Raw genomic sequence first — 112,176 nt, 5'->3', positions numbered from 1 at the left:
AGACGGGCGGGGCGAGCACCAGGTTGAAGAGCATGCCGACGACGGCGCCGATGAGGGTCTCCAGGACGCGGGCCCATGCGGTGTGGGTGACCTGGGTGACGCCGAGCACCAGCATCGCGCTGATCGCGACCTCCGGGATGAACTCCTCGACCTTCACGAGCCGCCCCACGAGGAGGGACGCGAGGATGATCAGGGCGAGGCTCCACCAGGAGAGTCCGACGAGGACGCTGAAGGCGATGGCGATGAGCACGCCGACGACGACGGAGTTGACCCGGCGCAGACTCGTGGTGAGGGTCGAGTAGAGCGTGACCTGTACGACGAGGAGGGCGGTGAGCGGTGCGGTCAGCGGCGCCGCCTCGCTGCTGAGCCAGAGCGCGACGACGTACGAGAGGGTCGCCGCGGCCGTCGACCGTACCGTCTGCACGGCGAACGGGTCTCGCCGCAGCCGGGTCACAAGCTCGGCGTATCGGGCGCTTCGCCCGCTGCGCTGCGTCACGTGCTACCTCGCTTCGCTCACGGTGTCCCGCTCCACCCGAGCGTGCCACCCCTCCCCCCGCCGCCGGGCTCCGGCACACCGTGCTCCGCCCACTGCCCTCCGTACGGGGCTCACGCGGATGCGCCTGCCCAGCGGTGCGGAGCCCACGCCGGGCCCACCACGCTCATCGGTGTGCCGCCCGGACCCACCGTTCCACCTCTCAGCCCTTGTCCTCCTCCTCGTCCTGCTCGTCGCCCTTCTCGTAGCTGTCGAACCAGTGGACGTCGAAGTGGCGTGCCGTGGAGAACGGGTGCTGACGGTCGGTGAGCATGCGGTAGACGAACTCGGCGGTCGTCCCGTCGAACCGCTGCCACGAGTCGGGGATGTCCTCCTTCGCGAGGATGGGCCACCGGTCGGGGTCCTCGCCCTCGGTGAGCCAGTAGAACTGGTCGGCCTGCTCGGAGCTCGCCCATTCCAGCAGCCCGCCGGGGACCGGGTACACCTCGTACGGCTCCCAGAGGCCGCTGCGGTGCGACGCGGCCCACTCGCCCAGCCACTCGGTGTTCAGGACGATGTCGTCGCTCCGGAACGTGGCGCCGGGTACGCGCAGCTGGAGAAAGCCGTCGAACGCGCCGTGCCCGAAGACCTCGGCCAGCCGCTTGTAGTCACCGGGCAGCGCCGTCCCGATACGGGCCTCGACCGCCTCCCAGTCGACCGTACGGGCAGATGCCCTGTCCCACCCCGTGACGGCGACGACCCCGTCCACCCAGGACGTCACCTCCGCGAGGTCCGCCGCCGGGTCCTCCCGCTCCGCGACCAGCACCACGATCCGTACGCCGTCGTCGAAGCGTGCGGTGCCGCAGCCGATGAACCGGCCCGCGTGCACCCAGGCCCGCATCTCCACGATCCGGTCGCCGAACGGGGCCAGGAGCGGGAGCCCGGTCCTTGCGGTCGCGGTCGGGTCGGCGTATCCGTCCATGGCGAGGTTGCGCGGCCGCCCGTACCGCTCGCTGAGCGCCTCCCGCAGCGCGGAGAGGTCGTTCTCGCCCGACGGTGCCAGGCATATGTGCCCCTCGGGGTGTCCCGGCTCGCCACACTCCAGGTCACCGGTACCCGGCCAGGCCAGCCGGTGGACCGCCTCGAGGAGTTCCTGTTCGTCCATGGCAGGTATTGAAGCGGAGGCGACTGACATCGTCCCTGGCCCCCCACGAGCTCTGAAGTAGCTCAAGTCCCTTGCCCGGCGGCCCCGCGACGGGCAACGTCGGCCCCACCATTGACCGATGGGCCGGGGGAAACAGACATGATGACGAAGCAGACCTACCGTGTGGCGTGTGCCGTCGCCGCGCTGTCCATGGGGGCGGTCGCCTGTACGGCAGGCGGCGAACCACCCACTGACAAGGCGAAGAACGCGGCTGTCGCCAAGGCGTGCGAGAACGGCACGTACGCGTGGTTCAACATCGACGAGCGCGACGTCCTCACCGCCGTCGCCCCGAAGCAGACGCTCGGGAAGGGAGGCGGCATGCTGACGCACAAGCCGACGCGGCTCCACACACCGCGTACCGCCGTCACGTTCGAGAAGGGACCTCGGGTCGACGCGAAGGCCACGCTCCGCTCGCTGGGCGTCCGCATCGGGGACACGGACGCGGCCGACATCGAGGACTACTCGTTCGCCGACGTACGCCGGCCGGCACCACGTCTCGAGACGAGCACCACCAGCGTCCAGGGCGGCGGAACGTTCGTCGACTACGCGTTCGTACGGCAGGTCACCGGCGACTTCCGGTACGCCTGCGGGAGCGGCGAGCCGACCAGGGGACGGGCGATCAGCTGGACCATCGACGGCTCGGGCGTCCTGGAATGCTCCGAAGCGAGCACGGACTTCGCGGAAGGGGATCCCGGTCTGACGGCGGCCCGCATGTCCTGCGGTCCCGACGCGCCGGCCGCGAAGGCCACGGGGACTACGAAGACGGCGAAGAGCTGAGGCGGGAGCCCGAGCAGTGGCGTCCGTCGTCGCCTCCCCGCTGGGCGCCGCGCTCGCCGAACGCTTCGGCCCCCGGCTCACCATGCCGCTAGGCATGGTCCTGCAGGCCGCCGCCCTCCAGATCGGCGGGGCGCTCGGCACGTCCGTCCTCGTCTCCCTGATGTACGTCGCCGTGCCTCCGAGGACAGCCACGTCCAGGAGGTTTCCGTGTGACCAGGTGACGGCCCACGCTGTGGCTCGGCCCTCGGGCGGGAGGTGACCCCTCCCGCCCGAGGGCCGAAGCCATAGGGTGACCCCCTGTGAAAGAGGATGCGCGTGAGCTCGAAAGGCTCGTGGGGGAACAGGCCGAACCGCGTGCGCGGCAGGGCGACATGGCGTACGTACGTGAGCTGGGCGAGCGGATCTCCGAAGGGCTCGAAGCCGCACTCGAACAGGTGCGGGCGTACGAGCGCGGGCTCGCCCGCGTCGTGCGGACGCTCGCCCTCACCCCCGGCCGGGACAGCCTCGTCCAGCTGATCCGTCTCCTCGACGAGCACGGCCCGTTCGGCCGCTTCGGAACCGACGCGCGGTTCATCGCCTCCCTGCTCGCCGAGGCGCAGCGCCCCGCCGACCTGGCGGAGCTCCTGTACGACCGGATGGAGCGCGACAGACTCGACGAGCTGCGGGCGTGCCTGTTCCACGAGCTGCTCCTGCGGGGCGTGGACACGGAGGCCTTCCGGCCGCTGCGCAGTTGGCCGGTGGTACGGCCCGGCTGGCACGCGCTGTCGTGGCTCCCGTCGACCCTCCGCCCCTTCGAGAGGGACTCCCCCTTCCCCACCCGGACCCTCAGCGGCGGCAGCATGACCGACCTGCGCACGGGAGTCACCGCCGAGGGGCGCCTCGACCCGCCCACGCCCCGCACCACCGCACGCTCACCGCTCCGCGACATCGCGACCGCTGACGTGCACGAGACCATCGTCGCGGCGCCGAGCGCCGGTGACTGCGGCGACTTCGGCGCGTGGGTCTTCGCCCTGGACGCGCCGGTGGACCCGTCCCTCGTCCCCGCCCTGGTGCCCACCCTGCCCATGGCGTGCGTGGAGGGACTCGGCCCCACCGCCCGCTTCGAGATCGCGCGCCGCCCCCTGAAGGACATCTGGCCGATGCTCTTCAGCACCGCGTCGATGGGCGGTGTGTACGGCCAGGGGGTGCATGGCGCGTTCGGCCGACGGGCGGCCTGGTGGTCCCTGGCGGGGCTCGCCGGCGCCCCGCCCGGAGCGAGCGCCGCGGAGGTGGAGCGCCATGCGCTGGAGAGCACGTGGTTCCCGTTCGCCTGCGACGCGGACTGGTTCCACAACGAGATCCACGACTACGGAATCGCCACCCTGTCCCCGGACCGCCGAAGGCTCGCGGTCCTGGCGGTGACGGACACCGACTAGTACTGCGGCTGGTCGGGGGCCGGTACGGCCGGTGAGTGGTCCGGTCCTGCCCTCCCCCGGACCACTCACCGTGTGCTACTCCCCGCTAGGCGGTGTGGCCCGCCGGGTGGAAGTTGACGCGTTCCCTGATGACGGGGAAACCGGCCTTGGCGAAGTTCGCGGCCATGGGGAAGTTGCCCTGGTCCGTCGCTCCGCTGATGAACTCCGCGCCCTGCTCGACGAGGAAGTGGGTGCACTCCGCGAGGAGGTCGTAGGCGTAGCCGCGACCGCGCTGTTCCGGTACGACCCCGATGAAGCCGATGGTCGGCCCTGAGGGGTTGTGGGCCGGGATGTGGATGCCGGCCAGATCACCCTCCGGCGTGTGCGCGACCTGCCACCACTCCCGTGGGGAGGGGCACCAGTGGAAGAAGTCGAGTTCCTCCTGGGCGGCCTGGTCGACGCCGCCCTCCTCGATGGCCCTGAGCGCGTGGGCGTCCAGGGTGACGGAGTGGATGCGGCGCAACGCGTCGAAGAACACGGCGTCGTCGGGTTCGGCGCTGAAACGCAGGCGTCCGGGCCGCTCGGGCAGACCTCGCTCCGGAGTCCAGCGGTACAGGAAGCGTTCCACCAGGAGTTCGTACCCCGCGGCTCGTGCGGCGGCGAAGCGGGCCTCGGCGGCGGCGCGCAGGTCGGGCTTCTCCCGCCAGCCACCGGGCAGGTTGATCTCGAGTTCGACCTGCCAGGGTGCGGAGCGCAGGAGTTCGGCGCCGGCCTCCTCCTCGCCCTCGGCCACGTCGAACCAGTTGATGTTGACGGGCTCCGCGTCGTCGGGGCCGCCCCACCAGGCGCCGCGTGCGACGACCTCGCCGTCGCGCAGGGCGACGCGCTTCCAGTCGGGGCGGAACCGGGTACGCCGATGACCTTCGCGGGCACCCATGGGGTCGGGGAGTGCGTCGAACAGATGGGCGTCGCTCGTGGAGAGCGTGCGGATGACCGGATCGGTCATGGATTCCTCCGGGATACAGGCTGCTTGGAGCGCTCCCGGTCAGACGTCACGAACCACACCGGGATGGCAGAAGAGGGAGCGCTGGAAAGGTGTGAACCGCACGGCACTCGCCTCCTTCCGTCATCTCAGGGCGTGGAGCCACACCGTACGTGATCTTCGGCGGGTCCGTCCACGGGTTTTCGCGCCGCGTTTCGGATCCCTGGATATTTGACAGGACCGTTCCTGGTCACGAGGAACGGCCGAAAACCACGTGTACGTGACAGGGGTCCGCTGTCACGATGACTGATGTTCCGTCAGGCTGCGCGCAGCACGTTCCGTGATGTCGGTTGATGCGTTTCATTGCCGAGCGACGAGGAACTTCATGATTCTTTCCGGATCGGGTACTGCCGTCTTACGTGCGGAAGAAGCGTCGAGTTGGCTGCTGGGTGAACTCACCAGCAGGGGTCGTATTCCCTTTCGTCTCGCCTGTCGGAGACTGACGGTCTGGGAGGGGCTGCTCGTCCAGAGCGTGCTCGGCCGGACCGATGTCGAGATCTTCACGGAGCCGCCCACCGGCGCCTGCGGGCTGGTTCCGGTGACCCGTTCGGCGCTCTTCGGCGTGTCGTTCTGGAGGCCCGGTGAGCTGCCGGAATCTGGTGGTCAGGGCCCCTCGGAGCCGCTCGCGTGGATGCGGGTGCCGCCCGAGGTCCTGGACATGGCGGAGGAGGAGACCCGGTCGGCCGAGGCACGGGAGGCCGCCGAATTCCAGGAGGTCGAGACCGTCCTGCGCGGCTGGCAGGACAAGGGGGAAATCGACGGCCGACTTGTCCAGCTGGCCGATTGGGTCGAACGGGTCGAGACGGTCTACGTCTTCGTCGGGCGCGAGGTCTTCTCGAAGTCCGACGCCGGCAGCAACACCCTGACCCGAGAAGGCCGGATTTCGCGTCTGCGGCAGCGTCCGGTGGAAAGCTGGAGTGTTTCCGACCGACTGTTCGTCGTCCTCGCGCACTGCCTTTTCAGCAGCGGCCGTTCCGTCCGATTCGAGGAATTCAACGGCGTTCAGCTCTCCGTCACCCGGCTTCGGCAGTATCTGCTGGATCGCCACGCGACGTACCGCGCCGCCGTGGGGCGCCCTTCGCTCCCGTGCCACGGTGTGACCCTGCCGGAACTGGCGGAGGAGGTCCGAGCCCTCCAGGAGGAGGTCGACCGGCACTCGCCGCTCATGCGCTATCGCCGCATCAACGGCCTGACCTTCGTCAAGAACGAGTACCTGGCGGACTTCCCCCAGCCGCGTGACCCGCACGTCCTGCCGGAGCTGGTGGCCCGTCACGGCCGCGACCGGCTCGGCGTGGAGCCGACCGGACGGGCGCGGGAGGACCTGCGTGCCCTGGCCGTCGCGGCGACCCTGGCGGACGCCCGGAGAGCAGCCGACGCCCGCAGGGCTGCGGCGACCCGGACGGCCAGGACACTCCGGGACACCGGTCCGAACGGGGGCCTCCGGGCTGCCGGAGCGACCCGGGCGGATCAGGACGGCGAGCAACCGGCCGGGCACGGCGCCGTCGGGGAGCTCCTCGCCGCCATCGTGCTCTCCGCCGTCCAGGCCACCGACTCCGACTACGGCATGAGCAGCTCCGTCCGCGATCTGACCCGGCTGCGCGGCGCCCGGCCCGGCGGTCCCGACGGGGTCCTCGAGCTCAAGAAGAACGACTTCGTCTGCTGCTGCCTGCCCCACGCCACCCGGATGGCAGAGACCGGCGCGGACCCCGGCGCCGAGACCGCCGCCATTCTCTGGCGCGCCGCCCAGCGCATGATGTACAACCGCTGGCACTTCGCCCCGGGTGAGTTCGACCGCGAGGTCGTTCCCGAGAAGCGGCACTACTTCTTTCCGCCGCAGGTGCCCGACATCACCGAGCACGCCGAACACCACCACGGCGGCCACATCGCCTCACGGGTGCGCTACTCCATCCGTGCCCCCGGAGCCCAGGTGTGGCACCCCCCGTTCACCGTCTACGGCCACGGCTTCCGCGGCTGCTACGACATCCGCCTTGTACGCATGGAGGGCCCGGCGTACACCCTGCGGGAGCTGCGGGAGGCCGTACGCCACTGCTCGCTCGTCGACGAGCTGTGGCGGACCCTCGCGGACGGCGTCCAGAACGGCACCCTGCCCGTACGGCCGCTGGGCGGCTTCGACCGCGACTGGTACGCGTCGCGGGGCTGGGAGCGCCTCGCCGCGTACGACCTCTCCGTCGGCGACACCCTGTCCGTGGCCGGCTGACCACCACCCGCGCCACAGCGGCCCACGGCCCGTTCCGAGGAGGACACACCGTAGATGAGCGAGCAGAACGCCGGCCCGCACGAGCCCGCTTCGCCCCCGGTCGTCGACGTCGTCGGAACCGTCGCCCGGACCAGGTGCCAGGACACCCGGCACCGCATCCACTATCGCGACGGCGACGAGGTCCGCTCCCTGAGCCTCGCCGAGCTCGACACGGCCGCCCTCCGGGTGGCGGCGCGTCTCCACGCGCTCGGTGTCGGTGCCCGCGACCGCGTCGGCGTCATGGCGCCCAACCGGATCGAGTGGGTGCTGCTCGATCTCGCCGCGCTCAAGCTGGGTGCCGTGACCGCCGGCATCGAACCCGACCGCCACGCACCGGCCGCCGTGCTCGCCGAGTTCGGTCTCGGCCTGTTGTTCACCGACGCCGGCGATCCGTACCCCGTCGACGTAGACCCCGGCACCGGCACCGGCACGAGCGGCGACGGCGGAGCCGTCCACGACATCGCCCAGGTCCGCGACTGGGCCTTCGGTCCCGCCGGCGCGTCCGCCCGTCCCTCCGGGATTCCGCCCCACCCCGGCTACGATCCGGCCGACATCTGCGCCGTCAAGCAGACCTCCGGGAGCACCGGACCGCCCAAGGGCATCGAGGTCACGGTGGCCAGCGTCAACCGGACGATGGCCGCCGTCCAGGAGATGTTCGACCACCGCGACGGCGACAACCTCCTGGTCTTCCTGCCCGTCCGGTTCCTGCAGCAGCGTTACTGGATCTACTCGGCCCTCGTCCACGGCCACGACGTCACCCTGGCCGACCGGCGCACCGCCGTGGCGACGGCCCGGGCGGTCTCGCCCACCGTGATCATGGGGGTGCCCGGGTTCTACGAGCAGCTCAAGGCCCGGCTGGAGGCCGACGGGGTGCCCACCGACCCCGCGGGCCGGGGTGCGGCGATCCGACGGATGCTCGGCGGCCGCATCCGCTATCTGTGGACCGGTTCCGCTCCAGCCGGACGGCAGGTGCTGCACTTCTTCAACGACGCCGGCGTCCCGCTCTACGAGGGCTACGGCCTGAACGAGACGTGCGTCGTCGCCAAGAACCACCCCGGCGCCTTCCGTCTCGGCAGCGTCGGCCGGGTCCTGCCCCACAAGCGCATCCGTTTCGACAAGGACGGCGTCCTCGTCGTCGGCACCACAGATCCCGTGAACACGCGGTACACGTGGTGTGCGCCCGGCGCCAACGAGAAGACCTTCCTGCCGACCGGTGAGGTCAGGACGCACGACGTCGGGCACGTGGACGAGGACGGCTTCCTCTACATCGACGGTCGCGTCGACGACATCGTCACCCTGAGCGGAGCGCTCAACATCCTGGTGCCGCTCGTCGAGGAGCGCGTCCGCGAACTGCCCGGGGTGCACGACTGCGCCGTCTTCGGGGACGGCCGGCCGTACCTCACCGCCGTGGTCTCCCCGGCCACCACCGGGGGCCTCGACGCGGAGGCACTCGCCCGCGGCCTGACCGAACTGAACGAGGAACTCCGCTACGAGCAGCGCGTCTACGCCGCCGTCGTCGCGGACGAGCCGTTCTCCATCGACAACGGCCTGCTGAACGCCCAGTACAAGCTGATGCGTGCGCGGATCGCCGCACGCTACGACCGGGACCTGGAAGAGGTCTACGAGCGGCAGCGCGTCTACAACGACGGCACCATCGGCACCACGCCCGTACTGGTGCAGGAAGCGGAGGAACGGAAACCGTGAGCTGGGACAGTCTGGCCGACCTGGAGCCGGCCAACGACCGGGTGACCCTGCGGCGCATCCGCGTCACCGACACCGAGGCCTTCGCCAGGATCGTGTACGAGCCGGCGATCTGGCGCTATTTCGTCCAGCGCATCGAGACCCCGGACGACCTCCACACCTTCCTGGAGACCGCGATCCGCGACACCCTGACCGGCACCCGGACCGTCTTCGCCGTCATCGACAACGCCACCGGCGGAATCGTCGGAAGCACCGCCTACGGCAACCTCGCCCCGGCCGACCGCCGGCTGGAGATCGGCTGGTCCTGGCTCTGCGCGGGCGCCCGCCGGACCGGCGTCAACCGGGCCGTCAAACTGGCCCTCCTTGACCACGCTTTCGAGGAACTCGGCTGCGAGCGCGTGGAGTTCAAGACGGACGTGCTCAACGCCGGAGCCCGCGCGGGCCTTGCCGGGATCGGCGCCGTCGAGGAGGGCGTCCTGCGCAGCTTCAACGTCATGCCCGGCGGGCGCCGCCGCGATGTCGTCTACTACAGCATCCTGCGCGAGGCGTGGCCCACCGTGCGCAAGGAGCGGTTCGAGGCGACCGGCGCCGGCTCGACCGCGGCCACCGGCAACTGAACCTCATGGAGAGAGGAGGCGGGCCGTGCGCGAGGACTTCTTCTTCGAGGCCGCCGGAGAGCGGCTTGCGGCGACGCGGACCACGGCGGCCGACGGGACCGGTCCTGAGATCCTGACCCTGCACGGCCTGGGCACCACCGCGACCCGGCACCGTACCCGCTATCTGCTCGACGCGTTTGCGGACCACGGACACGGCTCGCTCACCTTCGACTTCTCCGGCAACGGCGACAGCACGGGAGAGCTCACCCGGTCCACACTGAGCCGCCGCCGTGCCGAGACCCTGGCGGCGGCCGGCCGGCTCGACGGGTCGAGGCCGCCCGTGGTCATCGGCACCAGCATGGGCGCCCACCTCGCCGCCTGGACCGTACGGGAGCTCCGGCCGCGCGCGCTTGTGCTGTTCTGCCCGGCGACCTATCCCGAGCACGCCGCCGACCTGCCCTTCGACGGCAGCCTGGTGCGCCCCGACGACCATCCCGACTCTCCCGCGTACGCCGCCCTGCGCGACTTCGAGGGCGATCTGCTGGTCTTCGGCGCCCGTCAGGACCAGGTGTGCTCGCCCGAGGTCACCGAGGGGTACCTCCGCCACGCGCGCCGCGCCCGGTCCGCCGAGCTCGTCTGGTTCGAGGAGTGCGACCACTTCGTCCACCGCTGGCTGCCCCACCAGGAGTCCCTCCGGGAGCGGACCGTACGGGCCGTGCTGCGCCTGCTCGCCCCCTGACCGCCGCGCCCCCGCCGCCGTATCCATACCCACGCCCGCATCCGCATCCGCATCCGCATCCGCATCCGAGGAGCCGCATCGCCATGGCCGTGCAGACCGAGCGGAACCTGCTGAAACGACGAGACGTCGACGCCCTCAAGACCGTCGAGGCCGCCTTCCACTCCGGCCCCCTGGCCGATCTCCTCGCGTCCGCCCCGGAACTGGAGCGGCGCACCGGCCTGACCAGGGAGGAGTTCGAGCGCGAGTACCGCTTCCAGGGCCGCCCCGTGGTCCTTGAGGGGTACGCCGCCGACTGGCCCTCCGTCCGCGGCTGGACCTTCCGCAACCTCGCCGAGCGCTGTGCAGACGTCCCGGTCGTGGTCGACAGCTACAGCAGCCGGGCCGCGCGCAGGACCACCTTCGGCGCGTTCGTCACCCGGATGGAGGAGAGCTCCGGCAGCGGAGCCGATCCGCTCTACCTGCAGGAGTGGTACTACCGGACCAGCGCGCCGGAGCTCGCGGCGGACATGCCGGAACTGGACATCGCCCAGTACGACTTCCGGCGGGAGCTGTACGGCGAGGCCGCCTCGGTCAACCACCAGCTGTGGATCGGCCAGCGGGGCGGCGTCACCCGGCTGCACCAGGACGCGTACTCCGTGGACGTGATGCACGCCCAGATCGTCGGCGAGAAACTCTGGTACGTCATGGGCCCCGGCGCCGAGCTCCTCCCCGGGCCCGGCGGCGAGGCGCGGCTCGACGAGCTGTGCGCCTCCCCCGACGCCCGGCTGACGCGTTTCGTCCTGCGGCCAGGAGACGTGCTCTACCTCCCCGCCCTGTGGTTCCACCGCATCGAGCTCCTCGACGACTCCATCGGACTCGGCCGCAAGTGTCTGGACGAGGCCAACCTCCGTGCCCACGTCCGCCAGCGCATCGGCGAGCTGCTCGCGCTCGCCCTCAACCCGGACGAGCTGCGCGTCACCCACTCCGAGCTGTTCGACGTCGTCGTCGCCCGGGCGCGGGCGCTGGCCGACCGGATGGACATCGACCTGTCCCGACTCCGTCAGTGAGGTACAAAGAGCCCATGAGGCAGCAGCACATCCTGCTGGTCGGCGGCCGGGGCCACGAGGTGCCCAAGGCGGCGGCGCTCGGCCTGCGCCACTCGATGGTCCAGATCCCGGAGCGGGCGGACGAGGAGCAGGCGGCCGCCGCCGCGCGGTACGCCGTCCTCGACTACCGCGACCTGGACGAACTGCTTCCCGTGGTCCGGGACTGGCACGAGGCGGACCCCTTCGACGCCGTGCTCTCCTTCACCGAGTACGGCCTCGAGCCCGCCTCGCGGGTCGCGATCGACCTCGGCGTCCCCGGGGAGAACCTGGCCGCCGTCCTCGCCACCCGCGACAAGACCAGGACGCGTGCCCTGCTCGACCGGCGCGGTCTGAGCCCCGTACGTCACCGGGTGTGCGCCACGGAGGCGGACGCGGCCGGCTTCCTGGCCGGGCTCGGCGGGCGGCCCGTCGTGCTCAAGCCGCCCTCGGGCGGTCTCAGCGAGGGCGTGTACGTCGTCGAGTCCGCCCGGCAGCTCGCCGAGCGCTGGGCCTGGACCGCGGCCGTGGCCGGCCCGGAGCCGGTCCTCGCGGAGGAGTTCCTGACCGGCCCCGAGTACAGCGTCGAGTCGGTCTCCCGGCACGGCGTGCACGAGGTCGTCATGGTCACCGAGAAACTGACCACCGGGTTCCCCGGCTTCGTGGAGCTCGGCCACCAGGTCCCCGCCCGGCTCGACGCCGGTGACCTGGAGGCGATCGAGAAGACCGTCCTGGAGTTCCTCGACCTCATCGGCCAGCGGACGGGTCCGGTCCACAGCGAGCTGCGCCTCACCCCGGACGGCCCCCGCCTGATCGAGGCCCAGACGCGGGTCGGCGGCGACCAGATCTGGGAGATGTGCGAGATGGTCGGTGGAGTCGATCAGATCACCGAGACCATGTGCGCGCTGCTCGGCCTGCCGGACCCGCCGCGGGTGCCCCGGGCCCGCGCGGCCGCCATCCGCTTCTTCTCCCGGGAGAACGTCCGCGTCCGGGGCGTCGAAGGGGTCTCGGACGCCGAGCTCGCCCCCGGCGTGATCCGGGTGGTGTGCACGCTGCGCCCCGGCCAGGACCTGGGTGCCCTCCGCTCGTCCGACTCGCGCCAGGGGTACGTGCTCTGCGCGGGCGACGACACGGGGGACGCCGTGGCGAAGGCGGAGGCGGCACGCGACCTGGTCCGGGTCGACGCCGCCGCGCCCGCCGGCGCTCCCGGCACGGCGGAGCGGCCGTGAGCGCCCCGGCACCGATTCAGCCCACCGCCGCACCGAGTCGGAGAGGGACCATGCGCGTTCTCGTCATCGGCACCAACCGGATGTGCCACGACCGGCTGCGTGACCAGGGGCACGAGATGGTCCTGTTCGTGCCGCGCGGCAGGGCCCGTCGCGAGGACGCGGTCGGCCCGTACGCGCACGTGGTCGTCCTCGACGACGAGGCCGGGACGGACGTGTGGGCCGAGATGGCGGAGGTCCTGCACCGTAGGGCGCCGTTCGACGCGGTCGCCGCGTACAACGAGCACACCTACCCCGTCGTGCGGGCCGTCAGCGAACGGCTGGGCGTCCCCACCACGGTCGACGTCGACCTGTTCCACCGGGTGCTCGACAAGGCGCGGATGCGGGAGATCCTCGACGAGCACGCGATCCCCAGCTGCCGGTTCGCCTTCGCACGCGGGCGCCAGGAGGTCCTGGAGGCCATCGGGAAGCTCGGTCTGCCCTGCATCGTCAAGCCGGTGGACACGGAGGCCAGCGTGGGCGTGTCGCGGATCGACACCGAGGAGGACGTCGAGGCGGCCCTTCGCCGGGTCGGCCCGCACCACATCGAACGGGGCGTGGTGGTCGAGGAGTTCCTCGACGGGGAGGAGGTCAGTGTCGAGGCGCTGTCGACGGGCGGCCGCCACCGCATCGTCGCCGTGACCCGGAAGTTCACCGACCCGGTGACCTTCGTGTCGCGCGGCCATGTGGTCCCCGCTCCGCTCACCGCCGAGGAGCACGCCGCCGTGTCCGCGTACGTCCTCCGCGTCCTGGACGCCTTCGGCTTCCACGACTGTCCCTCGCACACCGAGGTCATGCTGACGGGGCGAGGGCCCCGGATCATCGAGATGCACAACCGGGTCGCGGGCGACGCCATCATGGACCTCGTCCGACTCTCCACGGGCGTGGACATGTACGACCTGGTCGCCCGGCAGAGCATCGGTGAGGACATCGGCGCGCTGCTGCCCGCCGAGATCGTCCACGCGCGCAGCGCGGCGGCCTGGTACGCGGCGCCTTCCGGGCCGCCGACCGACACCCTGCTGGCCGTCGAGGGCGTCGAGGAGGTCCGCGCCCTGCCCCATGTCCGCGCCGTCACGCTCCTGAAGGAGCCGGGCGGCCCGCGGCCCACGGTCCGGCACAACTTCGACCGCTCGGGCCGGGTCCTCGCCGTCGGCGACTCACCGCCGCAGGCGCTGAGCCGGGCCCGCGAGGCGACCGGCATGCTGCGGTTCGTCTACGGGCCCGGTGCCACGGGCCGGTGAGCGGTCGCGTTCCCTCGGGGCGGGTCGCGGCCCGCCGACACGCGGGCCAGGTCGACGGCGTGGTCGCCCGCGGCGCGTCCGGTCGACGATCAGAGCCGTCGGCCTGCCGCGCGCCTACAGCCCCGGGCCGTTGTAGGCGCCCCGGTGGGGCTTGGTGGTCGCGGACACCGGGTTCGCCCAGTAGTCGCGGCCGCCGTTGCCGCTGATCACGGAACCGTTGTTCAGGGCGGGTGACGTCGACCGCAGCTTGTAGCCGTCGACGGAGTGGATCGAGTCGCCGCCGGTACCGGGGCTCACGAAGTGCGGGTCGCCGGTGATGCCGTTGGCGGTGGGCCTCGGCACGCCCTGGAAGACGTTCCACAGCCAGGAGATCCCGGGGCCCGTGGGCAGTCGGGAGTCGGCGTTCCCCACCCAGATGTTGTTCTCGACGACGCTTTCCTCGGGCAGCGTGACGCTGAACTTCCTGTCCGTGCAGTAGAAGACGTTGTTGTACATGTGCAGCGCGGAGCGGCCGGCGGTGACGCTGCTCATCCGGCAGTCGTTCTCGGAGATGTTGTAGCGGATGATCTGCCGGGCGCCGCCGATGGTCCCGCAGCCGTCGCAGTCGAGGAAGAAGCCCCCGATGTTGTCGCGGCTGAAGTTGTACTGGATGGTGCAGGTGCCGGTGTTGCCCCAGTCGCAGTCGAAGGCCTGACTGTCGGCCACGGACATCCGCGTGATCCCGTACACGGCGTTCTTCTGGATGGTCGGATCGCGGTCGCCGAGTACCCAGATGCCGGCGAAGTTGCCGCCGGAGAAGGGGTAGACGCCGTTGCCGACGCCGGAGGCGTTGTTGTACTGGATCATCGGCGCGTCCGCGTAGCTCGCGATGATGCCGTCGCCGCCGACGTCCTTGATGACGTTGTGCTCGATCAGTACGCCCGCGCCCTTGACCGCCATGGCGCCGACGCGGATCTTGAGGCCGCCGCCGCCCGTGTTGCTGACCTGGTTGTGGTGGACGTGGACGTCGTTGAGGGTGGAGTTCGTGCCGCTCGCGCCGGTGACGATGCCGGCGGACTGGACGAAGTCCTCGGTGGTCGGGCTGTTCTTGTTCGTCTGGCCGGCCACACGGTCGATGACGAGACCGCTGATGTCGAATCCGCGGTGCGCCGTGCCGTCGGTGGCGGAGATCCGCAGGCCGGTGCGGCGGGCGAGGGAGGCGGCGGGGTTGGTCAGCTTGAGGTCGCTGACGCGCCAGTGGTCCTGGTTGGTCAGGGAGACGACGTCGGGGGCGCCGTTCCCGTTGATGACGGGGAGGGCGCCGGAGCCGTAGCGGGTGAGGGTGACGGGGGCGGCGGCGGTGCCGCTGCCCTTGGGGGCGAGGGACCCGGTGCAGGTGGTGCCCGACGCGAAGGCGAGGGTGTCACCGGGGCCGTACGTCCTCGCGTTGGCCTGGGCGACGCTGTTGAACGGTGCGGCCTGGCTGCCGTCGCCGGCGTCCGGCAGCGAACAGTCCACATGGGTGGTGGTCGCCGCGGCCGCGGCGGGAGGAACGCCGACGAGGGTGACGCCGCCGGCGGCCACGAGCGAAAGGGCGACCAGCCCGCCGCTCATCGCACGCCGTCCCGAGAATGCCTGCATGGCCATGACACAACGCCCTTCTGAAGGTCCGATGCCGCCAGAAGCTAGGTCCGAGCGATGATCGAGTCAACACATTCCTGTCGATTGATCGAATCTCGATCAGAGGGAGGGCGTTCGGTCAACTCGCGCCCTGCCTGGACGCGTCACCGGCCAGGGTTCGTCGGCCGGCCACAGCAGCGGCCCCGCCACCGAGCTCTCCTCCGGCTCCCGGACCCCGACGGCGGGCGGTTCCGTCAGGGGTGCGGTTACGGCCAACGGGAAGGGGCCGCTCCGCCGTTGGGGCGCGGGAGGCACAAGGACGCTCAGGACCTGCGCCGCACCGTGGTCCGGGGACGCTCTCGTACGGCCGTGTCGCACAAGCATCGCCCCGGTGTCACAGCGTCGTCACACTCCCATCGTCGTCCCATCGCACTGGCCCGGCTCACGATGGCCGGAAGGCGTCCGGATCAACCCCTAGGCGCCGTACCGCCGTTGATCACGCCTTTCTCACCTCACATACTGCGCTGACCAGCGGCGGGCGCCGGTGCGCCCGGCTGGAACCGACCACCGACTTCGTCCCGATCTCCTGGGGGAGACTTGCGCGCACATGTGCACAGAGCACGCGCCTTCACCATCACAGCGGCCACTTCGGTGGCCCTGGTCGCAGGCATGACCGGCCCCGCGACATCGATCGCCGCGAACGCGACGACCTCACCTCACACGAACACACCGCACAGCTCACGTTCCGGCGTCGAGCAGCGGATCCGGCTCATCACGGGCGACCACGTGGTGGTCGGAGCCAAGGGCCGGGTGGTGGCCTTCGAGGCCGCCGAGGGCCGTGAGCGGATACCCGTACAGATACAGCGCGTCAAGGACCACACGCTGCTCGTGCCCGGCGACGCGCGGAGCCTGATCGCCGCCGGCAAGCTGGACCAGCGGCTCTTCGACCTCACCGAGCTCACCGATCCTCGGCTGCGCGCGAGCCACCGCGACGGGCTCAAGCTGATCGTGCAGTACGAGGAGGGTGCCCGGGCCGCGCGGGCCGAGGTGCGTGCGGCCGGTGACACCCAGGTGCGGCGCACGTTCCCCACCATCGACGCCGACGCCATCCGCACCTCGCGGGACGACGTGGCCAGGGTGTGGGAGGCGCTGACCGACCCGGGGCGGAGCGGCGCGCGCGCCACCGCCTCCGGCATCGGCAAGGTGTGGCTGGACGGTGTGCGGCGGGCCGACCTGGACCGCGGCGTCCGCCAGATCGGCGCCGACAAGGCGTGGGAGTCCGGGTACGACGGAACGGGCGTCAAGATCGCCGTCCTCGACACCGGTGTCGACAGGACCCACGACGACCTCAGGACCCAGGTCGTCGGCGAGAAGAACTTCTCCGCCTCCCCCGACGCCGTGGACCGCGTCGGACACGGCACGCACGTCGCGTCGATCGCCGTCGGTACGGGTGCCAGGTCCGGCGGTACGTACAAGGGCGTCGCCCCCGGCGCCAAGGTGATCAGCGGGAAGGTCCTCGACGACCAGGGCTTCGGGGACGACTCCGCCATCATCGCGGGCATGGAGTGGGCCGCCGCCGAAGGCGCGGACGTGGTCAACCTCAGCCTCGGCGGCGGTGACAGCCCCGGCGTCGACCCGCTGGAAGCGGCGGTGAACACCCTGAGCGCCGAGAAGGGGATCCTCTTCGCCGTCGCCGCGGGCAACGACGGCGAGTACGGCGCTTCCACGCTCGGATCGCCGGGCAGCGCGGACGCCGCGCTGACCGTCGGCGCGGTCGACAAGGACGACAAGGTCGCGGCCTTCTCCAGCACGGGCCCGCGCGTCGGCGACGGTGCCGTGAAACCGGACGTGACCGCGCCCGGCGTGGCCATCACCGCGGCCGCCGCCCCCGGCAGCGCGATCGACACCCAGCCCGGCACACCGCACCCGGCCCCCGGCTACCTGCAGATCGACGGGACCTCGATGGCCACCCCGCACGTGGCCGGCGCGGCGGCGATCCTGAAGCAGAAGCACCCGGACTGGAAGTCCCCCGAGCTCAAGGGCGCGCTGGTCGCGTCCACCAAGGGGGGCGACCACACCGCCTTCCAGCAGGGCTCGGGCCGCGTCCAGGTCGACCGGGCGCTGGCCCAGAGCGTGATCGCCGATCCGGTCTCGCTGACCTTCGGCGTGGCACGGTGGCCGCACACCGACGACCAGCCGCTGACCCGGAAGGTCGGCTACCGCAACCTCGGGACCACCGACGTCACCCTCGACCTGTCGGTGTCCACGCTCGACCCCACGGGCAAGCCCGCCCCGGCCGGGTTCTTCAAGCTGGGCGCCACCCGGGTCACCGTGCCGGCCGGCGGCAGGGCCGAGGTCGACCTGATCGCCGACACCGGCGTCGGCGGCACCGACGGCACCTTCTCGGGCTACGTCACCGCCACCGGCGGCGGCCAGTCCGTCCGTACGGCGGCGGTCGCCGTCCGCGAGGCGGAGTCGTACGACCTCACGCTGCGGACCGTCGGCCGCGACGGCGAGGACGCCCAGAACTTCAGCAACACCCTGACCGGCGTCGACGGTCCCGCCAAGGGATTCCAGACCCGCGTCGACAACGAGCCGGGCACCCACACGATCCGCGTGCCCAAGGGCTCGTACATCCTCGACACGGCCGTCTACGCGGACCCGTCGGACTACGCCAAGGGCACCGACTGGATCTCCCGGCCGAAGCTGGAGATCACGGGCGACACCACCATCACCCCCGACGCGCGCACCACGAAGCCGGTGGACCTCACCGTGCCCGGCCTCGACAGGGCGGACTACGGCGGCTCGTACTACGAGGTCGCCACCGCCCTGGGAGGCGTCGGCAGCGGCTGGGTCCTCCACGGATTCACCGGCTTCCGCACCGCCCACGCCGGTCCTGCCGTCACCGACGGCTCGCTCCTGCAGACCTGGGACGCGCACTTCATCAAGGACGCCACCACCCAGTACTCGGTGGCCTTCGGCGGTGGGACGGACCGGGTCGCGACCGGCTACACCCGGCACGTGAAGGCGGACGAACTGGCCACGCTCAAGGTCGCCCTCGGCGCGTCCGCGCCCGGCAAGACCGCGCTCGCCTCCCCCTACTCCCAGCTGCCGGGAGCGCCGCAGGGCAACGCGTTCTCCGCGCCGCAGGCACTGCCGGGCACGCGCACCTTCCATGTCTCCACCGCTGACGGCGTGCGGTGGCTGACCCGGTTCGAGCAGTACGGCGAGCCCGACGCGTGGGGCTACCCGGAGTTCGAGGGACGGTACGAGATGGTCCGGCCGAAGCGCTACGAGACCGGCAGGACGTACCGCGAGACCTTCAACACGGGCGTCTTCGGCCCGCTTCTGGGCGAGAACATGGGTGTCTTCCGCACCGCGCCCGACCCGGCCACCGGTGAGCAGCAGATCATCGGCGCCCTGCCGCTGCTCGCCGACGGCGCCGGCCACGCGGGCTGGACGAGGCACACCTCGGCCACGACGACGCTCTACCGCGACGGCGTCAAGGTCGCCGAGAACGACGACCCGCTGACCGGCACGATGCCCTTCACGGTCGACTCGTCCGACGCCGAATACCGGCTGACGGCCTCCGTGGAGCGCTCGGCGAAGCTCGCCGGCGCCTCCACCCGCGTCGAGACCGGTTTCACGTTCCGCTCGAAGCAGGTCGCGGCGACCACGGCGCTTCCGGTCTCCACGGTCCGTTTCACGGCCCCCGTGGACCTCGCCTCGCGCATCCCGGCGGGCATGCCGGTCCTGGTCCCGGTGACCGTGCAGGGCCCGGCGGCGGGGAACAATCTGAAGTCGCTCACCGTGTCCGTGAGTTACGACGACGGGAAGAGCTGGCAGCCCGTGAAGGTCCGGGACGGCAGGGTCTTCGTGAAGAGTCCGGCGAAGGACAGCGGCATCGCGTTCTCCGCCGAGGTCACGGACAGGCAGGGGAACACGTCGACGCTGAAGATCCACAACGCGTGGTACGGCAAGTGACGCGCGGTACGGCAGGTATCGCGGGGTACGACGGGTGACGTCGCCCTGGTGACCCGTTCCGTGTGACGGCGATGTGCTGGAGGGCGTGCGCGTACGCCCTCCAGCACGTGCGTTCCCCTCAGGCGGTGGCCGGAGGGGTGGGCCAGGGGACGTCGGCTTCGACGGCGGCGGCGTAGTCGACGCCCGGGACGGAGAAGCCGTAGAGACGGCGGACCTCGTCGCTGAACCAGTCGAGGTCGGCGAGTTCGGTGATGGACTCGCTGGTGGCGGTGGCCCAGCGTTCGGCGACGGCGTTCTGCACGGCGGGGTCGAGTTCCCACGTGTCGAGGCGGACCCGGCCCTCCTCGTCGAGGTCGAGAGGCCGGACGCCGGTCAACTGGTCCCAGAGCCGCACGAGTTGGCCGACCGGGGCCACCATGGCCTCACCGAGGACGCCGCGCAGCAGCCCGACGTACAGGGCGATGCCGGGGATGGCGGTGGACGACTGCGTGACGGCGGCGGCGTTGACCGAGGTCACGGCCCGGCCGCCCACGGTCTTGCCGAGGCGCTCGTCCAAGGTGCGGGCGGTGGCTTCGAGGTGGGCCTTCGCGACGCCGATGGTGCCCTGCCGGTAGATCGCCGCGGTGAGCGGTGAGCCGATGTACGACAGGGCGGCGGTGGTGAAGCCGTCGGCGAGCAGGGAACGGTCGGCGAGGAACGTGATCCACCGTTCCCAGTCGGCGCCGCCCATGACCGCCACGGTCTGCTCGATGTCGTCGCCCTCGGCCGGCGCGGTGGTGACCTCCTTCACCTCCGGAGCACCGTTCTCGTCGAAGACGAGGGTCTTGGTGGTGTACGGCGAGCCGATCGGCCTGAGGACCGAGGCGTGGACGTCGCCGGTGTCCGGGTCGGTGCGCCGGGGCGCGGCCACCGAGTAGATCAGGAAGTCGAGCCGTCCCCCGAACCGCTCGGCGAGGAGATCGGCGACCTGCTCCTTCACCGTGTCGCTGAACGCGTCGCCGTTGATGAAGACCATGTCCCGCCCGTGCTCCCGGGCGAGCCGGGCGGTGGCGGCGGTGCGGTACCAGCCCGCCGTGCCGGTGCGCCGCGCCGGCGCCTTCTCGAAACACACGCCGATGCCGCGGATGCCGACCCGGGCGAGGCCCGCGATCGTGGCGGCCAGACCGTACCCGGCGGACGAGCCGATGACCAGGGCCACCGGCCCGTCACCCTCGCCGGTGGCGACGGGGGCGAGAGGGCCGGGGACGGCCTGCCACATCTCGTCCACCAGCTGTCGGCAGCCGCCGGGGTGGGAATCGAGGAACAGGAAGCCCCGGCTCTTGGGCGCGATGACGCGTTCAGTCACGGTGTGGGTCCCAGGTGTCGTCACGGACAGGAAGCGGCGGCCACCTCGGCCACCCCGTCCCGCAAGTCTGCGGCCGCCGGGACGAACGTGGTGATCTTGACCGACACAACGATGTCCGGCCCGGCTTGGAGGGTTCCCACTGTCTCGGCGCAGGACGTCCCCGGCCGCGCCACTGCCGTACGGGATGCCGGAACAATGTCCGGGACGACTCATTCGGTACACGACGACGCTCAGCGAGGACCCAGATGAACGACGGCTCTCCCTCCGCTCCCCCCACTCCTTCGCCCGCCACCCCGCTTCCCTCCCCCGCGTTCCGCCTCCACCCCGGAGCACCCGACTCCCCGGTGATCCTGCACGTCCCCCACTCCTCCCGGGTCGTACCCGCGCACGTGCGCGCCGGAATCTCGCTCGACGACACCGCTCTGGAGCGGGAGTTGGACCACATCACCGACTCCCACACGGCGGAGGTGGCCGCAGGGGCGGCCGGGGCCGCGCCCCTCACTCCCTGGCGGTTCGTCAACGGGCTCTCGCGTCTGGTCGTCGATCCGGAGCGGTTCCCCGACGAGCGGGAGGAGATGCTGGCGGCGGGCATGGGCGCGGTCTACACCCGTACCACGCACCGCGAGGAGCTGCGCCCGGACGGATTCGACGGACAGCCGTTGATCGAGCGCTACTTCCGGCCCTACGCGCAGGCCGTGACGGACGCCGTCGCGGAGCGGCTGGCGGCGGTCGGGCGGGTGGTGGTCATCGACGTCCACTCGTACCCGACGAAGGCGTTGCCGTACGAGCTCCACGGTGACGGGCCCCGCCCGCCGGTCTGCCTGGGCACCGATCCTTTCCACACGCCCGCGCCGCTGCTCGAAGCGGCGCGGCGGGCGTTCGGCGGCTTCGGCGGCACGGAGCTGGACACCCCGTTCGCGGGCACGTATGTGCCCCTGCGGTACTACGGGAAGACGCCCGAGGTCACCGCCCTGATGGTCGAGATCCGGCGCGACCTCTACATGGAGGAGCCGGGCGGTCCGGCGGGCCCCGGTCTCGAAACACTGGCGGGAGCACTGGCCGACCTGGTCGCCTGGGCGTCCGCCTGACGGGGAGGCCGCCGGACACCCGTCCGGAAGGAGCTCCTGGAAGCTCCGACCGTTCACCGTCCCGCGCGGGCACGGTGTCCGCACCGGTAAATCCACGGCCGTTGTCAGTGGATGATGCGAGACTCGGCCCCATGAAGCCCAATGATCCCAAGGACGACCTGCACCGTTACCTCACGTCGGCCCGCGAAGCCATCGTCTGGAAGCTGGACGGACTGTCCGAGTACGACATACGCCGTCCTCTGACACCGACCGGCACCAACCTCCTCGGCCTCGTCAAGCACCTCGCCAGCGTCGAGTTCGGGTACTTCGGCCCGACCTTCGGACGCCCGCACGAGGAAGCGCTCCCCTGGCACGAGGAGGACGCCGAGCCCAACGCGGACATGTGGGCGACCGCCGACGAGTCGCGCGAGGACATCCTCGGCCTCTACGACCGCGCCCGGGCGCACGCGGACGCGACGATCGAGGCGCTGCCGCTCGACGCGAGGGGCCACGTCCCGTGGTGGGGCGACAACGGAGACGTGACGCTTCAGCGGGTCATGCTGCACATGGCGGTCGAGACGAGCCGACACGCGGGCCACGCGGACATCGTCCGCGAGCTGATCGACGGCAAGGTCGGCATGCGGGAGGCCAACAGCAACATGGCCGGGGGCGACGAGGCCTGGTACCAGGAGTACTGGAACCGCCTGGAGGCGTCCGCCAAGGAGGCTCACGCCAGGCAGGGCTGAGGTGACGTGAGGGGGCCCGGCACCGAAGGCCGGTGCGGTGCGGCGGCCATCGCGAGCGCACCGGCCTCGGCTGTCCGGACGGTCTCGGACCGATCGGCTCCCCTGACGACGAGGGGGCACGAACCGTCACGCCAAAACCTGAACCGGAGTTGAGGCCAAGGACCCACCGTGCAGCGGCGGGGCAAAGCGACCTCCGCGTAAGGGAGTTACGGGTGCTGCGATACGTTGATCGCGTGACCGACATCGAATCGCGCATCGACACGTCCCGGCCGCACACCGCCCGGATATGGAACTACTGGACCGGCGGCAAGGACAACTACCCGGTCGACCGGGCGGCCGGCGACCAGATCCGCGAGCTGCATCCCGGGATCGGGGAGTACGCGAAGGCGGACCGGCTGTTCCTGGGGCGGGCGGTGCGGCACCTGGCCGAGCAGGAGGGCATCCGGCAGTTCCTCGACATCGGAACGGGCCTGCCGAGCGCTGACAACACCCACGAGGTCGCCCAGCGCGTCACCCCCGACGCCCGGGTCGTGTACGTCGACAACGACCCGCTCGTCCTCGCGCACGCCCGTGCCCTGCTTGTCGGGACGCCCGAGGGCCGCACCGACTACCTGGACGCCGACCTGCGGGACGTCGACACGGTCCTGGCCACGGCGGCGAAGACGCTCGACCTGTCGCAGCCGGTCGCGCTCATGCTGCTCGGAGTCGTCATCTTCATCGAGGACGACGAGGAGTCGTACGCGATCGTCCGCCGGCTCATGGACGCGCTCGCCCCCGGCAGCCACCTCGTCCTGTCCCACACGGTCACCCACCCCGACATGCCGGACGTCGACGCGGCGGTGGCGTTCTGGAACGAACACGGCACCCCGAAGCTCACGCAGCGCACCCCTGCCGCCGTCGCACGCTACTTCGACGGCCTGGAGCTCCTCGAGCCCGGGGTGGTGTCCTGCTCGGCGTGGCGACCGGAGACGCCGACGCCGGACGTCGCGATGTTCGCGGGCGTGGGTCGCAAGTAGCGGCGGCCTCCACCGTCCGGCCCGCCCCTCACCCCATCGCGACGACGACCTTGCCGGCCTTGGCGCGGCCCTGCTCGGCGTACTCCATGGCCTGGCGCGTCTCGTCGAAGGGGAAGACGCGGTCGACGACGGGGCGGATCGCTCCGTCGTCGATGAGCCGGGTGAGTTCGCGGAGCTGGTCGCCGTCGGCCTTCATGAAGAGGAAGGAGTAGGTGACGCCCTGGCGCTTGGCCCGGGGCCGGGTTCTCAGGCTCAGTACGTTCATCGCCTGCCGCAGGATCGGGTTCGCGCCGAGTTCACGGGCGAAGTTCGCGTCGGGGGGCCCTGCGACGCTGACGACCTTCCCGCCCGGCTTGAGGACCCGCAGGGACTTCTCCAGGGTCGGGCCGCCGAGGGTGTCCAGGACGACGTCGTAGCCGTCCAGGACCTCCTCGAAGTCCTGTGTCCGGTAGTCGACGACGACGTCCGCGCCGAGCTCCTTGACCAGGTCGGCCTTGGCCGCGCTCGCGGTGGTCGCCACGTGTGCGCCCAGGTGCCTGGCCAGCTGGAGGGCGATGGTGCCGACGCCGCCGGAGCCCGCGTGGATCAGAACCTTCTGGCCCGGCCGGACCTGCGCCTTGCCGACCAGCGCCTGCCACGACGTCAGGGCGACCAGGGGAAGGGAGGCTGCCTCCGCCATGGTGAGGGCGGCCGGCTTGGGAGCCAGGTCGTCCTGGTGGACGGCGATGCGTTCGGCGAACGTGCCGATCCTGTCCTTGTCGGGCCGGGCGTAGACCTCGTCCCCCACCGCGAAGCGGGTGACGTCCGCTCCCACCTCGACCACCACCCCCGCGAGGTCGTTGCCCAGGACGAGAGGGAGACGGTACGGCAGGATCGCCTTGAAGTCGCCGTCGCGGATCTTGAAGTCCAGCGGGTTGACGCTCGCCGCGTGGACCCGGACCAGGACGTCGTCGGCGCCCACCCGCGGTTCCGGGGCCTCGCTGACGCGGCCGTCGTCCTTGGCGCCGTAGCGAGCGATCATGAAAGCTTTCATCAAAGTCTCCGTTTCCCGTCCTCGGGGACGGGGTCTCCGTGCGTCCCGGGCTGCTGCCCGTACGAGACACTCCGTCGTGTTCGTTCTGATCTGCTGGAGTCCCTCACCGACGGACGGTCGGCCGTCACCTGCGTGGCGTCCGCCGCAGGGCGGCAAGGTCAGCCCTGCGGCGATGCGCGCCTCACGCCGCGTTCGGCGCCGAGGCCAGGCCCTGCTTCACGTAACGGGTGATCTCGTCGGCGAGGATCTCGGGCAGTCCGGCCTCGATGCCGGCCAGGGCCTGGGCAGCGACCTCGGCGGGGTCCGCCTTCTGGTCGGCGGGGACGCTCGCGGCCATCTCGGTGTCCATGTATCCGACGTGCAGCGCCGAGACGGCGATGCCGCGCGGCGCGAGTTCCTCGCGAGCCGCGCCGGTCAGCGCCCACGCCGCCGCCTTGGCCGCCGCATACGCTCCGAGGTCGGCCGGGTGCAGCCAGGACAGCACCGACAGGACGTTGAGCACGGCACCGCCGCCGTTGGCCTCGATGACGGGGGCGAAGGCCCGCGTCACGGCGAGGGGCCCGAAGAAGTTGGTGTCCATCTCCAGGCGCACCGCGTCGAGGCCGCCCGCTATCAGCGGCGTTCCGGTGGAGACTCCGGCGTTGTTCACCAGCAGTGTCGCGTCGGGCACGGTACGGGCCGCGGCCCGGATCGACTCCTCGTCCGTCACGTCGAGCCGCAGCGGGATGACGCCCGGGAGGTCGACCGACTCGGGGCGCCGGGCCGCCGCGTACACCGTCGCTCCGCGCTCCACGAGCTGGGCGGCCAGGTGCCGCCCGAGCCCCCGGTTGGCGCCGGTGACGACCGCGACCGCGTCCTTCAGTTCCATGCTCACTCCCAGCGTTGCGGCCGTCGTCGAACGGCCCGCGTCCACATTAGATGACAACCGCAATCTAACCACTGGACTAGGATAGATGCCAGTTGTCATCCAATCGGGAGGTGGCCGATGGGCCGCGTATCGCAGGCGCAGGCGGAGGAGAACCGGCGGCGGGTGGTGGAAACAGCCTCCCGACTGTTCCGGGAGCAGGGGACCCACGTCAGCGTCGCCGACCTGATGAAGGCGGCCGGACTGACCCACGGCGGCTTCTACAAGCAGTTCGCCTCCAAGGAGGCGCTCATCGGCGAAGCCACCGCCCACGCCTTCGACGAACTCGCCCGGCACCACGAGGACGGACTCGAGCAGCACGGCGGACAGCGCGACGCCGCGCAACGGGCACTGATCGACACGTACCTCTCCCCCGAGCACCGCGACAGCCCGGCGGACGGGTGCCCCGTCGCCGCGCTCGCCACCGACATGGCTCGCGAAGGTGAAGATCATGAGGCCCGTCGGATCTTCACCGAGGGGGTGGGCGAATTCACCGAGTGGCTCGCCACGGAGGACCAGGACGGCATCATCCGGCTGTGCACCATGCTCGGAGCCCTCGTCCTGGCCCGAGCCACCACCGGCTCACCACTCTCCGAGCAGATCCTCACCGCCGCGCGCACGGCATTGACTGCCGCCCCGACTGACGGGTGACACGCGGCGGGACGGCCCGCCGACTGGCGCCCGGGGAAAGATTGCGCGCTGTGGCCCGGACGGAAGTACCGGAGAGCCGGGGACGACCGGGGAGGCGATCGCGCCGGCAGCAAGGTCGGCAGGAGACCGACGGCGCGCTCGTGCCGCTCCGCCTCCCGCACCCGCGCCTCCTGCCGGCGGCCGACGGAGGGCGCGCTCAGGACTGGTGCACGAGTGCGCCGCCCACATACGTGCGCTCCACTCCGGCCTCGGCGATCTCCTCCGGGGGTCCGACGAGGATGTCGCGGTCGAGTACCACCAGGTCGGCCAGGTGGCCCGGGCGCAGGCTGCCTGCGTCGTCGTGGCCGTTCACATGCGCCGCACCGGCCGTGTACGCGGCCAGGGCGGCCGGCAGGTCGACGCGCTGGTCGGGAAGGAACACCCGCTCGTCGTCGGACCCCGGCTCGCGCCGGTTCACCGCGACGTGGATGCCTTCGAGCGGGTTCGGGCTGGAGACCGGCCAGTCGCTGCCCGCCGCCAGGGTCGCCCCGGACCGCAGCAGCGAACCGAACGGGTACTGCCAGGCCGCCCGCTCCGGACCGAGGAACGGGATGGTCAGCTCGTCCATCTGCGGCTCGTGCGCCGCCCACAGCGGCTGGATGTTGGCGATGGCACCCAGCTCGGCGAAGCGGGGCAGGTCGGTGGGGTGGACGACCTGGAGGTGAGCGAGGTGGTGCCGGTTGCCGCGCCGCCCGTTGACCGCGATGGCCGCCTCGACCGCGTCCAGCGCCTCCCGCACGGCCCGGTCGCCGAGCGCGTGGAAGTGCACCTGGAAGCCGAGGGCGTCGAGCGCGGTGACGTGGCCGCGCAGCGCCTCGGGGTCGACGAAGCTGAGCCCGGTGTTGCCGGTCGCGCAGCCGCAGCCGTCGAGGTACGGGCTGGTCATCGCGGCGGTGAAGTTCTCCGCGATCCCGTCCTGCATGATCTTGACCGAGCCCGCCCGGAACCGGCCGTAGGTCAACTCGTCGCGGAGGAGCACGAGTTCGGGGATCTGGTCGCCTCCCCGCTCCCGGTCCCACCACAGCGCCCCGGTCACCCGGGCGGTCAGTGAACCGTCCCGCGCCGCGGCCAGGTAGGCGTCCGAGGGGTCGGGCATGCCGTTGAACGAGCCGAGCAGCGCGTCCTGCCAGCCCGTGACGCCCAGCGAGTGCAGCAGCTTCTGCGCCCGCAGCAGGCCCGCGATCCGGTCCTCCGGCGTGCTCGGCGGCACGAGGCGGGACACCAGCCCCGTCGCACCCTCCTGGAGCATGCCGCTCGGGGCGCCGTTCGCCTCCCTCTCGATGCGGCCGTCGGCCGGGTCCGGAGTGCCGGCGGTGATCCCGGCCAGCTCGAGGGCCCGCGTGTTCGCCCAGGCGCCGTGGTGGTCCCGGTTCGCGAGCAGCACGGGACGGTCCGGCACGACCGAGTCGAGCAGCTGCCGGGTCGGCAGGCCGCCGGCGAAGCCCTCCATCGACCAGCCGCCGCCGGTGATCCACTCCCGGTCCGGGTGCGCCTCGGCGAAGGAGCGGATCCGCTCCAGACACGACTCGGCGTCGACGACCTGACTGAGATCGCACTCGGCGAGCTCGCTGCCGCCACCCACCGCGTGGATGTGCGCGTCCTGGAACCCCGGCAGCAGCAGCTTGCCCGTCAGATCCACGACCTCCGTACGGGGCCCGATCAGCTCGCGCACCTCGTCGTGACCGACGGCCGTGATCCGCTCGCCGGTGACCGCGAGCGAACTCGCCCGCGTACGGGCCGCGTCCATGGTGAGGACGGGCCCCCGGGTGAAGACCAGATCGGCGTGGGGCATGGGGCGGCTCCCTTGCGTTCGGCGCGCGCCGGAGGGGCGCGGGACGGCGGACAGGGCGCCATGGAAGCCCGTCTGCCGATTACACGTCAATGGTGTTGACGTAAGGCGCCCACCGCGTCCGCTCGCGACGCCGGCCTCTGACACGGACACGGGAGCCGGCCAGGAATCCGATGCCGTCATTCGCCACTCCATTACGTCCCTCCGTCAATGCTCCTGACCGGCGTGTTCTTGGACGCCATGGAGGGTTCTGCGCGCGTGGGAACCAATGCCGGTATATCGAAAAACACCACTCGGAATCGCCCCGGTTGGAGATACGGCCACAACCTTTCGGCGGAGGGCGCGATACGCCCCGGATCGGGAGAGAATTCCGGGCGCACCATCCAAAAGAACAAGAGGAAAGATCCGTGCGACCAAGACTCTTCGGCATGACCGCCTCCGTGGCCGCATTCGGACTGCTGGGCTCTCTCGTCACCGCCTGCGGCTCGTCCGGGAGCGGCGGGACGACGCTGCGCCTGGTGGTCCCCGAGTACGGCAACACCCCGGCGACCAGCTCCAAGGCGTACTGGGACAGGCTGACCGCGGCCTTCGTCGCCGCTCACCCGGGCAAGAGGGTGGAGGTGACGATCCACCCGTGGGCCGATGTCGACCGCGAGGTCACCCGCATGGTCCGGGAGGACGACGCCCCGGACGTGGCCCTGATGGGCGCGTACTCCGACTTCGCGGCGCAGGGCCGTCTCTATGCCGCGAGTGAGGTGATGTCGATCAGGACGGAGGCGAACTTCCTGCCGCCCCTCGCGAAGGCGGGATCGGTCGACGGCACCCTCTATGGATTTCCGTTCGTGGCAAGCAGCCGACTGCTCTTCTACAACAAGGAGTTGTTCGAGAAGGCGGGGGCGAAGCCACCGAAGACGTGGTCGGACCTGAAGGACGCGGCCGTGGCGCTGAAGGAGGAGGGCGTGCTCTACCCGTACGCCCTGCCGCTCGGCCCCGAGGAGGCGCACGCGGAAGCTCTGATCTGGGAACTGAGCAACGGCGGCGGGTACACCGACGAGCGCGGCGACTACAGCCTCGCGTCCGAGGAGAACACGCAGACGTTCCGCTGGATCAAGGACAACCTGGTCTCCCCGGCACTGACCGGCCCGGTCCCGCCGGCCGAACTCAACCGGAAGGACGCCTTCGCCGCCTTCCTGCGCGGCGACGTCGGCATGGTCAACGGCTATCCGTCCCTCCTGCACGAGGCACGGGAGAAGGGCATGAAGGTCAACACGCTGAGCATGCCGGTGTCGGACACGCTGGACGACGCGGTGACCCCGCCGGCGGCGGGCGTCGCCGACTGGATGATGGCCTTCAAGCACGACGGCAACCGTGAACTGGTCGGCTCCTTCCTGAACTTCGTCTACGAGGACAAGAACCTCAACGAGTTCGCCGGGCGCTACCACCTGCTGCCGTCGACGGTGTCCGCCACCCAGGCGTCCCAGGACGCGGCGGCGGACGCAGGCGCCGAACAGTTCCTGATCGCTCTGCGCGGCGCCCGCCTCTACCCGGTCAACGAACCGTCCTGGCTGCGGGTCAGCGACACCGTCAAGCGGAACATCGGCAAGGCCGTCGCACCGTCCGCCGACCCGGAGGTCGTGCTGGAGCAGATCGCCGAGCAGGCCCGGGAGATGGCGCAGCAGGGGTAGCGCGACCGGATGCCCGCCTCGTCGCCCGCGAAGCACCCACAAGGTGCGCCGAACGCGAACCGCCCCCACCAGCGGCACTCCAGGACCAGGGCGGGGTCGAGCGTACGAGGACGAGTGGGCAACGGGGCTCCTGAGCCGACGGGTCGAGACGTCGAACACGTCCTTCGAAGGCACGGGAGCCGCGTGGGAGGAAGCCCATTTCCCCCACGCCGAACAGGCGACAGACCGAAGAGGCCGATCAGCAGAGGCAGGCGGAACTCCGCGCCTCCCAGCCCGATCATCCCGCCGAGCAGGCCGATGGACGCGCCGGCGGCCGAAGACGATCGGAGCCGAGCGGGACGAGGGTGTGGTCCGTGGGCCTGCCCGGCATCCTTCCCGCCGCCGGTGGCCGCCCGCCAGGTCAGGAAGGCGCCGGTCGAAGTGCCTCTACGAGGCCGTCCACACAGCGTAGTTGACGAGTTCCCAAAGCGTGACGAACCCTCTCACCCCGCTGCTACGCTCGACCGCCTGACACCCCCGGTGCCCCCGTACGGAGGCATCGGCCCATGCCGAACTCAGGAGGCGCCTTGAAGGTCTTGATCACCGGCGGTGCGGGATTCATCGGCTCCACGATCGCCTCGCGCTGCCTCGACGAGGGCATCGACGTCGTGATCGTCGATGACCTGTCGACCGGCCGGCCCGAGTTCGTCGAGGGTCGCACCTGGTACCGCGGCGACATCGCCGACGGCGAGCTGATCGACCGGGTCTTCGCCGACCACCCCGACATCATCGCCACGATCGGCTGCGCCGCGAAGATCGTCGTCCCGGAGTCCGTGGCCGACCCGCTGTACTACTACACCGAGAACGTCTCCAAGGGCCTGGCGCTCCTGGGCCACCTCATCCGCAACAGGTGCGAGCGGTTCGTCTTCTCCTCCTCCGCCGCCGTCTACGCGGCCGGGCAGGCCATCACCGAGACCTCGCCGCTCCGGGCGACGAGCCCGTACGCCCGGACGAAGGCCCACTTCGAGCAGGCCCTGGAGGACGTCACCGTCGGCACGCCCCTGCGAGCGGTCAGCCTGCGGTACTTCAATCCCATCGGCGCCGATCAGAAGTTCCGCTCGGGCATTCAGGTCCTGAAGCCCACCCACGCTCTCGGCGTGATGATCGACAAGTACCGCGCGGGCGAGCCGTTCCCGATCACCGGTACCGACTGGGAGACCCGCGACGGCACCGGCATCCGCGACTACGTCCACGTCCAGGACCTCGCGGACGCCCACGTCGCCGCGGTCCGGCGCTTCGACGCGATCACCTCGAACGGCCCCGACGGCACCCCGTACCGCGTCATCAACCTCGGCTCGGGCACCGGGACCACCGTCTTCGAGCTGGTCAGGGCGTTCGAGAACGTCACCGGCAAGCAGCTGGCCACCGAACTGGTGGGCCGCCGCCCCGGTGACAACGCGGGCGCCTACCCCGACATCACCCTCGCCGGCGAGCTCCTCGGCTGGACGCCGGCCCTCTCCGTCGAGCAGGGCATCTCCGACTCCCTGACCTGGTACAGCCGCCGCGACCTGGTTCTCACGCACGTAAGCGACGCATAGCCCCTTCGCCCTCACCGGCGGCCCGCCCGGCGACGAGCGTCCTCGTCGCCACGAGCTACCCATGGTGGCGGGGACAGACCGCCTGCGGCATCCGGCCGTCCCTGAGCCGCATGCTCCTGGTCTGAGCGGTGCCGTGGATGGCGTACTGTTAGGTCTACCGACGCGGGGTGGAGCAGCTCGGTAGCTCGCTGGGCTCATAACCCAGAGGTCGCAGGTTCAAATCCTGTCCCCGCTACTGAAGTGACATGAGACCCGGATCCTGTGGATCCGGGTCTCATGCGTGCGCCCGCGTCTGCACCTCAGGCCGTCCGTCCGCAGGCGGTTGATTGCCGCACTCGACCGCTTGGCGCTCCTTGCAGTCCGGCCCCACTGGCCGTAGCGCGTGCGGCGGCACGCCCCGGGCGACAGGCACACCCGCGTTGCCATCCTTTGGAGCATCCCTCGGTCCGGCGCCGCGCGGCGTCGGCGCGTGGCTCGGAAGGCGGGATATCAGTGGCCGAAGGCGGCGGTCAGCGGTGATCGCCACATCGGAAAGGCGGAAAGCCGTGACCGTCCAGCGCATCCCCGAGGGATACCCGCGTGTCACGCCGTACCTCTGTGTCGACGGAGCAGCGGCCGCGATCGACTTCTACGTGTCCGTACTCGGTGCGGAAGAGCGTATGAGGATGCCGGCTCCCGGCGGCAAGATCGGCCACGCCGAGCTGGCGCTCGGCAACTCGGTCATCATGCTCGCGGACGAGTACTCCGACATGGGGTTCCGTTCGCCCAAGGCGGTCGGCGGCACGCCGATCACCCTGCATGTGTACGTGGAGGACGTCGACGCGGTCTTCGCCAAGGCTCTGGCCCAAGGCGCCAGGGAACTGACTCCGGTGAAGGACGAGTTCTACGGCGACCGCACCGGTCAGCTGGAGGACCCTTTCGGGCACCGTTGGAACATCGCCTCGCACATTGAGGACGTCCCCGCGGAGGAGATGGAGAAGCGGGCCAAGGCGGCCATGGGCTCCATGGACCCCAAGGCGAGCGGCGTTTGATCCTCGAACAGCCATCCATCGAGGGCAGCGTTCAGAGTCGCGGCCGTGCACCGTCCAGGGCCTTGCGGGCGGCGAGATAGCCCGCGATTCTGAACGCCCGTTCATGGGAGCCGAACGCATCGGCGCGGGCGCGTCGCAGCACCACGCGCGTGGCGACCACGACCTCGTGCTCGGGTGCGTTCAGCTGCTCCTCGATGCCCAGGGCGGCGGCCGCGAAGAAGCGGGGCAGGTCCTCTGCGGGTTCGTACTCCACCGTCAGGCCTTGCGCCACCTCGAAGACGAATCCCTCGGCCGCGGGCTCGAAGTCGACCTCGATCTCCGCGAACTGGGGCGCGCAGTTGTGCTTCTGATGCCGCACGCCGATGCCACGGATCGGATACGGCGGAAACCGGGGCGGCGCTGAGGTCATGCCGGAACGCTACCCGCTGCCCGGCGACCGCGACGGGCGCCAGGGTCGCAGCCCTCCTCGCGACCGCAATGTACGTTAACTTTCAATCACCCTTGTGATCGTTCTAGGGTGCGCCGGTGCGCATACTTCTGGTGGAGGACGACGAGTCGGTGGCCCGCTCGCTGCGGCGCGGTCTCGTCCGCTTCGGGTTCGAGGTCGAATGGGTCGCCACGGGCCACGCGGCGCTCGACGCCGAGCGGACGTACGAACTGGTGCTCCTTGACCTCGGGCTGCCGGACACCGACGGGCTCGACGTCTGCCGCGCCCTGCACGGCCGCGGTGACGGCGTTCCGATCATCGTGATCAGCGCCCGCAGCGACGAGACCGACCGGGTCGTCGGCCTTGAGCTCGGCGCCGACGACTACGTCTCCAAGCCCTTCGGCGTACGCGAGGTGGTCGCCCGGATCAGGGCCGTGATGCGCCGCGTCCGGCCCAGGACCCCCTGGGAGACCGCAGGCCCCGACCGGTACGGGCCCCGGCTGACCGTCGACCGCAAGGCCGCGCGGGTCCACCTGGACGGTGCCGAGGTGGCGCTCGCGCCGAAGGAGTACGACCTGCTTGCCTTCCTCACCGAGGAGCCGGGCGCGCTGATGTCGCGCGAGCAGATCATGGAAGCGGTCTGGGACGCCAACTGGTTCGGGCCGACCAAGACCCTGGACGTCCACGTGGCCGCGCTGCGCCGCAAGCTCGCGGGCGCGATCGCCATCGCGGCGGTACGAGGCGTCGGCTTCCGCCTGGTCGTCGCCGAGGAGCCACAGACCGCCCGGACCGGGACCGCGCCGTGATCCGGCAGCTGATCGTCAGTTACGTCCTTCTGGTCGCCGTAGCCATCGCGGCCTTCACCGTGCCCGTGGCCTTCACCCTCACCGAGCAGCTGCGCGGCGACACCGAACTGTCCGTGAGCCGGGAGGCCGCCACCATGGCCCGACTCCTCGCGGACCCCGCTCCCGCCTCCCGCGCGGCGCTGGTGAAGATGGCCACCGCGTACGAGAGTGCCACCCCCGGTACGGTCCAGGTGATCACCGCCGAGGGGGCGCGTGTGGGGACGCTGCCGCTGCCGGCCCGGCCGGGCGGACCGTACGACGCCGCCCTCGCCCGTGCGCTCCATGAGGGGAAGCCCACCGTCGACTGGGGCTCCCGGTTCGTGTGGGGGCCACGGCTGACGATCACCGAGCCCGCGCGCTCCCGGGCCGGGACGGGCGAGGTCGCGGGCGCCGTCCGCATCACCTACCGGACGTCCGAGCTGACCGAACGCCTCTGGACGATCTGGGGTTTCCGCGCGATCCTCGCCGTGGCCGTGCTCGCGGTCGCGGCAGGCCTCGGCGCGCTCGCGGCCCGTCGGCTGACCCGGCCGCTGCGCGAACTGAACGCCATGGCGAGCCGGTTCGGCCAGGGGGACCTGACCGCGCGGTCCCCGGTCACCGGTCCGCCGGAGACCCAGACGCTGGCCCGTACCCTCAACCAGGGCGCCGAGCGGCTCGACACCCTCGTCGGCGCCCAGCGCGTCTTCGTCGCCGACGCCTCGCACCAGCTCCGCACCCCGCTGACCGCGCTGCGGCTGTCCCTGGAGAACATCGCGGACGGCGTCGACGACGAGTTCGTCCACGAGGACGTCGAACAGGCCACCGCCGAAGTCGTGCGCATGAGCCGCCTGGTCAACGGACTGCTTGTCCTTGCCCGGGCCGAGGCCAAGGTCGCCGCCGCCGAGCCGGTCCCGCTGCGGGAGACGGTCGGGGAGCGGCTCGCGGTCTGGCGGCCGGCCGCCGACGAGCGCGGTGTGACGATCGCGCTCGCGGGGGAGTTCGACGGCCGGCCTCGGGTGCTGTCCAGTCCCGGCAACCTCGATCAGGTCCTGGACAACGTCCTCTCCAACGCCCTGGAGGTCTCCCCGGACGGAGGGACCATCACCGTACGGGCGGAGGTGCACGCCGAGGAGGTGGTCCTGGAGATCCTGGACCAGGGCCCCGGGATGTCCGCCGCGGAGCAGTCCCGCGCCTTCGACCGCTTCTGGCGCGGCCAGGGTCTGACCGGCCGTTCCGGATCGGGCCTCGGCCTCGCCATCGTCAAGCAGCTGGTGACCGACGACGGCGGTGCCGTGGCCCTGCGGGACGCCCCGGGGGGCGGTCTCGGCGTACGGATCGTGCTGCGGCTCAGCTCTCGGCCGGCAGCACCGAGGAGTGGTGGTTGACGATGAGCCACTTCCCGCCGCGCTTCTCGTACGCGTACGTGTAGCGCGCCTCGAGGCGCGTCTTCACACCGGTCTTCGGGTCGGTCAGGTGGAACGCGTACAGGCCGGCGTCGATGGCGGAGTCACGGTCCAGGACGCTGATGACCGAGCGGACCTTCTCGCCGCGCGGCTTCTTCTGCAGGAAGTGCTCGAAGTAGTCGACGATCCCGGCCCGGTCGGTCCGGATCCGGGGGGAGGCGGTGGGCAGCAGGACCGCATCGGGGGCGTAGCGGTCGGCCACCTTCTCCGGGTCGCCCGTCCGCAGGGCCGCGTTCCAGCCGTCGAAGAGGGCGGCGATCTCCTGCCGGGAGGGCTTGTCCCGGCCCTGCGTCACCTGCGGTGCCGCACCGTACGCGACCCGCGTGTCGCGGTGCTCGGGCGACGCGACGCCGACACCGGCCGTGAGGGTGCCGGCGACGACGAGTCCGGCGGCAGCGGTGGCGAGGGCGGCCCGTGCCGATATCCGACGCTTCATCACACATCCTTGAGGAGGGGGGAGTTCCCCTCGTCCGAGGGGAGTGATCCCACCCTCACAGCCCGCCGGTAAACGGCCGTACAGGATTCGTACAGCGAACGGACAAGGTCTGGCCAAGGTGCGGAGCGTGACGATGACGCTCTACGGGGGTCGGCGATCGTGGCACCGCCGAAGGGGATGGCGTCCCGCGGTGCCGTCAGCGCACCCGGCGCTCCTCCAGGGGCGCCGCGTGCAGGACCTCGTCGCTCACGTGCGGGAGGTGCGGGGTGTGGTTGACCAGGCGGGCGGAGTTGCCGACGACGGCGATGCTGCTGGTGTTGTGGAGCAGGGCGGCGAGGACCGGGTTCATGGAGCCGCCGGCGCTCGCGAGGAGGCCGAGCAGGTTGACGCCGATGGCGAGGCCGTAGTTCTGGCGCACGACGCGCAGGGTGTGGCGGCTGAGCTCGACGACCGCGGGGACCTGGCGCAGGTCGTTGCCCGCGAGGGCGATGTCCGCGGTCTCCAGGGCGACGTGCGAGGAGTGCTCGCCCATCGTGATGCCGACGTCGGCCAGGGCGAGCGCCGGGGCGTCGTTGGTGCCGTCGCCGACCATGGCGACGATGTGGCCCTCGGCCTGGAGGTCGCGGATCAGCTGGAGTTTCGCCTCGGGCAGGGCGTGCGCGTGCACCTCGGTGATGCCGAGGGCGTCCGCCACGACCTGTGCGGTCTCCGGGGCGTCGCCCGTCAGCAGGGCGAGCCGCTGGACGCCGAGGTCCCGCAGTTGCCGTATGACGGTGTCGGCGCCTGCCCGTACGGCGTCGGAGACGCCCAACAGGCCGATGAGGTCGGCGTCGTGGGCCAGGCAGATGACGGTCTCGCCGCCGTGGCGGAGGTGGTCGGTCCAGTCCTGGGCGGCCTCGGTGAGTTCGATGCCGTGCCGGCGCAGCAGGGCGGGGCTGCCCACGAGGAGCCGGGTGCCGTCGAGTTCGGCGCGCATGCCCATGCCGAGGACGACCTCGCACGCCTGGTGGAGGGGGACGTGCAGATGCTGTTCCTCGGTGTGGGCGACGATGGCCTGGGCCAGCGGGTGGCGGGCGTGGAGTTCGCCGGACGCCGCCAGGGTCAGCACCTCGTCGGCGCCGAATCGTTCGTTGAGGGTGACGACGCTGGTGACGAGGGGCTTGCCGAAGGTCAGGGTGCCGGTCTTGTCGAAGACCACGGCGGTGACCCGGCCGACGCCTTCGAGGTGGGTGCCGCCCTTGATGAGGGTGCCGCGGCGGGCGCCGTTCCCGATGGCGGCGCTGATGGCGGTCGGGGTGGCGAGACCCGCTGCGCAGGGGCAGGCGATGAGCAGCATCGTCATCGCCCGGCGCGCGTCGCGGGTCACCGCGTACGTGAGGGCGGCGAGGCCGAAGGAGACGGGGACGAAGCGCTGGGTGAAGCGGGCGGCGACGGTCTGGATGGGGGCCCGGTCGGTCTGGGCCTCCTCGACCCGGGTGATGATCCGGCCGACGGTGGTGTCGCGGCCGACGAAGTCGGCGCGGACGGTCAGCGAGCCGGAGGTGACGATGGTGCCGGCGTAGACGTGGGCGCCCTCGCGGGCGTACACGGGCAGCGCCTCGCCGGTGACGGCGGCCTGGTCGACGAGGGCCTCGCCGGTCATGACGTGCCCGTCGACGGGGATGCGGTGGTGCTCGTACACGGCGACGGTGTCACCGGCCTCGAGACGCTCCAGCGGAACCTCCACCTCCACGCCTTCCTCCCGGACCAGCCAGACCCGCTCGTCGCCGATGGTGAGCAGGTCCTCGATGGCGCGGCGGGTGCGCCGCAGGGTGAGGGTCTGGAGGAACTCGCCGATGTTCAGCAGCCACAGGACGGTGAGGGCGACGACGTTCTCCCGCAGGACAAGGGAGATGACGGTCGCGGCGGTGACCAGGGTGTCCGTACCGGGACTGCTCCGGCCGCGGAGGGTGCGCAGGGCGCCCCGGAAGAACGGCAGACCGGTGAAGACCGTGATCGCGCCGAGCAGCCCGGAGGAGCCGACGCCGATCCGGGGGCGGGCGAGCAGCCGGCGCAGCGCCACGACCGCGAGCACGGCTCCGCCGACCACGAGCCGGGCGACCTCACCGGTGGAGGAGTCCGGGGCGGACCGGGTGGCCTTGGCGGGCGCGGAGGGCGGCGGGGCCTCTTCGAGAGCGTCGACCAGGGCGTCCGCGTCGAGATCGGCGGGCTCCATCCAGATCACGACGCTGCCGGTACGGGGGAAGACACGCAGGGCGCGGAAACCGGAGAGGCCGGTGAGCCGGTCGTCGACGAGACCGGCGCAGCCGGGGCGGTCGCGCAGCCAGGGCACGGTCAGCCGGGCCCGTCCCGTCGCGACCGAGCGGACGAGTACGGCGGACATGGTCAGTGCTCGTGGCCGTGGTCGTCGTGGTCGACCTTGACGGCCGAGGGCGGCGGGACCTCCTCGCCGAGCGAGGTACGGGCCTCCGCGAGCATGTCGCCGGCCTTGAGCCGGGCTTCCTCGGCGGCCTCCGACAGCCACCGGCCCGCCACGATTCCTCCTGCGAGCCCGCCCACCAGGGCCTTGCGCGCGGCCGGCTTCGCGTCGGGCAGCTTCTGCACGATGAGCGCGCCCACGACACCGGACACCGCGTAGTGGGCCAGCTTGCCGGCGGTGGCGCCGACGACGGCGAGGGGATGCATGGACGCCTCCTTCCACGCACCCGGCGGGGTGCGAGGGGCCTCCCCTCCAGTCTGGACCCGGGGGCGCGCGAGGTCGAACGGGGCTCTCACACGTGGGTACGGGGAGCGCACAAGGTCGAGCGGGGCCCTCGCCGACGGGGGCGGGGGGGCGCGCCAGGTCGAGCGGGCCCTCACACGCGGGTGCGTCCGGCGACGGGCACGGCCCGAGGGGTGCGCTCGGGCCTCCGGGAGCCCACGAGGCGGCAGCCGAGGTAGATCAGGAACGCGAGGGTCGTCACGTACGGGCTGACGGGGATGCTGCTGCCCAGGGAGAGGAGGATGCCGCCCTCCATGGCGATCAGCGCGAACAGGACGCTCAGCACCGGCAGCAGCACAGGGGACGCGGTGACCCGGGCCGCGGCTGCCGCCGGGGTGACGAGCAGGGACAGCACCAGCAGCGCTCCCACGATCTGCACGCACAGGGCCACCGCGAGACCGAGGATCAGCATGAACGCGAGGGACAGGGCCCGTACGGGCACGCCACGGGCCTCGGCCACGTCGGGATCGGCGCTGGCGAAGGTCAGCGGCCGCCAAAGGAGCACAAGGGCGGCGAGGACGACGAGGGAGGTGGCCACCAGCCAGGCCGTCTGCGGGGTGTCGACGGCGACGATCTGACCGGTCAGCAGGCCGAACTTGTTGGCCGCCCGCCCCTGGTAGAGGGACAGGAACAGCACACCGAGCCCCAGCCCGAACGGCATGATGATCCCGATCACCGAATTGCGGTCGCGGGCGCGGACCCCGAGCAGACCGATCGCGGCCGCCGCCGTCAGAGAGCCGACGATCGACCCGGCGACGACGTTGAGCCCGGCAAGGAGCGCGCCCGCCGCGCCCGCGAAGGAAAGTTCGCTGATCCCGTGCACCGCGAACGGCAGATCCCGCATGATCACGAATGTCCCGACGAGGCCGCCCACGATGCCGAGCAGGGCCCCGGCAAGGAGCGAGTTGTGCACCAGGGCCAGCAGGTCCCCGTAGTCGGTGAAGTCGAAGATCTGGTGCCAGATGCCGGAGTCGTCGCCGTCCACGGCGAGGCGGGCGTTCCGTGCGCTCATGGTGGTCCGGCCCCGTTCGGCTGGTCGGCGTGGTGGTCGGCGGGGGCCGCGTCGGGCGCTCCGACGACCACGATGCGGCCCCGGACCCGTACGACGTCCACCTGAGTCCCGTACAGGCGCGACAGGACGGCCGAGGTCAGCACCTCCTCCGGCGGGCCGATCCGGAAGCCGCCCGCGGCCAGGTAGAGCACCCGGTCCGCCGGTCCGAGGACCGGATTGATCTCGTGGGTCACGAAGATCACGGCGGTTCCGGCCGCCCGGCGCCGCCGGTCCACGAGATCGGTGACCGTGCGCTGGTGCTGGAGGTCGAGGGAGAGCAGCGGCTCGTCGCACAGCAGGAGCCGCGGATCCGTGGCCAGCGCCTGCGCGATCCGCACCCGTTGCTGCTCACCGCCGGAGAGCCGGCCGACCGGGACATCGGCGTACGGCAGCGCCCCGACGGAGTCCAGGAGTTCGTCGACCCTGCGACGGGCCGCCTTCCAGGCGAGCGGCAGCCCCCAGCGGTGTCCTTCGAGGCCGAGTCGCACGAGGTCACGGGCCCGCAGCAGCGTGTGGGGCGGCAGCGACTTCTGCTGGGGGACGTAGCCGATGAGCCCGCCGGCGCGGTTCGGCGGGCGGCCGAGGACCGAGACGGACCCCGCGGTGAGCGGCTGACGGCCGAGGAGGATCCGCAGCAGGCTCGTCTTGCCCGAGCCGTTCGGGCCGAGGACGGCCAGGAACTCGCCCGGCCGCACGTCGAGGTCCAGATCCCGCCACAGCACGCGGTCGCCGTGGGCGAGCGCGGCGCCACGCAGGCTCACCACCGGTGGAACGCCGTCTCCCTGCTCGGCAAGAAGCGGGAGCGGCTGTGGCGTGAGGCGGTCGGTGCGCTGCATCAGCGCTCCAGGGCACGGTCGAGTGCGGTGATGTTGTCCGTCATCCAGCCGACGTAGTCCTTGCCCCGCGGAAGCGTCTCCGTGACCGGCACGACGGGAATCCGGTTGTCCTCGGCTGCGTCTCTGACCTTCTCGGTCTGGGGCCCGCTGGTCTGTTCGTTGTGGACGAGGGCCTGGACGCTCCGGCCGGTGAACAGCTCCAGCGTCTCCTGGAGCACCCTGGGCGAGACGTCGTCTCCCTCTTCGACGGCCTCGCTGAAGGCAGCGGGTGTCTTGTTCACCAGGCCGCACGCCTCGGTCAGATAGAGGGGTACGGGCTCGGTGACCGCCACCGGCGTGCCGGCGTGGCGCGCCTCGATGCGGTCCGTCCGCGCCTCGAGCCCGGCCAGGTCGTCCTTGAAGTCCTCGGCGTGCTTCGTGAAGACGTCGGCGTCGGCGGGTGAGACCTGGCCGAGTGCCTGGGCGATCCGGTCGGCGAGGCGGCCCATGGTCGGCAGGTCGTACCAGACGTGCTCGTTGAACCCCCCTGCGGCGTCGGGCTCCTTGCCGGACACCTCGACGGCGTCGATCACCCGGGCCGAGGGGTCGTCCGCGCTTCGCAGCATCCTGTCGACGAAGTCGTCGTAGCCGCCGCCGTTCCGTACGACCACCTCGGCGCGGGAGAGTTCCAGCCGCGTACGGGTGCTGGCCTCGTAGGAGTGTGGGTCCTGTGCCGGATCGCTGATGATCGACGTGACGGCGACGCGGCCGCCTCCGATCCGTTCCACGACGTCTCCGTAGACGTTCGTGGAGGCGATCACGGGGATCGGGGCGGGGGCCGCGTCCACCGGTCCGGCCCATGCGCCGGGTAGGGCCAGGGACGCCCCGAGCAGCACTCCGGGTGCACGGATCGACACGCCACGCATACGTCCTCCCCTATGCCGAGGGAAGCGAAATGGCAATCACTTGGATTATCCCCCCGCGTGGCCGGGCTCTCCAGCGGACCGCCGCCACCGACCCGATGCCGTCGCCGACCCGATGCCGTCAGCGGCCCGCGTACGGCAGGAGGGCCATCTCCCGGGCGTTCTTGATGGCGGCGGCGAGGGCCCGCTGCTGTTAGACGGTCACGCGGGTGACGCGCCGGCTGCGGATCTTGCCCCGGTCGGAGATGAACTTCCGCAGCAGGTCGGTGTCCTTGTAGTCGATGTACGTGATGCCGGCCGCGTCGAGCGGGTTGGGCCGGTTCTTGACGGGCCTGCCGGGGTCTTGGCGTCGGGCCATGGTGGTGTCTCCTTGCGGGATCGTTTCGGTCACGGCCTGTACCGGGCCGTGTCGGGGTGTACGGGGCGTACGGGGTGTCAGGCGGCGTCGAGGAGGGAGTCGAAGGCGGCGGGCAGGTGCTTCCACGCCTCGCGCCCCGATCCGTACTCCGCGTCCGTCAACAGGCAGGAGTCCAGGAGCCGTTCCAGACCGTCCCGGTCCAGGCCGGGTGACGTGAAGACGAGGTGCTGGCAGCAGTCGCCGTGGTCGGGGTGCCAGTCGAGGGCGGCCGCCGCACGGCGCATGGGAGGGACCATCTCCCAGGCCGCGTCCGGGAGGGACGCCAGCCACGGGCCGACGCTCTCCACGCACAGCGCGCCGCCGGCCGCGTCCCAGGCGAGCAGGGTGTCGGGGCGGTCGGCGAGCCAGAACCGGCCCCGGCTGCGGGCCGCCGCGCAGCACAGGTCCTCGAGTGCCTGGTAGAGGCGCTCCGGGTGGAACGGGCGGTGGCGACGCCAGACGAAGGTCGCGACGCCGGCCTCGTCCGCCTCCTGGGGCAGCAGCGCGCACGCGGGGTGCTGCGCGGCGGCCGCGGCCTCGACGTCGAAGCCGGCGAGGGCGGCCCGGGCGAGCTCGTCGGAACCGGCCTCCACGCGGCGCGCGGTGGGGTGGAGCTGCGCGAGGAGGGCGCGGTCCTCGTCGTCGGCCTCCTCGTTGTCGACGACGGCGAGGACGGGCGCGTACTCCAGCTGCCGGGCCCAGGTGTCCCCGACGGTCCGCTGGTCGGTGGGGGCGGCGGCGAGGCCGGCTTCCGACAGGTCGTCACCGTTGGCGAGGTAGGGCAGGACGAGCGCGGGGTCCACGGCGGTGATCACGTTCGTCACGGCCAGGCGGTCCCCGCCGTGTCCGGCGATGACCTCGGCCATGGCCTTCGGTTCGACCGAGTCCCACAGCTCGACCACGGCGAGCCGGGTCAGGCCGCCGTCCGCCAGCCGCTCCAGTTCCGGGACCAGGTCCTCGCGGAGCGCGCAGCACGCGCAGTCGTCGACCAGGGGCGTCTCCCCGCGGGAGAGGGTGCCGGAGGCGTCGCGGATCAGCCGGAGGACGGTGCCGTCGGGTGCTCCGGCCAGGTCGTGGTGCAGGGCCACGCTCCCGGGCACGGTCTTCAGGAGGCGGTCGACGACCTCGCTCCGGGCGTCGGCGTGCAGCCCGGCGACGATGACGACGGGGAGCTTGTGCGCGTGGCCCATCAGCGGGCTCCGTAGCGGCGCTGGAACTTCTCGACGCGGCCGGCGGTGTCGAGGACGCGTGCGGTGCCCGTGTAGAAGGGGTGGCTCGCGGAGGAGATCTCGACGTCGACGACCGGGTAGGTGTTGCCGTCCTCCCACTCGACGGTCTTGTCGCTGGTCATCGTGGAGCGGGTGAGGAACGCGGTGCCGGAGGCGGAGTCGCGGAAGACGACGGGCTCGTAGGCGGGGTGGATTCCGGACTTCATGGCAGGGCCTTTCGGTGGTGGGGCGGGGAGGGGCCGGGGGCGGTCAGCGCTCTTCGCGGAAGTCGACGTGGCGTCGGACCAGGGGGTCGTACTTGCGCAGGGTGAGGCGGTCCGGATCGTTCCGGCGGTTCTTGCGGGTGACGTAGGTGAAGCCCGTCCCCGCTGTCGAACGGAGCTTGATGACCGGGCGGAGTTCGTTGCGTGCCATGGGGCTAGTATATGGCAATGATTTCCATTACCAACACGCCCCAGCGGCGAGAAGGGCGGCCACTCCCATGTCGGCCCACTGCCAACTGACCGGTGCCCAGCCGGGCTTCGGCAACAAGATCTCCCACTCGCACCGGCGCACGTCGCGCCGCTTCGACCCCAACATCCAGCGCAAGCGCTACTGGCTGCCCAGCGAGGGGCGCAACGTCCGCCTGACGCTGAGCACCAAGGCGATCAAGACGGTGGACGTGATCGGCATCGAGGCCGCCGTGGCCCGCATCCGCGCGCGGGGAGGAAAGGTCTGATGGCGAAGAAGAGCAAGATCGCGCAGAACGAGAAGCGCAAGGAGGTCGTCGAGCGGTACGCCGCCCGGCGGGCCGAGCTCAAGGAGATCCTCCGCCTTCCGTCCTCCACCGCGGCCGAACGCGAGGCCGCCCAGGCGGAACTGCGCCGGCAGCCGCGTAACGCCAGCGCCACCCGCGTACGCAACCGCGACAGCGTGGACGGGCGCCCCCGGGGCTACCTGCGCAAGTTCGGACTCTCGCGGGTGCGGGCACGACAGCAGGCCCACGCCGGATTCCTGCCGGGAGTGACCAAGTCGTCCTGGTAGACCCCGGTTCCACCACACATCCGACCAGCCGGGCAGTACCCGAGCGCATGGCACGCTCCCAGCTATTGAAAATGGCTACCATGCGCGTTTAGGGTCACTCCCGTCCGCGTGTGGCACCCCCTGGGCCCGCGAGGGGGACCACGGGGTGCCGCACGCGGATGCCCGAGAGGCACCCTCGTCATGAAACCTGATCCGAAGCGCCGCGCCCCGAGCGGCGCGGCGACGCCGAAGGGCGTGCTGAGCGTCCTCGTCGGCAACACCCCCGAGGTACGCGGCGAGCTCACCCATCAACTGTCCCGTCGCCATCCGGCAGCGGTCACCCTCTCCGTGTCCGTCCAGGCCGGCACGACCGGCCCCTACCCGGTGGTCCAGCGCCTGACGACCGCCGGAGGCTCCTCGCTCGACGACGCATGCGTCTCGTCGGGCGCGACGGGCGATCCGACGGTCATCCTCCGACAGGACCTGATCGCACTGCGGCGGGCCAGGAAGGACGTCCGCGTCCTCCTCAGCCTCTCCCAGGAGGTCGACCTCCTGCCGTTCCTCCTGCGGTTGTGGCGCAGCAAGGTCGGGGCCGACAGCCTGGAGGATCACTACGACTGCGCTCCCGTACTCGCCGCCGTGGACGCCACCGCCCTCCTCAGGGACATCACCGACGTACGCCGGGCGGCCCAGATATGGACGGGCCATGGATGGAGCGAGCCGCTCACCACGGCCGAGGTCGCGGTCCGGCAGATCGAAGCCGCCGACACGCTCCTCATGACCGCACCGGACGGCGCTCCTCCCCAGGAGGGCGCCACCGCCCTCGTACGACACCTCAACACCCGTGCCCGGGTGGGCGCGCTGCGGCACCTGCCGGCGAGCGAGTCGGCCCTGACGGGAGGGGAGTCGCCGGCACGCGCACGGGAGACGTGGGCGGCCGCACTGGAGTCGGTCACCCTCCTCGCCTCACCCCCGGACACCCACCCCACGGTGTCGAGTTTCGTCTGGCGCGCCCGGCGGCCCCTCCATCCGGGCCGGCTCGCCGAAGCCCTCAGGGACGTCATGTTCGGCGTACTGCGGAGCCGGGGCCACCTCTGGCTCGCCAACAGGCCGGACGCCGTCATCCACTGGCGGTCGGCCGGCCCCCACCTCGACGTCCGCGAATGCGACCGGTGGCTGGAGGAGTACGACACCCCCGCCTGGGAGGCCGCTTCCGCGCAGCGCCGGACGCTCGCCTGCTGGCTCTGGGACGACTACTACGGCGAGCGGCGCAGCGAGATCAGGTTCACCGGCCCAGGCCTCGACGTCCCGCGCATCACGGGCGCACTGGACAGCGCGCTGCTCACGGATGCCGAGCTGTCCCTCGGGCGCGCGGCCTGGAGCGGGTGGCACGACCCTCTCTTCAGCCACATCGACGCGGATTGAGCGCGGCATCGATTTCCGTAAGGCCCGAGACGAGTGGGGGGGGGGGGGGGGGGGGGGGGGCGCCCCCCCGGGGGGGGGGGGGGGGCGGGAAATATGTGCGGCAGAGCGGGGCGCCGCCCGGGGGGGGGGGGGGGGGGCCCGCCCCCCGCCCCCCCCCCCCCCCGGGGGGGGGGGGGGGGGCCCCCCCGGGCGGGGCCCGCCCGGGGGGGGGGGGGGGGCCCCCCCGCCCCCCCCCCCCCCACTCGCTCTTGCGGCGTGTTCCCTTATACGGTCGCTTCCGTCGCGGGCTCCGGCGTGAGGGCCGCTGTGGGCACCGCTCGACGCCGGGCGCGCGCCAGGAGGCCGTGCTTCGGGGCGAGGCACCAGGTGAGGGCGAACAGGCCGGTGAGCACGACGACTATGGAGCCGCCTGCGGCCAGGTCGTAGCTGTAGGACACGTACAGTCCGCCCAAGGTGCCGACGCAGCCGATACCGGAGGCGAGCACGGTCATCACACCGAGCCGGTCGGTGATCATCCGCGCGGTCGCGGCGGGTGTGATGAGCAGCGCGAGGACGAGGATGTTGCCCACCGCCTCAAGGGACATGACGATCGTCGTCGTCACCACGATGTAGAGCACCAGGTCGAGGCCGAAGACCGGCAGGCCGGCCGCGCGGGCCGTCTCGCGGTCCAGGGTCACGGCGATGAGCTCCTTGCGCAGGAGCAGCACGACCGTGACGACCACGGCTCCGACGGCCGCCACCGTCCACACGTCTTCCGGGCCCACGGCGAGGACCTGGCCGAAGAGGAAGGAGGACAGGTCGGTCGTCCAGCTGTCACGGGTGGAGACGAGGACGATGCCGAGGCCGAACGCGAACGCGAAGAAGACACCGATGACGGTGTCCTCCTTCAGCCGCCGGTTCTGGGAGACGAACGCGATGAGGACGGCGGTGGTGATTCCGGCGGCGGCACCGCCGAGCAGCAGGTTGCCCTCCAGGGCGTAGGCGAGGGCCACTCCGGGGAAGGCGGAGTGGGCCACGGCGTCGCCGATGAAGGCCATGCCGCGCAGGACGACGTACACGCCGACGACCCCGCAGACGAGTCCGACGACCCCGGCGACCGCGAAGGCCCGCTGCATGAAGGGAAGTTCCCACGGGGAGAGAAGGAACTCGATCACGCCGCCGCCTCCTTGTCGGGCGTCCGCTGGTGCGGCACAGTCGCGCGGTCGAGGCCGAAGGCCCGGAGCATGCGGTCCGGGTCGGACAGCAGCTCCGGCCCGCCCTCGGCGACCACGGTCCGGTTGAGCAGGACCACGCGGGTGCAGGTGCGGGCGGCGGCCGCCAGGTCGTGTGTGGTCATCAGGAGGGCGGTTCCGTCCCCGGCCAGCCGGCCGAACAGGTCGTTGAGCAGTTCCTGCGTGGGGACGTCGACGCCGGTGAACGGCTCGTCCAGGAGCAGGATCCTCGGTTCGGCGGCCAGGGCACGGGCCACGAGCACGCGTTGGCGCTGGCCGCCCGACAACTCGCCGATGGGCCGGCGCCGCAGGTCGGTGAGGCCGGTGAGTTCCAGAGCGCGGTCCACCGCGGTGTGGTCCTCCGCCGCCGGTCGGCGCAGCCAGCCGATGCGCCGGGTACGGCCGGACAGGACGGCGCCCGCGATGTCGACGGGGAAGTCCCAGGCGAACTCGTGCCGCTGGGGCACGTAGCCGATCAGCCGGCGGGCCTCCGACACCGGCCGGCCGGCCACCAGGACGCGGCCGGCCGACACCGGAGCCAGGCCCAGGACGGCGCGCAGCAGAGTCGTCTTGCCCGCGCCGTTGGGTCCGATCAGCCCGACGAGTTCCCCCGCGCCGACGGAGAGGTGGGCGTCCTGGAGGGCGATGCGGCCACCGAGGGCGACGGTGACGCCTTCCGCCCGCAGTACGGGATCGCTGTCGCTCATGCCTTCGCCCCGTTCCGCTGCTCCCGGCGCCGGTTGGTCACGACGAGGGCCGTACCGGCGGCGGCGAGCACCACGGCGCCACCGCCCATGAGCACGACGTCCTCGGCACCCGTGCTTGCCATGGAGCCCGAGGTGCCCTTGCCCGCCGTCTTGCCTTCTCCGGCGCCGCTGCCGTTGCCGCTGCCGTTGCCGCTGCCGCTGCCCGTGCTGTTGCCCGTACCTCCGGATGCGGAGTCGCCGCCGTCGGAACCGGGCTTGTCGTCAGTCCCCGCGGACGATCCCCCGGAACCCGGCTTGCTGTCGGTCCCCGCGGACGATCCTCCGGATCCGGATCCGGACCGGCCGCCGGACGGGTCGACGGCGCCCGGGTCCGTCGTGTCCCCGACCACGAACGTCAGCGTCTCCGTGTCGGTGGAGGCCGAGCCGTTCGCCAGGGTTCCGGTCATGGAGAGGGTCAGCCGGTGGACGCCCTCACCGCCGAAGGCCCATCCCCCGTGCGCGTGCGTGTTCGCCGGCACGTCGATGGCGTCCGGTACGCCGTCCCTGCTGTTGAGCAGGATGGTCGCGCCCGAGAGTCCGTCGTACGAGAACAGAGTGAAGCCGCCGGGTCCTTCGGCCTTGGTGAGGCCGAACTTCACGCCGCCCTTGAGGGCGCCCGATGCGACGTTGTCGGTGGACCAGCCGGGCCACAGCAGGCCCTCCTGCTGGACCTGGTCGAGCATCCAGACCGGGTCGCCCGCCTTGCCGAGGAAGGCGAAGGCGTCCCCTGCCGGGATCTGCTTCCTCGCCTTGGACTTGACGCGGAGCACGACCGAGGAGGGTTCACGCCAGGTGGTCTTCCCGGCGACGGTGTCGTCCTTGACCTGGATCTGCAGCTTCCCGTCGACGACCCGGGCGGCGATGTCGAGATGGCCGTTGTCGAGCACCTTCCTCTCCGTGGCGGCCTTCTCCGTGACGGCCGTCGCGGTGAGGGGCGCCTCGAAGGCCTGCGCTCCCATCGCCGGGGCGCTCTGTTCACGCGGGAGCGCGTCGGCCGAAGCCGAGGGAGAGGAGGAGGACGGGGAGGCGGAGGGGGTCGGGGAGGCGGAGGGGGTCGGGGAGGCGGCGGGGAGCGTGGCGATGGCCGCGTCCCCCACCCGTACCGCCAGCGTGGTCGTCCTGCGGACCGAATCCGTCTCCGCCGCTGCGTGGGCGAGGGTGAGCCGGTACGTGCCCGGCGCGGTGAACGCCCAGCGAGCGGCGGGTACGGCGGTGGCAGCGGCGTCAGAGGTGTCAGCGGAGCGCGGCGGGATCGCGTACCCCTCCTCGGGGAGCCCTTCGGCACCGCCGCTGTGGGCCAGCAGTTCGGGAGCCGTCCCCTCCTCCCCCGCCCGGTGGACGACGAGGGCGCCCGGGCCCTCGACAGCCGTGAGGGTCAGTCCGGCGGTGTCCGCGGGCTCCTCGACGTCCCATATCCGCGCGCCCGCCGCGCCCAGGAACGCGTACGCGGCGTCGTCCGGCACGACCACCAGATGGGTGTCGTCGACGTCGACGGCCGGACCGGTCGGCGGCGCGGCGGGGGACAGCGGTGCCTCGGGCGCCGCCGTCCCGGCCGGGCCGGATTCGTCGGGCGCCGCGACGGCCGCGGCGGCGGGGGCGAGTATCAGCGCTGTGCCGAGAGCGCAGCCCAGCGCGATCCGGCCCGTCATCCCCTTCTTCCGTACGCTCCTCATCAGGTCCTGCTTCCCTTTCCACCCAGGCAGCGGGCGAGTTCGTCGGCGTTGTGGCGCATCATCCCGACGTAGTCGTGGACCGTGTCGTCGAAGGAGTCGCCGTAGATCGTGCAGAGGCCGACGCCCTCGTCCTGGGCGACCCGGCGCAGGATGTCGGCGCGTGCGGCGAGGTTGGGTTCGAGGAAGACGGCCGGGACCTTCTTCTCCTGGATGGCGCGACGCAGCTTCTCGACCTCCGCGGCGCTCGGCTCCTGGTTCGGTACGGGGACGACGAACCCGGCGACCTCCATGCCGTACGCCTTGGCGAGGTAGCCGAAGGCGTCATGCGTGGTGATGAGCTTGCGGTTGGCCGCGGGGACGGTCGCGAGGGTGGCGGCGACGTCCTTGTGGAGATCGGCGAGCGTGCTCAGGTACGCCTTGGTGTTGCGCTCGTAGACGGCCTTGCCGGCGGGGTCGGCCTTGGTGAGTTCGGCCTGGACACGGCGGGCGTACGCCTCGGCGTTGGAGACGTCACCCCAGGCGTGCGGGTCCATGTCACCGTGCACGTGCTTGCCGATGACGGCCTGCGGCAGCACCCAGATGTCCTGGCCGGCCGAGCCGAGGAAGCGGTACTGCGGTTCCTTGGGCACCTGCTGCTTCGCCCTGTCGGGCACGTTCAGCGCCACGGCCGTGCCGGGCATGCGGACCCGTTCGCCGGTGGCCTTCTCGTCGGTCCGTACGTAGACCGACTTCTGCTGGGCGTTGAGGGTGAGGTCGGCGTGGCCGCCGTCGAGCGCCTTGCGGCCCGCGGCCGCCTTGTTGTGCGCGGCACCGCCGACCGTGAAGCTGACGGTGCCCTGCCCGGCGTCGGTGGTCTTGCCGTCCAGGGCCTCGACCTGGCCACGTACGGTCAGTGCGTACGTACCGGGCTTCGTGAAGACCCAGTTGACGTGGGTGTGCGCCTCGGGCGGCAGGGTGAAGGAGTCCTTGGCGTCGAGGCCGTCGGAGGAGTCGATGTAGCTGGTGGGGTTGCCCAGGGTGTCCGTGAGGTAGACGTGCAGGTCGCCCGGGCCGTCGAGCTTCACGGCGGTGGTGCGGACGTGCGCGCCCTCGCCGGAGACGGCGCCTTCCACGGCCCAGCCGAGCCACAGCACGTCGAGCCCGAGGTCCTCCTCCAGCTTCATGACGGTGCCGCCGAACTGCTCCAGCTTGGCGGCGATCTCGATCTTCGGTGCGCCCTTGCGGGCGTTGTTGTGGATCATCTTCATGATGCCGGGCTCCTCCAGGAGGAGCCCGTTGGAGAAGACGATGTCGGCCCGGGCGACCTTGGCCGTGTCGCCGGGGCTGGGCTCGTAGGAGTGCGGGTCGCCGTGGTGCGGCACGATCGAGGTGACGTCCACCCGCTCGCCGCCGACCTGGCGCACCAGGTCGGCGATGATGCCGGTGGTCGTCGAGACCGTCAGGGCGGCGTCGGACGTGCCGGGGCCGGTGCCCGAGCAGCCTGCCAACAGGACGGCACTGGCCAGTGCGAGGGCGGTTCTTCGTGGTGCGGTGCGCACGGCGGAAACTCCTTGGTGGGTACGGAGGACCGGCTCCGGGGACGGGAGGGACGGCTGTGAGCCCCCGGAGCCGGTGGTCAGAGAGCGGTGGCGGACGGGTCCTCGCGGCGGCGGCGTGCGGCGAGGAAGGCCACCGCTCCGACGCCGACGGCGGCGACCGCGAGGCCGAGGGGCAGGAGTGCGGGGGCGCCGGTGGCGGCAAGCCGACCTCCGGCCGAACCTCCGGCGGCCTGGCTGCCGTTCCCGCCACCGCCGGCCGTCGTCGAGCTGCCCCCCGTGTTCGACGGGCCGTCCGTGGCACCGGTCGTCGGTGCGGACGGCGACGCGGACGGGCCGGGCCCCGAAGCCGACGGGCCGGGCTCGGACGGGCCGGGCTGCGACGCGGACGCGGTGGTGGTCGGGGTGCCGGTGGTCGGAGTACCGGTGGGCGGGGCGGTCGAGGGTGCGGTGGGCTCGGTCCCCTGGCCGGGCTTCACCGTCGTGGGGTCGGCGGCTCCGACCGCCCAGGCGATCGTCGCCGTGTCGCTGACCTTCGTGCCGTCGGTGAGGGTGGCGGCGACGGTGAAGGTCGTGCGGTAGACGCCTTCCTCGGTGAAGGCCCACGCGGAGTGGGAGTGGCTGCCGGCGGTGTGCTCGAAGGCGTCGGGCAGCCCGTCCCCGCTGTTCACGAGGGTGGTGCTGTCCATCGAGTTGTCGTTGATGATCGCGAGCGTGCCGGGGCCCTGGAGGGAGTCGACCCGGAAGGTGACCCTTCCCCTCACCTCCGTGGCGGGAAAACCTGCGGTGTTCCAGCCGGGCCAGACCAGTCCGGCGAGCCGGCTGGAGGGCAGCCACCACACGGGGTCGCCCGGCGTGCCCAGGAAGGCGTACGCGTCGGTGATACGGCGCTTGGCGGCGGGCCGCACGTGGATGACGACGTCATCGGGCTCGTGCCACCGCGGGTCCTGGGGTGTGCCTGCCTTGATCTGGAACGCGAGCCCCCCTGCCTCCACCGGCCGGGCGGCCAGGTCGATGTGCCCGTCGTCGATGACGTGCGCGGTCGGCGCCGTCGAGGTCGGTGTCGGGACGGACGGGGAAGGGGTGGTGGGCGGCGGTGTCGTCGGGACCGGCGGGGTGGTGCCGTCACCGGGCCGTACCTGCGTCGGGTCCGTGGAGCCGACGGCGACGGCAAGGGTCTCGGTGTCGCTGACCTTGCTGCCGTCGGCCAGTGTCGCACTGACGGTGAGGGTGAGCCGGTGGACTCCTTCGGCGGCGAAGCCCCACGTGGGCGCGAACCGGTCCGGCCCCTGCGGCAGGGCGAAGGAACGGAGCGCGGGGTCCTCGCTGTTGAGGTGCTGGACGGGCTCCTGGTCCGAGCCCTCCATCTCCTCGGTGAAGGTGTAGAGCCCGAACCGTCCTTCCCCCTGGAAGCGGTCGAGCGTGACCTCGACCGACTCCGTCCCGGCCGGCCCCGTCCAGCCGGGGGTCAGCGCGAAGACCTCCTTCGCGTGGCGGCCGTTCAGGAACCATCCGTAGACGCCATCGCCGAGGATCGGGCTGACCGGCGAGATGATCGATTCCTGCGCGTCGGGCACCACGTGCAGCACGACCTCCGACGGTTCGCGTACCACGGTCGTCGCGCCGGTGCGGTCGGCGATCCGCAGGTCGAGACGGCCGTCGGCGAGCTGGGGCACGAAGTCGATGTCGCCCTGGGCGAGCACCACCGCTCCGCCTTCGGCGTGGGCGGTCCCCGTGCCCGCGGCGACCAGCCCGGCCGCCGTGGCGAGCAGCGCCGCGGCCAGGGTGCCGGCGGTCGCCGCGACGGCGCGCCGGCCGTGTGTCAGGACGCTCATGGTCCTGCCTCCTTGCCATGGCGGTGACCCGCCCGTGCGGCGGGCACGGGCGGGTCACCGCGGTAGGTACGCCGGTCAGTTGGAGACGGTGAAGGTGTACGTGTCCGTGGCCGACTTGGCGACACCGCCGACGGTGCCGGTGACGGTGAACGTCACCTTGTAGGTGCCGGGCTCCTCGAAGGCCCAGTTGGCGTGGTCGTGCCCGCCGACGGTGAACGTCTTGTTCTTGTAGGTGGTGCTGGTGCCGCTGTCGTAGTAGCGGTCCACGGTCGAGCCGTTGACCTTGTAGACGCTGAAGTCGTCGGTGGCGAGGCCGTTGCGGGTCACCGTTCCGAGCTTGTACTGCACGGTGTTGTTGGCGAACACGCCGGTGGCCAGGTGCTCGGTGGAGATGCCGGGCCACAGGATGTTCTTCGCGGTGGCGGTGGCCTCGTCCTGGGGCAGGACCCAGACCTGGGCGCCGGTGCCGAGGAAGCCGTACGCCGTGCCGGACGGGCGCGTGACCTTGGCCGCGGCCGGTACGGCGAAGTTCGCGTCGGCCGGGCTGTACTCGACCGCGTTGGTCTCGTCGTGCACGTGCAGAGCGAAGGCAGCGCCGTCCCACTCCGCGTCGAGGACGTCGACGTGACCGTTGGAGATCGTGGTCGCGGCGAACGCGGAGCTGTTGAGACCGGCCACGGCGAGCGCGGCGGCGGCCACGCCGGTGATGGTCATCAGGCGCTTACGGGTGTGCAAGGGAACCCCCCATGGGTCATGTCCATGTCCTTCATGAACACCGAGACGATAATCATTTTCGTTTAACGTCCGCAACCCCCGTCTCATCACCCACGCTCCGACGGGCAAGCACGTTGCACATGGATTTCATTACCATCTATCCTGACGGCTTCCCTAGCTCACGACGAGACACGAGGAGATGGCGTGAGTCGGGCTGGATCCGGGCCGCGGACGCAACCTCAGCCCGACGAGTGGAGACGTACGACCCGTCAGCGCGAAGCCGTGCATACGGCGTTGACCTGTTCACCGGACTTCGTCTCGGCCAAGGCGCTGCACGCCTCGCTGATCGCGACGGGGGCGGCCACGGGCCTGACCACGGTGTATCGGGCGCTCCAGGCCCTCGAACGCGCGGGCCAGGTCGACGTCGTCCGCGACGAGGCGGGGGAACGCCTGTACCGGATCCGCTCCGCCGGCGTGCACCGCCACTACCTCCTGTGCCGAGACTGCGGCCGCAGCCACCCGATCGACACCGAAGTCGTCGAACGCTGGGTCGACGACGTGCCCGCCGAATCCGGCTTCAGCGACGTCCACCACACCCTGGAACTCACCGGCGTCTGCGCGGACTGCCGACGCCGGTCGGCAGCCGCCTGCTGACGGAGACCGGAGCTTGAGCTTGCCCCGTGCGGGGCGCCGCCCGCGGTGTTCGGTCAGGCCCATCAACCCTTGGTCGTCAGGGACTTGAGGGCGATGTTGAGTTCGAGGACGTTGACGCGGGGTTCGCCGATGAAGCCGAGGATGCGGTCGTCGGTGTGGTCGGCGACCAGCTTCTCGACCGTCGCGACCGCCAGCCTGTTGCGCTCCGCGACCCGGTGGGCCTGGAGTTTCGCGTACTCCGGGGAGATGTGCGGGTCCAGGCCGGAACCGGAGGAGGTGACGGCGTCGGCCGGGACGTCGGAGGGCCTCACCTGGTAGTCGGTGGTGGAGTTGTCCTTCACCACCGCCGCCTTGGCGTCCGTCACCCACGCGATGAGGTCGGCGTTGTCACCGGAGCGGTTGGTCGCGCCGGACAGGATGATCGAGTACCGGGTGTTGACGGAGTTGGTGCCCAGGCCGTTCGAGGGGCGGGGCTGGAACCACCTGAGGTCGGGGGCCGCGGTCTCCTCTCCGCCCTTGAGCGGCAGATTGTAGGTCTGGCCGATGAGTTCCGAGCCGACGACCCTGCCGCTCGCGTCCTTGGTCTCGGAGCCGTTCGCCTTGCCGGGGAAGGCCACCTGGGCGATTCCGGTGACGGCGAGCGGATAGAGGACGCCGGTGATCACGGTCAGGACGAGCAGGGCACGGAGTCCTGCCCAGAGCACCCGCCCCGTGTTTCCTACGGAGTTGTTCATCGTGGATCAGCACGCCTTCCGGATTAACGCAGCCCGGGAATGAGGGACAGGAGCAGGTCGATGAGCTTGATGCCGATGAACGGGGCGATCAGGCCGCCGAGTCCGTACAGTCCGAGGTTCCGCCGCAGCATCGAGTCGGCGCTCGACGGGCGGTAGCGCACGCCCTTGAGGGCGAGCGGCACCAGGGCGATGATGATCAGCGCGTTGAAGACGACCGCGGAGAGGATCGCGGACTCGGGCGAGGCCAGGCCCATGATGTTGAGCTTGTCCAGCGACGGATAGGCCACCGCGAACATCGCGGGGATGATCGCGAAGTACTTGGCGACGTCGTTGGCGATGGAGAACGTGGTCAGCGCTCCCCGGGTGATGAGGAGTTGCTTGCCGATCTCGACGATCTCGATGAGCTTGGTCGGATTCGAGTCGAGGTCGACCATGTTGCCGGCCTCCTTCGCGGCCGACGTCCCGGTGTTCATCGCCACGCCGACGTCCGCCTGCGCAAGCGCGGGAGCGTCGTTCGTGCCGTCGCCGGTCATGGCGACGAGCTTCCCGCCGGCCTGCTCGCGCTTGATGAGGGCCATCTTGTCCTCGGGGGTGGCCTCGGCGAGGAAGTCGTCGACGCCGGCCTCCTCGGCGATGGCCTTCGCGGTCAGCGGGTTGTCACCCGTGATCATGACCGTCCTGATGCCCATGCGGCGCAGCTCCTCGAACCGCTCGCGCATGCCCTCCTTGACGACGTCCTTGAGGTGGATCACGCCGAGGACCCGCGCGCCCTTGTCGTCCTTGACGGCGACGAGCAGCGGAGTGCCGCCGGCCTGGGAGATCGTGTCGGTGAGCGCCTGCGCGTCGTCGGCGACGGTGCCGCCCTGCTCCTCGACCCAGGCGACGACCGAACCGGTCGCGCCCTTGCGGACCTGACGGCCGTCGACGTCCACGCCCGACATGCGGGTCTGGGCCGTGAACTCGATCCAGGTGGCGTACGCCAGCTCGCCCTGGTGCCGTTCCCGCAGGCCGTACTTCTCCTTGGCGAGGACGACGACCGAGCGGCCCTCGGGCGTCTCGTCGGCGAGTGAGGAGAGCTGGGCGGCGTCGGCGAGTTCGGCCTCCGGCGTCCCGGCGACCGGCACGAACTCGGCCGCCTGCCGGTTGCCGAGGGTGATCGTGCCCGTCTTGTCGAGCAGCAGGGTGCTCACGTCGCCGGCGGCCTCGACCGCGCGGCCCGACATCGCGAGCACGTTGCGCTGGACCAGCCGGTCCATGCCGGCGATGCCGATCGCGGAGAGCAGGGCGCCGATGGTCGTCGGGATCAGGCAGACGAGGAGCGCGGTCAGGACGATGAGGGAGGTCTGCTCGTCCGCACCGGCGTAGATCGCGAACGGCTTGAGGGTGACCACGGCGAGCAGGAAGACGAGGGTGAGCGACGCGAGGAGGATGTTGAGGGCGATCTCGTTGGGCGTCTTCTGCCGGGCGGCGCCCTCGACCAGGTTGATCATGCGGTCGATGAAGGTCTCGCCCGGCTTCGTCGTGATCTTGATGACGATCCGGTCCGACAGCACCTTCGTACCGCCCGTCACCGCGCACCGGTCGCCGCCGGACTCGCGGATGACCGGAGCCGACTCACCGGTGATGGCGGACTCGTCGACGCTCGCGACGCCCTCGACGACGTCGCCGTCGCCGGGGATGACGTCGCCGGCCTCGCAGACGACCAGGTCGCCGATCCTCAGCTCGGTGCCGGGGACCCGCTCCTCGGTCGTGCCCGTGATCCGGCGGGCGACGGTGTCGGTCTTGGCCTTGCGCAGGGTGTCGGCCTGCGCCTTCCCCCGGCCCTCGGCGACGGCCTCGGCCAGGTTGGCGAAGATCGTGGTCAGCCACAGCCAGGCGGTGATCGCCCAGCCGAACCAGTCGCCCGGGTTCCTCACGGCGAGGACGGTGGTGAGGACCGAGCCGATCAGGACGACGAACATGACCGGCGCCTTGATCATCACCCGCGGGTCGAGCTTCCTGATCGCGTCCGGGAACGAGGCGACCAGCTGCCTGGGGTCGAAGAGCCCGCCGCCGACCCGGCCCGGCGCCGGCGTGTGGCCGGTGGGGATGTCACTGTGCGGAGCCACGGTCGGAGAGGTCGTGGGGGACATGGTGTCCTGCTGCTTCCTTACGTCGATGGTCATGCCGCGAGCCCTTCGGCGAGCGGGCCCAGGGCGAGCGCCGGGAAGTAGGTGAGACCGGTGATGATCACGATCGTGCCGACCAGGAGGCCCGTGAACAGTGGCTTCTCGGTCCGCAGCGTGCCCGCGGTCTCGGGTACGGGCGTCTGCCCGGCCAGCGAACCGGCAAGGGCGAGGACGAACACCATCGGCAGGAAGCGGCCGAGCAGCATCGCGATGCCGATCGTCGAGTGGAACCACTGCGTGTCGGCGTTGAGGCCCGCGAAGGCGGAGCCGTTGTTGTTGGCGCCGGAGGTGTAGGCGTAGAGGATCTCGGAGAAGCCGTGGGCGCCGGAGTTCGTCATCGAGTGCGACGGGGTGTCCAGGGCCAGGGCGACGGCGGTGAAGCCGAGGACGAGCGCCGGGGTGACGAGGATGTAGCAGGCGGCGAACTTAATCTCGCGGGTGCCGATCTTCTTGCCCAGGTACTCGGGCGTCCGGCCGACCATCAGTCCGGCGATGAAGACGGCGATGATCGCCATGATCAGCATGCCGTAGAGGCCGGAGCCGACACCGCCGGGCGCGATCTCGCCGAGCTGCATGCCCAGCAGGTTGATACCGCCGCCGAAGCCGGTGTTGGACGAGTGGAAGGAGTTGACCGCACCGGTCGACGTGAGGGTGGTGGCGACGGAGAAGATCGCGGAGGCCCCGATGCCGAAGCGGGTCTCCTTGCCCTCCATCGCCCCGCCTGCCAGCTCGAACGCGGGGCCCTTCCCTGCGAACTCGGTCCACATCATGAGGGCCGTGAAGCCGAGCCAGATGACGGCCATCGTGCCGAGGATCGCGTAGCCCTGCTTGAGCGAGCCGACCATGCGGCCGAAGGTGCGGGTCAGCGCGAAGGGGATCAGCAGGATCAGGTAGATCTCGAAGAGGTTGGAGAGGCCGTTGGGGTTCTCGAAGGGGTGGGCCGAGTTGGCGTTGAAGTAGCCGCCGCCGTTCGTGCCCAGCTCCTTGATGACCTCCTGCGAGGCGACCGCCCCGCCGTTCCACTGCTGCGTACCGCCCAGGCTGTGCTCATTCAGGAATGGGCCGACCTCGTGGATGCCGGAGAAGTTCTGGATCGCGCCGCAGGCGACCAGGACGAGCGCTCCGATCACGGAGATCGGCAGCAGGATCCGTACGACACCCCGTACCAGGTCGGCCCAGAAGTTGCCCAGCTCACCCGTACGGGAGCGGGCGAAGCCGCGGACGAGGGCCACCGCGACCGCGATGCCGACCGCCGCCGACACGAAGTTCTGCACGGCGAGGCCGCCGGTCTGCACGACGTGGCCCATGGCCTGTTCGCCGTAGTACGACTGCCAGTTGGTGTTGGTGACGAACGAGGCGGCGGTGTTGAACGCCTGGTCCGGGTCGATGGACACGAAGCCGAGCGAGCCGGGCAGCGAATCCTGGAGCCGCTGGAGCCCGTACAGGCACAGCACGCTCACCGCGGAGAAGGCGAGCACTCCGCGCAGATACGCCGGCCAGCGCATCTCCACCGACGGATTCGCGCCGATGGCCTTGTAGATCCACTTCTCGGGCCGCAGATGCCGGTCGGAGGAGTAGACGCGCGCCATGTGGTCGCCCAGCGGCCGGTACGACAGACCGAGCGCGACGACCAGCGCGAGAAGCTGGAGGACTCCAGCCAGAACAGGACTCATTTTCCGGCTCAGAACCTCTCCGGCTTGACCAGCGCGAGGACGAGGTATCCCAGCAGGGCGGCGGCGACGAGCAGACCGACCACGTTCTCGGCACTCACAGCTTCGCCACCCCCTTGGCGATGAACGCCACCAGCGCGAAGACCGCGACCGTGGTGACGACGAAGGCCATGTCGGCCATCGTGAACTCCCGAAAGAAGGAAGAGCGGATTCTCTGACGAGATGAGGAAACAGCCTTCTCGGCCACCCGCCGTCGTCGTTGACGCCGCCCTGACGTCCTTGACGCCCCTCTTGACGCATCCCCTACGCGCCACGTCGACGGCCGATACCCATGGCAGGCGGGAAGGCTTCGTCGGCTGAGGCGTCCAGGGACGCGGTCAGAGCAGGAGGGTGCGCCAGCGGTCGGCCGATTCCTTCATGTCCTGGACGACCCGCTCCAGGAACGTTCCCGCCCTGAGGAGCCGCTGCCCCACCGGCGAGTCGGGTCCGAGCGTCTCGGCCGCCGCCATCGCGGCCCGCGCCGATTCGCGTGTCTGCCGCGCGCTGATCTCGATCGAGTGGTACCAGGCTTCGTCGTCGACGACGTAGATGTCCCGCCGCCGCTGCGGATCGCGCTCGCGGCGCACATATCCGTGCCGCACCAGGGAGTTCACGGCCACGGAGACGGAGGCCGGGCTGACCTTCAGTCTGCGGGTCAGCTCGGCCGCGGTGCGCCTGCCGTCCTCGGACAGCAGCAGGTCGACGTGCACGCGCGCCATCATCCTCGGCATCCCCGATCTGACCGCCAGTTCGATGATCCCGTCCACCGTCGTGCCACCCGGCGGTCGGTCCGCGCGGGAATGTGCCGATGGGCCACGCCGTGCCCGCTGAACCGTCGCCTGGTGCGCCTGCTGGGGCCGGTAGCCGCCAGGGCCTCCGTTGCGTGAGATCTCCCGGCCGACCGTCGACGTCGGGCGTTCGAGCCGGCGGGCGATCTCGGCGTAGGAGAGGCCGTCGGCGAGCCCCGCGGCGATGCGCTGGCGCTCCTGCTGGGTCAACCGTCCTCCTGGCATGCCGCCAGTATTGCCTTCGCCGCCAACCATTGCAATGAAGCGTTGCATTCGACTGCAGACCATTGCACCAATTCCCTGGCACTGAACTGGGATTACTCACAATCAGGATTGACGCTCCTATGAACGCAACGTAGCTTTCAATCACCTTCGAACACGTCATATCGCGAGATGAGGACGGACCATGAGCGAATCCCCCCACACCGTCGGGGCGCTGCCCACGGAGCGCAGGCCCGGGTGTCCCTTCGACCCGCCGGCCGAGCTGATCGACGCCCGCCGGCACGGCCCCATCAGCCGCTTCACCCATCCCGGCGGAAAGCCCGGCTGGCTGATCACGGGTTACGACATGGTGCGATCGGTCCTGGCGGACCCGCGGTTCAGCTCGCGCAAGGACCTCATGAACGTCGTCGACTTCGCACTTCCGCCGGCGCCGCCCGGAGAGTTCCTCCTCATGGACGAGCCGGAGCACAGCCGCTACCGGAAGCCGCTGGTGGGCAAGTTCACCGTGCGGCGGATGCGGATGCTGACCGAGCGGATCGAGCAGATCACCGCCGACTGCCTGGACGCCATGGAGGAGACGGGGCCGCCGACGGACCTGGTGACGGCGTTCGCCAAGCCCATCCCCACCATCGTGATCTGCGAGATCCTGGGCGTGCCCTACGAGGACCGGGCGTCCTTCCAGGAGCAGATCGACGCCTTCATGGGCGGGGAGGTCAGCGACGAGGAGCTGATCGCGGCCTACACGGCGACGCAGGAGTACCTCGCGCAGCTGGTGGCCGCCAAGCGTGCGAACCCCACCGACGACGTCCTCAGCGAGCTCACCGACAGCGATCTGACCGACGAGGAGCTGAAGGGGATCAGCCTCATCCTCCTGGCGGCCGGGTTCGACACCACGGCGAACATGCTGTCCCTCGGCACCTTCGCCCTGCTGCGGAACCCGGCCCAACTGGCCGCGCTGCGCGCCGATCCCGCGCTCACCGACGGGGCCGTGGAGGAACTGCTGCGGTATCTGAGCGTCGCCAAGACGTTCCACAGGACGGCGCTCGAAGACGTCGAGCTGGGCGGTCAGACCGTGAAGGCCGGCACGACGATCCTCCTCTCGTACAACACCGCCAACCGCGACCCCGAGCGTTTCACCAACCCCCACACGCTCGACCTCCGCAGGCAGGCCGCCGGACACCTGGCCTTCAGCCACGGCATCCACCAGTGCCTGGGGCAGCAGCTGGCCCGTGTCGAAATGCGGGTGGCGTTCCGCGCGCTGGTCGACCGCTTCCCCACGCTGCGCCTGGCCGTACCGGCCGCGGAGGTCGCCCTTCGCCCGGAGGCCGCGGACATCTTCGGGGTGAAGAGCCTCCCCGTCACCTGGGACGAGAAATGAGCGCGCCGTACCTGAGCGTCGACCGCGAGCGCTGCATCGGCGCCGGCATGTGCGCGATGACCGCCCCCGAGGTCTTCGACCAGGATCCGGACGACGGTCTCGTACTCCTGCTCCACGCCACCCCACCCACCGCCCACGGCACGTCCGCCCGCATGGCAGCCGGCCTCTGCCCCGCCGCGGCGATCACCCTCCACGAGCCGAAACCCGGAGACTCCTAGGGCCTGTTTTAGAAGTGGATCACCAACGAGCGTGACGTTCGGCTGCAGCGTGCCACCAGCCGGGCGGAGAGGGGGCTGCGACCCGTGCGGTCGGCTGGTCGGGGTGCAGTCCATGGCGTCGCAGCGCGTCGGCGTTGATGTGGACGTCGAACCAGCCGCGCCACCGACCGTCGGCACCGACACCACAGGCCAGATCCCAACGGACCTCGGTCTGGTCGAAGGGCATCCAGTCGATGCCCCGATCGCGCAGTCAAGCGCGAACGGCCGCCATGGGCCGGGGGCAGCCCGGCAGGCTCTCGTAGGCGGTGACAGTGATCCAGTCGGCGCTCGGCGTGGTCATGGGGTCCATCATGCCCGGCGCCGGTCCGGCATGAGGGCCGATGGCCCTGTCAGAGCCACTCGTTGATGGCCGCGACCAGTACTGTCGCCTCATAGCGGACGGTGAGCTTGTCGTATCTCGTGGCGACCGCGCGGTGGCGTTAAAGGCGGTTGATCCCGCACTCCGCGTGTCGCTCCTTGTAGTCGTCCTGGTCGAGCTTCGGCGGCTGGCCACCGTGGGAGCCGCGCTTCTTGCGGTCAGCGATCTGGTCGCGCTTCTCCGGGATCGTGCAGCAGATCCCTCGTTTACGCAGGTAGAAGCGGTTCGCGCGGGAGCCGTACGCGTAAGAGCTCCCCCGGCCTGCCACAGTGCGGGAGAGCTGGTCGCACTGGCTTTCATGTCGCGCTCGGCGCGGGCCCGCAGGACCGCGGCCGTGCGCACGGCTTCGGCGGCCTGGCGCTGCCCGGGCGCGGACGTCCTCGAGTGGCGTCGGCGTCTCCTCCTGGCCCTCCTCGACGTCGGGGAAGGCACGGTCGGCATCACACTGCGGTCAGGCGGAGGTCCCCAGCCCAGCTATCACAACGGACCCGACCGGTGGGGAATGAGAGCTCCAGGGCGATGCGCCCGGTGTTCGGTTCGTGGTCCTCCCGCACCGCGAGAACGCTTTCTCCGATGTGGTCTGCGAACGGCGTCCCGACGCCCATCGCTCCCACTGTGATGAGACCCGAGTCCCCAATGTCGTAGCCGACGTGCGGCTCCGACACCTCAACGACCAGACACCAATCCGATCCGGTTGTGATGTGCACGGCGGCCTTCTGGCCATCGATCAGCCACACATCGAGCGGGCCCGCAGGAGCGTCGCTGCCGTACAAGTGCCACGACCCGACGACACCTGCGAGCCGGTGCCCCACCAAGCTCTGCGCGCTCACCCCACCGCCATGAAGCGGGCACTCGCTCGACCTTTCGGACTCCATCGGGCGACAGTACCGCCGACCAGCACGCGGACATCTACCGCGACGGGCTCGACGCCCTCCACCGGGCCGCGTCCTGGTCCCCCTCACAGGGCGGGCCGGGACGCGGGCGTCAGGAGCCGAGGGGCGTCCACCTCAGCAGAGCGCTCCGTCCCCTCGCACGGCCCCGAACGACTCCCTGGTCGAGTCCGGTGTCACACGTTGAGCGGCAGGCTCAGTAGGCGAGGGTCACACGTAGGAGCGCCCGGTGGACGGGGGGATAGCCGCCCATGTAGGTGCACGTGTAGTAGACCCTGTACCCCCGCGACGCGTAGTAGTACCGGTAGTACTCGCCGCGGAGCAGGCACGACGGCCACAGGTACACGCCGACGTTGTACGTCCGCGAACCCGTGTAGGACGCGGCCCTGGGAGCGGCCGTGGAGGCAGACGTGACGCCGATCGCGGTGGCCGACTGGGTTACGGACGTCGGCGCGGCTTCAGCGCTGCCGGCGGTGCTGATGGTGCCGAGGGCCAGCGCGGTCGCTAGCGTCGCGACCGTGGCCGCCTTTCGCAGGCGCAGTTTCATCGGGTCTCCTCTGATCGCGGGACGTGATGGTGCAAGGGGGTTGTCGCGATGGCCTACCAGGCGGGCCCCGAGTGGGGGCGCTCCTCCGCGCGCCGTCGGGCCTCCTCCTCCGCGATGCGGGCCCGGTGGTCGGCCTCCTGCTTGGCGCGGAACTCCGCGTGCTCCTGCTCGGCGCGCCGGCGGTTCTCCTCGATGATGCGTACTTCGTCGTCGCTCAACGGCATGACGTCGTCCTCTCTGCCAGGAGGCGCTGTCGGCCCCACTGCCTCGAGTTTTCGCTGCCAGGAGGTTGTTGCGCAGGCCGGTGCCGGCGACGAAACAATCCGCCTCGGCGCTGCCGCGCGACGCGAAACCGTCTTGTCGTATGGGCACCGGAACCGGTTGGGTGCGTGATCGGCAGGTCGGCGGCAGATGGTGTCGTCGCGCCGGACGGGGGTGGGTTATGGGGCGTCAGGAGAAGCCGCTCGATCCGGAGCAGGGCCCGGTGGCCCGGCTGGCCCATGATCTGCGCCGGCTTCGCCAGGAGGCGGGTGGTCCCACGTACGCCGCCATGGCTCGGCGGGCCGGATACTCGGTGGCGACACTGTCACGGGCGGCCGCGGGCGAGCAGTTGCCCTCTCTGCCCGTCGTGCGGGCCTACGCGACGGCATGCGGCGCCGACCCCGAGGAGTGGGAGCAGCGCTGGCATGCCGTGTCGGGAGAACTGGCGGAGCGTGAGCGGACGGACGATGTCCCGTCCCCGTACCGGGGTCTGGCACGGTTCGAGCCCGGTGATGAAGAGCTCTTCTTCGGCCGGGAGGCGCTGAGCGACGATCTTCTGGCGCTGACACGGCGCCATGGCGTGGTCGCTCTTCTGGGTCCTTCCGGCAGCGGCAAGTCGTCATTGCTGCGTGCGGGTCTGATCCCCCGTCTGCGGCGAGAGTTCCGGTCCGGAGAACGGAACCTGGGAGCGCGTCCCGCGGCGGTTCGCGTCCTCACCCCCGGCGCGCGCCCCCTCGACCGTCATCGGTCCTCGTTCGTGCCCGCTGCCGGTGAAGGGCAGACCTGGGTCATCGTCGACCAGTTCGAGGAACTCTTCACGCTGTGCCCCGACCCCGCGGAACGTCTCGCCTTCACGGAGATGGTGCTGACTGCGCGGTCGGCGGAGAGCCGTCTACGCGTCGTGCTCGGCATCCGGGCCGACTTCTACGCCCGGTGCCTCGAACACCCTGATCTGGCGGTCGTGATGCGCGAGGCGACGCTGCCGGTCGGCCCGATGACCGATGCGGAACTCCGCCAGGTGATCACCAAGCCGGCCGGTGTGCGGGGCACCGTCGTCGAACGTGCTCTGACCGCCCGTCTGCTGGAAGCCGTCGTCGCGGAGCGGACCGCTCTGCCTCTGCTGTCGCACGTCCTCCTGGAGACCTGGCGGCGGCGCCAGGGCCGTACCCTCACCCTGGCGGCCTACGAACAGGCCGGCGGGCTGGGAGGATCCATCACCCAGGCCGCGGAAGCCGCGTACACGAGCCTGGACGGGGAACGGCAGGCCACGGCACGCCGCATGCTCCTCCGACTGGTCACACCGGGCGACGGCGCCCCGGACACGAAGCGCCCCAGCACACGCGGGGAGCTGGCAGGCCTCGGACCGGGGGCCGCAGACGTCCTCGACCACCTCGGCCGCAGCCGCCTCGTCACGCTCGATCACGAACGCGTGGACCTGACCCACGAGGCCCTGATCACCGGCTGGCCCCGCCTCGCGGGGTGGATCGAGGAGGACCGGGACCGGCTGCGGCTCCATCGCCGTCTCACCGAGGCCGCCGAGGGCTGGAAGTCCCTCGGGCGGGACCGGGGCGCGCTGCTGCGGGGCACCGGGCTGAAGTCCGCCGCCCAGGCGTTCGCATCCGCCGACGATGCGAAGGCGCTCACCCCCGGCGAGCGCGACTTCTTGGCCCGAAGCGTGCGCGCCCGGCGCTCCCGGATCAGGCTGCGGCGCACGACCGCCGGCGTCCTGAGTGTCCTGGTGTTGTTGTCGGTGCTGGGGGCGGTGATCGCCGTCCAACAGAGCCGCGCCAGGAACGAGCAGCAGACGCAGAACGCGGCCCGCCGCACCACGACGGTGGCGGGCAGTCTACGCACCACCGACTCCAGGCTGGCCGGACAGCTCAGCATCGCGGCCTGGCGGCTCGCCCAGACGCCGGAGACCCGCTCCGCACTGCTCGCGGCCCTGGGACAGCGGTCCGAGCCGGACTTCACCCCGTCGTCGCGGAACACCGAGACGTCTCACGCATCGCTGAGCTCGGACGGAAGGTTCGTGCGGATCCAGGAGGGCGAGCGCGTCCAGGTATGGAACACGACCACCCACATCCGGATGGGCTCCTACACCGTTCCTGGCCTGACCACGGTCAGCAGCGTGGGCGACCCGCGCGACGACGAGCTGTGGCCCTCGTATCCGGGACTGCCGGTATGGAGTCCGGATGGCCGATGGGCCGCAGACGCGGCCCCCGGAGGCGGCCTCACCTTGTGGGACGTGCCGGCCGGGGAAAGTCGCACACTTCTCGCGCGGTGGACGAACCCGGTCCGCGACATCTCCCTGTCCGAGCAGGGACGCCGGATCGCCCTCGCGCTGGAGAACCGCGCGGAGATATGGGAACCGACCGGAAAGCGGCCGCTGGTCACCCTACGGGGCGCCCGGATCGGCGACGGCGCCGTCGCACTGAGCCGTGACGGGAGCCTGGTGGCACGCTGCGGAGCGGGCGTCAGGGTCGAGATCTGGCGCATTCCCAGCGGAAGGAAGGTGCCCCTCAAGGCGCTCGATGTTCCACGGGAAGCGATCCGCCCCACCTGCCGACCGGGATCCCTGCGCTTCAGCCCGGACGGCAGAACGCTGATCGCTCTGCGCGAGCAAGGAGCCGAACGCATCAACACCGTCACCGGGGACACGATGGACGAACTGGCGCAACGCGGGCTCACCGAGGTGTTCTTCAGCCCCGACTCCCGGTTCGTCGTGGGCGTCACCAACGACCGTCTGCTCGTATGGCGCAACACGCGCAACCCGCCCGACTGGCAGGATCCGTACAACGAGTGGGACGGCTCGATGCTCCTGAACCTGCCCCTCTCTCCGCAGGACAAGCCCTACAGCGTACGAATCGACACCGCGGCCGGCGTCATCCGCTACATGGGCATGGGAGGACGCACCGTACGCACCATCAACGCACGCGACATCCTCACCGCGGTCTGGGACGACAAGAAGCGCCCTCCCTCCCTGCCCAGCCCCACCGGACACGTCACCGCGGTGCCGAGGACCACGGGCCACGAGCTTTCCTACGAGCTACGGGACACGGGAACCGGCCGCCTCATCGGCACCACTCCAGGCGTGCGCCACCTACCTGGCCGGGCCCCCAAGCCCGTTGCGGCGTTCAGCCCGGACGGCAGGTTCTTCGCCTTCACCCCCATCTCCACGCCTCCGGATCACCGCAACGCGCCAGTGATGCCCTCCCAGCACATCCGGGTCTGGGACATGGACCTCCGCCGCCCGGCAGCGGACATCACCATGCGTCGAGGCCAGCAGCCGCCCGATCCCCTCGCCGTGGTGAACGCAGGCGGAAAACCTGTCGTGTACGGCATCGTCTCGATACAGGTCTGGGACCTCACGAACTCCAAGCCGCTGACGCCCCTCCGGGAAGGAATGTCTGCAACACGGATGGCGCTCCACCCCCGCACATCGCTGATGGCCCTCAACGACGGGACGGTCCTGAAACTCCCCACGGGCCGACTGCTGCGCGACCGTACGGAACGGGACCTCGGTGACGCCATGACGTACAGCACCAGCGGCGACCTGCTCGCCGTCGCCGACGGCTCCGGCCGGATCCTGCTGTACGACGGTGCCACGACGTCGCCGCGGGGCGTACTGGCCGGCGGGGAGCCGGACGGCCCTGACGGCACTCCGGTCCCCGTCACCGCCCTGGCGTTCTCCCCCGACGGCCGCACACTCGCCGCCGGAACCCAGTCGGGCGGCATCCGGCTGTGGGACATCCCCTCCCGCACCGTCATCGGCGCACCTCTGCCCACCAGCGGAGACAGAGTGCGCACCCTCGCGTTCTCCGCGGACGGCCAGTCCCTGCACATTCAGGGAGCCAGCACCCCACCACGTACCCAGCTCCTCGCCCCGGAGCACCTGGCTGCCGAGCTGTGCGCCCGCTTCGGTCCCCTCACGCGCAGCCAATGGACGACGTACATCCCGGACGAGGAGTACCGCGATATCTGCTGAACAGGGCTGGAGCCCATGAGCCTGGCCGGGCAGGTCGTCGACTTGATGGCCGCGCTGGAGAAGTCGGTTGCCGAGACCCGCGCACCGCGGCGAGACCGGCTCCGCCGAGGGGCCGAGGCGACCGTGCACGAGATGCCGAGGCCGAAGAAGGCGGCGGCGAAGAAGACCGCGTCGAAGAAGGCCCCGGCCAAGGCGGGTCCGGCCTTGGCCGGGAGGGAGACGTCACCCTTGCTTCTCCACCCCGTTGGCCCAGGCCCGAGACGGCCGACGCGACATTCCTGGAGTGGCTCGGGGCACATGGACAGCCGGGCGCCGTCCTCGCCCTGACCGCCACCATCGGCGGCGAGACGCGCCCGGTGAAGGGCTGGACCCACGAGGGCGGTCTGCAGGTGGCCGGAGCGGCCTGACCCGCGTACGGGGACGGCTCGCATCGCCATCCCGTGCCATGGCCCAGGCGGGTGCCGTTGAAGAGGGCGTGGACCATGACACCGCCCCTGTGACCGGCACCTACTCCGACGAGCCCCGTCTCGCTCTGCTCACCCACGCCGAGGCCGTTTGAGCCGGTTGATCCCGCACTCGACCGCGTGCCGGGCCTTGTAGTCGTCGCGATCGAAAGCCGGAGGCCGCCCGCCCGTGTTCCCGCGTCGCTTGCGGTTGCCGGCCTGGTCAGCCGGCTCGGGGATGGTGCAGCGGATGCCCCACTTTCACAGGTAGGCCCGGTTGTCGCGGGATGAATACGCCTTGTCGCCCCGCACCCGCAGCGGCCGGACACGGGGACGGCCCGGCCCGATGCGAGGGACTCGGATGGCTCTCAGGACGGCGGCGAACTGAGGACTGTCGCCGCGTTGTCCGGCGGTGACCAGCAGGGACAGAGGCCGTTGGCCTTGTTCGCAGGCCAGGTGGATCTTGGTGGTGAAGCCTCCTCGGGACCGGCCCAGGCGGTGGCAGCCCGGCCGCGTCCGCCCGGGCCTGCAGCCTGGTCAGCACCGTCGGCCACGTGCCGTCCCGCTGCCAGCGACGGCAGAGTCCGTAGACCGTTTGCCAAGGGCCGTACTCCTGCGGCAGATCCCGCCACGGAGCACCGGTCCGCACCCGCCAGCGGATCCCGTCGATCAGCTTCCGCCAGCCCACCGAAGGTCTCCAGGACCACGCACTGCTCGTCTGAAAGATCCCCTCGCCCCACACCTAGATCATCTAGATGCAGGACGAGGAACGGATCCGACTTTCAAAAACACGGCCTAGCCGCCGGGAGCACCGCCGGCACCACCGGACCAGGGTGGCGAAGCAGGGGTTGCCCTGGGCCTTCTCCAGGCCGACCAGGGCGCTCTTACTGATCTCGGCGGCCCCTCGCGAGATTTCCACATCCACGCTCCCGGAATACCCCCCGGGGGTATATGGTTATGTTCGTCGTCCTGAACGGACAACGCCAGAACCGCAGCACCTCAGGGGAGAAGACGCCATGCAGAACCACACCGGCCACGACCACACCGAGCATGGGACCCACAGCGGCCACTCCGGTCATGGCGGCCACGGCGGAGCGCAGGCCGGTGGCCTTGCCGTGTCCGCGAACGGGTACACCCTCGAGCTCGACGCGACGATCCTCACCGCCGGCGTGCAGCCGGTCAGCTTCAAGGTCATCGGCCCCGACGGACAGGCCGTGACCGAGTTCGTGCCCGAGCACGAGAAGGAACTGCACTTCATCGCCGTCCGGCGCGACACGGCCGGATTCCAGCACGTGCACCCGGTGAGGGACGAGAAGGGCACCTGGAGCACCGAACTGGCCCTGGAGCCGGGCGACTGGAGGTTCTTCACCGACATCCACCCGGCCGGCCACGACGGGACCCTGACGCTGGGGATCGACGTCGCGGTCGCCGGGCCGTACGACCCGCGGCCGCTCCCCGAGGCCACCGGGGTCGCGCGGATCGGCGAGTACACCGTCGCGCTCGACGGCGAGCTCGTGCCGGGCGCGGCGAGCGCGCTGACCCTCACCGTCAGCCGTAACGGCAGCCCCGTCACCGACCTGCAGCCCTACCTCGCCGCGTACGGGCACCTCGTGGCCCTGCGCGTCGGCGACCTGGGCTACCTCCACGTCCACCCGGAGGGCGAACCCGGCGACGGCGTCACCGCACCGGGACCCGAGATCGCCTTCATGGCGGTGGCCCCGTCGGCCGGCACCTACCGCCTGTACCTGGACTTCCAGCACGACGACGTCGTACGGACGGCCGAGTTCACGGTACGGACCACCACCGCCGCTCCCGGCCCCCACGCGGCGGCCCAGGGCGCGCACGAGCACGGGGACCACCACGGCCACCACGCCCACCACTGACCGCGTCACCAACACCCCATCGAAAGGAGCGTCATGCCCCGCCTGACCCGACTCACGCCCGACACGGCCGTCGGCGCCTCGCGCGACCTCCTCGCCGACCTGGTCACCCGCCATGGCCAGATCGGTGACATGGTCTCGACGATGGCGCACTCGCCTGCCGTACTGGGCGGATACCTCCAGCTCAGCCGCGCCATGGGACGGGCCAAGCTCGACCGCAGGATCAGCGAACGGATCTCGATCGCGGTCCAGGCCCTGCAGGGATGCGGGCTGTGCCTCGACTCGCACGTCAGTGCCGCCCGCGCCCTGGGAGTGGACGAGGAAGAGATCGAGCGCGCCCACGCGGGCACCTCGGCCGATCCCGCGATCGCGGCGATCATCACCGTCGCCCTTCAGGTCTATCGCGAGCCGACGTCGATCACCGACGAACAGGTCAACGCGCTGCGTGAGCACGGCTACAGCGACCGCGCGATCGCCGATGTCGTCGGCGTCGTCTCGCTCAACATCCTCACCGGCGCCTTCAACCTGCTCGCCGGCCTGACACCGGGGAGCGACTCCGGTGCGTAGGGACAAGCCCGCCTGTACGCGCGGGGCACGGCCTCCACCTCGGGGGCGTGCCCCGCCGCATGGACACGGAAGGAACCCGCCATGCGTCTGTTCGCCCTCCGCGACTACCGTCACCTCTTCGGTGCCCAGGTCATCGCCCTGTTCGGGACCGGGCTCACCACCGTGGCCCTCGGACTGCTCGCCTACGACCTCGCGGGGCCGCGCGCCGGAATGGTCCTCGGCACCGCCCTGACCATCAAGATGGTCATGTACGTGGTCATAGCCCCGCTGGCTGCCGCGTACGTCGACCGGCTTCCCCGGAGAACCTTCCTGTTCGTGCTCGACGCGGTCCGCGGCATGGTGGTCCTGGCACTGCCGCTGGTCACCGAGGTCTGGCACGTCTACGTCCTGATCGGCCTGCTCCAGTCCGCCTCCGCGGCGTTCACCCCGACGTTCCAGGCCGTCATCCCCGACATCGTCACCGACGAGTCCGACTACACACGTGCGCTGTCCGCCTCCCAGGTCGCCTCCACCATGGAGAGCCTGCTCAGCCCCGTCCTCGCAGCCGTCGCCCTGACGTTCCTGAGCTTCGACCGGCTGTTCCTGGGCACCTCCGCCGGATTCCTCGTCTCCGCCCTGCTCGTCCTGTCGACGCGTATCCCCGACGCCCGCCCCAGCACCCACGCCAAGGCGTGGGACAGGGCGACGGCCGGGATCGTGACCTTCGTCAGGACGCCGCGGCTGCGCGGCGTCATGGCGCTCAACCTCGTGGTCGCGGCGGCAGGGTCGATCGTCGTCGTCAACACCGTCAACCACGTCCGTGACGAGCTCGGCGGCTCGCAGTCGGACGTCGCCTGGATGCTCGCCGCCTCCGGCACGGGAACCCTCCTGGCCGCCCTCGTACTCCCCCGGGTGCTCGACCGGATCACCGCCCGCACCGTCATGATGACCGGTGCCGGCGTCCTCGTCGGCGGTACGACCGCCGCGGTGACGCTCCTCGCGGCCGGCCTCACCACATGGACCGGTACGGCGATCATCTGGACCGTGATCGGCGTCGGCATGGCCCTTGTCATCACACCGACCGGCAAGGTCCTGCGCGCCTCCGTCGGACGGAACGCGATCCCCGAGGCCTTCGCGGCCCAGTTCTCCCTCTCCCACCTGGCCTGGCTGATCACCTATCCCCTCGCGGGGTGGCTCGGCACGAACGCCGGCTTCGCCCTCACCTGGTCCGTCCTCGCGGCCCTCGCCGGGACGGGAGCCGTCGGCGCCCTCCTCCTGTGGCCGCGCCACGACGGACGGGGAGCCACGGCCGAACTCACGACACCCACCCGGCACGCGCTCGGCACCGACCGGTCCACGCTGGCCAAGGCCGCCTGAAGCGACACGTACATCACTTCTCGTAGGGGTTCGCGGCGCAACGGGTGGGCGGACGGCCCTGCCGGCAGGGTTGATAGTCTCCCGCGCGCCGGTACGACCGACACACCGAGGTGAACCGCAATGCCCGCATCCGCCCCTCCGCTCCGTGCGGCGCGCAACCGCTCTCTCGCCACCCTCGGCTCCGTCGTGGCCGGCGCCCTGCTCCTGGCCGCATGCGGCGGAGGCACCAGCGGTGACGGCGCCCCCGCCGAGGGTGCCGACTCCCAGGCCGCCCTCCACAGCCACATCCACGGGCTGGGAGTCGACCCCGCGGACGGCAAGCTCTACGTCGCGACGCACGAGGGGATCTACACCCGGGACGAAGCCGGGAACCCCCAGCGGGTCGGAGCCAGCAAGGACGACTTCATGGGCTTCACCGTGGCAGGTGCCACGACCTTCCTGGCCAGCGGCCACCCGGCGCCCGGCAGCGGCAGGCCCGACAACCACGGACTGATCAAGAGCACCGACGCCGGCAAGTCCTGGGCGGCCGTCTCGCTCCAGGGCGAGGCGGACTTCCACTCCCTCGACCACTCCAAGGGCGTCATCTACGGCTACGACAGCACCGGCGGCCTGCTGCGCACGAGCAAGGACGGGAAGACCTGGCAGGACCGGGCCCGTCTGCAGGCCTTCGACTTCGCCGTCGACCCGTCGGACCCGAACCAGGTCGCCGCGACCACGGCAGACGGCGTGGCCCGCAGCACCGACGGCGGCGGCAGCTTCGGTCCCGGCAACGGGACCACCATGGAACTCCTGTCCTGGGCGGCACCGGACTCGCTGTTCGGCATCGACTTCACCGGCGCCCTCAGCGTCAGCGCGGACGGCGGGGCCACCTGGACGAAGACGGCCACCGTGCCGGGAGGACATCCGCAGGCTCTGACCGCCGTGGACGACACGCACATCCTCGCGGCCACCCAGGACGGTGTCTACGAGTCCCAGGACGCCGGCAAGAGCTTCACCAAGCGCCTCTCCGTGACGAGCGGCGATCACCACTGACGTACAGCCCCCGACACCGCGCGGCGCACGAGCCAGGTCCGCCGCCGGGAGAGTGCCCTCGCCGCCCTACCGTCACGGCGGAGGGCATGGCGTCATCACGCCATCGCGTGGAGACGCAACCGGAACCGCTTGGCTGGCGGCCCTCGCCGGGGCCAGGATTCTTCTTGGTTCGGCGTCCGGCGGCACGGAGACCGAGCCCCAACGGCTAGGACCGGGCAGCGTCTGGGACGCAGGCACGGACGGGCGGGTCATCCCCCCTCCGCCCGACGGTGCCACAGCGCTCGCCCGGTCCTATCGGCTCCTCGAGACACTCGAAGGAACGGGAGGCGGGCACGGTGGTCGACGTACGGAGCACGCATGACCGAGCCGCGATCGGCTCCTTCGTCGCCCTCGGGGACAGCTTCACCGAGGGCCTGGGCGACGAGACCTCGGACGGCGCCGTCGTCGGCTGGGCCGACCGCCTGGCCGACCTGCTCGCCCACCGCTCGCCCGTACCGTTCCGCTACGCCAACCTGGCCGTCCGAGGACGGGTCATCGACGAGATCATCACGGACCAGGTGCCACGCGTGGCCGACCTGAAGCCGGACCTGGTGAGCTTCTGCGCCGGCGGCAACGACATCCTGCGGTTCGGGAGTTCCGTGGACCGCATCACCGAACGCTTCGAGGAGGCGGTCGTCGAGCTCGGCGACAACGCGGGCACGGTGCTGGTCTTCACGGGTTTCGACCCACGGAACACACCCGTTCTGCGGCGGCTGCGGGGGAAGATCGCCACCTACACGGCCCACGTTCACGCCATCGCCCACCGGCACGGTTGCCTCCTTGTCGACCTGTGGTCGATGAAGTCCCTCCAGCATCCGCTCGCGTGGAGCGAGGACCGACTGCACCTGTCGTCCGAAGGTCACGAGCACGTGGCGCGACGGACCGCCGAGGTGCTGGGGCTGGCTCCGGCGCGTGACGCAGCCGCGTCAGGCGCCCGGCGATTCCCGGCGCGGCAGCCGGAGAGACTCCAGGACCTGCGGTGGGCCAAGCAGCATTTCCTGCCGTGGCTCGGACAGCACCTGCTCGGAAAGGACGCCGGCGAAGTCCTTGAGCCCAAGCGCCCCGAGTTTCTGCGTTGTGACCGAGTGACAAGTCGGCCGGCCGGCGAGGCGCCCTCATGAAATGAGGACCGTAAAGAATTCATTTCTCGCTTTCTTGATGCGGGCCGGAACCGAGTCGCCTGAATCAGACAACTGAGCGAGCGTCCATACGACTTGTTCCCGCCACGTTTCGGATCAGATTCCGATCCCCGCCGCATATGCGCTTAAGATAACGGTGTGATGACAGCCCGGCCGCGCTCAGGTGCTGCCCATTCCCGCCTGACGGCGGGTCTGTGGCATCTGCTCGGCATGGCCGCGCTCCTGTTCTGTCTCGTCTCCGGACACGGAGCCGACAAGGTCGGAGGCGCCGGGTTCATCTCAGCGGCGCCGGTCGCCGCTTCCTCCCCTGCCTACGAGGCATCCGGCGAGCAGGCACCGGCACATCCGGGCCACGAATGCTCGCCGATGCCGACGCAGGGAACGCCCGCGCCGAGCATCCCGTTCCCGTCGAAGCAGTCCGCCGGGGCCTGTCACACCGGCGAGTGCGCCCGGGCCGCCACCGAGCTGCCCGCGAACACGGCTCCCGCGGCGCCCGTCACCAGAACCTCACCCATCCTCCAGGTGTAGTCCCCTCCTTTCCCGCCGGTCCGCGCGCAACCGCGCTCCGCCGGGAACAGCCGACGCGTTCTGCCCCCTGAGCTCTCGCGGGTACCGCTCCCTCCTGCCACCGAGGGACCCAGACGGTACGCACCGCCCGGAGGAACCGTGCAACGCCACCACCACAGCTCCGTGTTCGCCGCTGTCATCGGCGCGCTGCTCATCTCGGCAGCCCTCTGCTTCCCACCGCTCGACGGCTCCGTCCCCCGGCACACCGCCGGTCATGTCGCCGTGCCCACGACGGCCGGCCCGGGCCTCGATCGCGCCGGGGAACCGGTCCCCGACCACCCGCATCGCCACCACGGAGCCGACTGCACGGCGTCCGGACTCGCGCCTCAGTCCCTCGTCGCCACGCAGCACGAAGCCGACACCGCCGCGGCGGCGCTGTCCTTCGACGACGGCCCCGTCCCCTCCGGCCTCCAGTCCTCGGCAGCCACCGCACCGCGGAAGGCCATAGCCGACACCGGCCGCTCGACGCAGATCAGAGTCTGCAGGTGGCGCGTCTAGGCCGTTCGGCACGAGGGCCGCGAACTCCGCGGCCCGTTCCCGAACGAGTACCCGACGCGCACCACCGAAACGAGAGCGGACTATGCACTCCTCGCCCACCGACGTCACGCCCCCCACCCGCTCCGCCCTGTCCGGGCTGGTGGGCAACACCCCTCTGCTCCACATCTCGGAGCCGCTCGCCCCCGCGGGCCGCGGCTTCTGGGCCAAGCTCGAGGGCTTCAACCCCGGCGGCATCAAGGACCGCCCCGGTCTGCACATGGTCGAACGGGCCCGAGCCCGCGGCGACCTGCTCCCCGGCGCCCGCATCATCGAGTCCACCAGCGGCACACTCGGCCTCGGCCTTGCCCTCGCCGGCATGGTCTACGGCCATCCGGTCACCCTGGTCACCGACCCGGGCCTGGAACCGTCCATGACCCGGCTCCTCACCGCGTACGGCACGCAGGTCGACGTGGTCGCCGAGCCGCACCCCACCGGCGGCTGGCAGCAGGCCCGCCGGTACCGCGTCACCCAGCTCCTCGCGCGGCACCCCGGCTCATGGTGCCCGGACCAGTACAACAACCCGGACAACACCACCGCGTACACCCCGCTCGCCCTCGAACTCGCCACCGAACTCGGCCACGTCGACGTCCTGGTGTGCAGCGTCGGCACCGGCGGGCACTCGGCCGGCGTGTCCCGCGTCCTGCGCCGGCTGTATCCCGACCTGACCGTGGTCGGCGTCGACACCATCGGGTCGACCATCTTCGGCCAGCCCGCCCGGCCCCGGCTCATGCGCGGCCTCGGATCCAGCATCTACCCCCGCAACGTGGCCTACGACCAGTTCAGCGAGGTGCACTGGGTCGCCCCGAGCGAGGCGGTGTGGACCTGCCGCCAGCTCGCCGGCTCCCACTACGCCACCGGCGGCTGGAGCGTCGGCGCCGTCGCCCTGGCCGCCGGATGGCTCGCCCGCACCATGCCCGAACAGACCCGGATCGCCGCCGTCTTCCCCGACGGCCCCCAGCGGTATCTCGGCACCGTGTACGACGACGACTACTGCGCCGCCCACGGCCTCCTCGACGGCCCGCCGGCCGTCGAACCGGATCTGATCGGCCGCCTGGACGAGAAGGAGGTCACCCGCTGGACCCGGTGCACCACGGTGGTCGACCCGCTCACCCTCACAGGCGAAGCCACGCCGACCGTCGCCGCCGAGGCCGAGGCCGAGGCCGAGGAGCAGGACCGGTGAAGAACACCCTCTCCCAGTTCCGTTCGTACGAACGCAGCGTCCAGCTGTTGATGGTGAACCAGTTCACCATCAACCTCGGCTTCTACATGCTCATGCCGTACCTCGCCGCGCACCTGGCCGGACCGCTCGGGCTCGCCGGCTGGCTCGTCGGCCTGATCCTCGGCGTCCGCAACTTCAGCCAGCAGGGCATGTTCCTGGTCGGCGGCACCCTCGCCGACCGCCTCGGCTACAAGCCGATGATCATCGCCGGCCTCGTCCTGCGCACGGCAGGCTTCGCGACCCTGGGCCTGGTCGACTCCGTGCCCGCGCTCATCGCGGCCTCCGCCGCGACCGGCCTGGCCGGCGCCCTGTTCAACCCCGCCACCCGGGCGTACCTCGCCCTCGACGCGGGCGAGCGCCGGGTCGAGGCGTTCGCGCTGTTCAACGTCTTCTACCAGGCGGGCATCCTGCTCGGCCCCCTGGTGGGCATGGTGCTGACCGGCGTCGACTTCCGCGTCACGTGCCTCGTGGCCGCCGGCACCTTCGCCGTACTCAGTGGGGTGCAGATCCGCGCCCTGCCCGCGCGCCGCGCGACCGAGGCGAAGGGGAAGGCCGAGACCGGTGTCCTCGCCGAGTGGCGGGGCATCGTCTCCAACCGCCCCTTCCTGCTCTTCTCGGTGGCCATGATCGGCTCGTACGTCATGTCGTTCCAGGTCTATCTGGCGCTCCCCTTGGAGGTGCGGCGGCTCGGCGGCGAGGGGGCGTTCGGCACAGCGGCTGTGGCCGTCCTGTTCGCCGTGTCGGGTCTCACCACGATCCTGTTCCAGACCAGGGTGACGGCCTGGTGCAAGGCCCGGATGGAGCCGGGCCGCGCGCTCACCCAGGGCCTGCTCACGATGGGAGTGGCGTTCCTACCGCTCCTCGTCGCCACGACCGTGCCCGTGCCGGCCGGAGGCGTCGGCCTGTGGCTGCTCGCCGCCCTACCTCCGACGCTGTCGGCGCTGCTCCTCGCGGTCGGGACGATGATCGCGTACCCCTTCGAGATGGACACCATCGTCCGGCTCTCGGGTGATCGCCTCGTCGCCACGCACTACGGCCTCTACAACACCATCTGCGGAATCGGCATCACGCTCGGCAACCTGCTGACGGGCGCGGCACTCGACGCGGCCCGCAAGGCCGGGATGTCGGCGCTGCCCTGGCTGGCGCTCACGGTGCTCGGCCTGGCGTGCACCGTGGCGCTCCACCGCCTGCACAGGACCGGCCGACTCACGGCGCCTCCGGCGACGTCCGACGCTCGACCCGTGACCGTCTGACTGCTGCGGCGAGGGGCGGGCGCCCAGACGCCCGCCCCTCGTCTTCACCCGCGCGACGTTTATGTTTCTCTTCCTCAACATCCTGCTCGCCGGTGTCGGTTACGCCTGGCGCGAGGGGGCGTTCCGGTGGACCTGAGGACCCGCCTCCGCAGAGTGGCCCTGGACCGCCCGGCCGTTCTGCTCGTGACCGCCGCCGGTGCGACGCGCGAGCGCCTCGCTGTCAGCGGGTGAGGTCGGCCAGGCTGTTCAGTGCGGTGTCGACCTCGGCCGGAGTGTTGATGGCGGCAGTGCCGATCCGGGTGTAGGTGGAGGTGGACAGCCGCACCCGGTGGTGTGCGGCGTGGTCGACGACCTGCTGATGGGTGTGTCCGGCCACGCTGAAACAGGTGATGCCCGCTGACAGTTGCGGGGCGGCGGGGGTGTGCACGGTGATCCCGGGGATGCGTCTCAGTCCTTCTTTCACCCGTGTCGACAGCTGTGTGATGCGGGCGGCCACACGTGCTCGGCCCAGTTGCTCATGCAGCGCCACCGCCACCGGCAGGGCGAAGGCATGCTCGAACGCCAGAAAACCGCCGGGTGACAAGGGCGCTGCTCCACCGCCGCTGATGAAGCTCACGAACGTGGGCCGCATCTGGTCGAGGACGTCCGGCGCCACCCAGACCAACCCCGTTCCCCTGGGACCGAACAACCATTTGTGTGTTCCGGCGATCACCACATCCGCGCCCAGGCCGGCGGCGTCCTCGTCGATCGCCGCAAGACCGTGCACGCCGTCGACGACCAGCAGGCACCGTTCGGCAGGGCTGCGGCCTTCGTTGGCCCGGCGCACCACGTCGGCCACCGCACGCACCGGCATCCGAATCCCGGTGCTCGACTGGACCCAGGTGATCCCCACGACTCTGGTGCTCGGACGGATCGCCTCGCCGACCGCCGCCGCGATGCCGTCCGTCGTCGCGGTGGCCGGATCGGCGAACCAGGAGCCAAGTCGTAGCGTGCAGCCATGCTTGTCGGCGGCCAGTCGGGCGGCGGTGCGATGGGAGTTGTGGTCGTGCTCCGTCAACAGGAACTCCTGCCCGCGACGCGCCACGACGCCGTTGTAGAAGACCCCCAGCCCGATGCTCGTGCTCGCCGTCATCGCGATGTCCTCGGCCCGGCCCCCCAGACAGGACGCGAGCGCCTGGCGTACTCGCGGCCATCCGGTCGGACCATCGGGTAGTGCGAGACCCATGGGCACCGCGAGGGGATTGGCGTCGACCTGTGCCGCCAGATGTTCCACCGCGTCCCGCACCACCTTCGGATGCGAGGCCAGATAGAACAACGCGAGATTCGCCCATCCCGGCTCCAGGCGGAACTGCGCCCGCAAGGCGTCCCAGTCCACACGCCCGTCGCTCGTGGTGACCGGCCGCTCCGGCGGTGCGCCCGCGCTTGCCGTGCAGGCGCTGGACGCGAGGGTGATCGCCACCGCTCCCGCGGATCGCGCCAGCAGATCGCGCCGACTCGTCATCGACATCCAGCACCCCTTCGCACCGCGACCGGCGGAGCGGTGGCGGAAATTCTGTCCGGTGCCCTTCTGGTGACGAGGTTACGCAAAGTGCCCGCAGGAGCTCGCCAGTACACACCCGAGGTCCGCTTGCCGGGCGGCACCATCGAGGTGCCCTTGCGGGCGCCACCGTCGGCGAGTGCCGGGGAAGGGGTGTGCCCGCGATCAGTGGCCGCCGTGGCGACGGCCACGATGGCGACCATGTTCGTGGTCCGACTGCCCCTCCGCCTCGACGGTGGCTTCATTCACGCGTGGGGCCGCAGGCAGCAGCCCTGCCACGGTCACGGCGACGAGCCGGCGCACCGCCGCCTTCGACGGGAGCCCCGCCGCGGCGCCGAGGGAATGCAGGCAGTACACCGCGAGCTCGTCGGCGGGCACGTCGTGGCGCAACGCACCACTCGCCGCGCCCTCCGCGACAAGCCCGGTGACCAGTTCGAGGAGCCGCCGGAGGGACTGGGCGATGCCGGGGCCCTGGTGCAGAAGCGCCGCCATCTCGGTGCCGTGGTGTTCATGACGCTCGTACGACATGAGGGCGTACGCGTCGAGGACCGCCCGCAGCCGCTCCCCCGGATCGGCAGTCCTGCCCCGTACGGCTTCGAGCTGTTCCAGGTGGCCGGCGACCCGGCGCTCGTGCCAGGCGCTCAGGACCGACTCGACGTCCGGGAAGTACTTGTACAGGGTGGCCCGCCCGATGCCGGTCTCCTGCGCGATCCGCGACATCGTCACGGACAGCAGCCCGTGCTCCGCGACCAGCGCGGCGGCGGCGTCGAGCACCGCGTCGCGGACGGCACTGCGGTGTGCCTCGATCGTGTCGTTCCACAGCTTCGGCATGCCCACAACGTACGGGACGCCGAGACAGTGACACAATGACTTGACAGAGACACTCTGTCTCGCAAAAGCTGGCCGCGTCTGGCGGCAGAGCGCCGTCGCCGTACGAAGCGGAGTCCTCCGATGTCCGACGAACCCCGCAAGACCGCTCCGCAGCACCCCCGGCCCCGCTGGGTCACCGCCCTCATGATCGGCGCCGCCGTCCTCGTCGTGGCCTTCATCGCCCTGCACCTGGCCGGGGGCGGCATGCGGGGCCACGGCTGATGACCACCATGTCCCCGCGTGTGCGCAAGCTCGCCCTCACCGCGCACGTGACGGCGTCCGTCGGCTGGTTCGGAGCGGTCGCCGTCTTCCTCGCCCTGGCCGTCACCGGCCTCGTCGCGCGGGACGCCCTGACGGTGAGGTCGGTCTACGTCACGATGGGCGTCACCGGCTGGTACGTGATCGTGCCGCTCTGCTTCGCCGCGCTCGCGACCGGCGTCGTGTCCTCCCTCGGCACGACCTGGGGTCTTCTGCGCCACTACTGGATCACGGTGAAGCTCGCGATCACGGTGCTGGCCACCGGAGCCCTCCTGCTCCACATGCCATCGATCAGCCACCTCGCCGACGCCGCGGCCTCCCCCGGCTGGACCGGCGACGACCTCCTGGGCCTGCGGATCCAGCTCGTCCTCCAGTCCGGCGCGGCGCTGATCGTGATCCTGGGGGCGACCGCACTGTCCGTGTACAAACCGCAGGGCCGGACCAGGCACGGGCAGCGGGCGCAGCAGTGCCAGACTCCGGCCACGCGGCCGGGCGCGGGTGTGGGGGCCGCCGACTGACTCGCCCCCGCCGGGGCCCGCCCGTGTACGACGTAGGACCCCGGGAACGGGCCGCGGGTTCACTCCCAGGCGGTGAGCAGGCGGTCCTGATGTGCGGCGATCCAGGTGGCGAAGTCCTGGAGGGCGGGGTTGAGGGCACGTACGGCGTCGAGGTCGCGGGCGGCGGTGAAGCGGTGCTCGCAGTCGGCGTAGTACTGGAACATGTTTCCCGACTCCTCCGCACCGGGGAATCCCTGTGCGCGCCACTCGTCCGGGGTGAGGGGGCGGTAGCGCACCGGCCGGCCGAGTGCGTCGGTGAGCGCGGCGGCCATGTCGGCGACCTTGAGGTGCTCGCCCGCGATGCTGACGGTGGCGGGGATGAGGTCGGTGCCGCGCCGGAAGACCTCGAGGGCGGTCTTGCCGATGTCCTCCGCCGCCATCCCGGAGAGCCGGCTCTCGCCCATCGGATACATCAGCCGCAGCTCGCCGTCCGGACCGCGCTGCGGAGCGAAGGCGCCCATCAGGTTCTCCCAGAAGAAGGTCGTACGCAGGAACGTCGTCGGCACGCCCTCGTCGGTGAAGAGGTGGTCCGCCTCGGCCTTGCCGTCGAAGTGCGACACCTTGTAGCGCTCCTGGAGCGTGGGCATCCGCTCGTCGTCGAGCGGGACGCACTCCCGGGTGTCCTCAAGGGTGGACCAGATCGCGTGCTGGACGCCCGCGTGTGACGCGGCCCGGGCCATCGTGGCAGCCTGGGCCTTCTCCCGCTCGGCGGACAGGTGCTCCCAGAAGTTCGTCACGCAGAACGCGCCGTACGCGTGCTCGAAGGCCTGGGCGAGGCTCGCCTCGTCGTCCATGTCGGCCTGGACGACCTCGGCTCCCAGCCGCTTCAGCTCCTGGGCGGGCTCCGCATCAGGGCGGCGGGTGACGGCGCGTACCGCGAAGTCCGCGTCGCCGCGTCCCTCCGCGAGAATCGCTCGCGCCAGGCCACCCCCCTGCCGGCCGGTGGCACCGAATACCGTGATGATCTTCTTCTCGGTCATGACGTGGCTCGCCTCGCAGCTGCTTGCATGTCGAGCGGCACCGGGTGGGGTCGGCCGCGAACCGGGCGCCGCTTCGGAGGTCACGAGTGACCGGCGTACGGGCCGCGGCTCCCCTCACTCACGGCCGGATGACGGCATCCGAGGACGGTGTACCGGTCGAGGAGCACTGAACGGAGCGCATGTACCGCGCATCGGCCGGTGCGGCTCCCGTGAGCCGCCCCGACACGTCGGCAGAGCCATGACGACCTCCTGTCCGCCTCCATCGGATCCCTCGCACCAGCGAGTTACCCGGGCGGAGTCGGCTAAACGGGAAGCGGAGGAAGCGGGCGGGCAGGCGGTCATGTGTCGGTGTAGCGCAGGAGTACGCCCAGGCCGTCCTCGAGCGGTACGTCGTCGGGGTCGACGGCGATCAGCTCCGCCTGGGTCCCCCAGGCGGCCCGGATCAGGGCCGCGCCGGGGTCCTCCTCCCAGTAGTAGCCAAGCCCGAAGGCGTTCAGCTCCAGGCCGGTGAGTCCGACGTGGGTGGGTTCCCTGCCGGCCCACAGGTGTCCGGCCGACCGCACCGGCCGGTTGACCAGGAGCGCCCGCGCCTGCCCCCGCTGCAGGGCCGTCACGGTGGCGGCGAGGCCTTCGGCGCCGTCCGGGTGGCGGGCGCGCTGGGTGTGGAAGGACTCCAGCTGGTGCCGGTCGTGCTCGGAGAGCCGGCCGGTCAGCAGGGCGCGGAGGTCCGCTTCGAGGAGGGCCCGGCCGGGTTCCGGCGGGCGGGGATGGGCGTCGGTGAGCCGGACGAAGCGGTCGCGGAGTCGGCGGGGCGCCGCTCTGATCAGGGAGTTCGCGGCCCAGTGGTCCCCGGCCAGCACGATCAGCTCCGTGCCGTCGGCCTCCACGCCGCCACCCAGCTCGGCGACCAGCTGCTCGGCTTCCTTGGGCCAGCCCTCCACCGGTATGCGCCGGGAGGGGGCACGGCTGGGGGCGACCCGGCTCATCGGCCAGCGGCCCGTCTCCTGCACGACCTCCAGCTCGTCCTCGTCGTGGCCGGTGTGCGGGGTGTGCGTGCGGTGGAAAACGAGCGCGGCGTAGGCGATGTCCGGGGTGTGCTGGAGGGCGAGGGGAAGCGCGTCGGGCACCACTCCGAAGCGGGCGGTGCCGTGGGCGGGAGGTTCGGGCACGCACTCGGCGAGCAGGACGCGGCCGTGGGCGGCGAAGATCGCCTGGCCGTGCGGTCCGGCGACATCGCGGTCGTCGCCGACGGCCCGGGTGACGGCGTCGAGGGTGGGGCGGTCGGCGTCGTGGGCGAGGAGGTGAGCGCGCAGTTTGCGCCAGCGCAGGTCGATGGCGCGGTCGGGTTCGTCGAGGTCGCGGGAGGTGTCGAGGTAGACGGACGCCACCGGGCCGGGGTGCGTGTACAGCGGGCTGAGGAACTGGAGTTTCACGGCTTCCTCCCGGGACCTGGTCGCGGGCCCGGCCGGGTGCGGGCGTGGGACTCGGATCCTCTCGCGTCCCGCGCGCGGGCAGCGGGCGCGGCAGCTCGATGGGGTCCTCGTCGACCCTGCGGGTGCCCGCGAGCAGACGGACCATGCCGGGGGTGGATCGGCCCCGCGCTGACGGAGGAGAATGAAGACGAGGCGGAGCCGGACGCCCCTACAGCCGTTCCGCATCCTGGCTCCCTTCCCCTGGGAGGATCGCCATGAGGACTCGCCCGCGTTCCCGCATCCTCAGCCCCCAGCCGACGCCCTCCTCCGCTTACAGAACGTACGCGGCCTCTCCCGGAACGGCTCGGGTCACGTGCCTGAGGGAAGGCCGTCCAGGCGTATGCGTCCTCCATGTGGAGGGCGAGTTCGACATGGAGACCATCGGCTGCCTGCGCGAGGCCCTCGCCGACGCACTCGCCCAAGCACCCGGCCGGACCGTCCTCGACCTCTCCCATGTCACCTTCGGCGACTCCACCTTCCTCCACGAGCTGGTCCACGCACACAGGCAGCACACCCGGCTCGTCCTGGCGGGCTCGCCACCCCACCTCGGTCAGCTGTTCCAGCTCACCGGCACGGCGACCATGTTCCACTTCGCACCGGCCACGGCACCTCTGTCCGGACCGGGCACCGATGACGTCTCATCGGTCCCGTGACGACCGATCGGGGCGGCGGCGCCGGCCCGTTTCCCTACGTCGCGGAGCCGGCGTTCTCCAGGTGCGTGGGCAGCTCGGCGGAGAGGCGGCCCACCCAGTGCCGACCGCACTGCGGGCAGGCGGGCGCGCCGCTGGGGACGTACGGAGAGGGCACCTCCACCCCGTGGTGAACGTAACGCTCCATGACGGTGCCGCCACCGTCGCGGGCGCGGTGCACCTCGTAGTCGAGTGTCCACTCGTTCCAGCAGTGCCCGCAGGTGAAGGCGGCCCTCTCCACCGCGTGCTCCGCGGGCCCGGACCGGCCGGCGGTGTCGGTCGCGGGTTCGCGCACGGCCTCGGCGTGCGCTTGGCGATGACGTCGCGCAGGCGCGTACGCAGCTGTTCGCGTCAAGACAGGGTCGGGGGATCCGGAGAAGGATCCCGAGCAGGCCCGCACCGTTGCCGCGTGTCCACGAGCACCAGGGCCGCAGCCCGCCGGGGCGAAGAGGGCCGCCGCGACCGGATCACCGCCGCCCCGCCCGGACCTGCCCTGAGCCCGCGTCCGCACGTCACCCCTCGCGCGGGTCCTGTCGGCCTGAGCAGCGGGCAGGTCCAGGGACATCACCGTTCAGCAGCGAGTACATGAACATGTCCCGCCGCTCGGCCCCCACCTGCTGCCAGCCCCGCAGCAGCCCCTCACGTCGGAACCCCGCGCGCTCTGCGGTGCGCACGGAACCTGTATTCCACGGCTCGATATAGAGCTCAAGCCGAGGAATCCGCAATTCGTTCAAGGCCCAGTCGGCGACGGCGCCGAGCGAGGCCCCGGCCGCCCCCTGCCCCCGCGCCGATCCAACGATCCAGTAGCCCAGCGATGCCCGGCCCTGCCCCAGGTCCTTCAGCCACAGCCCCACATTTCCGACCGGCCGACCATCAGCGCTCACGACAACGAACGGATACCCCGCCCTCGCGGTCGCCCGACCCCACTGCCGCTCGACGAACGCGACAGCCGCCGACTCCGAACAAGGCGAGGGCACCGTCGTGATCAACGGGATGTAATCGTCCTCGGACGCCTCGCGGACAAGCTGAAGATCCGAAAGGCGCCACGGTCGAAGACTGAACCCCGCACCAGCAGCGAGTTCGGGCACGTCAAGTGGTTGCTCCATCCGCCCATCCTGGCGTGACACGAGACCCCTGTTATCTGCGGCAAAGGGGAAGCGGTGCCATTCAAGCCGTCCCCGGAGGCAATCGCCGAGCTCACGGCTCTGCTCGCCCCGGAAGCAGCCGCCGCTGAACGGCTCCTGCCGGGGGAGCTGGCCTATCCAGGAGCGCTGCGCAGGCTGGGAAACAGGGCCCGGGCGTGCTCGGGGTCCGGTGAGACGAAGACTCCCTCTGCCGCCACGAGGACCGTGGAGGGGTCTTCTTCGGTGGCGATCGAACCAGTGACGTACACCTTGCTGCCCTCGGTGCCCGTGACATGGGCGAGCACGCTCAGCGGGGATTCCAGCGGAACGGGGCGGTGATAGCGCATCTGAAGGGAGACGGTCATACCCGGCGTTCCCGCGGTGGCGCAGGCCCAGCCCATCAGCTCGTCCAGCAGCATGGCGCTGATGCCGCCGTGTCCCTAGCCGGGCGGCCCTTCGTGGGCGATGCCCAGGGCGCAGGTGCCCGTGGCTCCGCGGTCGAGTCGTGTCACGTGCAGGGGCGGAGCGAGCGGGCTCTCGGTGCGTGGCCGCATGCAGCGGCCGGGCGGAGGGATCAGCTCGGGGCCGGGGCCCGTGGCGGGGTGATGTCTCGTACGAAGACGGGCTTGAGGTGCTTGTCCGGCAGCGCGTCGGGGAGCTGTTCCCAGTCGAGGACGTGGGAGACGACGCGGGCGGGGTCGACGGCGCCGGCGGCGGCGAGGTCGAGGGCGTCGGGGATGTGGGCCCGGACGTTGTCGCGAGCGATGCGCAGGGTGACGCCGGTGAAGTACATGTCGAGCAGGGGGAGCCCACCGGGCCGGAAGTGGTTGCCGGCGGACTCGCAGATGCCCTCGGGGGCGAGAGACCTGACGGCGAGCGCGAGCTGGTCGACGCGACCGGTGGCCTCGACGGCGATGTCGAATCCGTGCGGGATCGGTTCGAGCATCTCGGCGCTGCGGGCGCCGAAGCTCTCGGCGAGCCTGCGGTGCTCGGCGTCGGGGTCGACGTAGAGGACGTCGGAGGCGCCGAGCGTGCGGGCGATGTCGCACACGTACAGGCCGATGCTGCCTCGGGCGACGACCAGGACACGGGCGCCGGGACGGGCCTTGAGGTGGGGTGCGATCAGGCGCCAGGACAGGGACCAGTTGTCGCTGGCGGAGGCCATGGCTACCGGGTCGAGGCCGGTGGGCAGCGAGACGAGCATGGCGTCGGCGTACGGGACGCGGACCAGGTCGGAGAAAAGGCCGCCCCAGCTGCCGCCGATCGGCGCGCCGTACATCGCCATGTGCGGGACCGAGCCGCAGTGGGCGGTGAGTCCTGCGCGGCAGGGGGCGCAGGTGCCGCAGCTGATGGACCAGGGCACCACGACCAGGTCGCCGGGGGCCACGGTGGTGACCTGGTCGCCGATGTCGGTGACGCGGGCGACGCATTCGTGGCCGAGGGCGAACGGGGGGTCGATGAAGCCGTGCCCGGCCAGGATCGCGGAGTCCACGTCGCAGGAGGTTGCGGCGACGGGGGCGACGATCGCCTCCAGGCCGGACCCGATCTCGGGGTCGGGCGCCTCGCGCCATTCGACGGTGCGCCGGGCGATGTAGGTCAGTTCACGCATCGGCCCGCTGCCCCTTCGCCAGGGCCACCAGGTCGGCGTAGCGGACGACGGAGCCGCCTGCGCCCCAAGTACCCTCGGGCTGCTCCTGCACCAGCACCCACACCCGCAGTGCCTGGTCCGGGGACAGGCCGGCGGCCGAGAGCACGCTGGCGGTGGCCTCCTCGACCAGGCCCGCCTTGCGCCGCTCCGACAGAGCCCCCTGGGGAACCGTCACCTCCACGAGGAAGCAGGGCGCGTCGTCCTCGGCCGTCTTCTGCGCGCCCTCGGGCAGCTCGGTCAGATAGCTCCACGCCTGGGCCCGGAAGAAGGCGGTGTCGGGGGCGCCCTCCCACCGCAGCAGTACAGCGGCGAGATCTCGCTGGATCGTCGCGCTGCCCTGATCGGTCAGGGTGCCGGTCGGGACGGTCAACCGGATCATCGGCATGGCAGCTCCTCAATTCTTCGACAGCCTCTCGTTATGACAGTCGTCATAACGAGAGGTCACGCTAGACTATGACGGTCGTTATAACCAGAGGAGATGTACAGGTGGCCAAGAGCAGCAGCGGTGCGCCGTCCCGTGAGCGGATCGTGGCCGGCGCCGCCGACATGATCAGCCGGCGCGGGCTGAGCGCCACGAGCATCCGAGAGATGGCCAAGCACGCCCAGGCGCCGCTCGGCTCGACGTACCACTACTTCCCCGAAGGCAAGCAGCAACTGGCCACGGAAGCGGTCCGCTACACGGGGGAATGGGTCGCCCGCAGCCTGCGCAAGGAGCTCGCGGCCGGCCCCGCCGCCGGCCTGCGCGCCTTCCTGGCCCTGTGGAGGGGAATCGTCGTCGAGACCGACTTCCACGCCGGCTGCCCCGTCCTGGCCGTGGCCATCGAGGAACCCCCGGCCGACGAGGTGCCGCCCGCCCTGGCGGCCGCGGCCGAGGTCTTCGACCAGTGGGAGGGCCTGCTCGCCGACTCCCTGCGCGCGCACGGAGCCGACACCGAGCAGGCGGCGCAGGTCGCCACGCTCATCGTCGCGGCCGTCGAGGGCACCGTCGCACTATGCCGCGCCAAGCGCAGCACCGAGCCCCTGGACCGTACCGCGGCGCAACTCCAAGCCCTCATCGACGCCACGATCAAGCGCTGAGGGCCTCATCGAAGACCCCTTGCCACGGTGCTGCCGGCGCCCCACGCGAGGGAGGGGGCGCCGGCAGCGCGCAGTCCTTACGCGCCGAGTGCGGCGCGGACGGCCTCGGCCTTCTCCAGAGTGAACACGCCGCTGTCGAGAAGGGAGAGGACCGACAGGACACCTCCGCGCGAACCCCAGCTGCCCTCGTCGACCACACGGAAGGTCACCCACCAGGCCGGCGACGGCTCCGGCATGCCGCAGGCGTCGGCCATCGCGGCCAGGACGCGTTCGATGACCTCGGCACGGACCTCCTGGCGCCAATCGCCGTCCATGACCGTCACGTCGATCACCATCGCGTCGGCGCCCGGGCCCGAGTCGGCCAGAAAGCGGCCGCCGATGGCCATCATGTCCGGCTCACGCTCGGTGAAGTGCACCTGAAACCCGACTCGCGCGGCCGGGGCGAACTGGCCGACCTCGGGTACGAGCACGGCGTCCGTCAGCGTCTCGGCCAGCCTGCGGCGCTGCTCCGGGCCCAGGCGGCCCTTCGAGCTGTTCACGGTGATGACGGTCATGGCTCTCCTTATGACGACTGTTATAGATCGAGCCTACACCGGTATATAACGACTGTCATAAGCCGTGTGGCCGGAGCAGCCGCCGCGACCCCTACCGCCCCGTCCGCCCTCCTACCGCCCCGTCGGCGGGCGCGGCCGGCCCCGCGACGGGCCGTTCACTCCGGGCAGGAGTCACCTCACCCAACTCCCCGTACAACAGAGCCGTTTGCAGCCCGCCCACCTCCTCCCTCACTCACACGGAGATCTTGACGGTCGTGATTGTTACCGGTAACAATCAGCGTCGCCGGAACACAGCAAGCGGTTTCGGTCCAGCGCGTACCACCCGTTCGATCCCCTACGTGTGCCTTGCGCGAAAGGTGTGTTGTGCCGCGGAACATACGAGTCTTCGATGACGGACGGCCCAAGCTCAGCGTGGTCGTCCCCTGCTACAACGAGGCGGAAGTACTCGCCCACACCCATGCACGTCTGGCCCGTGTCACCGACTCGCTGACCACGTTCGACTGCGAACTGGTCTACGTCGACGACGGAAGCAGCGACGGCACTTGGGACCTGATCGACTCCCTCGCGAAGAACGAGCACCGTGTGCGAGCGGTCAAGCTGAGCCGCAACTTCGGCCACCAGGCCGCCTGTCTCGCCGGGCTGCGCGAGGCCGAAGGCGACGCGGTCGTCGTGATCGACGCCGATCTGCAGGACCCGCCCGAGCTGATCCCCGAGATGGCGGCCCTGTGGCGCGAAGGATGGTCCGTCGTCTCCGCGCGGCGCCGCAGCCGCGAGGGCGAGACGGTGTTCAAGAAGGCCACCGCCTACGCCTTCTACCGCCTGCTCAACTCCCTGTCCGACCACAACCTCGCCCTGGACACCGGGGACTTCCGGCTGCTCGACCGCGAGGTCGTGGCGCTGCTCGCCGCCAGCGGGGACAAGAACCTGTATCTGCGCGGCGCGGTCAGCTGGTTCGGGTTCCCCGAGACCAGCGTCGGCTACGACCGCGACGCACGGCACGCGGGCGAGTCGAAGTACACCCTGGGCAAGATGCTCGCCCTGTCCCGGCGCGGGCTGCTCGCGGGGTCGGTGGCGCCGCTGCGCCTGTCGACGTACCTCGGCACCGCCGTCCTCGCCGGCGGGATCGCCGCCGCGGCCGTACGACGGGATCCGCGCCTGCTGGCCCGCCCCGGAACCTTCGGCGCCCACGCGCTGGCCCTCGGCATCGTCGGCGAGTACCTGCACGCGGTGTTCCGGCAGGTCCAGGGCCGTCCCGACTACGTCGTCGAGCAGCGGCTCGGTGCCGCCGACGCCCTCCCCTCCGTCCCCTCGTCCGACCCTTCCGCAAAGGAGCGTGTCCTCCTGTGACCACGCAGGCACCCGCGTCCGACCGCACGGCCGGCCCCGACCCCGATCCGGTCGACGTCGTCATCGTCGGCGCCGGCTTCACCGGCCTGTCCGCCGCGCTCGAACTGGCCTCCCAGGGGCGCAGCGTGCGCGTTCTCGAGCGGGAGGACCTCGTCGGCGGACTCGCCTCGAGCTTCGACATCGGGGACCGCAAGCGGCTCGAACGCTTCTACCACCACTGGTTCTCCTCCGACACCGAGATGATCCGGCTGTGCGAGCGCCTCGGCATCTCCCATCTGCTGGAATCCCACGAGACCCGCACCGGCCTGTACTACGCCAACTCCGTGTACCGGCTGTCCGCCCCGCTCGACGTCCTGCGCTTCGCGCCGCTCGCGCCGCGCGACCGGATCCGCCTCGGCCTGCTGGCCCTGCGGGCCCGGAAGGTCAAGCACTGGCGGGAGCTGGAGTCCCGCACGGCCGAGGAGTGGCTCGTCTCGCTCGGCGGCCGACGCGTGTACGAGGTCGTGTGGCGTCCGCTGCTCGAAGGCAAGTTCGGTAAGTACGCGGACCAGGTCGGCGCCACCTGGATGTGGACGAAACTGCACCTGCGCGGTGGCAGCCGCACCAAGTCCGGCAAGGAGACCCTGTACTACATCAGGGGCGGCAGCGAGGCGCTGCTCGACGCGCTGCGGCGCCGTCTGGAGTCCCTCGGGGTCGACATCCGTACCGGCGTCGAGGCCGAGGCCGTGCACACCGACGGCGCCTCGGTCAGCGGGGTCCGCGCCGGCGGCGAGTTCCACCCGGCCCGGCAGGTGCTGATCACCACCGCGCCGCAGGTCGCGGCCCGGCTGCTCGACCACGAGGACGCCGCCCACCCGGCGGTGCCGGAGCTGCTGCGCAGCTGGTCGTCCGTCGACTACCTCGGCAATGTGTGCCTGGTCCTCGAGAACCGGCGCAAGCTGTCCGACACGTACTGGCTCAACGTCAACGACCCCGACTTCCCCTACGTCGGCGTCATCGAGCACACCAACCTCGACCGGCCGGAGCGCTACGACGGCAGGCACGTCGTCTACCTCTCCAAGTACCTGCCGACGGACGCCGAGCTGTACCGGATGACCGACGAGGAGGTCTTCGAGTACAGCCTGCCGCACATCCGGCGGATGTTCCCGGCCTTCGACCGCAGTTGGGTGGAGCGCTTCCACGTGTGGCGTGCCGAGTACGCCCAGCCGGTGATCACGCCGCACTACACGCGCACCATGCCGTCCGTGGAGTCGCGGGTGCGCGGCCTCTACCTCTCCGGCATGGCGCAGGTCTTCCCCGAGGACCGCGGCACCAACTACGCGGTGCGCGACGGGCGTCGGGCCGGACGGCTCATCGCCGACCGCATCACGGCCGCCCCGGCCGACCCTTCCGCCACGAGCGTCCCGTCCGGCCTGTCCGCCACGACCGATCCGTCCGCCCCGTCCGCCACGACCGCGGGGAGCAGCAGCGATGTCTGACCTCATGTCCCTGGAGCAGGCGGAGGCGCTGACCACCGAGCAGGTCCACGACCTGTATCGGACGTACGTCAGCCGCAGCCAGGTCTCCCTCATCGGTTCCTTCGGCTTCGGCCGGGACCTGGTCGACCACGCCGAGGGAGCGTGGATCCATCTGCGCGACGGCCGCCGCGTCCTGGACTTCACCGGCGGAGTCGGCGTCCTCAGCCACGGCCACAACCATCCCCGCATCCTCGCCGTCCGCCGCCGCTTCCAGGAGCAGCGCCGTATGGAGGTGCACAAGAACTACCTCTCCCCGTACGTCGCCGCGCTCAGCCACAACCTGGCGCAGCTGCTGCCCGGGGACCTCGACATCAGCTACTTCCCCAACTCCGGTGCGGAGGCGGTGGAGGGGGCCGTCAAGCTGGCCTACAAATACCACCGCGGCCGGCGCGGCACCGTCCTGCACACGGACATCGCCTTCCACGGCAAGCTGCTCGGCGCGGGCAGCCTCACCGCGTCCCCCGAGCTCCACTTCCCGTACCCGCGGATCCCGGGCACGGACACCTTCGGCTACGACGACCTGGACTCGTTCCTGCTCGCCCTGGACCGGCACACCGACTCCTCCGGCGTGTGCGACGTGTACGCCGTCGTCCTGGAGCCGTTCAGCGCGTCCAGCCTGCGTGAATGCTCGCCCGGTTTCCTGCGCGAGGTGCGCAGGATCTGTACCGAGCGGGACATCGTGCTCGTCTTCGACGAGGTGTACACGGGCTGGGGCAAGACCGGTGCGCTCTTCCACTTCATGCACCACCCGGGGCTCGTCCCGGACGTCGTGACCACGTCCAAGTCCTTCGGCGGCGGCAAGGCGTCCATCTCGGGCTACATCGCTCGCGGGCCGATCTTCCGGGCGGCGTACGACAACCTGGCCGACGCCACCCTGCACAGCACCACCTACTACGGCTTCGGCGAGGAGACCGCGACCGCCCTGGAGGCCGTGGCGATCGCCGTGGAGGACGACTTCCCCGGCCGTGCCCGCGCGCTCGGGAAGCGCCTCGACGACGGGCTCGCGCGGGTGGCGGCCCGCCACCCGAAGCTGGTGCGGCGGCTCGCGGGCCGCGGAGCCCTGCACGGGGTCTTCCTCACGCCCGGTCCTCAACTCCCCGACGCCGTACGGCGGAGACTGCCGACGTCGGCGGCGAAGGACCCGCAGGCGGTGTCCAAGCTCCTGACCGGCGCCGTGATCGCCGCCCTGTACCGGGACCACAACATCCTCACGTTCTTCGGCTCCAACCGCCACATCGCGCTCATCGTGTCGCCGCCCCTGGTGGCGCAGGAGGACGAGGTCGACCTGTTCGTGAACGCCCTGGACGAGGTGCTCGACCAGGGTCCGGCCCGCCTGCTGTCGGGCCTGGTCAAGGAGAAGGTGACCGCGTGACGCTCCCCGACCGCGGGAACCTCGCCAACCCAGGGAAACTCGCCAACCCCATGAAGCTCACCGACCGCACCCTGTACGACTCGGGGCTGCCGGAGTGCTGGGCGCACCTGTACGAGGCGCTGCGCCCCGCCGACGCGCTGCACCGGGCGGTACAACACACCGTCGAGAGCCTGAACCGGATGCCCGCGGGCTACCGCTGGGGCACGGCCGTCGCCCTGCGCCTGTTCCCGGCGGCCTTCCGTGCCGTCGCCGGCCACCGCCCGGACGCCGCTTCCACCGAGGACGCCCGCGCGGCGCTCGCCCGGCTGCGTACCTGGCCCGGCTACGGCGAACTGCTGCGGGCCACCACGGCGCTCGCCCTGTACGGAGCCCTCGACGGCGCCCGCGTCACGCGCCTCGCGGGGCCGCGCGCGGCGGAGGTGACGCGATGAGCCGCCTCAAGGGCCGCGCCGCCGACGTCGAGTGCGACGCGCTGGTCATCGGCTCCGGAGCGGGCGGCAGCGTCGCCGCGCTCGAACTCGCCCGCGCGGGACGGCCGGTGACCGTCCTGGAGGAGGGGCCGCGCGTGACCACCGCCGACCTCGCGCAGGCGAGCCCCGCCGAGTCGATGCGCCGGCTGTACCGCAACGCGGGCGCGACCGCCGTGTTCGGGACGCCGACCATCGCGTACGGCGAAGCCCGTGTCGTGGGCGGCACCACCGTGGTCAACGGAGGGCTGTTCTGGGAGCCGTCGGCCACCGTCCTCGACCGCTGGGCCTCCTGGTCCGGGTACGACGGCTACCGCTCACCCACCGTGGAACGCCACTTCGCCGTGATCCAGCGGGAGCTGGGCATGATCACGCAGGAGCACGGAGACGGCAACGAGGACTCCCGGCTGCTCGCGCGGGCCGCCGAGTCCCTCGGCTGGCGCTGGCAGCACCCGCAACGCGTGGTGCGCGACTGCGCGCACCGCAACCAGTGCGCCACGGGCTGCCCCAGCGGGGCGAAGCAGAGCATGGCCGAGTCCTATCTGCCACGGGCCGAGGCCCTGGGCGCGCACATCGTCCCCGGGACGCGCGTCGAGCGGATCGCCCACCGCCGCGGCACGGTGCGCGCCGTGGAGGCGGTGGACCAGGAGGGGCGCCGGGTGCGCTATCGTCCGCGCGACGTGTTCCTGGCGGCGGGCCCCATCGGCACGCCCGTGCTGCTGCGCCGCAGCGGCATCCACGCGCGCACGGCGGGACGGCGCCTGGCCCTGCACCTCAACCTGCGCACCGTCGCCCGCTTCCCGCGGCCCGTCGACGCGGTGCGCGGCACCATGTTCACCGCCCAGGTCCAGGAGCACTCGGCGCTCGGGATCCTCGTCATGCCCTCCAATCTGACGCCCGGCGGCCTGGGCGCCGCGCTGGCCGGGCGTGCCCCGGCCGAGGTCGACCGGCTCCTCGCGGACCGCGCCCACCTGGGCATGTTCACCACGCAGGTGCGCATGCAGGGCAGCGCGGCCGTCGCCGCCGTCGTCCGCGGCACACCGGTGCTCCGCCACGCCATGACGCCCGCCGACCACCACGCCCTGCGCCTCGCGTTCAAACGCACGGCCCGACTGCTCTTCGCCGCGGGCGCAGTGGAGCTCGTGCCGCCCACCAGCGGCGTCGCGGCGCTGCGGAGCCCCGCGGACGTGGACGCCTACTGCGACCGGGTACGCCCCGCCGACTGGGAGCTGGTGTCGGTGCACGGCATGGGCAGCGCCCCCATCGCGCTGCCCGAGCGCGGCGGCGTCTGCGACGAGTCGGGCCGCCCGCACGGCTTCACCAATCTGCGCCTGTGCGACGCCAGCGTGCTGCCCGGCGCCCCCGGCATCAGCCCGCAGGGCACCATCATGTCCTTCGCCCGCGAGATCGTGGGCCGTCATCTGGAGGCGGCGTGAGCCGGCCGACCACTCGTACCTCTCGCACCTCTGGCTCCGCGCGGAAGCGCGTCACCGCCGAGGGCGCCGCCTTCAGCCCGGCCGCCGTGGTCGCCTCGTGTGTCGGATTCGTCCTCATCGGCGCGCTGCAGGCGCTGTACGGGCCCGCGATCCCGGCGCTGCGCGAGGAGTTCGACCTGTCACCCTCGACGGCGGGGCTCGGTCTGAGCGCCCACTTCGTCGGCGGCGTGGCCGGCGTGCTGCTGTTCGACCGGCTCTTCGGCCGCATGGGCAACCGGAAGATCCTCGGCAGCTCCTATCTGTTGATGGCGGTCGGTGCCGTCGGGTTCGCGCTCGCCCCGAACTGGCCGCTGGCCCTGGTCATGGCTCTGCTCGCGGGGCTCGGCTTCGGCGGCATCGACTACGGCCTCAACCAGTTGTTCGCCGTCGGCTTCGGGCGCCGCTCGGCGGCCATGCTGAACATCCTCAACGCGCACTTCGGCATCGGCGCCATCCTCGGCCCGGCCCTGATCGGCGCGGTCGGCGCCGCTCACTACCCGGCGGTGTTCCTCGCGTTCGCCGTCGCCAACCTGCCGCTGCTGCTGTTCCTCCGCGGCGTCCGCGACCAGGTGCCGTCCCCCCTCTCCGACGAGGAACTCCCCGGTGGGAAGGCGGTGCTGCGGCGCAGCCTTGCGTCAGTGCTCACCATGTTCGTCACCCTGTACGTGCTGCATGTGGCCATCGAGGCGGGTGTCGGCGGCTGGGAGCCGACCCACCTGGAGACCGTGGGCTACGGTGCCGGTGTGGCCGCGACCGCCACGTCGGTGTACTGGCTGATGATGACGGCGGGCCGGTTCCTCGTGGCACCGCTCGCGCTGCGCTTCTCGGCACAGGCCATCATCACCGTCTCCTGCGCGGGCATGACGGTGTGCCTGCTCCTCGCCGCCGTGCCGGGCCTGGCGCCGTACGCGTACGCGGGCGTCGGCCTGTTCATCGCGCCGATCTTCCCCACCGGGCTGCCCTGGCTGAACCGTGCCGCCCCACGCGCCCGCAGAGCCGGGGCCCTGGTCATCGCCGCCTCCATGGTCGGTGGCGTCGTGGCCGGCCCCGCGCTCGGAAAGGCCATCGAGTGGTCCGGCGTCCGGGCGGTACCGCTGCTCCTGAGCGTCGTCTCGGCGCTGTGCCTGGCCGCCACGCTCTGGCTGATCCGTGCCACGAGGACGCGCTGACCGGTGCCGGCCGGACCCGCTGCCCCCGGACCCGCCGCTCCACGCCCCCCGCCCCCGGGGGGGGGGGGGGGGGGGGGGGGCGGGGGGGGGGGGGGGGGGGGGGGCGGGGGGGGGGGGGGCGGGGGGGGCGGGGGGGGGGGGGCCCCGCCCTGGGTTTACCGGGCCCCCCGGACGGGGTTTCCGGGGCCGGCCGGCCCCGCGGCCCCCGGCCCCCCCCCCCCCCCCCCCCCCCCCCGCGGCCCCCCCCCCCCCCCCCCCCCGTACCCGCACTCCCGAACCGGAGGAAGACCCCGCATGCCCGCTCTGACGACGACGTCCGACGGCTTCCTGTTGCACGGTGAGCCGTTCCGGATCGTCTCCGGCGCCCTGCACTACTTCCGCGTCCACCCCGACCAGTGGGCGGACCGGCTGCGCAAGGCCCGACTGATGGGCCTCAACACGGTGGAGACGTACGTCCCCTGGAATCTCCACCAGCCCGAGCCCGAAAGCCCCGTGGTGTTCGACGGCCTCCTGGACCTGCCGCGCTTCCTGCGCCTGGCCGATGAGGAGGGGCTGTACGTCCTGCTGCGCCCCGGCCCGTACATCTGCGCGGAGTGGGACGGCGGCGGGCTGCCGGGCTGGCTCACCGCCGACCCGGACATCCGGCTGCGCAGCAGCGACCCGCGCTTCACCGGCGCCGTGGACCGGTACCTGGACGGGCTGCTGCCCCCGCTGCTGCCGCACATGGCCGCGTCGGGCGGCCCGGTGATCGCCGTGCAGGTGGAGAACGAGTACGGCGCCTACGGCGACGACCGCGCCTACCTCGAACACCTGGAACGGGGCCTGCGCGACCGTGGCGTCGAGGAGCTGCTGTTCACCTGCGACCAGGCGATACCGGAGCACCTCGCCGCCGGCAGCCTGCCGGGCGTGCTCACCACCGGCACCTTCGGCGGCAAGGTGCCCGCCGCGCTCGCCACCCTGCGCGCCCACCGGCCCGGCGCGCCCCTGATGTGCGCCGAGTTCTGGATCGGCTGGTTCGACCACTGGGGCGGCCCGCATCACGTGCGGGACTCGGCCGAGGCCACCGCCGCGCTCGACGAACTGCTGGCCGCCGGGGCCTCGGTGAACCTCTACATGTTCCACGGCGGCACCAACTTCGGCTTCGCCAACGGAGCCACCCACGATCACACCTTCGCCCCGACCGTGACGTCGTACGACTACGACGCCCCGCTGCCCGAGCACGGCGACCCGGGCCCCAAGTACCGCGCCTTCCGCGAGGTCATCGCCCGGTACGCGCCCGTGCCCGACGAGCCCGTCCCCGCACCGTCGGCGAAACTCCCGGAGACCTCCGTGGAGCTGGAGCGCCGCATGCCGCTGCTGCCCCACGCCCTCTCACTCGCCGAGGCATCGCGGCACAGCGAACTGCCGCCGACCATAGACGCGTTGGGCATGGCCGCCGGGTTCGCCCTGTACCGCACCACGGTGCCGGCCGGCGGCGACGGCCTGCTCCGCTTCGCGGGAGGTGTGGGCGACCGCGCCCAGGTGTTCCTGGACGGCGCGCCCGTCGGCGTACTCGAACGCGAGCGCCTCGACGAGGTCCTGCCCGTTCGCGTGCCCCGCCCCGGCGCCACCCTCGACGTCCTCGTCGAGAACATGGGCGGCGTCAACTACGGCCCGCACATCGGGGCGGCCAAGGGACTGCTCGGCCCGGTCTCCTTCGACGGGGCCGTACTGCGGAACTGGACCTGCGTCCCGCTGCCCCTCGCCACGCCGCCCACCCTCGCCCCGACGACCGGCGAGGGCGCCATCGAGACGGCCATCGGTTCCGCCGCCGACGCCGCCACGGAGCCTGTCGCCGGCGCCGCCCCGGAGACCGCCACCGGCCCCGCCACCGAACCGGTCACCGGTCCCGACGCCGGTCCCGCCTTCCACCACGGCACCTTCCACGTGACCGATCCCGCCGACACGTTCCTCTCCCTGCCCGACTGGACCAAGGGGCAGGCCTGGATCAACGGCTTCCCCCTGGGCCGCTACTGGCGCCGCGGCCCCCAGCGCACCCTGTACGTCCCCGCGCCCGTCCTGCGTCCCGGCAGCAACGACCTCGTCCTGCTCGAACTGCACGGCTCCACCCGCCCGCAGGCGTACCTGACCGCCACCCCCGACCTCGGACCGGAGAAGTCCTGATGCCCACCGCACCCCACCGCCTGCGCGTCCCCGCGCCCGCCGCACCGCCGCTGACCGGCCATCTGCCGTTCGCCGACGCGGCCGAGGCCACGGACCCGATCGAGGTGACCAGCCGCTACCTCACACGCGGCGGCCGCCCCTGGTTCCCTGTCTCCGGCGAGTTCCACTACAGCCGCTACCCGGCCGACCGCTGGGAGGAGGAGCTGCTGAAGATGAAGGCGGGCGGCGTGACGGCCGTCGCCAGTTACCTCATCTGGATCCACCACGAGGAGGTCGAGGGCCGCATCCGGTTCGACGGCGACCTCGACCTGCGCCGCTTCGCCGAACTGTGCGCCCGCCACGGCCTGGACTTCATCCCCCGCGTCGGCCCCTGGTCGCACGCCGAGGTGCGCAGCGGCGGGCTGCCCGACTGGCTGCTCGCCCGCGCCTGCGTCCCGCGCACCGACGACCCCGCGTACCTGGAGCCCGTACGCACCTGGTTCGCGGCGATCGCCGGGCAGCTGCGCGGCCTTGACCGGGCGCACGGCGGCCCGATCGTCGCCGTCCAGATCGAGAACGAGCTGTACGACCAGCCGGGACACCTGCGCACCCTGAAGAGGATGGCGCAGGACGCGGGACTGAGCGCACCACTGTGGACCTCCACCGCATGGGGCGGCGTCCAGCTTCCCGGCGACGAACTGCTGCCGCTGTACGGCGGCTACCCCGAGACGTTCTGGACCGAGGCGGACGGCGGCTGGCCCGACACCTGCCGCAAGCACTTCTTCTTCACCCACCAGCGCGACGACGAGGGCATCGGCGCCGACCTGCGCCCCACCACCGTGCGCGGCGCCGACCCGGACCTGTACCGGGACCGGTTCCCCTGGGCCACCTGCGAGCTGGGCGGCGGCATGGCCGCGTCCTACCACCGCCGGCCCCGCGTCGAGGCCGCCGACGTCGGCGCCCTGAACCTGACCAAGATCGGCTGCGGTTCGGTCTGGCAGGGGTACTACATGTTCCACGGCGGCACCAACCCGGCGGGCGAACTGACCTCGCTCCAGGAGTCGCACGCCACCGGCTATCCCAATGAACTCCCCCTGCTCACCTACGACTTCCAGGCCCCGCTCGGCGAGTTCGGCCAGGTCCGCCCCTCGTACCACGAACTGCGCCTGCAGCACCTGCTGCTCGCCGACTTCGGCGAGCGCATCGCCCCCATGCAGTCGGTCCTGCCCAAGGAACAGCCGGCCGGCCAGCACGACCGGGACACCCTGCGCTGGGCGGTGCGCGGGGACGGTGCCTCCGGCTTCCTGTTCGTCACCAACCACCAGCCGCACGAACAGCTCCCCGCCCACCCGGACACCTCCTTCACGGTCGAGTTCGAGGACGCACCCGAGCTGAACCTGCCCAGCCTCCCGGTCACGATCCCCCCGGGCGCGTACTTCTGCTGGCCACTGCACCTGGACGTGGCGGGCGCCCATCTGGAGTGGGCCACCGCGCAGCCGGTGTGCACCGTCGACGACGGCGGCCGCACCGTCCTGGTCCTGGCGGCGACGGACGGCATCGCCCCCGAACTCGCGCTGCGGGCCGACACGGTGGCCTCGGTGAGCACACCGTCCGGCGAGATCGTCACCGTGGGCGGGCGCATCCTCGTGACCGGTCTGCGCCCCGGCGCCGACGCCCTCGTCGAGGTGGACACGGCCGACGGGCAGCGGATCGGCCTCCTTGTCCTGGACACCGCGACCGCGCGCACCGCCTACCGGGGGCGGGCCTGGGGCGCCGAGCGCCTGGTCCTGTGCGGTGACGGCGCCGTGGTCTTCGACCACGACGAGGTAAGGGTGCACACGACGAGAACACGACCGTCTTTCGCCGTACTCCCGGCGCCGCGCGGGCAGTTGGGCGTGCGGGGCGCGGAGCTCGGAGAGGCGCCGGACGGCGTGTTCACCCGGTACACCGTCGTCGCCGACACGGAGCCCGGCTCCCCCGCCGCCCCGCAGCTCACCCTCGTACGCCCCGCGGGTCCTGCCCCCGCCCCCACGACCGGGGTCATGGGCCGCGCGAGCGCCCCCGCCGACGAGGCGTACGACACCGTCGCGGCCGAGTACCGGGTCGAGGTCCCGGACGCACTGCCCGCCGGGGCGCTGCTGCGGCTGCGCTGGAGCGGCGACACGGCTCGCGCCTACGCCGGCGGCGCCCTGGTCGCCGACCAGTTCCAGGCCGACCGGCCCTGGGACATCGCCCTCGACCGGCTGCCCGCCGACGGGCCGCGGACCGACGGCCTCCGGCTGCGGATCCTGCCGCTCCCGGCCGGCGCCCGCGTCCACCTGCCCGCGCGGGCCGCCGCCGACGCCGGGGCGGTGTCCGTCACCGACGCGCGGTGGGTCCTGCCCCGCACCTGGGCGATCGGCAGGGCGTGACGCCGGTGCGGGGTGGGGTCAACCCGGCCGTTCCGCCCCTCCCCGCACCACCTATCCTGTGACCGCGCACAGCACCTCCCCGACAAGGCCGAAAGCTCGAAGGACTCCTCCGCCATGACCCGAAGCCCCGCCGACGGCACGGCGACCGCCAAGGGGCGCAGCCGCCGCAGCTTCGCGGGGACCCGGCCCGTGATTGACGACGTGGCCAGACTGGCGGGCGTGTCCAAGCAGACGGTGTCCCGGGTGCTCAACGACCACCCGGCGGTCCGGCCCGCGACGCGCGAGGCCGTCCTCGCCGCCATGCGCACCCTCGGCTACCGGCCGAGCCGCAGCGCCCGCTCGCTGGCCAGCGGCCGCACCCGGATGCTCGGCGTGATCTCCTTCGACGCGGCCCGCTTCGGTCCCGCCTCCATCCTCACGGCGATCAACTCGGCGGCCCAGGAGTCCGGTTACCTCGTCAGCTCCATCGCCCTCGACACCGCCGACCGGGACACGGTGCTGCGCGCCGTCGACCGGCTCAGCGCGGAGAGCGCCGACGGCGTCATCGCCATCGCCCCGCAGGAACGCGTCGGCAGGGCGCTGGCACAGGCCGGGATCGACACCCCCCTGGTCGTCCTGGAGAACGACCTCGGCGACGGCACCCCCTGGGTCGCCGCGGACTCCCGGGCCGGCGCCCGCGCGGCCACCGAGCACCTGCTGCGGCTCGGCCACCGCACGGTCCGCCACATCGCGGGACCGGCCGGCTGGACGTCCGCCGACCGCCGTGTGGAGAGCTGGCGGCAGACACTCGAGGACGCGGGGGCGCCCGTTCCCGATCCGCTCTTCGGCGACTGGAGCGCCGACTCCGGCTACGCCCTCGGCCGCACCCTCGCCCACGACCCGGACGTCACCGCCGTCTTCGCCTCCAACGACCAGATGGCCCTCGGGGTGCTCCGCGCCTTCCACGAGGCCGGGCGCCGCATCCCCGAGGACGTCAGTGTCGTCGGCTACGACGACATCCCCGAGGCGGCGCACATGCTCCCGCCACTGACCACGGTACGAACCGGCTTCCCCGAGATCGGCCACCGGGCCCTGCGGCTGCTCCTCGATCGCATCGACGGCACCACCGAACCGCCCGTCGCCTCCGTCATCCCGGTCGAACTCGTCGTCCGACGCAGCACGACCCACCCGGCGGCGTGCTGATCGCCCTGAGCGCGGCGTCCCGTCTGGTTGTCCGTTCGACGTGATGTGCGCTGCGGGGATCGGCATTCTCGGTAGCGTGATCATCCGCGTGGAGTGTCCATGTGTCCGGCTGGTCCGTGTGAGGGCTTCCGGCGGAAAGTGAGGAGGCTGCGATGAGTGAACTGACGAAGCCCGAGGTCCACGTTCCGGAGGGTGATGCTCCCACCGAGCTGACCATCCGGGACCTGGTCGTCGGGGACGGGACCGAGGCGAAGCCGGGCATGGTGGTGAGGGTCCACTACGTCGGGGTCACCTTCGAGTCCGGGAAGGAATTCGATGCCTCCTGGGACCGGGGCGAGCCGTTCAAGTTCGCCGTGGGCGGTGGCAGGGTCATCAAGGGCTGGGACCGGGGGGTGAGGGGAATGAAGGTGGGCGGTCGGCGCGAGATCATCGTTCCCCCGCGCCTCGGCTACGGCAAGCAGTCCCCCTCGCCGCTGATCCCCCCGGGTTCGACGCTGATCTTCGTGGTGGACCTGCTCTCGGCCTGATGCAGCGAGCCCCGGCCGGCCGGTGAATCGGCCGGGAGCGGCACGGGCGACACCGTCCTGCGTCTTTATCGGGGCACCGGGCAGTGGAGGGCGCCGGGCAGTGGAGGGCGCCGGGCAGTGGAGGGCGCCGTTCACCCCGGACCGAGGCGGACGCGGGCGTTTGACGACACTCCCTCTCGGTGCGTTCCGCGGGGCGGAACGCGTGCAGGCGTCGGGCAGTTCCGTCATCCGGCGCAGGTTCCGTTCGCCGACGTCGCCGTCCAGCCGTACGGAAGCGCGGTCGCGGTCCCCGCGGGTGCGCACGGTGAGGACGGTGCCTCCAGGCGTGGTGTAGGCGCCGGGGCCGGTCCGCTGCGCGGTGTCGCCCGCGATGCAGCTGACGGCGGTGGTCTGGTACTCCTGGAGAGTTCCGTTCCGGATGGACAGCACCTGTGGCGGCCGGCGCGGCTGCGCCGACCAGGGCCAAGACGACGGCGGTGGCCGTGACGATGCGCACGATCTTGCCTTCTCTGTAGGCGACTTGCTGGGTACCGTGCCGTAGCCGTCGGTCCGCCAGATTCCGTCGGTGGTCGGCCGGTGGGTAGCGTGGGCTGGCCCCACCTCCGATGGACCGGACAACCGGATGGCCCGGTGGCTCCCGTGTCGGCGACGTCGACGGCGACGGCGACGGTGACCCCGACCGGGCCTTTGCGCAGGTCCGCCCAGGAACCGTCCGGCCCGACGGGAAACTCGACGGCGAGGTCAAGAAGTTCGTCGTGGAGCGCGACCTCAAGAACGCCCGGAACCTCCAGGACTTCGCCGCCGGGCGGATCACCTACGCCGACCTCCCCGGCGGGCAGGGCTACCTGCGCATCTCCGGCTTCGGCGGCTACGCGGGCGGCGCTGCCTCCTACGCCGCCGAGCTGGCCGAGCTCGACAAGGCGCTGGACACGGTCCTCGGCCAGGAGCGCACCCGGCACCTGAAGGGCCTGGTCATCGACTTGCGGATCAACGGCGGCGGCTCCGACGCCATGGGGCTCCACATCGCAGGGCGGCTGACCGACACCCCCTACCTCGCCTACTCCAAGCGGGCCCGCAACGATCCCGAAGACCCCACCCGGCACACGCGCCCCCAGCCCCTGTACGTCACGCCCGCCCAGGGCCCCCGCTACACCGGACCGGTCGCCGTGCTGACCGGCGGCTCGACCGTCAGCGCGGGAGAGACCTTCACCCAGGCCCTCATGGACCGGCCCGGCCGGACCGTGCGGATCGGGCAGCCCACGCAGGGCGTCTTCTCGGACGTCATGGTGCGCGAGCTCCCCAACGGCATGTCGGTCTGGCTGCCGAACGAGGAGCTGCTGACCCGGTCGGGCAGGACCTTCGACGGCGCGGGCATCCCGCCGCACCTCACCGAGCCGGTCTTCACCACGGAGGAGTTCGACCAGAACAAGGACTCGGCCTTCGACCGGGCCGTGAAGGTCCTGCGGGACTAGGACGGCTCCTCCAAGGGACGCCCCGGCCCAGCAGTTGTCGTGAAAGTGTCACGCCCACATCAGGAGTGACGCGAGGGCGACGGCTGCTTGGTAGGACTGGGCGGCCTTTCAGCGCTGCCGGGTTCCGGCAATCTGCTGAGGCCCTTTGGTACACGTCAAGGACCTGTCAATGCCGCGTATGGAACCTGTACGGTCCGTAGCGGAGTGCCGGGAAGCCTGGTCGGCGAACAAGGGACACGTGTCTTCTTCTGTCGATCGGGGGATATCCGCCATGGTGCTCGTCGCCGTCTTCGGAGCCGCGCTGCTCGTCGCGGTCCTGCTGTCCGGGCTCGCCGCCCGCACCGTCCTGTCCACCTCGCTGCTCTTCCTCGTCGGCGGGGCACTGGTCAGCGACGGCTTCCTCGGACTGATCCACATCTCTCCCGAGAGCGAGATCGTCGCGGTCACCGCCGACCTCGCCCTGTTCTCCGTCCTGTTCACCGACGGCATGCACGTGTCCTTCGCCAAGCTGCGGGCCAACTGGCGCAACCCCGCCCGCGCCCTCGGTCTGGGCATGCCGCTGGCCTTCGTCGGCACGGCGCTGATCACGCACTACCTCGTGGGCCTGGACTGGACGACCTCCTTCCTCGTCGGCGCGGTCCTCGCGCCGACCGACCCCGTGTTCGCCTCCGCGATCGTGGGCCGCAAGGAGGTCCCCGCCCGGCTCCGCGAGCTCCTCAACGTCGAGAGCGGCATCAACGACGGCCTCGCCCTGCCCGTCGTCCTGATCCTCATCGCCGCCGCCGGACCGACCGCCGCCGGCGCCGAGGCGTCCTACGGAAGCATCGCCCTGGAGCTCGGCCTCGGCCTCGCCTTCGGCGTGCTGCTTCCGCTGCTCGTCAACGGACTCGTACGCTTCCGTCTCCTCGGGGCGGAGCCCAAGCTCCAGCCGCTGCTTCCGCTGGCCACGGGCATCGTCCTCTACGCGGCCTGCCACCTCACCCACGCCAACCCCTACCTCGCCGCGTTCTCCGCGGGCGCGGTCCTCGCCGCCGTATCGCCGGAGTCGAAGAACGCCTTCGAGCCGCTGGGCGAGTCGCTGGCCGAACTCGCCAAGTTCGCCGCCCTGCTCGTCTTCGGCGCGCTGCTCACCCCGCAACTCTTCGGCGACCTCTCCCTGGGCGGATACGTGGCCGCGGCCCTGACGATCGTGCTGATCCGGCCGGGTTCGCTCCTGCTGTCGCTGTGGGGGACCCGGATCGACCGCCGGGAGAAGCTGGTCGCCGCATGGTTCGGCCCCAAGGGCTTCGCCTCGGTCGTCTACGGCCTGCTCGTCCTCCAAGCCGGGATTCCGCAGGGCCAGGAGGCGTACACACTGATCGCCGTCTGCATCGCCTTCTCGATCATCGCCCACAGCAGCACCGACGTCCCCATCGCCCGGCTCTTCCACGTCGACGACCTCATCGAGGCCGGCACCACTGCTCCGGCCGAGCCCGAGGACCCTACGACGACCAAGGCCCGTCCCCATGCGCGCACGTGACCTGGCCCGGCCCTGCACTCCCGTGCATCCGGACAGGCCATGGCCCCACTCCTCCGCTGCTACCTGCGACGGCAGTTCAGCTGCCTGCACGGCCGACACGCACACCCCCTCGCGACAAGGAGTCCGATGCGATGAACGACGACGAGCCCGTCTTCAAGAAGAGCAAGTGGGGCACCAACCGCTACGTCTACAACGCCAACAACCCGATCGGTCTCGCCCTGATCATCATCAGCAGCGGCCTCGCCATCGTCATGATCCTCCTCATGGAGAACCACGCGGGTCCCTTCGCCCCGCCCTCCTCTCCCACCTGGAGCCCGCCTCGGTCGCAGGACCCGTGGCCGTTCCCCTCAGACGGGCCATGACCGGCACGGCCACAGACATGAAGGCCCCGAAGAGCTTCGCTGCCTCGGTGTGGCAGAGCGTGCGATCAGGCCCCTTCCGTCCACGCCAGGCCGCGCCGACAGCCCCTGCGACTCCCGTCCGAACCCGGCGGGTCACCGTCACTTGGGCGGCAGACCGGCGGCGAACGCGTACCCCTGGTCCACCCACTCGGCCAGGGCCTCGTCCTCGGTTACGGCGGAGGCGTCGACGACGATCCAGCCGCGCATCGGGCGACCGGTGAAGTCGAAGACCCTCGCTCCTGGGCGCGCGAGGGCGGCGTCGGTGGCGTCGGTGCCGACGCGGACCATCAGGTCGTCGCCGATCACGCCCACCGCCATGTTTCCGGCGTGCAGGAAGGCCAGCCCGCCGAACATCCGCTTCTCCGTGACCGCGGGATCCGCTCCCAGACGGGCACGGACCCGCTCCGCCAGTCCCTCGTCGAATGCCATGCCGCCCCCGTGATCAGTCCTGCGGCGCGCTCAGCCGCTGTTCCAGATCCCGCAGATCCTTGACCAGCGAGGATCGCACCTTGCGCCCCATGAGCGGCGCAGCGAGACCGTACGGGCCGGACGCGTCACCCCGTACACGGATCCGAGCGAGCGTGCCGCCGCCGGGGTCCGGGTCGAAGGTGTACGTCACGTGCATGGGCATCGGGCCCGCCACCGACACCATGTCCAGGAGCCGCGGCGGATCGTGAGCGGCGACGCGCAGCACGTAGTCGATCCGCTTGCCCAGGAAGTACGCGGTCCGCGTCACCTCGGCACCGACACCGAAGCCGCCCCCGTCGGCCTGGCGCGTCAGCTCCGCCGTACGGATGCCCTGCGTCCACTCCGCGTCGTGGCGCCAGTCCATCGCGTAGGCGGCCACCCGCTCGGGGGGCAGCGGGATCACCCGCTCCACAGCTACGTCGATGCCCATCGCTGCCTCGCTCCCTCTTCCCGGTCATGCGCGCACTCCATGGACGCACCCCGGTCCGCTACCGGCAACCTGCGGACCTTCGCAGCCGCGGGTGAACTCCCCGACACCAGCCCGACGAGCAACACTGTGAGGAGGCGGACACCGTACGGATCCGATCACCGGGAGCGTCCCGCGGGCCTGCGGTGCGGGCGGAGGACCGCCTGCTTCAGCCACGGGAGACGGAGATGAACGGTTCGGTTCGGATCGGACGGGTTCTCGGCGTGCCGCTGCGCGTCCACTGGACCGTGCCCCTGCTCGTGGTTCTCTTCGGATACGGCCTGGGTGCGCAGACGCTCCCCGCCTGGCTTCCGGACCGGTCGGACGCCGTGTACACGGTCGCCGGGCTGGTGGGGGCCCTGCTGCTCGTCGGAAGCCTGCTGGCTCACGAGGCCGCGCACGCGATCATCGCCCTGAGGAAGGACATCCCCGTCCAGGACGTCACGCTCTGGGCGCTGGGCGGGGTGACGCAGATGGGCAAGCCGCGCACGGCCGGTGCGGCCTTCCTGGTGGCGGTCGGCGGGCCGCTCACCAGCCTCGCCGTCGGCGCGGCGGCGCTCGGTGCGGGCGTCGGGCTGAACGCGCTGTTCGGCTGGGCGGTACCGGCGGCCGTCCTGGTGTGGCTGGCGTGGGTGAACTTCTTGCTGGGCGTGTTCAATCTGCTGCCCGCCGCGCCGCTCGACGGCGGCCGTGTGGTGCAGTCGGTGATCTGGTGGCGTACCGGAGACCGGGACCGGGCCGAACGAGCAGCCGCACGCGGTGGCCAGGTACTCGGGTTCCTGCTGATCGCCGGCGGCTGGGTCTCCGTGCTGCGCGGCGCACTGGGCGGCCTGTGGCTGATGGTCGTCGGGTTCTTCGTCCTGATCGTCGCCAACGCGGAGCGACGGCAGGCCGGCATGGCGGCGGCCCTGCACGGGGTACGAGTGGCCGACGCCATGTCGAGCCCCGTGGAGACCTGCCCCGACTGGATCACCGTGGAACGCTGCGTCGACGACGTGGCGCTGCGAGCCCACCATTCCGCCCTGCCCCTGATCGACGTCGAGGGCCGCCCCAGCGGCATGGTCGAGCTGTCGCAGTTCGCGAGGATCCCCGTTTCGAAGCGTGCGGAACTGCGGGTACGTGACCTGGCGACCCCACTGTCCCAGTGCACCACTTGTACGCCGGACGAACTGGTGGAACACGTCCTCGAAAACGTCCGGCCGAGCAGGAGCGGCATGCGGATCCTCGTCACCGAAGGCGGGCTGCTGGCGGGCATCATCACCGCACGTGACATCGCCCGGCTCGTCCAGCGGCACGCACTCCGCGGTACGAACAGCGGTACGAACCGTGGTACGAACGGCCATAGGAACAACGACGCGGGCAACTGACGAACCCCGGGTGGTGGTCACCCCGGGCTTCCCTGAGCCCTCGCCGTCGCCGCTCAATCGCCGGACGTGCGCCCCCGACCCGGCACCTGGGAAGCCCTCGCGGCCTCGGCCTCGGCCTTCGCGTCGCTCACCACGGCGGCGGCCTGCTTCGCGACCTCATCGGCAGCCGCGGCGGCGTCGAGCGAAAGCGGCGAGCCTGTCTCGAGCTCCGGAGTCCTGCCGTCGTCGGACGCGCCGCCGGCATCGGCACTGGTTGCCTCCTCCGGTTGCGCAGATGGCGCGGATGCGGGAAGGCCCATCGTCGACTGATCGCCGAACGCGTGGGTGACGGCGCGAACTGCCTCGGTCAGCTCCCCCGGGATCACCCAGAACGTGTTGTTGTCGCTCTTCGCCAGATGCGGGAGCGTCTCGAGGTACTTGTAGGCCAGGATCTTCGGGTCGGCATTGTTGCGGTGAACGGCCTGGAAGACGCGCTCCACCGCCTTCGCCTCGCCGTCCGCCCGCAAGATCATGGCTTGCTGCGTGCCCTGTGCTTCCAGGATGTCCTTCTGCTTCGTGCCCTCCGCGGTGAGGATCTTGGCCTGCCGCTCCCCTTCGGCGTGCAGGATGGCCGCGCGCTTGTCGCGCTCGGCCCGCATCTGCTTCTCCATCGCCTCTTTGATGGTGGTCGGTGGATCGATGGCCTTGATCTCGACGCGATTGACCCGGATGCCCCACTTGCCGGTGGCGTCGTCGAGAACGGCGCGGAGGCGGGCGTTGATCTCCTCGCGTGAGGTGAGCGTCTCTTCCAGGTCCATGGAGCCGATGACGTTCCGCAGCGTGGTCACGGTGAGCTGATCGATCGCCTGCAGGTAGTCGGCGACCTCGTAGGCCGCCGCCCGCGGGTCGGTGATCTGGTAGTAGAGCACGGTGTCGATGTTCACCACGAGGTTGTCCTCGGTGATCACCGGCTTGGGGGCGGACGAATAGACCTGCTCGCGCACGTCGAGCTTGGTGTTGATACGGTCCGCCACCGGCACGACGAAGTTCAGGCCGGGTTGCAGCGTCCGCCGGTACCTGCCGAACCGCTCGATGTTGTAGCGGCGTGCCTGCGGCACGATCCGCACCGTGGCGGCCACGAGGAAGACGACGACGATCGCCGCCACGAGAATCGGGATGAGAACCGGATCCACAATTCCTCCGTTGGGATGTGTTCAGCCGTTCACGGAAGGAGTTCGCGGGGGTAGACGATGGCCGTGGCGCCTTCGATCTCCATGACATCCACGAGCGCTCCCACGGGGATCACATGGCTCTCGTCGAGGGCACGGGCGGACCATTCCTCGCCGGAGAGCTTGATCAGGCCGTGGGTCGCGGTGACCTCTTGCATGACCTCGGCCCGCTTGCCGATCAGCGCATCGCTGCCCTCGCGCGTGAGGGGTTGCTGTGCCATCTGCCGCAGTGCGACAGGGCGGACGAGGACGAGGCCCGCTGCCACTGCCACCCCGAGCGCCACGAGCTGGCCGAGAAGCCCGACACCGACACCGGCGACCACAGCGGCAACCAATGCGGCGCCCGCCAGCAGCCCGAAAACCAGGGTCAGGGTGAAGAACTCCGCGACACCCAGCACCCCGGCGGCGAGCAGCCAAACGAACCACGGCATGGAGTCAGCCTCCTACTGAGAGGCTTACCCACCAACGTATCCCCAGGAACCCGGACAGAAGGGACCCATCCAGCCTGGTCTGCGATCAGACCCACGAAGCACGCCACCGCACCCACACCACCTGGGCGGCACCGGACCGGACCAAAGGGCACGGTCGGCGTTGCGGACCTTCACGGGTACGCAAATCAACCCGTGGCCGCCTCAAAGGCCTGGGCCAGCTGCTGGCGCGAGTGCACTCCGATCTTCTGCAGGGCCCGGGCGACGTGCTGCTCGACGGTGCACGGGGAAAGGTGCAGCGTGGCGGCTATCTCCCGGTGGGACATGCCCGCGGCGGCGAGCTCCGCCACCTCCGCCTCCCGCGGCGAGAGCATGCCGCCGTAACCGGGACGGCCCGGCGGTCGGCGTCCCCCGGCGGGCTGGAGACGCCGCAGGTCGGCGCGGGTGCGGGCGGCGTCCCAGGTCGCGCCCAGCGAGTCGAAGACCGCGGTGCGCCCGACGAGCACGGAGGCGGCGGAAGCCTCGTCGTACCCGCGAACTCGTCGGTCATCGCCGCGGCCCTGGCCGCCTCCCCGGCCCGCAGCGTCGCCTCCACCGCCCAGGGAGCGAGTTCCGCGCCCCAGGCCCCAGATGCCCTTGGCGCGCAACCGCCTCCACGCGGCGGCCTCGGCGATGTCGTCGTGGGCGAGCGCAAGCCGTATCAGGGCCCCGGAGGCGGTCGCCGAGATCACCACCGGACCGGTGCCGGGGTCGGCCGTCTCCGGGCCGGTCAGATGGGTGACCGTCTCCGCCCACTCGCCGCGGGGTGAGGGCGAGCAGGCCGAGGACCATACGTGCGTCGGAGGCCAGGTACGGCGGACGCACTCGACGTCCGGATCGACCTCGGAGGGGATGACCTCCGGGCGGTCGTCCCGCGCCGAGACGTCACTCGACTCCACCCGGGCCTCCCCGGTAGAAGTGCGCTCCCCAGGTCGACGTGCCGGTGAAGTCGGTGGAGATCTGATAGGCGTTCGGGTTCGTCACGTAGGCGGAACCCACCACCGGCTTCATCGTCGTGCCGGCCGCGACGGACTGGTAGGTCAGGTTGCGGATGCAGGCCGCACGGCTCCAGCCCTCGGACGGGAAGCGTCCGCTGCCCATCCATTCGTTGCCCGGTCCCGGATCCCCTCGGATGCCGGGGTAGACCGTGTTGGACGGCTCCTCGCAGCCCTTCACGTCCCGGTTGTATCCGCCGAGGTAGTTGCCCATCTGCGTGTAGTTGTTGGTGGCTTTCGCGAGGAAGGGCGGCGGAGTCGTTGGGGCGGTCCGCCGCCTCGATGTAGGTGCTTTCCTTCGTGGCCCCGGCCTTGGCGGCCGTACACCTCCCGGATGAATGCGCCGCACGGCAGCAGTGGTCCTGGGACGGAGCACCGGCAGGGGTTGGGTGCGGCGGAGAGGGGTCGAGGCGGGGAGGTCGGCCGTCAGCGGCGGAGTCTCACTCGTGCCCCCACTTGACCGTACGCGCGTCTCCCCCGGCCCGCTCATGGGGTTTGCCCAAGCCTTCCCTCCCGCGCTCACACCGCATTGCACGGGTTGTCGTCCTGCGGAAGACTGAAGGTACCTGTTCCTGCAGGACTCGGTTCGATTCCGCTATACCGGAACCCCGTTGACCGGCTGGGAGCTCCTCGCCTTCGCCGGCAGCCGTGCCACGCGGATCGACGCCGGCGGCGGTGTCATGTACCAGTTCAGGCTCGCCACGGAACAGATGGCCCATCTCCGGCTGCCGGGCCGCCCGATCCCGGTCGTGATCGCCAGTTCGAGCAGCCAGCTGTACCACTTGCGCAGCAACGGAGAGCTGATGCGGTACTACAAGTAGGGCGCCGCGAGGAGGATCGATCGACATGGTGGAGCTGTTCACTGGAGCGTACGGCGACAATCTCCAGGCCGAGGGCGCGCCCGACCGTAACCGGAGCATGCAGAACGCTCTCAACGGTTTCATGAACGGGCTGACCGGAGCCGACCGCGCCGCACTCGAACGGGTCGCCCTCACCGTGGTGGCTCTGGAAGACACGGACACACGCGCATGGGCGGGCCACCGGCAGAACGAAGTCCACTTCTCGGGCAGCCTGGTCAAACTCCTCGCCATGTACGCGGCGCACACACTTCGCTTCTTCTCGCGTGAAGTGCTCATGGAACAGCAGCCGTCGTCGTCGGACGCCTTCTTCCTCGCCCTCGGGTCCGCCTTCGACGCGAAGATCAAGAACAAGACCCCGAGCTCCATCACCATCCAGCACGGGAGCGACGTCACCAAGATCGTGCCGGCGTACCGGACGGTTCTCGAGCCGCAACTCGACGCGGCAGGGCGGCCCATCGGCGTCGAGTTCACCTTCGACTACCGCACCCAGCTCAGGGGGATGCTCCTCCAACAACAGAACGCCGGCGCGGCGGCCAGCATCCATGGCGTCGCGTTCGGCTTCATGAACGCCAAGGCCGAGGACGACGGCTTCTTCCGGAAGTCGACCCAGCAGGGCATCTGGCTCGCCGGCGACTACCTGGGGCAGTGGACCGCGGTGCGGATCGCGTCCGCGAACGACGGTCAGGTCGCCCAGGCGACCACAGCCGTGGACATGGCGAAACTCGTCACCCGTATGTTCGACGGCAGCCTGGAGAGCGGCAGCCCGACGGATCTCGTCCAGATGCTGGCAGGTGGCGGCCGCAGCTGGTTCCACCGCGAACTCCTGTGGCCGAACGGCGGGCTTTCCGCCACCCACGCGAAGATCGGCATCGGCCCGCTCAAGCCCAACAGCGCCGGTGTCGTCGAGAGAGTGGTCTCGGAGGCACTCAAGGTGCACGACAGCAACCGGGACGTGGACTTCATCGTCGTGTGGCAGAACCTCAAGGTCCCCGCTGATCCGACCAGAGCGGAACTCGAGCGGGTCTCCCGCATGGTCGAGGCCACCATCAACGGCTTCCAACCAACCGTGTGACGGCACGCATTCGGACGACATGGGCGATCTGGGCCGAACGGGCTGTTGGCGTCCCTCCACCCCTCGCGGTTGATCCATGGCGGCCCCTGGCTGACATAAGAGAGGCCGAGCCACCTCTGCTGGTCGGGTGAATCTCGTACCGGACCGGGGCGTCCCGCGATTCACGGCCGCGCGCCGGTCGTCGGACAGGGATAGCGTCGGGGCGTTCCCGATCCCCATCCGCCCCGGTGCCAGAGCCACCCGGTGACCCGTGGGCGGAGAACGGCGCCGATCAGATGAACGTCCCCCATCTCCCCACGGCCCGCTGATGACAAGCCCACTGCCGCAGTTGGCGGCCGAACTCCGAGCCGGGCTCGACCCGGTGCTCCCGGTCCTGGCCGAGCTCGACCCGCCCGCCCGCAGAACGCCCCTCGCGCGGGCGCTCGGGCTTCCCGGTGACGCGCTGACCGCCGACGCGCTGCTCGTACGGTTCGCCCTGCCGCACGTGGGGGCCCACGGCGATCTGTGGCCGGTCCTCGTCGACCTTTTGCGCACGGCCGCCAGGCAGACCCCGCCGGGATGGACGCTGGCCATCGACCAGGTCCTCACGGCGAACCAGAGCACGGTGGGGAAGCCCCTGGTGCAGGCCCTGCCTGCGAAGATCGACCTCTCCCTCGTCCTGACCGGCGCACTCCCCCTCGTGCCCGGCCTCTCCGTGCGCGACGGGGTCAGTCTCGTGGTCTCCCTGCCGTCCGCCGCGCCCGATACCTCCTCGCTGACCTTCCGGGCCGACGGCGTCGACCTCGCGCTCACCGACCACGCGCTGCTGAAGCTCCTCGTC

The 112,176-nt window shown here is 71.3% G+C and carries 105 protein-coding genes, 1 tRNA gene and 5 pseudogenes (2 of these 111 running past the window's edge); 58 read left to right on the top strand and 53 right to left on the bottom strand.

All coding sequences use genetic code 11. The features are described 5' to 3' along the window. Window positions 1-496: the 5' end (the start) of an FUSC family protein gene (locus ACZ4VK_RS08120; protein WP_468349723.1), read on the bottom strand. The gene continues 713 nt to the left of window position 1, outside the view; only the first 496 of its 1,209 coding nucleotides appear in the window; the start codon lies at window positions 494-496; its stop codon lies off the left edge, out of view. Between the two features lie 199 nt (window positions 497-695). Further along, on the bottom strand, window positions 696-1,637 hold the full coding sequence (locus tag ACZ4VK_RS08115) for a hypothetical protein (RefSeq protein WP_468349721.1): 942 nt from the start codon (window positions 1,635-1,637) through the stop codon (window positions 696-698). A 138-nt stretch (window positions 1,638-1,775) separates the two neighbouring features. On the opposite strand from ACZ4VK_RS08115, the gene ACZ4VK_RS08110 reads away from it, so the two are divergent. From ACZ4VK_RS08110 to ACZ4VK_RS08100, 3 genes are read left to right on the top strand one after another with little or no spacing between them, the layout of a single operon-like run. Beyond that, window positions 1,776-2,453: a hypothetical protein gene (locus ACZ4VK_RS08110; protein WP_468349719.1), complete on the top strand. Its 678-nt coding sequence runs from the start codon at window positions 1,776-1,778 to the stop codon at window positions 2,451-2,453. 16 nt (window positions 2,454-2,469) lie between these two features. After that, window positions 2,470-2,712, top strand: coding sequence for a hypothetical protein (locus tag ACZ4VK_RS08105; protein WP_468350842.1), 243 nt, complete (start codon window positions 2,470-2,472; stop codon window positions 2,710-2,712). A 40-nt stretch (window positions 2,713-2,752) separates the two neighbouring features. Continuing rightward, window positions 2,753-3,868 (top strand): DUF6183 family protein, encoded by a 1,116-nt coding sequence (locus tag ACZ4VK_RS08100; RefSeq protein WP_468349717.1) that lies wholly within the window; start codon window positions 2,753-2,755, stop codon window positions 3,866-3,868. Window positions 3,869-3,953: 85 nt separating this feature from the next. Here the strand turns inward: ACZ4VK_RS08100 and ACZ4VK_RS08095 are convergent, their stop codons facing one another. Then, window positions 3,954-4,853 (bottom strand): GNAT family N-acetyltransferase, encoded by a 900-nt coding sequence (locus ACZ4VK_RS08095; protein ID WP_468349715.1) that lies wholly within the window; start codon window positions 4,851-4,853, stop codon window positions 3,954-3,956. A 508-nt stretch (window positions 4,854-5,361) separates the two neighbouring features. Here ACZ4VK_RS08095 and ACZ4VK_RS08090 point away from each other — a divergent pair. From ACZ4VK_RS08090 to ACZ4VK_RS08060, 7 genes are all read left to right on the top strand, one after another. After that, entirely contained in the window at window positions 5,362-7,107 is a 1,746-nt protein-coding gene (locus ACZ4VK_RS08090; protein ID WP_468349713.1) for a hypothetical protein, read from the top strand. A 54-nt stretch (window positions 7,108-7,161) separates the two neighbouring features. After that, window positions 7,162-8,850: an AMP-binding protein gene (locus ACZ4VK_RS08085; protein ID WP_468349711.1), complete on the top strand. Its 1,689-nt coding sequence runs from the start codon at window positions 7,162-7,164 to the stop codon at window positions 8,848-8,850. Next, complete coding sequence (locus ACZ4VK_RS08080) at window positions 8,847-9,464, top strand: GNAT family N-acetyltransferase (RefSeq protein ID WP_468349709.1); 618 nt, start codon at window positions 8,847-8,849, stop codon at window positions 9,462-9,464. The genes ACZ4VK_RS08085 and ACZ4VK_RS08080 overlap by 4 nt, the downstream gene beginning before the upstream one ends. Window positions 9,465-9,489: 25 nt before the next feature. Beyond that, a complete protein-coding gene (locus ACZ4VK_RS08075) occupies window positions 9,490-10,182 on the top strand; it encodes an alpha/beta hydrolase (RefSeq protein ID WP_468349707.1) in 693 nt (230 codons plus the stop codon). A gap of 83 nt (window positions 10,183-10,265) precedes the next feature. Next, the gene (locus ACZ4VK_RS08070; protein WP_468349705.1) at window positions 10,266-11,228 is read left to right on the top strand and encodes a cupin-like domain-containing protein; all 963 of its coding nucleotides are present in this window, start codon (window positions 10,266-10,268) and stop codon (window positions 11,226-11,228) included. A gap of 14 nt (window positions 11,229-11,242) precedes the next feature. Beyond that, window positions 11,243-12,472 carry an ATP-grasp domain-containing protein gene (locus tag ACZ4VK_RS08065; RefSeq protein ID WP_468349704.1) on the top strand — a complete coding sequence of 410 codons (1,230 nt, stop codon included), beginning with the start codon at window positions 11,243-11,245 and terminating at the stop codon, window positions 12,470-12,472. 50 nt (window positions 12,473-12,522) lie between these two features. After that, window positions 12,523-13,749, top strand: coding sequence for an ATP-grasp domain-containing protein (locus ACZ4VK_RS08060; protein ID WP_468349702.1), 1,227 nt, complete (start codon window positions 12,523-12,525; stop codon window positions 13,747-13,749). Window positions 13,750-13,863: 114 nt separating this feature from the next. Here ACZ4VK_RS08060 and ACZ4VK_RS08055 read toward each other — a convergent pair whose 3' ends face one another. Continuing rightward, window positions 13,864-15,375, bottom strand: coding sequence for a right-handed parallel beta-helix repeat-containing protein (locus ACZ4VK_RS08055; protein WP_468349700.1), 1,512 nt, complete (start codon window positions 15,373-15,375; stop codon window positions 13,864-13,866). A gap of 642 nt (window positions 15,376-16,017) precedes the next feature. Between ACZ4VK_RS08055 and ACZ4VK_RS08050 the strand changes: the two genes are divergently transcribed. Continuing rightward, the gene (locus tag ACZ4VK_RS08050; protein ID WP_468349698.1) at window positions 16,018-19,332 is read left to right on the top strand and encodes a S8 family peptidase; all 3,315 of its coding nucleotides are present in this window, start codon (window positions 16,018-16,020) and stop codon (window positions 19,330-19,332) included. 118 nt (window positions 19,333-19,450) lie between these two features. On the opposite strand, the gene fabV is transcribed toward ACZ4VK_RS08050, so the two are convergent. Then, complete coding sequence (fabV, locus tag ACZ4VK_RS08045) at window positions 19,451-20,677, bottom strand: enoyl-[acyl-carrier-protein] reductase FabV (protein ID WP_468349696.1); 1,227 nt, start codon at window positions 20,675-20,677, stop codon at window positions 19,451-19,453. A 245-nt stretch (window positions 20,678-20,922) separates the two neighbouring features. Between fabV and ACZ4VK_RS08040 the strand changes: the two genes are divergently transcribed. The 3 genes from ACZ4VK_RS08040 (at window position 20,923) to ACZ4VK_RS08030 (ending at window position 23,506) form a co-directional block, all read left to right on the top strand. Then, complete coding sequence (locus ACZ4VK_RS08040) at window positions 20,923-21,765, top strand: N-formylglutamate amidohydrolase (protein WP_468349694.1); 843 nt, start codon at window positions 20,923-20,925, stop codon at window positions 21,763-21,765. Between the two features lie 131 nt (window positions 21,766-21,896). Next, window positions 21,897-22,490: a DinB family protein gene (locus tag ACZ4VK_RS08035; protein ID WP_468349692.1), complete on the top strand. Its 594-nt coding sequence runs from the start codon at window positions 21,897-21,899 to the stop codon at window positions 22,488-22,490. Between the two features lie 233 nt (window positions 22,491-22,723). After that, a complete protein-coding gene (locus ACZ4VK_RS08030; RefSeq protein ID WP_468349691.1) occupies window positions 22,724-23,506 on the top strand; it encodes an SAM-dependent methyltransferase in 783 nt (260 codons plus the stop codon). A gap of 28 nt (window positions 23,507-23,534) precedes the next feature. Here ACZ4VK_RS08030 and ACZ4VK_RS08025 read toward each other — a convergent pair whose 3' ends face one another. Beyond that, the gene (locus ACZ4VK_RS08025) at window positions 23,535-24,539 is read right to left on the bottom strand and encodes an NADP-dependent oxidoreductase (protein WP_468349689.1); all 1,005 of its coding nucleotides are present in this window, start codon (window positions 24,537-24,539) and stop codon (window positions 23,535-23,537) included. A 181-nt stretch (window positions 24,540-24,720) separates the two neighbouring features. Next, window positions 24,721-25,407, bottom strand: a complete 687-nt coding sequence (locus ACZ4VK_RS08020) for an SDR family oxidoreductase (protein WP_468349687.1) — start codon at window positions 25,405-25,407, stop codon at window positions 24,721-24,723. Window positions 25,408-25,524: 117 nt separating this feature from the next. Here ACZ4VK_RS08020 and ACZ4VK_RS08015 point away from each other — a divergent pair, with 117 nt between their 5' ends. Continuing rightward, window positions 25,525-26,094: a TetR/AcrR family transcriptional regulator gene (locus ACZ4VK_RS08015; protein ID WP_468349686.1), complete on the top strand. Its 570-nt coding sequence runs from the start codon at window positions 25,525-25,527 to the stop codon at window positions 26,092-26,094. A 196-nt stretch (window positions 26,095-26,290) separates the two neighbouring features. On the opposite strand, the gene ACZ4VK_RS08010 is transcribed toward ACZ4VK_RS08015, so the two are convergent. Next, on the bottom strand, window positions 26,291-27,925 hold the full coding sequence (locus ACZ4VK_RS08010) for an amidohydrolase (protein WP_468349684.1): 1,635 nt from the start codon (window positions 27,923-27,925) through the stop codon (window positions 26,291-26,293). A gap of 425 nt (window positions 27,926-28,350) precedes the next feature. On the opposite strand from ACZ4VK_RS08010, the gene ACZ4VK_RS08005 reads away from it, so the two are divergent. The 4 genes from ACZ4VK_RS08005 (at window position 28,351) to ACZ4VK_RS07990 (ending at window position 32,215) form a co-directional block, all read left to right on the top strand. After that, window positions 28,351-29,607 carry an extracellular solute-binding protein gene (locus tag ACZ4VK_RS08005; protein ID WP_468349682.1) on the top strand — a complete coding sequence of 419 codons (1,257 nt, stop codon included), beginning with the start codon at window positions 28,351-28,353 and terminating at the stop codon, window positions 29,605-29,607. A 566-nt stretch (window positions 29,608-30,173) separates the two neighbouring features. Further along, entirely contained in the window at window positions 30,174-31,184 is a 1,011-nt protein-coding gene (galE, locus tag ACZ4VK_RS08000; RefSeq protein WP_468349680.1) for a UDP-glucose 4-epimerase GalE, read from the top strand. Between the two features lie 161 nt (window positions 31,185-31,345). Beyond that, a tRNA-Met gene (locus ACZ4VK_RS07995) sits at window positions 31,346-31,419 on the top strand. A gap of 310 nt (window positions 31,420-31,729) precedes the next feature. Further along, entirely contained in the window at window positions 31,730-32,215 is a 486-nt protein-coding gene (locus ACZ4VK_RS07990) for a VOC family protein (protein WP_468349678.1), read from the top strand. Window positions 32,216-32,246: 31 nt separating this feature from the next. Here ACZ4VK_RS07990 and ACZ4VK_RS07985 read toward each other — a convergent pair whose 3' ends face one another. Continuing rightward, on the bottom strand, window positions 32,247-32,624 hold the full coding sequence (locus ACZ4VK_RS07985) for a hypothetical protein (protein ID WP_468349676.1): 378 nt from the start codon (window positions 32,622-32,624) through the stop codon (window positions 32,247-32,249). A 116-nt stretch (window positions 32,625-32,740) separates the two neighbouring features. Between ACZ4VK_RS07985 and ACZ4VK_RS07980 the strand changes: the two genes are divergently transcribed. Further along, complete coding sequence (locus tag ACZ4VK_RS07980; RefSeq protein ID WP_468349674.1) at window positions 32,741-33,448, top strand: response regulator transcription factor; 708 nt, start codon at window positions 32,741-32,743, stop codon at window positions 33,446-33,448. Next, window positions 33,445-34,851, top strand: coding sequence for a sensor histidine kinase (locus tag ACZ4VK_RS07975; protein WP_468349672.1), 1,407 nt, complete (start codon window positions 33,445-33,447; stop codon window positions 34,849-34,851). Before ACZ4VK_RS07980 ends, ACZ4VK_RS07975 begins: the two co-directional genes overlap by 4 nt. Here ACZ4VK_RS07975 and ACZ4VK_RS07970 read toward each other — a convergent pair. The 10 genes and pseudogenes from ACZ4VK_RS07970 to rpmG all read right to left on the bottom strand — a co-directional run bounded on the left by ACZ4VK_RS07970 (window position 34,814) and on the right by rpmG (window position 42,955). Beyond that, on the bottom strand, window positions 34,814-35,365 hold the full coding sequence (locus ACZ4VK_RS07970; protein WP_468349670.1) for an SgcJ/EcaC family oxidoreductase: 552 nt from the start codon (window positions 35,363-35,365) through the stop codon (window positions 34,814-34,816). The two genes, ACZ4VK_RS07975 and ACZ4VK_RS07970, sit on opposite strands and share 38 nt — an antisense overlap. Window positions 35,366-35,561: 196 nt before the next feature. After that, window positions 35,562-37,748, bottom strand: a complete 2,187-nt coding sequence (locus tag ACZ4VK_RS07965; protein ID WP_468349668.1) for a heavy metal translocating P-type ATPase — start codon at window positions 37,746-37,748, stop codon at window positions 35,562-35,564. Between the two features lie 2 nt (window positions 37,749-37,750). Then, window positions 37,751-38,050, bottom strand: a complete 300-nt coding sequence (locus ACZ4VK_RS07960; protein ID WP_468349666.1) for a DUF1490 family protein — start codon at window positions 38,048-38,050, stop codon at window positions 37,751-37,753. A gap of 170 nt (window positions 38,051-38,220) precedes the next feature. Then, window positions 38,221-39,138: a metal ABC transporter permease gene (locus ACZ4VK_RS07955; RefSeq protein ID WP_468349664.1), complete on the bottom strand. Its 918-nt coding sequence runs from the start codon at window positions 39,136-39,138 to the stop codon at window positions 38,221-38,223. Beyond that, a complete protein-coding gene (locus ACZ4VK_RS07950) occupies window positions 39,135-40,013 on the bottom strand; it encodes a metal ABC transporter ATP-binding protein (protein WP_468349662.1) in 879 nt (292 codons plus the stop codon). The genes ACZ4VK_RS07955 and ACZ4VK_RS07950 overlap by 4 nt, the downstream gene beginning before the upstream one ends. Next, the gene (locus ACZ4VK_RS07945) at window positions 40,013-40,918 is read right to left on the bottom strand and encodes a metal ABC transporter solute-binding protein, Zn/Mn family (protein WP_468349660.1); all 906 of its coding nucleotides are present in this window, start codon (window positions 40,916-40,918) and stop codon (window positions 40,013-40,015) included. Before ACZ4VK_RS07945 ends, ACZ4VK_RS07950 begins: the two co-directional genes overlap by 1 nt. A 118-nt stretch (window positions 40,919-41,036) precedes the next feature. Continuing rightward, window positions 41,037-41,273: pseudogene (gene rpsR, locus ACZ4VK_RS07940) on the bottom strand (30S ribosomal protein S18). 77 nt (window positions 41,274-41,350) lie between these two features. Next, entirely contained in the window at window positions 41,351-42,502 is a 1,152-nt protein-coding gene (locus ACZ4VK_RS07935; RefSeq protein ID WP_468349658.1) for a CobW family GTP-binding protein, read from the bottom strand. After that, window positions 42,502-42,747 (bottom strand): type B 50S ribosomal protein L31, encoded by a 246-nt coding sequence (locus ACZ4VK_RS07930; RefSeq protein ID WP_468349657.1) that lies wholly within the window; start codon window positions 42,745-42,747, stop codon window positions 42,502-42,504. Before ACZ4VK_RS07930 ends, ACZ4VK_RS07935 begins: the two co-directional genes overlap by 1 nt. Before the next feature lie 43 nt (window positions 42,748-42,790). Then, complete coding sequence (rpmG, locus tag ACZ4VK_RS07925) at window positions 42,791-42,955, bottom strand: 50S ribosomal protein L33 (protein ID WP_468349656.1); 165 nt, start codon at window positions 42,953-42,955, stop codon at window positions 42,791-42,793. Window positions 42,956-43,022: 67 nt separating this feature from the next. Between rpmG and rpmB the strand changes: the two genes are divergently transcribed. The 3 genes from rpmB (at window position 43,023) to ACZ4VK_RS07910 (ending at window position 44,968) form a co-directional block, all read left to right on the top strand. Beyond that, window positions 43,023-43,259 (top strand): 50S ribosomal protein L28, encoded by a 237-nt coding sequence (gene rpmB / locus ACZ4VK_RS07920; RefSeq protein WP_468349655.1) that lies wholly within the window; start codon window positions 43,023-43,025, stop codon window positions 43,257-43,259. Then, window positions 43,259-43,564: a 30S ribosomal protein S14 gene (gene rpsN / locus ACZ4VK_RS07915; RefSeq protein WP_468349654.1), complete on the top strand. Its 306-nt coding sequence runs from the start codon at window positions 43,259-43,261 to the stop codon at window positions 43,562-43,564. Before rpmB ends, rpsN begins: the two co-directional genes overlap by 1 nt. A gap of 180 nt (window positions 43,565-43,744) precedes the next feature. After that, window positions 43,745-44,968, top strand: a complete 1,224-nt coding sequence (locus ACZ4VK_RS07910) for a GTP-binding protein (RefSeq protein ID WP_468349653.1) — start codon at window positions 43,745-43,747, stop codon at window positions 44,966-44,968. Window positions 44,969-45,231: 263 nt separating this feature from the next. Here ACZ4VK_RS07910 and ACZ4VK_RS07905 read toward each other — a convergent pair whose 3' ends face one another. From ACZ4VK_RS07905 to ACZ4VK_RS07880, 6 genes are all read right to left on the bottom strand, one after another. Next, window positions 45,232-46,122 carry an anchored repeat-type ABC transporter permease subunit gene (locus ACZ4VK_RS07905; protein WP_468349652.1) on the bottom strand — a complete coding sequence of 297 codons (891 nt, stop codon included), beginning with the start codon at window positions 46,120-46,122 and terminating at the stop codon, window positions 45,232-45,234. Beyond that, window positions 46,119-46,886 carry an anchored repeat-type ABC transporter ATP-binding subunit gene (locus ACZ4VK_RS07900; protein WP_468349650.1) on the bottom strand — a complete coding sequence of 256 codons (768 nt, stop codon included), beginning with the start codon at window positions 46,884-46,886 and terminating at the stop codon, window positions 46,119-46,121. The genes ACZ4VK_RS07905 and ACZ4VK_RS07900 overlap by 4 nt, the downstream gene beginning before the upstream one ends. Beyond that, window positions 46,883-48,598: a TIGR03773 family transporter-associated surface protein gene (locus ACZ4VK_RS07895; protein WP_468349648.1), complete on the bottom strand. Its 1,716-nt coding sequence runs from the start codon at window positions 48,596-48,598 to the stop codon at window positions 46,883-46,885. The genes ACZ4VK_RS07900 and ACZ4VK_RS07895 overlap by 4 nt, the downstream gene beginning before the upstream one ends. Continuing rightward, window positions 48,598-50,136 (bottom strand): anchored repeat ABC transporter, substrate-binding protein, encoded by a 1,539-nt coding sequence (locus ACZ4VK_RS07890; RefSeq protein WP_468349646.1) that lies wholly within the window; start codon window positions 50,134-50,136, stop codon window positions 48,598-48,600. The genes ACZ4VK_RS07895 and ACZ4VK_RS07890 overlap by 1 nt, the downstream gene beginning before the upstream one ends. A gap of 77 nt (window positions 50,137-50,213) precedes the next feature. Next, window positions 50,214-51,968 carry a choice-of-anchor M domain-containing protein gene (locus ACZ4VK_RS07885; protein ID WP_468349644.1) on the bottom strand — a complete coding sequence of 585 codons (1,755 nt, stop codon included), beginning with the start codon at window positions 51,966-51,968 and terminating at the stop codon, window positions 50,214-50,216. Window positions 51,969-52,043: 75 nt separating this feature from the next. Next, window positions 52,044-52,703: a choice-of-anchor M domain-containing protein gene (locus ACZ4VK_RS07880; protein ID WP_468349642.1), complete on the bottom strand. Its 660-nt coding sequence runs from the start codon at window positions 52,701-52,703 to the stop codon at window positions 52,044-52,046. Window positions 52,704-52,886: 183 nt separating this feature from the next. Here ACZ4VK_RS07880 and ACZ4VK_RS07875 point away from each other — a divergent pair, with 183 nt between their 5' ends. Next, window positions 52,887-53,336, top strand: coding sequence for a Fur family transcriptional regulator (locus ACZ4VK_RS07875; protein ID WP_468349640.1), 450 nt, complete (start codon window positions 52,887-52,889; stop codon window positions 53,334-53,336). Between the two features lie 62 nt (window positions 53,337-53,398). Here the strand turns inward: ACZ4VK_RS07875 and ACZ4VK_RS07870 are convergent, their stop codons facing one another. The 6 genes from ACZ4VK_RS07870 to ACZ4VK_RS07845 all read right to left on the bottom strand — a co-directional run bounded on the left by ACZ4VK_RS07870 (window position 53,399) and on the right by ACZ4VK_RS07845 (window position 58,960). Beyond that, complete coding sequence (locus tag ACZ4VK_RS07870) at window positions 53,399-54,070, bottom strand: potassium-transporting ATPase subunit C (RefSeq protein WP_468349639.1); 672 nt, start codon at window positions 54,068-54,070, stop codon at window positions 53,399-53,401. Between the two features lie 23 nt (window positions 54,071-54,093). After that, window positions 54,094-56,235, bottom strand: a complete 2,142-nt coding sequence (gene kdpB, locus ACZ4VK_RS07865) for a potassium-transporting ATPase subunit KdpB (RefSeq protein WP_468349637.1) — start codon at window positions 56,233-56,235, stop codon at window positions 54,094-54,096. Continuing rightward, window positions 56,232-57,911 carry a potassium-transporting ATPase subunit KdpA gene (kdpA, locus tag ACZ4VK_RS07860; protein WP_468349635.1) on the bottom strand — a complete coding sequence of 560 codons (1,680 nt, stop codon included), beginning with the start codon at window positions 57,909-57,911 and terminating at the stop codon, window positions 56,232-56,234. Before kdpA ends, kdpB begins: the two co-directional genes overlap by 4 nt. Before the next feature lie 8 nt (window positions 57,912-57,919). Next, window positions 57,920-58,009 (bottom strand): K(+)-transporting ATPase subunit F, encoded by a 90-nt coding sequence (kdpF, locus tag ACZ4VK_RS07855; RefSeq protein ID WP_123452475.1) that lies wholly within the window; start codon window positions 58,007-58,009, stop codon window positions 57,920-57,922. Then, the gene (locus tag ACZ4VK_RS07850; protein ID WP_468349633.1) at window positions 58,006-58,155 is read right to left on the bottom strand and encodes a hypothetical protein; all 150 of its coding nucleotides are present in this window, start codon (window positions 58,153-58,155) and stop codon (window positions 58,006-58,008) included. Before ACZ4VK_RS07850 ends, kdpF begins: the two co-directional genes overlap by 4 nt. Window positions 58,156-58,285: 130 nt before the next feature. Further along, a complete protein-coding gene (locus ACZ4VK_RS07845) occupies window positions 58,286-58,960 on the bottom strand; it encodes a GbsR/MarR family transcriptional regulator (protein WP_468349631.1) in 675 nt (224 codons plus the stop codon). A 181-nt stretch (window positions 58,961-59,141) separates the two neighbouring features. Here ACZ4VK_RS07845 and ACZ4VK_RS07840 point away from each other — a divergent pair, with 181 nt between their 5' ends. After that, a complete protein-coding gene (locus tag ACZ4VK_RS07840; RefSeq protein ID WP_468349629.1) occupies window positions 59,142-60,335 on the top strand; it encodes a cytochrome P450 in 1,194 nt (397 codons plus the stop codon). Further along, window positions 60,332-60,553: a ferredoxin gene (locus tag ACZ4VK_RS07835; protein ID WP_468349628.1), complete on the top strand. Its 222-nt coding sequence runs from the start codon at window positions 60,332-60,334 to the stop codon at window positions 60,551-60,553. The genes ACZ4VK_RS07840 and ACZ4VK_RS07835 overlap by 4 nt, the downstream gene beginning before the upstream one ends. Window positions 60,554-60,942: 389 nt before the next feature. On the opposite strand, the pseudogene ACZ4VK_RS07830 reads toward ACZ4VK_RS07835, so the two are convergent. The 4 genes and pseudogenes from ACZ4VK_RS07830 to ACZ4VK_RS07815 form a co-directional block, all read right to left on the bottom strand. Further along, window positions 60,943-61,215, bottom strand: a pseudogene (locus ACZ4VK_RS07830) (IS5 family transposase); the annotation flags it as partial. Between the two features lie 196 nt (window positions 61,216-61,411). After that, a complete protein-coding gene (locus ACZ4VK_RS07825) occupies window positions 61,412-61,846 on the bottom strand; it encodes a hypothetical protein (protein ID WP_468349626.1) in 435 nt (144 codons plus the stop codon). Window positions 61,847-62,057: 211 nt separating this feature from the next. After that, window positions 62,058-62,408 carry a hypothetical protein gene (locus ACZ4VK_RS07820; RefSeq protein WP_468349624.1) on the bottom strand — a complete coding sequence of 117 codons (351 nt, stop codon included), beginning with the start codon at window positions 62,406-62,408 and terminating at the stop codon, window positions 62,058-62,060. Window positions 62,409-62,461: 53 nt separating this feature from the next. Beyond that, the gene (locus ACZ4VK_RS07815; protein WP_468349623.1) at window positions 62,462-62,632 is read right to left on the bottom strand and encodes a hypothetical protein; all 171 of its coding nucleotides are present in this window, start codon (window positions 62,630-62,632) and stop codon (window positions 62,462-62,464) included. A 218-nt stretch (window positions 62,633-62,850) separates the two neighbouring features. On the opposite strand from ACZ4VK_RS07815, the gene ACZ4VK_RS07810 reads away from it, so the two are divergent. Next, the gene (locus ACZ4VK_RS07810) at window positions 62,851-66,654 is read left to right on the top strand and encodes an nSTAND1 domain-containing NTPase (RefSeq protein ID WP_468349621.1); all 3,804 of its coding nucleotides are present in this window, start codon (window positions 62,851-62,853) and stop codon (window positions 66,652-66,654) included. A 545-nt stretch (window positions 66,655-67,199) separates the two neighbouring features. On the opposite strand, the pseudogene ACZ4VK_RS07805 reads toward ACZ4VK_RS07810, so the two are convergent. Together ACZ4VK_RS07805 and ACZ4VK_RS07800 are read right to left on the bottom strand one after the other, a co-directional pair. Continuing rightward, window positions 67,200-67,837 (bottom strand): annotated as a pseudogene (locus ACZ4VK_RS07805) (transposase); the annotation flags it as partial. A gap of 83 nt (window positions 67,838-67,920) precedes the next feature. Further along, a pseudogene (locus ACZ4VK_RS07800) lies at window positions 67,921-67,995 on the bottom strand (XRE family transcriptional regulator); the annotation flags it as partial. 118 nt (window positions 67,996-68,113) lie between these two features. Between ACZ4VK_RS07800 and ACZ4VK_RS07795 the strand changes: the two are divergent. The 9 genes from ACZ4VK_RS07795 (at window position 68,114) to ACZ4VK_RS07755 (ending at window position 76,686) form a co-directional block, all read left to right on the top strand. Continuing rightward, window positions 68,114-68,980: a hypothetical protein gene (locus ACZ4VK_RS07795; protein ID WP_468349619.1), complete on the top strand. Its 867-nt coding sequence runs from the start codon at window positions 68,114-68,116 to the stop codon at window positions 68,978-68,980. Window positions 68,981-69,013: 33 nt separating this feature from the next. Beyond that, window positions 69,014-69,544 carry a carboxymuconolactone decarboxylase family protein gene (locus ACZ4VK_RS07790; RefSeq protein ID WP_468349617.1) on the top strand — a complete coding sequence of 177 codons (531 nt, stop codon included), beginning with the start codon at window positions 69,014-69,016 and terminating at the stop codon, window positions 69,542-69,544. A gap of 81 nt (window positions 69,545-69,625) precedes the next feature. Continuing rightward, a complete protein-coding gene (locus ACZ4VK_RS07785) occupies window positions 69,626-70,900 on the top strand; it encodes an MFS transporter (protein ID WP_468349615.1) in 1,275 nt (424 codons plus the stop codon). A 120-nt stretch (window positions 70,901-71,020) separates the two neighbouring features. Beyond that, window positions 71,021-71,932 (top strand): F510_1955 family glycosylhydrolase, encoded by a 912-nt coding sequence (locus tag ACZ4VK_RS07780; RefSeq protein WP_468349613.1) that lies wholly within the window; start codon window positions 71,021-71,023, stop codon window positions 71,930-71,932. 335 nt (window positions 71,933-72,267) lie between these two features. Next, the gene (locus ACZ4VK_RS07775; protein ID WP_468349612.1) at window positions 72,268-73,092 is read left to right on the top strand and encodes an SGNH/GDSL hydrolase family protein; all 825 of its coding nucleotides are present in this window, start codon (window positions 72,268-72,270) and stop codon (window positions 73,090-73,092) included. A 156-nt stretch (window positions 73,093-73,248) separates the two neighbouring features. Continuing rightward, complete coding sequence (locus ACZ4VK_RS07770; RefSeq protein ID WP_468349610.1) at window positions 73,249-73,638, top strand: hypothetical protein; 390 nt, start codon at window positions 73,249-73,251, stop codon at window positions 73,636-73,638. Window positions 73,639-73,776: 138 nt separating this feature from the next. Beyond that, window positions 73,777-74,175 carry a hypothetical protein gene (locus ACZ4VK_RS07765; RefSeq protein WP_468349608.1) on the top strand — a complete coding sequence of 133 codons (399 nt, stop codon included), beginning with the start codon at window positions 73,777-73,779 and terminating at the stop codon, window positions 74,173-74,175. Between the two features lie 82 nt (window positions 74,176-74,257). After that, entirely contained in the window at window positions 74,258-75,394 is a 1,137-nt protein-coding gene (locus tag ACZ4VK_RS07760; protein WP_468349606.1) for a PLP-dependent cysteine synthase family protein, read from the top strand. Then, complete coding sequence (locus ACZ4VK_RS07755; protein ID WP_468349604.1) at window positions 75,391-76,686, top strand: MDR family MFS transporter; 1,296 nt, start codon at window positions 75,391-75,393, stop codon at window positions 76,684-76,686. The genes ACZ4VK_RS07760 and ACZ4VK_RS07755 overlap by 4 nt, the downstream gene beginning before the upstream one ends. Before the next feature lie 220 nt (window positions 76,687-76,906). On the opposite strand, the gene ACZ4VK_RS07750 is transcribed toward ACZ4VK_RS07755, so the two are convergent. Further along, window positions 76,907-78,193, bottom strand: a complete 1,287-nt coding sequence (locus ACZ4VK_RS07750) for an aminotransferase class V-fold PLP-dependent enzyme (RefSeq protein ID WP_468349602.1) — start codon at window positions 78,191-78,193, stop codon at window positions 76,907-76,909. A 195-nt stretch (window positions 78,194-78,388) separates the two neighbouring features. Then, the gene (locus ACZ4VK_RS07745) at window positions 78,389-79,054 is read right to left on the bottom strand and encodes a TetR/AcrR family transcriptional regulator (RefSeq protein WP_468349600.1); all 666 of its coding nucleotides are present in this window, start codon (window positions 79,052-79,054) and stop codon (window positions 78,389-78,391) included. Window positions 79,055-79,174: 120 nt separating this feature from the next. Here ACZ4VK_RS07745 and ACZ4VK_RS07740 point away from each other — a divergent pair, with 120 nt between their 5' ends. Beyond that, entirely contained in the window at window positions 79,175-79,315 is a 141-nt protein-coding gene (locus ACZ4VK_RS07740) for a hypothetical protein (protein WP_468349599.1), read from the top strand. Beyond that, window positions 79,315-79,869 carry a hypothetical protein gene (locus tag ACZ4VK_RS07735; RefSeq protein WP_468349597.1) on the top strand — a complete coding sequence of 185 codons (555 nt, stop codon included), beginning with the start codon at window positions 79,315-79,317 and terminating at the stop codon, window positions 79,867-79,869. The genes ACZ4VK_RS07740 and ACZ4VK_RS07735 overlap by 1 nt, the downstream gene beginning before the upstream one ends. 59 nt (window positions 79,870-79,928) lie before the next feature. Here the strand turns inward: ACZ4VK_RS07735 and ACZ4VK_RS07730 are convergent, their stop codons facing one another. Together ACZ4VK_RS07730 and ACZ4VK_RS07725 are read right to left on the bottom strand one after the other, a co-directional pair. Then, the gene (locus ACZ4VK_RS07730; RefSeq protein ID WP_468349595.1) at window positions 79,929-80,888 is read right to left on the bottom strand and encodes an NmrA/HSCARG family protein; all 960 of its coding nucleotides are present in this window, start codon (window positions 80,886-80,888) and stop codon (window positions 79,929-79,931) included. Between the two features lie 338 nt (window positions 80,889-81,226). Further along, complete coding sequence (locus tag ACZ4VK_RS07725; RefSeq protein ID WP_468349593.1) at window positions 81,227-82,321, bottom strand: baeRF2 domain-containing protein; 1,095 nt, start codon at window positions 82,319-82,321, stop codon at window positions 81,227-81,229. A 254-nt stretch (window positions 82,322-82,575) separates the two neighbouring features. Between ACZ4VK_RS07725 and ACZ4VK_RS07720 the strand changes: the two genes are divergently transcribed. Next, window positions 82,576-83,013, top strand: coding sequence for an STAS domain-containing protein (locus tag ACZ4VK_RS07720; RefSeq protein WP_468349591.1), 438 nt, complete (start codon window positions 82,576-82,578; stop codon window positions 83,011-83,013). A 34-nt stretch (window positions 83,014-83,047) separates the two neighbouring features. Here ACZ4VK_RS07720 and ACZ4VK_RS07715 read toward each other — a convergent pair whose 3' ends face one another. From ACZ4VK_RS07715 to ACZ4VK_RS07695, 5 genes are all read right to left on the bottom strand, one after another. Then, entirely contained in the window at window positions 83,048-83,344 is a 297-nt protein-coding gene (locus tag ACZ4VK_RS07715) for a hypothetical protein (RefSeq protein ID WP_468349589.1), read from the bottom strand. A 217-nt stretch (window positions 83,345-83,561) separates the two neighbouring features. Continuing rightward, window positions 83,562-84,155 carry a GNAT family N-acetyltransferase gene (locus ACZ4VK_RS07710; protein ID WP_468349587.1) on the bottom strand — a complete coding sequence of 198 codons (594 nt, stop codon included), beginning with the start codon at window positions 84,153-84,155 and terminating at the stop codon, window positions 83,562-83,564. 152 nt (window positions 84,156-84,307) lie between these two features. Beyond that, window positions 84,308-84,601, bottom strand: a complete 294-nt coding sequence (locus ACZ4VK_RS07705) for a PaaI family thioesterase (RefSeq protein WP_468350795.1) — start codon at window positions 84,599-84,601, stop codon at window positions 84,308-84,310. A gap of 146 nt (window positions 84,602-84,747) precedes the next feature. Continuing rightward, window positions 84,748-85,782 carry a zinc-dependent alcohol dehydrogenase gene (locus ACZ4VK_RS07700; RefSeq protein ID WP_468349585.1) on the bottom strand — a complete coding sequence of 345 codons (1,035 nt, stop codon included), beginning with the start codon at window positions 85,780-85,782 and terminating at the stop codon, window positions 84,748-84,750. Beyond that, a complete protein-coding gene (locus tag ACZ4VK_RS07695; protein WP_468349583.1) occupies window positions 85,775-86,206 on the bottom strand; it encodes a tautomerase family protein in 432 nt (143 codons plus the stop codon). Before ACZ4VK_RS07695 ends, ACZ4VK_RS07700 begins: the two co-directional genes overlap by 8 nt. Before the next feature lie 101 nt (window positions 86,207-86,307). Here ACZ4VK_RS07695 and ACZ4VK_RS07690 point away from each other — a divergent pair, with 101 nt between their 5' ends. Further along, entirely contained in the window at window positions 86,308-86,898 is a 591-nt protein-coding gene (locus ACZ4VK_RS07690) for a TetR/AcrR family transcriptional regulator (RefSeq protein WP_468349581.1), read from the top strand. A gap of 77 nt (window positions 86,899-86,975) precedes the next feature. On the opposite strand, the gene ACZ4VK_RS07685 is transcribed toward ACZ4VK_RS07690, so the two are convergent. After that, the gene (locus ACZ4VK_RS07685) at window positions 86,976-87,452 is read right to left on the bottom strand and encodes a tautomerase family protein (protein WP_468349579.1); all 477 of its coding nucleotides are present in this window, start codon (window positions 87,450-87,452) and stop codon (window positions 86,976-86,978) included. Window positions 87,453-87,815: 363 nt separating this feature from the next. Between ACZ4VK_RS07685 and ACZ4VK_RS07680 the strand changes: the two genes are divergently transcribed. The 13 genes and pseudogenes from ACZ4VK_RS07680 (at window position 87,816) to ACZ4VK_RS07620 (ending at window position 104,414) form a co-directional block, all read left to right on the top strand. After that, window positions 87,816-88,799, top strand: a complete 984-nt coding sequence (locus tag ACZ4VK_RS07680; protein WP_468349577.1) for a glycosyltransferase family 2 protein — start codon at window positions 87,816-87,818, stop codon at window positions 88,797-88,799. Then, window positions 88,796-90,277: an NAD(P)/FAD-dependent oxidoreductase gene (locus ACZ4VK_RS07675; RefSeq protein WP_468349576.1), complete on the top strand. Its 1,482-nt coding sequence runs from the start codon at window positions 88,796-88,798 to the stop codon at window positions 90,275-90,277. Before ACZ4VK_RS07680 ends, ACZ4VK_RS07675 begins: the two co-directional genes overlap by 4 nt. Then, entirely contained in the window at window positions 90,270-91,688 is a 1,419-nt protein-coding gene (locus tag ACZ4VK_RS07670; RefSeq protein ID WP_468349574.1) for an aspartate aminotransferase family protein, read from the top strand. The genes ACZ4VK_RS07675 and ACZ4VK_RS07670 overlap by 8 nt, the downstream gene beginning before the upstream one ends. Further along, complete coding sequence (locus ACZ4VK_RS07665; RefSeq protein ID WP_468349572.1) at window positions 91,685-92,119, top strand: hypothetical protein; 435 nt, start codon at window positions 91,685-91,687, stop codon at window positions 92,117-92,119. The genes ACZ4VK_RS07670 and ACZ4VK_RS07665 overlap by 4 nt, the downstream gene beginning before the upstream one ends. Next, window positions 92,116-93,591 (top strand): FAD-dependent oxidoreductase, encoded by a 1,476-nt coding sequence (locus ACZ4VK_RS07660; protein WP_468349570.1) that lies wholly within the window; start codon window positions 92,116-92,118, stop codon window positions 93,589-93,591. The genes ACZ4VK_RS07665 and ACZ4VK_RS07660 overlap by 4 nt, the downstream gene beginning before the upstream one ends. A gap of 86 nt (window positions 93,592-93,677) precedes the next feature. After that, window positions 93,678-94,799 (top strand): MFS transporter, encoded by a 1,122-nt coding sequence (locus ACZ4VK_RS07655; protein WP_468350793.1) that lies wholly within the window; start codon window positions 93,678-93,680, stop codon window positions 94,797-94,799. Window positions 94,800-95,093: 294 nt separating this feature from the next. Continuing rightward, window positions 95,094-96,962 (top strand): glycoside hydrolase family 35 protein, encoded by a 1,869-nt coding sequence (locus ACZ4VK_RS07650; RefSeq protein ID WP_468349568.1) that lies wholly within the window; start codon window positions 95,094-95,096, stop codon window positions 96,960-96,962. Beyond that, window positions 96,962-99,352: a beta-galactosidase gene (locus ACZ4VK_RS07645; RefSeq protein ID WP_468349566.1), complete on the top strand. Its 2,391-nt coding sequence runs from the start codon at window positions 96,962-96,964 to the stop codon at window positions 99,350-99,352. Before ACZ4VK_RS07650 ends, ACZ4VK_RS07645 begins: the two co-directional genes overlap by 1 nt. A 114-nt stretch (window positions 99,353-99,466) precedes the next feature. Beyond that, the gene (locus tag ACZ4VK_RS07640) at window positions 99,467-100,534 is read left to right on the top strand and encodes a LacI family DNA-binding transcriptional regulator (protein ID WP_468349564.1); all 1,068 of its coding nucleotides are present in this window, start codon (window positions 99,467-99,469) and stop codon (window positions 100,532-100,534) included. A 152-nt stretch (window positions 100,535-100,686) separates the two neighbouring features. Further along, complete coding sequence (locus ACZ4VK_RS07635) at window positions 100,687-101,061, top strand: FKBP-type peptidyl-prolyl cis-trans isomerase (RefSeq protein WP_468349563.1); 375 nt, start codon at window positions 100,687-100,689, stop codon at window positions 101,059-101,061. Between the two features lie 671 nt (window positions 101,062-101,732). Continuing rightward, window positions 101,733-102,533 (top strand): annotated as a pseudogene (locus tag ACZ4VK_RS07630) (S41 family peptidase); the annotation flags it as partial. Window positions 102,534-102,804: 271 nt separating this feature from the next. Continuing rightward, entirely contained in the window at window positions 102,805-104,052 is a 1,248-nt protein-coding gene (locus ACZ4VK_RS07625; RefSeq protein WP_468349562.1) for a cation:proton antiporter, read from the top strand. Between the two features lie 131 nt (window positions 104,053-104,183). After that, window positions 104,184-104,414, top strand: coding sequence for a hypothetical protein (locus tag ACZ4VK_RS07620; RefSeq protein ID WP_468349560.1), 231 nt, complete (start codon window positions 104,184-104,186; stop codon window positions 104,412-104,414). 138 nt (window positions 104,415-104,552) lie between these two features. On the opposite strand, the gene ACZ4VK_RS07615 is transcribed toward ACZ4VK_RS07620, so the two are convergent. Further along, window positions 104,553-104,882 carry a TfoX/Sxy family protein gene (locus tag ACZ4VK_RS07615; RefSeq protein ID WP_468349558.1) on the bottom strand — a complete coding sequence of 110 codons (330 nt, stop codon included), beginning with the start codon at window positions 104,880-104,882 and terminating at the stop codon, window positions 104,553-104,555. A gap of 13 nt (window positions 104,883-104,895) precedes the next feature. Further along, window positions 104,896-105,351, bottom strand: a complete 456-nt coding sequence (locus ACZ4VK_RS07610; RefSeq protein WP_468349556.1) for an SRPBCC family protein — start codon at window positions 105,349-105,351, stop codon at window positions 104,896-104,898. A gap of 224 nt (window positions 105,352-105,575) precedes the next feature. Here ACZ4VK_RS07610 and ACZ4VK_RS07605 point away from each other — a divergent pair, with 224 nt between their 5' ends. Next, entirely contained in the window at window positions 105,576-106,754 is a 1,179-nt protein-coding gene (locus ACZ4VK_RS07605; RefSeq protein ID WP_468349554.1) for a site-2 protease family protein, read from the top strand. 53 nt (window positions 106,755-106,807) lie between these two features. Here the strand turns inward: ACZ4VK_RS07605 and ACZ4VK_RS07600 are convergent, their stop codons facing one another. The 4 genes from ACZ4VK_RS07600 to ACZ4VK_RS07585 all read right to left on the bottom strand — a co-directional run bounded on the left by ACZ4VK_RS07600 (window position 106,808) and on the right by ACZ4VK_RS07585 (window position 109,638). Then, window positions 106,808-107,926 carry an SPFH domain-containing protein gene (locus ACZ4VK_RS07600; protein WP_468349552.1) on the bottom strand — a complete coding sequence of 373 codons (1,119 nt, stop codon included), beginning with the start codon at window positions 107,924-107,926 and terminating at the stop codon, window positions 106,808-106,810. Window positions 107,927-107,955: 29 nt separating this feature from the next. Beyond that, window positions 107,956-108,393 carry an NfeD family protein gene (locus ACZ4VK_RS07595; protein WP_468349550.1) on the bottom strand — a complete coding sequence of 146 codons (438 nt, stop codon included), beginning with the start codon at window positions 108,391-108,393 and terminating at the stop codon, window positions 107,956-107,958. A 185-nt stretch (window positions 108,394-108,578) separates the two neighbouring features. Further along, complete coding sequence (locus ACZ4VK_RS07590; RefSeq protein ID WP_468349548.1) at window positions 108,579-109,328, bottom strand: helix-turn-helix transcriptional regulator; 750 nt, start codon at window positions 109,326-109,328, stop codon at window positions 108,579-108,581. After that, entirely contained in the window at window positions 109,315-109,638 is a 324-nt protein-coding gene (locus tag ACZ4VK_RS07585; protein WP_468349546.1) for a neprosin family prolyl endopeptidase, read from the bottom strand. Before ACZ4VK_RS07585 ends, ACZ4VK_RS07590 begins: the two co-directional genes overlap by 14 nt. Window positions 109,639-110,035: 397 nt before the next feature. On the opposite strand from ACZ4VK_RS07585, the gene ACZ4VK_RS07580 reads away from it, so the two are divergent. The 3 genes from ACZ4VK_RS07580 to ACZ4VK_RS07570 all read left to right on the top strand — a co-directional run. After that, window positions 110,036-110,245, top strand: coding sequence for a hypothetical protein (locus tag ACZ4VK_RS07580; protein WP_468349544.1), 210 nt, complete (start codon window positions 110,036-110,038; stop codon window positions 110,243-110,245). A gap of 25 nt (window positions 110,246-110,270) precedes the next feature. Beyond that, window positions 110,271-111,356: a hypothetical protein gene (locus tag ACZ4VK_RS07575; RefSeq protein ID WP_468349543.1), complete on the top strand. Its 1,086-nt coding sequence runs from the start codon at window positions 110,271-110,273 to the stop codon at window positions 111,354-111,356. 307 nt (window positions 111,357-111,663) lie between these two features. Beyond that, window positions 111,664-112,176, top strand: the beginning of a protein-coding gene (locus ACZ4VK_RS07570; RefSeq protein ID WP_468349541.1) for a DUF6603 domain-containing protein. It continues 2,154 nt past the right edge of the window; only the first 513 of its 2,667 coding nucleotides appear in the window; the start codon lies at window positions 111,664-111,666; the stop codon falls past the right edge of the window.

It is taken from the genome of Streptomyces sp. NPDC028711, from assembly GCF_055565415.1.
Note: the sequence above shows the minus strand (reverse complement) of the source record. Positions and strands in the feature narration are given on the sequence as shown.

Coding starts and splice junctions, on each gene's coding strand:
- ACZ4VK_RS08115 (WP_468349721.1), bottom strand. CDS start 1,637: ATGGACGAACAGGAACTCCTCGAGGCGGTCCACCGGCTGGCCTGGCCG.
- ACZ4VK_RS08110 (WP_468349719.1), top strand. CDS start 1,776: ATGATGACGAAGCAGACCTACCGTGTGGCGTGTGCCGTCGCCGCGCTG.
- ACZ4VK_RS08095 (WP_468349715.1), bottom strand. CDS start 4,853: ATGACCGATCCGGTCATCCGCACGCTCTCCACGAGCGACGCCCATCTG.
- ACZ4VK_RS08085 (WP_468349711.1), top strand. CDS start 7,162: ATGAGCGAGCAGAACGCCGGCCCGCACGAGCCCGCTTCGCCCCCGGTC.
- ACZ4VK_RS08070 (WP_468349705.1), top strand. CDS start 10,266: ATGGCCGTGCAGACCGAGCGGAACCTGCTGAAACGACGAGACGTCGAC.
- ACZ4VK_RS08065 (WP_468349704.1), top strand. CDS start 11,243: ATGAGGCAGCAGCACATCCTGCTGGTCGGCGGCCGGGGCCACGAGGTG.
- ACZ4VK_RS08060 (WP_468349702.1), top strand. CDS start 12,523: ATGCGCGTTCTCGTCATCGGCACCAACCGGATGTGCCACGACCGGCTG.
- ACZ4VK_RS08055 (WP_468349700.1), bottom strand. CDS start 15,375: ATGGCCATGCAGGCATTCTCGGGACGGCGTGCGATGAGCGGCGGGCTG.
- ACZ4VK_RS08050 (WP_468349698.1), top strand. CDS start 16,018: ATGACCGGCCCCGCGACATCGATCGCCGCGAACGCGACGACCTCACCT.
- ACZ4VK_RS08040 (WP_468349694.1), top strand. CDS start 20,923: ATGAACGACGGCTCTCCCTCCGCTCCCCCCACTCCTTCGCCCGCCACC.
- ACZ4VK_RS08035 (WP_468349692.1), top strand. CDS start 21,897: ATGAAGCCCAATGATCCCAAGGACGACCTGCACCGTTACCTCACGTCG.
- ACZ4VK_RS08025 (WP_468349689.1), bottom strand. CDS start 24,539: ATGAAAGCTTTCATGATCGCTCGCTACGGCGCCAAGGACGACGGCCGC.
- ACZ4VK_RS08020 (WP_468349687.1), bottom strand. CDS start 25,407: ATGGAACTGAAGGACGCGGTCGCGGTCGTCACCGGCGCCAACCGGGGG.
- ACZ4VK_RS08015 (WP_468349686.1), top strand. CDS start 25,525: ATGGGCCGCGTATCGCAGGCGCAGGCGGAGGAGAACCGGCGGCGGGTG.
- ACZ4VK_RS08010 (WP_468349684.1), bottom strand. CDS start 27,925: ATGCCCCACGCCGATCTGGTCTTCACCCGGGGGCCCGTCCTCACCATG.
- ACZ4VK_RS08005 (WP_468349682.1), top strand. CDS start 28,351: ATGACCGCCTCCGTGGCCGCATTCGGACTGCTGGGCTCTCTCGTCACC.
- ACZ4VK_RS07985 (WP_468349676.1), bottom strand. CDS start 32,624: ATGACCTCAGCGCCGCCCCGGTTTCCGCCGTATCCGATCCGTGGCATC.
- ACZ4VK_RS07970 (WP_468349670.1), bottom strand. CDS start 35,365: ATGAAGCGTCGGATATCGGCACGGGCCGCCCTCGCCACCGCTGCCGCC.
- ACZ4VK_RS07965 (WP_468349668.1), bottom strand. CDS start 37,748: ATGTCCGCCGTACTCGTCCGCTCGGTCGCGACGGGACGGGCCCGGCTG.
- ACZ4VK_RS07960 (WP_468349666.1), bottom strand. CDS start 38,050: ATGCATCCCCTCGCCGTCGTCGGCGCCACCGCCGGCAAGCTGGCCCAC.
- ACZ4VK_RS07955 (WP_468349664.1), bottom strand. CDS start 39,138: ATGAGCGCACGGAACGCCCGCCTCGCCGTGGACGGCGACGACTCCGGC.
- ACZ4VK_RS07950 (WP_468349662.1), bottom strand. CDS start 40,013: ATGCAGCGCACCGACCGCCTCACGCCACAGCCGCTCCCGCTTCTTGCC.
- ACZ4VK_RS07945 (WP_468349660.1), bottom strand. CDS start 40,918: ATGCGTGGCGTGTCGATCCGTGCACCCGGAGTGCTGCTCGGGGCGTCC.
- ACZ4VK_RS07935 (WP_468349658.1), bottom strand. CDS start 42,502: ATGGGCCACGCGCACAAGCTCCCCGTCGTCATCGTCGCCGGGCTGCAC.
- ACZ4VK_RS07930 (WP_468349657.1), bottom strand. CDS start 42,747: ATGAAGTCCGGAATCCACCCCGCCTACGAGCCCGTCGTCTTCCGCGAC.
- rpmG (WP_468349656.1), bottom strand. CDS start 42,955: ATGGCACGCAACGAACTCCGCCCGGTCATCAAGCTCCGTTCGACAGCG.
- rpmB (WP_468349655.1), top strand. CDS start 43,023: ATGTCGGCCCACTGCCAACTGACCGGTGCCCAGCCGGGCTTCGGCAAC.
- rpsN (WP_468349654.1), top strand. CDS start 43,259: ATGGCGAAGAAGAGCAAGATCGCGCAGAACGAGAAGCGCAAGGAGGTC.
- ACZ4VK_RS07910 (WP_468349653.1), top strand. CDS start 43,745: ATGAAACCTGATCCGAAGCGCCGCGCCCCGAGCGGCGCGGCGACGCCG.
- ACZ4VK_RS07900 (WP_468349650.1), bottom strand. CDS start 46,886: ATGAGCGACAGCGATCCCGTACTGCGGGCGGAAGGCGTCACCGTCGCC.
- ACZ4VK_RS07895 (WP_468349648.1), bottom strand. CDS start 48,598: ATGAGGAGCGTACGGAAGAAGGGGATGACGGGCCGGATCGCGCTGGGC.
- ACZ4VK_RS07885 (WP_468349644.1), bottom strand. CDS start 51,968: ATGAGCGTCCTGACACACGGCCGGCGCGCCGTCGCGGCGACCGCCGGC.
- ACZ4VK_RS07870 (WP_468349639.1), bottom strand. CDS start 54,070: ATGAACAACTCCGTAGGAAACACGGGGCGGGTGCTCTGGGCAGGACTC.
- kdpB (WP_468349637.1), bottom strand. CDS start 56,235: ATGACCATCGACGTAAGGAAGCAGCAGGACACCATGTCCCCCACGACC.
- kdpA (WP_468349635.1), bottom strand. CDS start 57,911: ATGAGTCCTGTTCTGGCTGGAGTCCTCCAGCTTCTCGCGCTGGTCGTC.
- ACZ4VK_RS07845 (WP_468349631.1), bottom strand. CDS start 58,960: ATGCCAGGAGGACGGTTGACCCAGCAGGAGCGCCAGCGCATCGCCGCG.
- ACZ4VK_RS07840 (WP_468349629.1), top strand. CDS start 59,142: ATGAGCGAATCCCCCCACACCGTCGGGGCGCTGCCCACGGAGCGCAGG.
- ACZ4VK_RS07835 (WP_468349628.1), top strand. CDS start 60,332: ATGAGCGCGCCGTACCTGAGCGTCGACCGCGAGCGCTGCATCGGCGCC.
- ACZ4VK_RS07825 (WP_468349626.1), bottom strand. CDS start 61,846: ATGGAGTCCGAAAGGTCGAGCGAGTGCCCGCTTCATGGCGGTGGGGTG.
- ACZ4VK_RS07820 (WP_468349624.1), bottom strand. CDS start 62,408: ATGAAACTGCGCCTGCGAAAGGCGGCCACGGTCGCGACGCTAGCGACC.
- ACZ4VK_RS07815 (WP_468349623.1), bottom strand. CDS start 62,632: ATGCCGTTGAGCGACGACGAAGTACGCATCATCGAGGAGAACCGCCGG.
- ACZ4VK_RS07810 (WP_468349621.1), top strand. CDS start 62,851: ATGGGGCGTCAGGAGAAGCCGCTCGATCCGGAGCAGGGCCCGGTGGCC.
- ACZ4VK_RS07795 (WP_468349619.1), top strand. CDS start 68,114: ATGCAGAACCACACCGGCCACGACCACACCGAGCATGGGACCCACAGC.
- ACZ4VK_RS07790 (WP_468349617.1), top strand. CDS start 69,014: ATGCCCCGCCTGACCCGACTCACGCCCGACACGGCCGTCGGCGCCTCG.
- ACZ4VK_RS07785 (WP_468349615.1), top strand. CDS start 69,626: ATGCGTCTGTTCGCCCTCCGCGACTACCGTCACCTCTTCGGTGCCCAG.
- ACZ4VK_RS07780 (WP_468349613.1), top strand. CDS start 71,021: ATGCCCGCATCCGCCCCTCCGCTCCGTGCGGCGCGCAACCGCTCTCTC.
- ACZ4VK_RS07760 (WP_468349606.1), top strand. CDS start 74,258: ATGCACTCCTCGCCCACCGACGTCACGCCCCCCACCCGCTCCGCCCTG.
- ACZ4VK_RS07750 (WP_468349602.1), bottom strand. CDS start 78,193: ATGTCGATGACGAGTCGGCGCGATCTGCTGGCGCGATCCGCGGGAGCG.
- ACZ4VK_RS07745 (WP_468349600.1), bottom strand. CDS start 79,054: ATGCCGAAGCTGTGGAACGACACGATCGAGGCACACCGCAGTGCCGTC.
- ACZ4VK_RS07740 (WP_468349599.1), top strand. CDS start 79,175: ATGTCCGACGAACCCCGCAAGACCGCTCCGCAGCACCCCCGGCCCCGC.
- ACZ4VK_RS07735 (WP_468349597.1), top strand. CDS start 79,315: ATGACCACCATGTCCCCGCGTGTGCGCAAGCTCGCCCTCACCGCGCAC.
- ACZ4VK_RS07730 (WP_468349595.1), bottom strand. CDS start 80,888: ATGACCGAGAAGAAGATCATCACGGTATTCGGTGCCACCGGCCGGCAG.
- ACZ4VK_RS07720 (WP_468349591.1), top strand. CDS start 82,576: ATGAGGACTCGCCCGCGTTCCCGCATCCTCAGCCCCCAGCCGACGCCC.
- ACZ4VK_RS07710 (WP_468349587.1), bottom strand. CDS start 84,155: ATGGAGCAACCACTTGACGTGCCCGAACTCGCTGCTGGTGCGGGGTTC.
- ACZ4VK_RS07700 (WP_468349585.1), bottom strand. CDS start 85,782: ATGCGTGAACTGACCTACATCGCCCGGCGCACCGTCGAATGGCGCGAG.
- ACZ4VK_RS07695 (WP_468349583.1), bottom strand. CDS start 86,206: ATGCCGATGATCCGGTTGACCGTCCCGACCGGCACCCTGACCGATCAG.
- ACZ4VK_RS07685 (WP_468349579.1), bottom strand. CDS start 87,452: ATGACCGTCATCACCGTGAACAGCTCGAAGGGCCGCCTGGGCCCGGAG.
- ACZ4VK_RS07670 (WP_468349574.1), top strand. CDS start 90,270: ATGTCTGACCTCATGTCCCTGGAGCAGGCGGAGGCGCTGACCACCGAG.
- ACZ4VK_RS07660 (WP_468349570.1), top strand. CDS start 92,116: ATGAGCCGCCTCAAGGGCCGCGCCGCCGACGTCGAGTGCGACGCGCTG.
- ACZ4VK_RS07650 (WP_468349568.1), top strand. CDS start 95,094: ATGCCCGCTCTGACGACGACGTCCGACGGCTTCCTGTTGCACGGTGAG.
- ACZ4VK_RS07645 (WP_468349566.1), top strand. CDS start 96,962: ATGCCCACCGCACCCCACCGCCTGCGCGTCCCCGCGCCCGCCGCACCG.
- ACZ4VK_RS07640 (WP_468349564.1), top strand. CDS start 99,467: ATGACCCGAAGCCCCGCCGACGGCACGGCGACCGCCAAGGGGCGCAGC.
- ACZ4VK_RS07635 (WP_468349563.1), top strand. CDS start 100,687: ATGAGTGAACTGACGAAGCCCGAGGTCCACGTTCCGGAGGGTGATGCT.
- ACZ4VK_RS07625 (WP_468349562.1), top strand. CDS start 102,805: ATGGTGCTCGTCGCCGTCTTCGGAGCCGCGCTGCTCGTCGCGGTCCTG.
- ACZ4VK_RS07620 (WP_468349560.1), top strand. CDS start 104,184: ATGAACGACGACGAGCCCGTCTTCAAGAAGAGCAAGTGGGGCACCAAC.
- ACZ4VK_RS07615 (WP_468349558.1), bottom strand. CDS start 104,882: ATGGCATTCGACGAGGGACTGGCGGAGCGGGTCCGTGCCCGTCTGGGA.
- ACZ4VK_RS07610 (WP_468349556.1), bottom strand. CDS start 105,351: ATGGGCATCGACGTAGCTGTGGAGCGGGTGATCCCGCTGCCCCCCGAG.
- ACZ4VK_RS07605 (WP_468349554.1), top strand. CDS start 105,576: ATGAACGGTTCGGTTCGGATCGGACGGGTTCTCGGCGTGCCGCTGCGC.
- ACZ4VK_RS07595 (WP_468349550.1), bottom strand. CDS start 108,393: ATGCCGTGGTTCGTTTGGCTGCTCGCCGCCGGGGTGCTGGGTGTCGCG.
- ACZ4VK_RS07585 (WP_468349546.1), bottom strand. CDS start 109,638: ATGGGCAACTACCTCGGCGGATACAACCGGGACGTGAAGGGCTGCGAG.
- ACZ4VK_RS07575 (WP_468349543.1), top strand. CDS start 110,271: ATGGTGGAGCTGTTCACTGGAGCGTACGGCGACAATCTCCAGGCCGAG.